Source organism: Grimontia sp. NTOU-MAR1 (genome assembly GCF_035758505.1).
Lineage (GTDB): Bacteria > Pseudomonadota > Gammaproteobacteria > Enterobacterales > Vibrionaceae > Enterovibrio > Enterovibrio marinus.
Genome location: NZ_CP142109.1, coordinates 403,701 through 519,043 on the forward strand (window position 1 = coordinate 403,701; position 115,343 = coordinate 519,043).

Here is a 115,343-nt window from a genome sequence, read left to right on the forward strand (position 1 = left end):
TCTCGATTTAACTGATCGGCAGAAGCTCGCATTAACTTGTCGGATTTTATTCACAAAAGGCCATGACTCAGGACTGGCAGGACAAATCACCTGCCGCTCAGATAAACCCGATACCTTTATTACCCAAAGATTTGGCTTAGGGTTTGATGAGATCACCGCAGATAATCTTCTCGAAGTGGACCAAGATCTGGAACCACTCGACCAAAAAGGGATGGCAAACCCAGCTAATCGCTTTCATACCTGGGTGTACAAAGAACACCCTGAAGTCAATTGCATCATACACACGCACCCTACGCATGTGGCAGCACTCTCTATGCTCAAGATCCCTCTGACTGTGTCTCATATGGATACATGCGGTCTCTACAATGACTGCGCCTTCCTTGCAGACTGGCCAGGTGTCCCTGTTGGCAACGAAGAAGGGGTTCTCATTTCAAATGCACTTGGAAACAACCGGGCCATTTTGCTGGCTCACCATGGTCAGTTAGTCACGGGAAAAACCATAGAAGAGGCATGTAACCTCGCCATTTTGATTGAGCGCGCTGCAAAACTGCAATTACTCGCCATGGCAGCAGGACAGATACAACAAATACAGCCTGCACTGGCCAATGAAGCCCACGACTGGGTATCCACCGACAAACGAAACAAAGTGAATTTTGCTTACTACGTGCGACAAGTACTTAAAACACACCCCGACTGTATTTAAGCCCAACAGAGGACAACAACGTGAAACTATCCGGTATTATTTCTTACCCAATTACACCGTTCAGCGCCGATGAGCGGAGCATCAATTTTGACGTGCTTGGTGAAACACTGGAGCTTCTTCTCCAAAATGGAAGCGATGCCATCGCACCATTAGGCAGTACGGGAGAAAGTGCGTACCTAAGCCTAGAAGAATGGCGACAAGTCGCTGACTTCACAGTTAAAAAAGTCGCTGGAAGAGTCCCCGTCATTGTTGGTATTTCTGAGTTAACCACCCTGCAAGCCATCAGCAAAGCAAGATATGCCCAGTCTATTGGCGCAGATGCTGTGATGATTATCCCTGTCTCATACTGGAAGCTGACTGACCAAGAAATATTTAATTATTACAAAGAGGTATCTGACGCTATCACCTTACCTATCATGGTATACAATAATCCAGCAACCAGCGGTATTGATATGTCACCTGAGTTGCTCGTTAATATGTTCCATGAGATAGACAATGTCACCATGGTGAAAGAGAGTAGCGGGGACATTCAGCGGATGCACAAGTTGTTTACGCTGAGTTCCGGCAAGCTTCCGTTCTTTAATGGCAGCAATCCTCTTGCCCTTGAAGCCCTTTGTGCGGGTGCATCGGGCTGGTGTACTGCCGCACCAAACCTTATTGGCCAAGAGCCCCAAGCGCTTTACCAGAGTGTTGCCGCCGGTAAGCTTGATGAAGCAAGAGAGATATTCTACCGACAACTCCCCATGTTGCGTTTTATTGTTGCTGGCGGCATACCCAAAGCCATTAAAGCAGGGTTGGCACTAAAAGGCATTGCTGCAGGTTTACCCCGCCGCCCTTTGAGAGGCGCGACGGTCTCAGAAACAAAGTTACTGAAGTCTCTCATGGAAACTCAAAGTTAATCTGAAAAAAGACACCGTTCGAACAAGAACATTAGGCCTCTGGCTAAGAGGCCTATTTATTGCACTTGCAGATTAATGCACACCGGCTGTTCAGCATTGCGCCTCAATCCAGCACCAACTCTAAATCAACGAAACTACGTGTTTTACAGAGGCTATCGAGGATCTCTTTTCGCACTTTCACCAAATCATCGCTTTTGTGCTTAAACACTTCCGCGGTGAAGCACACGATGATGAGGTAACTACTACCGACTTTCATCGCCAGTAAATCTTTGCATTGAATGTCTCTTGCACTGAGTAATTGACGAATGGTTGTATCGATTTCACGCTGTTCGTCTTCATCTTTAAGGCTGCCGCCCATCAACTCGTGAAACGCGCACCGGATAAGATCAGCAGGCTGTGGCATCATCGCTACGCCCAGCAGCACAACGACAATGGCATCTCCGATATAATGCAGAAAACCCCAAGCCCCCTGTATATCCACGAAAATAATGGCAATCAGCGCAATACCAATTGCCGCAGAAAGCACGCCATCAACCAGCGAAGACTTCGCCTCTGCATCTAATAACATGCTGTTGTATTGCACTTTTTTGTTTTCATTTCGGTAGTAAAACGCCAGTCCCAGACATATCGCCACCATGGCCAGGGTATAAATCATGATGGGACCTATCACGAGCGGAGGCGTCGGCTCCCCTTCTATATAGCCAAAGATTTTGCCAATGTTGGTCGTGATTGAAGAGAGCAACACACCAAGGATCATGATGCCTTTGAACAGGGTATACATGGACTCGCCAGCAAACTTTCCAAAAGGAAAGTCGTCCGTCACCAGCGCTTTAACGCGGGTCAGGCGAAGGGCAACAATTGAAGAAAGAAAAAGGATAAAAGAAAGGTTACCGTCCAGTAGCAACGCTTCAGAACCTGAGAGGTAATAGGTCACCCACCCTGAAAATGCCATCACCAAATTAGCCATAATACTGACTTTCAGTGCCCTTTCTTCAGTGACAATCAACGCATTGTCTTTCATAAGTGCCCGCCCTATCGACTCACTTCTTTGCTTACCTCATCAGTTGTAGTTGCAGAGGGTGAGATTTTCCGTCTGGTAAGTGAGCCTGAGAGAAGGTTTGTTATCGATGATAAATGAAGAAGCGGTTTTTGGACGATGGCTTTGGACGGGAAATCAACGGCATAGTCGATAAGAGGTTTCGGTCAAGTACCTTAACAAGCCAACCACACTATTTTAAAAAAGACAGCCTTACCCAGCATGCCCAAGATACGGCATCAAGAAAGCCTGAACCTCATCCTTTGCAAGGCCGACATCAACATGGACACCACCATGCTGCAGCAATGCAATACCAGCGCCATTGTTTCGGTAGTCAGGGTCGAGCAACGAAACGACCACTTTACCGATACCTGAATTCAGCAAGGTTTCAGCACACGCTGGCGTTCTGCCAACAAACGAACAGGGTTCAAGCGTGACATATGCGGTCACTGTTTTAATATCGATGCATGAGCTTAGTTGCCTAAGCGCTTCAACTTCTGCATGGTTGCCACCAATCGGTTGTGTAAATCCTTCCGCGACAATATTGCCATTGGCGACAAGGACGCAGCCCACAGGAGGGTTGGGTTGACAATTAGGAAGCGCCTTTTTTGAAACATCGAGCGCCCGAAGCATGAATCGCTTTTCGTTGATCAAGTCCTATCCTCTGTCCCTTGTCTTAATGGAATCACAATGATGGTAGACGCCCCCATCTTGCCGCACTTAAAATTAAACTGTCCATCGAGTCTTTCCACACGAGACCGGATAGACGCCAATCCATAACCGTGATCAACCGCGTCATATTTTTCGACAGTATTTCCGTCGTCATCAATCTGTATATTCAGCGAACCCTGATCCAGTCGGCAGCAGAGAATCACTCTGGTTACGCCCTTGGCATGTTTGATGATATTGGTCATCACCTCCTGAAGTACCCGGAGTAAATCTAACTTTTGTTGAGCGCTCAACTGCACTTCCTCATCAGGGATATCCACGTCCCATACCAGCCTAATCTCTGAGGCCTCCATGACCGGATCGATGCGGGAACGCCACTGACCAAGCAGCACGGTAAATTGGGTTTCAAACAGCGGGTTCCGGGTATCAAGAATCAGTCTGAGGTCATTGAGACATTGCTGCGCTTTGAGTTGGAGATCTTCCCGGCCAACGCTCTTCACTCTTAGCAAGGTGATCAGCTCTACCAACTGGCTTCCCAATCCATCGTGCATGTCAGATAAAAGGTTTTGTCGTTCCGTCAGCAAAGCACGTTGCTTCTCACTTTCGTGGGCTATCGACTGCTCTTGCTCAAAACGTTTTACTGCTTCAACGACTTTGTCTTCCAGCGTTTTCTGCAACTCTTCACTCTTGTTTAGGGCGCTCACATAGCGGTACATCAGCAAGCCACAAAGTGTCAGAAAGATCAGTAAGTTTGCATGTATACTCAGCGGAAAATACATATCCAGAAGCTGCATGCCATCCAGTGAATCCAACACCCCAGCATAAACACCCACCAGACCGGATATCGCTAAGATAAGCGCACTGAGGCTGTGTCGTAAGCATGCCTGCCACAGCAGTATATACCCGATATATACCGCGCTCAGCGCCACGAATCCCCGCAGAAAGCTCTCGTTAAATCGCCACCATATATATTGAGGATCCCATTCATACAACACAAAGGAGGCAACCACCAGCAAGAGGGAAACACACCAAAATCCATACTCAAGCTTTCTCGCCTGAATGCCATACCAGCGGTGAAGAAACAGCACCATAAACAGGGTGAGCAAAGGTTGAAATGAAACAGACAACATCCAATAAATGTGCTGGGAAATCGGTAAGTTGGAAATCGTGAACGTCATATTGGTCATGGCCCAGCAGACCGTACCCAGCGCGAAGTAGAGGTATTCGCTGTTCTGACGGCGAAACCACCAAAGCATCAGGTAAAACAACGTGATGACCGGCGTGAGCCAAAGCATCACCTTATGAACGCCTATCTGGGACCAGTACTGACGATGATAAACAGGTTTCACCTCTTCAGGCGTACCCACATAGATTTGAGGAAGCCGCAACCCTCCACTGGAACCAATATCGATCGAGACAGATAAGTTCTCTCCGTTAAATAATCGATTTGGGAGCTCGTGATAAACAGGCTGATAGCGAAAACGCGGCATCATATGCTCGCGGGAGTAGGCCACAGGCGCTGTCTGCCAAATTAACTCCCCTCCGGTTCGCATTACCAAGGTATCTCTGAATGGCGGCAACAAAATCGCCGTGGTATCTCCACCCGCTTTTGGCAGTACCAAACTGAATTGCCCATAGGAAAAACCGCTACCAAGGGTGTAGTTATGCGGCAGGGAAACCTCACTGTATGTGTGCTTACCATCTTGCTGAATCACCTGAGTCGCCACATCAACAACGGGCAAGTTGATATGGTTAGTCACCTCAAGTCCCTTCACCATTATCAGCAGCATGATTGCAGGCAGCACGAGTACCAACACAAAGCGAAATACTGCATTGGTTAGCGCCTTTCCAGAGTGCATCGCAGACATTCTTTGGTGCATTAGATCTTTAATACCCCCCAGAACTTGGGATGGTGATTATTCCTGTCAGATTTAGGCTGTTTGGTAACCACTTCGCCCAAGGAGTTACCCATGAAATTCGCTGCCGTTACCGGAACAAACGGGAAAACCACCAGCATTGAGTTAACCCGCCAACTACTGAACCATATCGGCGTGTCCGCAATGACATGGGGCACGTTGGGGCTTCGCCACCAAGACATCACCGAGTCCCTGCCCTGGTATTGCAACACCCCTGAGCGAATCCATGACCATGTGAAGGAGGTGATGGCGCAGTGGCAAATCGACGTCTGCTTGATGGAATGCTTCAGCAGGTTACTGATGTTAGGACAGTACCAAAGATTCCAATTTGACTGTGGGGCTTTTACTAACCTGTCTCACGATCATCGCGATTACCATAAAACCGAGACAGACTACCTCAACGCTAAACTCAAACTCACCGCTCATTGCAAACCTGGCGCAAGCATCTGGCTCCGCCATGAAGAGCCACACCGCGAAGCATGGTTTGATGCATGCATTCAGCACGGTTGCCTACCAAAAACCTTCAGCAGCCAAACGCGGGAAAGCGGGTGGTATGGCGTGCTCAACCATCACCAACTGACGTTGTGTTTGGCCGGTGAACACTGGCAAGGCCGCGCACCGTTCTTGGGGCAGCACAATGTCTTCAACTTGCTGACTGCCTTGGGCCTGATCGACAGCCTTTGTGGTTATCATGCCATGAAAAAAGCCCTTGCATTTATCCCCTCTCTCACTCTGCCACCGGGTAGGTTGCAAGCCATTCCAGTCAACGATAAACGGCGGATTTTTGTCGATTTTGCCCACAACCCTGATGGCCTGGGTCAAACGCTTTCAGCGTTAAGAGAACACTATCAGAAGCCCTTAACCGTCGTGTTTGGGTGTGGGGGCGATCGGGACAAAACCAAACGCACGCCTATGGCAAAAGAGGTGGGGAAATATGCCCAACGCATTTTTATCACTGGTGACAACTCACGGACTGAGCCGATTGAGCATATCGTTTCCCCCTTGCGCCAGACCTTGCCTCATGCGCGTTTTGTGAAAAACCGGGTCGAAGCCATTTATCAGGCACTCTCTGGCCAAACTGATGAGGACATTCTTGTCGTCGCGGGGCGAGGACATGAAACCTACCTTCCCGGCGCGTCACCTTTGCTACCTCCCTCTTTCTTCAATCAGCCGTTGTGCGATGCCGACGTCATCAAGATTTGCCTGAAGCAAATACAACAGCGCTGAACCTCACTCCAAAAGCCTGTTATCACGACATCTTTCTCTCAACACCTCTAAGGAGGAATCTATGCGAGTTGCAGTTATTGGCGATTCCGTCATGTGGGGACAAGGGATCCCCCGGCATCAAACCTACGCAAACCAACTGGTTGCCTGGCTTTCCCGAGAGCTTCGTATTGGCGCTTCCATCAATGGCATGCACCAACCCATCACGGGTGACTACAAAGCCCACTCAGGCGCGATTATTGGCAAAAAGAACGAGCATCATCGTCGCCCAGCATTCGACACCCACCTGCCACAACCCACGTTTTTTGGTGAACTGCCTGCGGCTTACCCCACCATTACTAAACAATTAACGGAGCTGGATCGCCCCGAGAACATCGATCTGCTTCTGGTGAACGGCATAGCCAATGATGTCGGGTTTAAATCTGCAGCTACAGACTACGAGAAAACGGTTGAAAAGCTCGACGACCTGATTGATGAGCGCTTGGTGCCCTTTCTCAGAAAAGTCAGATCTCAATGTCCTAACGCACAAATCATATATACCGGATATTTCCCTTCGGTTTCGCCGCATTCGCGTTTTGAGAGTGTGGAACAGTTTACCGATGTCATGCATGAGTCAGGTTCTGTGCTTCAGGAGATTTTAGATTTTCGAACAGGAAACCGTTTTGCTGATGCAGCTATCGACTTCGCCAAAGCACTGTCTCCCGTCGATGATGTTCTGGGTTGGATGGCAGAAGGCCTGCAGACACCGGCAGACACGCTTGAACAAGCCAAGCTCAATTGCTACCTGTTTTATATGGCCATTGAGCTGGGAGCCATGCGCGCAGTCAATAAGGTTAACAAAGAACTCGCTGACACCCGCAAAGCCCCTATCTGGTTTCTCCATCCTGGTCTTGCAGCGACTCAAGCCATGTTCACAAGACGCCCACAAGTATGGGGATGGAACGGGGATGGAACCGTCACCAGAGAGCGCAATAAACTCTGCCCCAACTACCAAGCTGGATTGGAATATTCGGTAGCAAACGGTTTTGAGATTGAACAAAACCTCTTCTCTGCCGTGGCATGTCGTAAAGCCCACATGTTGCACCCCAACAAAGCAGGTGCGAACCAGTATTTTTCTAGGCTACGTTCGATGATGACAGATCATTACAACTTCAGCCTGCGAAAAGTGATGAACAACATCGCACCTGGCTATAGCCTCCGCAAAGCGACCCAAGAACTGGGCATTCCTTTCTATGGCTCCCTTCGAAACCTCATCCCTCATCAAACCCTGAATATGCTGGGAGCTACCCTGACCGTTCAGGCAAAAACCCGCGCCAAAAAGCTCACCTTCCACCTTCATTACAGCAACCGAAAGTTTCCATTGGTCGTGAATGCCGTCACAAATCAAGGTGCGATGACGCTATTCGCTTCTGAGCAGGTGGTGCTTGATCTGGAAGCGAGATTACCCATCCGATCACTCAACAAACTTTCACTACGCTGCGCCACATCTGGCGTCAGTAAAGTCAGCAACGTCAATTTGCAGGTGATGATCAACGGTGCGGGCTTCGCCTTTGATCTCGAAGACGCGGCAGCGGCACTAAGGCCACAGGGTATTCCCCTCCCATTCGGCCTCAACGCAACCCAATGACAGTAAAAGGACACTCATTATGGCGACAGACATCAAGCTCCAAAGAACCCGTATCGACAACATTGCCCGCATGATTCGGTTTGGTGAACAACTGGACACCAACAGTGGTGGCGGCATGGTGTTGGATCGCGACACACTTTTTATCACGGAGAATATCACCCGCTTCCGCGGTGGCAGCCAACGCACCTTCATTACGCCTGATAAGGTTTCGACAACCAAGGTCACCAGTAAAGAAGCCTTCACTGAGCAGTTGGAGTGCCGAAGGGATTTACGAATCGGCATGCTCGCATCAGTGACAGAAGCAGTTGATAACGAACCCGGCTCTCTAAAAGTGATTACCCCGAAAGACTCACCCGACATTCACATCGACGGCCGAACCGGCACAGTCAAAGCACGACATTTCAGCCGCACCTCAGATGAACGGCTAAAACAGGACATTAAACCCATAGTTTCAGCCCAGCAGTTACTTAACCAAATCGAAGGCGTGACCTTTCGGTGGAAAGATACCCATCAGGCAACCGAGGAGTTTGGCCTGATTGCCCAGCAAGTAGAGACTGTGGTCCCCTCACTGGTTGACGAAGACGAAGACGGGCTGAAAAGTGTCGATTACGAAGGCTTGATCCCTTTGCTGCTTGAATCCGTCAAACAGCTCCACGCACAAGTTCATCAGCTTGAAACCCGCATTATTGAGCTGGAATCGGCGTCATCCCAGCCCTAATCCCTAACCCTAAATGGAGGCCCCCATGAGTCAGACAGAACCCATGATCAAATTCGATGACGGTGGCAACGCCAGTCTGCTCCGTTACGACTTACCTGCATCGACAGCATTCACTTATGAGCAGGTTTCTGAACTTGTGATACCAAGCAAATTCAAACGCAAGAAAAGTACCGACAGTACATCCAATCAGGAGAAAAGCGCTAAAAACGTGGTGCCTATGACCATGATGGCTATGAAAGCCCACGCCATCAGCCCACTTTGGCATGCAGTGCTTGCAAACGAAACGGATGAAAAAATAAACGAGCAACTCATTCAACCCGCACCAGTGAATGACGTTATCGAGGACACCCTCATCCAAAACGAAGCGATAGTGCAAACCGCCGTCCAACCACTGGACTACGTCATCAATAAGTATGGTATGGCGCAAGTGCAGAACATGCTTGAGAACGGCTATGTCATCGACAGCTATGTTGGCATTTCAGGCATCCCTAACTATGACCTCTACCTACCCAATTTGACATCAGTTCCAACGATTCGTCTGGTGGAAAAGATAACCGTCAGAAACTATCTCGGTGATTATGGTGCAGGCCGAGTGGTGGATTCCTTCTCCTTGCTACCAGGGGAAGAAGTCGAACTTTCCATCCGCAGCTTTGAGCAAACCAAAACCAACCGCTCGGAAACCCAAAGTATTCTTGATGCGCATAGTTCAGATACCCAATCAGAACTGACAGAATCACTGGATAGGGAGAGTAAAACCGAGTTTTCAGAAGACACGCAGGATAAATGGCGTCTTGAAGGTCGCACCGACTACCGGATGAAAACCAGCGCCAAAGTGGATATCCCTGTGGTGGGTAGTGGTGGCGGCGAGAATGAGCTGAAAATATCAGTCAGTGGTGGCTATGAAACCCAAACCAATACCCACCGCGCCAACACACAGAAAACCGCAGAAAGTGCACTGAAAAAACACATCGACAAGGTGAATGCGAAACGCGAAGTCAATGTTCAGGTCGATCGCAGTAGCAGCCACACTGAAGAGAACGAGTTCAGTGAAAAACGGACGATTCGCAATATCAACGTCAGCCGCACCCTGAACTTTGTCGCACGACAGATGAACCAGGAATACCTGTCTACTTTCGCATTGACCGGTGCCTATCTTGAAGTCGACTACGGCACGCCCGCCAGTATCAAACGCTACGAGCTTTATGAACTGGACGCTTTGTTTGAAGACTGTATTGCTGATCGAGACTACCGGGAAGATGTCACCAAAGTCCTCTACCGAATGCTGGCCTCTATACGTGACCACCAAGGAAATACCCGAAGCCTGATTAAACAGGAACACATCAAAAGGCCAGAAGAAAAAACGCTGCTAAGCGTTGATCATCAAGTGACCACGCCCGTATCTGAAATCGGCGGCAAGCCCATTGATGTGCCGGGTATTGTATTGGCGGTTAACCAAAACATCCTGCAAACATCCGGTGTCGTCGTGGAAGCCCTGCTTGGTCAATCCAACGCGCTAGACCCTTACTCTATGGGTCTGCAAGCTAACGAAGTACGACGCCGGGAGCTCGAAAACAGTGGGCGTAAACTGAAAACCCATGTGATCAATGCGCTGATTGATATCGCCAACCAACCCGAGCACAAAGAGAACGCTATTGCAGCGATTTCAGCACTCCAGACCATTCACAACGATTGCTGTGAGGAAGAGAAAGGGGATAGCGCATGACGGATACACTCACCAACTCATCTTCCCTTATCACAGCGTCGACTAACCAAAGTCCGGTTGCCCCTTTGGGGCAATCTTTGGTGACGCCGGAAGAGGCTGCCCCGCGTAATCTCGGCACATCCAAATTTAAATTTCATTTGCTGGATATGGAATATTCCAATGGTTTGCTGACCTTTTCTGTGCTGCTGGCAAACTTTGCTGTTCGCCAGCACAAGCTTTTACCGGGTCAGAAAAAATACCTTGATGAACTGGTTTCTCTTTTTAAAGCCTATGGGGATGCTGCAAGAGTGACTCACCTTATTGGCAGAGCGAGCAAAACTGGCCCTGAAGGTAAAAATAAAACCTATGCCAAAAAGCGGTTGGAAAGTGTTAAACAATATCTGGTGGGACGATGCCCAAACCTGCAAATCCTGAAAGAATCTTCTGATGGTTCATCCTCTCCCACTCACGTTAAAAACGAAGCATCACAATTGGACTGGAACCGTTCGGTGGAAATCCGAGTTTCTGTGCTCATCCCAGAGCCCAAACTTCCCAAACCGAAAAAACGTAAAGTGCAGATAATAAAAGATGTATGTAGCCAGGGCTCATCTCATAAATGGCGCTTAGAAGTTTCAACCATGCTGAGTTTTGACGTCATCATCGGTGTGGTGCTGCTCGTTGGTAAGCTCCACAGACTAAGTGGCGATGATATGCCCCTTGAAACAAAAGATGTTTACGTGGTAGGAGCCACTGCGAATATACCTCTACCTATCAAACATCTAAAACACATTAAGAAGCTCAAACACATCAAGGAAGTCAGAAAAATTGTCCCCCTTTTGACGAAACCCAAAAAACTGGCGAGTTACCTGAAACACTCAAAATTAGGTGTGAGTACCAGCGTGACCTCATCAGGGGGAAAGCTCGAATTTGTTACTGGCAACCGTTTTCACTGCTATCGATTTGATGATTTTGAGGGCAGTGTAGGAATGGCATTTGCCTCAGTGGGGTTTATTGCCGGAGGAGGCGATCTATTAACGATGAAACTCCCCTCAAACTTTCCTCAAAGTACTGATTACTGGTTCAAAATTGGCGGTATAGGTGCTGTAAGAGGAGGTTATGACATTCTCAATGTGGGTGCTGGCATTGGTGCTGGATACTTATTTGTTGAGTAAACATCAAAGCAGTCCCTGCTGGTTAGCTTCAAACACCGCCTCACAGCGACTGCTTACTTCAAGCTTGCGGTAAATGGCCTTGATATGGTCATTTACCGTGTAGTGAGAGATGCCCATTGCGCTTCCAATTTCACTGGTTTTTAGTCCCTTTGCCAGTAGCACCAGCACTTCGTTTTCGCGATTAGTTAAAGGATTATTCAGCGGCGTTTGCGTTCCTACCTGAATTTGATTTAACACATGTGCTGCCACCGCCGCACTCATGGGGGCGCCGCCCGCCAACTGACTTTCAATCGCTTCTTCAATTTTCTCAAACGGCGTGTCTTTTAACAGGTATCCGCGGGCTCCCGCCTGAATCGCACTTAGCACATTGGTTTCATCACCAAAAATGGTCAGCACCATCACCTCAGTGTCAGGGTGGTTTTTTCTCAGGTAGTGAATCAAATCCCGGCCATTGCCATCGGGCAGGCCTAAATCGACCAGCGCCAAATCGTACTCATTCTGTTCAGCCAACATCAGTGCCTCAGCCAGTGAACCAGCGCAATCACAATGGGTTATCTTCGAGGAGGAGGCCAACTGCCCCAGAAACTGCTGATAGGCGGGGATATCTTCCACAATTAATAAACGGGTCACATGCCACCTCTTACTTCGGCAAAACAGAAGGAAAAAGTATCTAAGAATCAAAGCCGGATGGGTGTAATAAGCGCAAGACTGAACACAATCTTGCCTTTACCCAGTTCACCTAAAGAAATGGATATTTCAGACTAGAAAGTCTCACCCTCTGTTACGTTGGGTTTCCTATATCGCGACTCTTTTCAACACGCTGGCATCAATGCTCACAGCTTTTAAAGTGACAACATCTGACGCGAATTGACTCCAAGGAGCCGGCATGTTTTTCACCAAACGATTCTTTCCCTATTTCCTCACTCAGTGCCTCGGCGCGCTGAATGACAACATCTACAAGAACATTCTGTTGTTGATGGTGACCTACAGTTTTATTGATTCACTTCCTGTTTCGGTCGATCTCTTCGTCAACCTTGCTGCTGGCCTTTTCATTCTGCCTTTCTTCCTATTTTCTGCGCATGCAGGCGCGATTGCCGACAATATGGATAAAGCCAAACTCATTCAGCGTTTGAAACTGGTAGAACTCGCGATTATGGGCTGCGCCGCTGCAGCCATCTTGACGCAAAATGCCTTGCTGATGTTGGCCCTGCTGCTTATGACAGGGACCCAATCGGCGTACTTCGGACCAGTTAAGTACGCCCTTTTACCTCAAGCTCTCAAGACCAATGAATTAGTGAAAGGCAATGCCTGGGTCGAAATAGGCACCTTTCTCTCAATCCTTATCGGCACGCTGAGTGCAGGTTTGCTGCTCGCCATTCCCTATGGAGCAGCTATTGCTGCCTTTTTGGTAGTTTCACTGTCATTGATTGGCTTTTTAAGCAGTATGCACATTCCGTCCTTGCCTGCTTCCGACCCAGAGAAAGTGCGTTTTTCTCCGATTTCAGGCATGAAGAACACGCTTAAAGTCGCCAAAAAACAACGCGGGATCTGGATATCGATTCTCGCTATCAGTTGGTTCTGGTTTATGGGTGCAACCTACCTGACACAGTTTCCGAACTTTGCCCGTGAACACCTGCATGCAGACAGTACCGTGGTTTCACTGCTGCTTGCCCTGTTCTCTATCGGTATTGCCACAGGTTCTTTTGTCTGTGAGAAGCTCTCTTTCAACAAAGTGGAGTTGGGTATTTTGCCTTTCGGTATTCTTGGTCTGACACTCTTCAGCGCTGATTTGCTTTGGGCAGTTCCTTCCATCGAATCTTTCCCCGAACAGTTTTATGGCTTGCAAAGCTTCATCGCTCAACCCGGCCATCTGCGTGTGATGTTTGATCTCTGTATGGTGGGCGTCAGTGGCGGCGTGTTTATTGTCCCGTTGTACGCGTTTATTCAGTCTCGCGCCGAAAAAGGAGAATGCGCGCGAGCCATCGCGGCAAACAACATTATGAATGCGCTGTTTATGGTGGTGTCAGCGCTGGTCTCTATTTTGGTATTGAGCGTGTTGGATTTCTCGATTGTCGAATTGTTCGCACTGATGGCGGTGGGGAACTTTATCGTGGCGATTTACGTTTATCGTCAGGTACCCGAGTTCACTCAACGTTTCATCAGTTACTTGTTGAGCCACTGCCTGTACCGGGTTTCGGTCAATGGCCGTCAACATATTCCAGAGCAAGGCGCAGCCTTGATTGTCGCGAACCATGTCAGCTATATAGACGCGCTGCTTCTGATGGGAACATCAACCCGCCCAGTGCGTTTTGTGATGGATAAATCCATCAGTGAAATGCCGATACTGAAATACGTTTTCCGTCATGCGGGTGTCATTCCTATCTGCTCGCCCCGCAAGTGCGAGAAGACCTACAACGCGGCATTCGAAACCATTGGGCAGGCATTAAACAACGGCGAAGTCGTCTGTATTTTCCCAGAAGGCCGTTTAACCTCTGATGGTGAACTTGGCGAATTCAGACCCGGCGTGGAGAAAATCCTCGCTCAATCGCCGGTTCCGGTCATCCCAATGGCATTGAAAGGGTTGTGGGGTTCCTTCTTCAGTCATAAAAACGGCCATGCATTGACGACCCGCCCAAGACGGTTTTGGTCAAAGATTGAAGTGAATATCGGTGAGCTTTTAAAACCGAACGCATTAAACCGTCACTTGCTGCAAAAGGAAGTACAAAGTTTGCTGACGTAGAGATAAAAAATGCCACCCCGTTGAGGTGGCATTTTTCATATACCCAAATGGTTAAACAGCAGCAGGCACCGCCTGAACACGAAACAGTTTACGGCAACGCTCCAGGAAAGAGCCATAAACCACACCCAGCAAACCGGAAAGCAGCGCATTTGAAGCGACGGCTGTTGCGATTTGGCTTGGTTCGGCACCAACGGTAAACAAAATGGCTGCATACACCGGCGACTGGAAAGCCACATAAGCCACAAAGTCCGCTACGCGCTTCATTGTTTTGGTCGAAGATAGACGTTGCGAGAACTTTTGCACCTTGTCGCGGAATACACCGTAAGGCCATGCAATCAGGATATTGACCGGAATAGACAACAGCCGCGAAGCCAAAGATTGTTCGAAAGACATACCAGACACGAAGATCTCTACCATCATGCCAGTGACGAAGCAGAAAACGACCATAGCAAACATATCAGCCACGACGCTGCGAACGCGGTTAGCGCCACCCATTTACTCACCCCAAAATCGCTAAATCAAAACGGCTACAACAGCCAAAAATTCAATAAAAAAACGGGTTGGAGAAGTGCCGTTTATGCCGACTTTTTCACCTCCGTTATATCGTCTATTAGAACAAAACTCTGTTGGATTTAGGCGCTATTTTTTAAATTAAAACCAGTGCTTTATTCTAATGTCTGAGACAATGTCAGCCTATGTAACCACACTAAGTCTGGCACATGTTAAGCCCATTTGATCGCTATCTAGTTGGGCTTTCGGGAGAGATCTCGAGCCATGATCAGCGCGAGGCCGAGGATTTGGAGGAAAAGAGCGAGGTTTCGGTAGTTAGAGATACTGCTCACAATTTCACGGTATGAGTCTGTTAACTGTAGATTATCGAGATATAGCGTATCTATCTTATTACGCAGAAGATCTTGCTGCTGGTCAATACCGAGCATAATTTTATTGATATTGCCCATATTAAGGGCTGTCTCTGTCATATCAGAAAACGATGAAAGTAGTTGACTAACGAGCATCTTAGGTAGTTCTCTGCCCTCTTGTTGGGTGGTAAGGATGATAAGCAAAGTTTCCCTTCGGCGCTCAAGGGCATCGACTTGCTGCCAGGTCAATTGGATAAGCTGATTGTTGCTGCTCTGGGTTTCTTCTACGACCGCTGCTTTCTCTCCCAAGCCATCAATAACGAAATTGGTCATCAGCGCAGCGATAACATTCATGAGCAGTCCCGTCGCAACAATCACCCAAGTTGGCAGCCCTATTTGCACCTCGTTTTTCCCTCGACACTGGGGTCTGTTGACCTTTGGTGGTTAAATTTTGTTCTTGCCCAAAGCGTTTTAGGCGCGGCGAGGTGTGTGCCGCCTAGTTATTCTAAGCAAATACACCTCAACAAAGGTCAAGAGACCCTAAGCTAACGATCTGCCTTCATGTATAGCGCAAAAACAACGCGTTAGGGGTCTCAATTCTACCCATTGGTGGAGAAACAGATACAAAAAAGGCCAGCATCGCTAACCTTTAGGGTTTAGTTTGATGGGGACTTTATGTGCTCCGCGCCACTGGCATGACTTGTGCCAGTTTTAGGTAAGAGTGCAGTGCGCCGTTTTTGTACTCAATGGCAGAGTGAATATTCACCGATTTGTTAGCAATCACTCTGCTGCGATAGGTGTTGTCGTTTTTTACGATTTCCAAATCCAGCACGCCTTGCTCAAGCTTCCACCAGCCTTTAGTTAGCAAACGGTTGAACAGGGTAAATTCTTCAAGGGTGCCGTCTTCATTCAACAATAGTTCAGTGACGTAACCTGCACTGCAGGTTTTTATCCAGCGATGGCCTTTCACTTCCGACGCTGAGAATGAGCGCTTGCTGGACATCCAATCAAAAAGCGCGATGGCATCGACATCTGACACATCGGGGAGTTGTTCAATATTCAGCATCGCTGCGGTGCCAGATTCACGCAGAAAAAGCTGTAAGTACGAGCTGTTAACCTGTTTTTGCATCTCTCACGTCACTGTCATTCCTTGAAAAAGATGAAGATAACCGCAAGCTACGCCGTCTTCATCCCTCTTTTTGTAGGAATGTTAACCAGCGCCGAAAACAGGCCAGAATCCGATAGTCAGTGTTTGATAATGAGGCGTTAATTCAGGAACCAATATCACTAAATGAAGGGGGAATTGAGCCGAATTAAAAATGAGCAATTTGTCTCACTTGAGAGGCATTGTTGTGTGAACTATCTTTAAAACGAGTGGGTTCACTATCAGGTGAGGATTATGCGCTATCTCGTTGTTAAATCAATAATCATAACTTCGGCTCTGGTATCTGCTTTTGCCTTTGCCGCAAAAGATCAGTTGGGTGAAGTGGTTACGGAAAAAAACGAATCAATCTGCAAGCAAAAGTTCACGCAAGAGCTGTTTACTCAGCAACGAATTTTCAGCTCTGATCGCAACGGCTCGGATAAGCGCCGCATAGCAGAGCGAAAAATCGAAGCTGCCCGCCAAAAATACAACGATACGGCAAGCTTTTGTGATGCTTACGACGAGCTACTCACTTTCAATCCAGAAACGCTGGATCGCCGACCTGGTGACGCACAATTCGATTAGAGACGCTCTACTGGCGATACCAGTCGAAGTTAGACAATTAACACAAGCCACTGATAAAGTGGCTTGAAATATTTCTAACGACAGGTACTGCCATGTTCGCTATTCCAAAATCACCGACTTCTAAACCACTTCGCGCGCTTGTCGCAGCATCTGTTTTCGGATTTGCTTTGGCGGGCTGTTCAGATGACGAAGTGGGAGATGTCAGCTTAGGACTCTTCACAACCAAAGACATCAAGATCCAAATTTTCAACGACCCCGAAGTACCGGGCGTCACCTGCCACATTAGCCATGTAAAAGCCGACCTCGACTTCTCTGATCCGTCTGATATGGGTATTTCTTGCCGTCAAACTGGCGATATCACACCAGAGATGATTACCAACATCGACCGTTCAAAATCCGGTGAAGTGGTATTCACAGCATCAAAGAGCATCCTGTTTAAGTCAATGAAGATCCGCCGTATCTTCGATTCTAAAAACCAAACGCTGATGTACCTCTCGTACTCCACCAAAGAGACGCAAGGTAGCCATAAACACAGCCTCTCGACCGTCCCGCTCTGGGGCACCAAAGCATGGCAAGCGCCAACTCAGGACAATAAATAGGCACTCAAGGCCGATTTTCACTGTACATCTTCTTTTACGTGAGGGAATGGCAGAAGCGATAATGAAATACCATTGGCGTTTAATTTTATTGCGCTGTAGGACTGACGCCTCAGTAAATCAATTACCTACCTCCGAGGATAGGGCGATTAATGGTTAATAGGTACTCATTCGAGTACCTATATTCTCACCCTGACTGGCCCATCCCAATTTATGCCCTTCTACAAAAAAGTGTTCATACTTGTGTTATACCAACCTGTTCTGGCACGTGCCCCACAACCAGCCAGTGTCACTGAGTCCGTGATGGCGAGGCAAATTTCGTGAGGAATAGTCGTCCTATTTCCGTGGAATTTAACGATGAAGTGGGCGCATTGATGGACTCCCTTCGGGCGAGTTGACTCCTGTATCTCCAGGTTGTTTGGGTATAAGTCTGAATTGGACGATGGAGAGCACAAAAGCTAAGTCGAAACTGGTCAATATTTAGCTAGCCAATATCCTACACACCTGCGATCGGCTGTAGCCGGTCGCTTATGCAATTTCTCTCAGGCTGAGCCCTTTCTCTATCCCATTTCACTTTGTGGTCCCGTTCGGTGTTGGCTTGCTTGCCGTTGGCTTTGGTGGTTCCTATTCCCTGGAGCTGGCGTTCCGTTATGAATTCTTGCCATCAGTTTTATCAGCATGTTGTTGATGTCATCAAGCACGGCTTTGATGACCGGGTCGCCAAGGTGGTGAGGCAGTCGAGTTGAGTACCGCTGATGTTTTCGGTGTAGTAGCTGGCAATGCGGTGGACATACGCATGAGCGAACTGGTCTTGGGTGGCTTTTTCTCGGCATTTTATTTATCGGTCGGATAGTATCAATAATAGTGTTCCAAACTGCTAAGTTAATCGAGTCAGCACCGTATTGGAGAACCAAGTAATGTCTGAATATTTTGACTGTTTACTACCAAAGCTTACCTCTCTAATGGAAGTGAACCAGAAGGCGTTATCCAAGGCAAAAGAGCTTTTCGCTCAAGCCATTATTAAAGACAACATGATCCAAGTCTTAGGAACAGGTCATTCACATATGATTGGTTTAGAGGGGTTTATTCGTGCAGGTGGTCTTGGCAACATTAATGCAATTTTAGACTCAGTGCTGCTTACCAATGATGGGGCTTTAAGAGGCTCAGCAATGGAAAAGTTGCCAGGATTGGCTGAAGTCATTTGGAATGATCAGAACATTTCCCGCAATGATGTGGTTATGGTGATTTCCAATTCAGGGCGAAATGCGCTTCCAATAGAATTTGCACAAATTGCAAAAGCCAAAGGGCATCCGGTTATTGCGATAACTTCAGTAGAACAGTCATCTAAATACCCGAGCCGCCATAGCTCTGGTTTGAAATTGATGGATATTGCAGATGTCGTCATTGACAATCAGGTTCCCCCTGGTGATGGCTTGTGCAATGTGAATGGTAAAGTGACAGGGGCGTTTTCTAGTATAGCAGGCATGATAATCATGAATATTCTGGTTGTAGAGTCTCAGAAAGAAGCGTTAAAGCAAGGCGTAACACCGCTTATCTTCTCAAGCCAGAATGTCGATGGTTTCGATAATGACTATGTATATCAGCATTTTGGCTCTAGATTAAAATCCATGTAAACGGTTCATGAGCATTTATTTCGAAATAAGAAACAGGTCAGTGAAGATTCAGCTCAGTACAATATTCACACAAAGCACTTAATCTTACTTGAAAAGGGGGTCTTCTTCGCTAGAAGCGCCAACCGAGAGGGGTTTCACAAAACCGTTTATACCCTAACAACCTGAAGATGCCCGGCTCAGCGATATTGACTGGCATGGTGATCGCGGCTTTCCTTTTAAGAGACAGCCATGACAACCACCACTACGAAAAGCCCGATGCGATACTTGGGCATGCAACGAGACTGAATCAGCAGGAAGGTCCAGTTAGGTAGGTTAGAGAGCCCAAACACTAGGCGTTGGAAGGAGAAAGGTGTGATGGGCTCTCACTGAGGATTAGAGCGGGTTTTACGTATGAAGACCAACCCAATTATTAGGTTTACGAATAATGAAAAACCCTTATATAAATGAGGGATTTATTTATCGGTAAGTTTGGGAGAAAGCTAACACCCCATGCAAACTTTCATCGTCGCCCTCTCTGTCATGTTCAGTGGCGAGTATCCATTCTCTTACACAGGGTTTCGGTTGTTCGTTTGCCACCCCAAGGCTAGTGCTAGGGGCTGTTGACCATAGATCGCCAACTAAATCCTTACCAAACCCGACATACTTTTGCTTGTTGGGTTTTAACCAGAAATGCCACCCCATATTAGATAGCGCTTCAAATGGGTCATAGGAGCACAAAAATGGTACTCGAGGTATAACGGTCAATTCATGCCTTCAGCATCATCAGATGAAGCAGCACGATTGAGCCAATTATTTGCCTCGTGACCCACGGGTGCCCCAAAGCCAAATAAACAAAACAAATAGCTTTTAGTTCTTCTGCAGTTACGTCGCCACTGCCGATTTTCACTGTAAATCGGCTTTCTTCTTTGGGTTTTGGTTGCGTCTAAAACAACCTAAAGATCCTCGCTGAATCCTGCCTCTTTAGGTCGTTTTGGGTATAGAATACCGCTGTCGTATTTAACAGGGTATTGACCATGACCATCTCTCCTTCTAACAGCCTCGTCGAGCAACACACCACAGAATGGCTCGAAAAAGTCGTTATTGGCTTAAACCTCTGCCCTTTCGCAGCTAAACCACAGCGCAACGGACAAATCAAAATTGCCGTGTATGAAGGCCAGGATGATCAGGAAGTGATGGAAAACATTATTGCTGAACTAACGTTGTTGGAAAACAGTGAGGTAGCGGATTTAGAAACAACCATTGTAGTCACACCCAACCACTTTCTGGACTTTGACGACTATAACCAGTTTTTAGATGTTGCCGACATGCTGATTGATCAGTTTAGCTGGCGAGGTATTTACCAGATTGCGAGTTTCCATCCCGATTATTGCTTCGCGGATATTGAACCCGAAGATGACAGTAATCTCACCAACCGCTCACCGTTCCCGATGTTTCACCTTATCCGTGAAGCCAGTATTGAGAAGGCATTGAAGCATTACGGTGGAGACGCGGAAGATATCCCTCAAATCAATATCGACCGCGTTTGCAGTTTGTCTGCAGAAGAGCGAAAGACGCTGTTTCCTTATCTATTTAAAGCTCTTTAAGCTACTGCCACACAGTTGAATTCCGCTAACACTTCATTCGATAAGGTGAGTGTTAACTTATCACCGTCAGTGAGTTTCCCCACGCCTTTCGGCGTGCCTGTCAGCACGATATCACCCGGTACCAATGTAAAGTACTGGGTAAGATGACAAATCAGGTCAACCACAGGATTAATCATCAGGCGGGTGTCACCGCACTGCGTAGCCTCGCCATTGATGTCTAAACCATAGGTTGTAGCAGCAAGATCAATTCCTTCAAACGACACAAACGGACTCTGCACACAGCTACCATCAAAGGCTTTTGCCAGTTCCCAGGGTAGACCTTTCTCTTTCAGCTTACTTTGGGCCTCACGCCGGGTGAGATCAAGCGCTATGCCAACGCCAACAACCGCTTTCAGCACCTCTTCACGCTTGGCGTTAGTTAACGGCTTACTAATTAGTACAGACAGCTCTGCTTCGTAATGAATCGGTGCCAGTCGCCCACTGAGTTCAAGTGGCGAATCAGTGCCGACAATGGAAGTCGCCGGTTTGATAAAGAGCACCGGTTCATCAGGGATAGGATTATTCAGCTCTTTCGCATGATCAACATAGTTACGCCCGATGCAGACAGCCTTTCCTGTTGCTAACCCTGTTTCCTTTCCATTTATCCATCTGTGTGAATACATGACTGACTCCCTGTCTTTTCTGTGATTGCTGCTATTTTAACAGACACTCGATGTGTTGATGAAAGATGGCTCCAAACTTGTTAATTCTTCTGCGGTTTTCATACTCAGCGTCCTCATTCGTATGAGAACCTGGCAAAACTACTTCTATCTGGATCACTCATTCTTTACCGCTCCGGCTCGACCTTTGGGTTAGGTCGGCATTCATTTCCACCTTTGTATCATTCTTAATAAAACAAGATCTTAGATGGATTTTTCCGCCTATCCGCCACGATTGATAAGACCTAGCTAGCAATTTATAAAATGGCATGTTGTTGGATTTGCTAGTCAGGTTAACGCTTAATGTATCGATATTGATGTGAAACCAATTGAATCAAAAAGAATGAACTCCTTCGACTTTGATGTCCCTGTTTCCTGCGTAATTTTTGACTGCGACGGCACCTTGGTTGACAGCGAAGTGCTGTCCCAAATGGCGATAGTCGAGATTTTTTCGAATTACGGCGTGAAACTGGATTTACAGGAGTGTCTTGATAACTTTCAGGGTGGCAAACTGGCAGATATACTCATTCAGACCTGCGAGCGCTACAACCTGAAAATCTCTATTGATGAGCTGGAGCATCTATACCGTGAGAAATGCGCAGAATTGTTCGCCGACCACCTCGATCCGGTCGATGGTGTGCCAGAACTGCTCAATACCCTCAAGGATGTCGGTATCGATATGTGCGTCGCTTCCAATGGTCCGGTCGAAAAAATGGAGATGTCGCTGGAAATGACTGGGCTTCTGCATCACTTTCGTGGCCATCTCTACAGCGCTTTTGATGCCAACAGCTGGAAACCGGCACCTGATCTCCTCCATTATGCAGCTTTGAACATGGCAGCTTTAACTCAGGAATGCCTGTTTGTGGATGACACTATCCGGGGCGTGGAAGCCGGTATCAATGCAGGTATGCGCACGGTTTATTTCAATCCGGGAAACAAAGAAGACGCGAGCCATCCTCTGGTTGTATCGGTTAGTTCGATGGAAGAGCTTCAGGCACTCATGGAGCGTCTGCCACTTTCTGACTGTTGGGCCTAGTCACGCTGCTTGAGTAAACAAAATGGTTAATCGCATCGACACCAAATAACATCATATTATTGATAAAAAAGAAAAAGGGACGCACCAGCGTCCCTTTTTCTTCTGAGAAATTCAATTAAGGCAAAGTCTTGAGGCTCTGCTGATAATCGTCAAATTTCTGCATGACTTTGTCATCAGCACCACCTGTCATCTTGCTCACTGCAACGATGCCAATACCGGCCAGAATGAAGCCCGGAACAATTTCATATAGGTCAAAGATACCGCCGGTCAATTGTTTCCATACCACTACGGTCACACCACCAACAATCACACCTGTCAGTGCGCCATTGCGGTTCATATCTTTCCAGAACAGGCTCAGCAGCAGTGCCGGACCGAATGCTGCACCAAAACCGGCCCATGCATAAGATACGAGGCCGAGAACAGAGCTTTCCGGATTCATCGCCAGCGCCAACGCAATGATAGAAATACCAATGACTGCGAAACGCCCCACCATAACCACTTCCTTGGTTGATGCATCAGGACGGAAAACTTGCTTGTAGAAGTCTTCAGCCAGCGCCGATGAAGACACCAGCAACTGGGAATCCGCAGTACTCATTACCGCGGCAAGAATCGCTGCCAATAAAATTCCGGCAATTACTGGATGGAAGGCAGCATTCACCAGATACATAAAGATGGTTTCGCCATCCGCCAGCTCACCGCCAAGGTGCTGGTCAACATACAGGATACCCACCAAGCCGATCAGAATAGCACCCACCATGGAGATAGCACTCCAGCCCACAGCGATACGGCGAGCAGTGGTGATATCTGCGTTAGAGCGGGTTGCTTGGAAACGCGCCAGAATGTGCGGCTGACCAAAATAACCCAAACCCCATGCCACCAGCGACAAAATTGACACAGTCGTCAGCGGTTGGCCGCTAACATCTTGCCATAAGGTCAAAAGCTCTGGATTCTTCGCTTCCAGTGCTGTAGGCAAATCAGAGAATGAACCGTCTAGGACAGCAATTGGCACAATCATCAGTGCCGCAGCCATCAGAAGACCTTGCACCAAGTCAGTCCAAGAGACGGCAAGGAAGCCACCGAACAAGGTGTAGGACACCACGCAGGCGGTACCAATGATCACTGCTGTACTGTAGTCGAGACCAAAAACTGTCTCGAACAGTTTACCGCCTGCTACCAAGCCAGAGCTGGTATAGAAAAGGAAGAACAGCAAAATGAAGAAGGCAGAAATGGTCTGGAGTAGTTTCGATTTGTCTTCAAAACGACGCGACAGGAACTCAGGGATGGTCAACGCATTGTCGACTTCAATACTGTAGGTACGAAGACGCTTGGCACAAATCAGCCAGTTCAAGTAAGTACCCGCTAACAAGCCTCCAGCAAGCCATAGTGACTCGATGCCTGCTGCATAGGCATAGCCCGGTAATCCCAACAGTAGCCAGCCACTCATATCTGACGCACCCGCTGACAATGCTGCAGGCCACGGGCCTAATGAACGCCCACCTAAAAAGTAATCTTCTGAGTTTGAAGTACGTTTGTATGCGTATACGCCGATTGCGAGCATAAGAATCAGGTACACGATAAACGTGGCACTGATTGCAAAGCTGTTTTCAATCATGTTTTTTCCCTCAATAACAAGGCACAAATCTTGGGGCAAATAGCCCCAGCGCCTAATTCCGATTGGTGAAAACCGTCAGCAATGTAAGCCCAAGATCTTCTGCGCTTTCCGCAGAAGATCTGTGGGCACAATGACTTCGGGTTACTTGGGTTTAGTGTTCGCCACCACCTAGTTCCAGCAGGGTGGCATTACCTCCTACTGCGGTGACGTTAATGGTTCTCGTCCGCTCGGTAATAAAGCGGAGTAGATAGGTTGGCGAAGCCACCAGCGGCAGTTGGGAGGCGTTGTCTTCAGCGACAAACTGAACTAATACACCATCTCGGGCTGCCAATTTTCGGTTCATAGCAATCAAGGTTGCCGGATGCGCTGCCGCTGCCACACCGCAAATCGGTGTCGAGACCATGGCATCTTCCGTCTTGTCACTATCAAGCAATGCAACCAGTCGGTTCGGGGCACTGGCTTTCACCAAATCGCCAATCAAGGCTTCTGCGTCCCGTTTCAGTGAACCAGGTACTGCCAACAAGGCGCAGTTGCCAGCGACCAACACAGCAGCCAATTGACCTGCTAACGCAGTCACAGTCAAAGACTCATCACCTGTCACCAGAAACAATCCACGACCTGATGTGTATAGCTCGTTGGTTTCACCCGTTGGCCCAGGCATTTCATGAATAGGTGCCAGCAAGGCTTCCGCCTGATGAAGCTGAAAACGGATGAGGTTGGATGCTGCAGTAAAATCACCGCCACGCTGCCCCACATTGTCAGCCCAGCTATTTAGTCGCGTTACACGCTCAATCACACCCAGATTGTTCCACTCTTCCCAAACAGCTTGGCTTTGAGCAGCTAACGTCGATACTTCATTCATTGCCTGCGTTCCTATTACCTTGCTCATGCCACCACCTCCTCTTTCGTAAAGCGATAGAGATAATGAGGTCCACCGGCTTTTGGCCCTGTCCCTGAAAGCCCTTGCCCACCAAATGGCTGCACACCCACGACTGCACCGACCTGGTCGCGGTTGATGTAACAGTTACCTACTTTGGCGCGTGATTCGATATGGCGATAAGTGCTTTCATTACGACTGTGAACACCCAGTGTTAGGCCAAAGCCCGCGCTGTTGATGTCATCAATTACGCTGTCGAGTTCGTCAGCGTGGTAACGCACCACGTGCAAGATTGGGCCAAAATGCTCCTCTGAAAGCATGGATATGCTGTCGATTTCAAACGCCACAGGCGCAATGTAGGTACCGACACGGGTTTCACTCTTCATCGGCGCTTTAGCAATGAATTTGCTGGTTTTGAACAATTCGTTGATATGGTTCTGCAGCTTCGCCTGAGCAGTCTCATCAATCACTGGGCCGACATCGGTGGAGTGCAGGTAAGGCAACCCAATGCGCATTTCCGCCATGGCTCCCTTGATAAGGTCAATCACACGATCTGCTACATCTTGCTGAACATAAAGCACACGAAGTGCTGAACAACGCTGGCCAGCAGAGGCAAACGCGGAGCGAAGCACATCGCGCACCACTTGTTCTGGCAGCGCGGTACTGTCAACCAACATGGCGTTCTGACCACCAGTTTCCGCAATAAACGGCACTGGCAGTGCGTCGCGGGACGCAAGTGTCTGGTTGATGCGCTGCGCTGTTGGAGTAGAGCCAGTAAAGGCGACACCGGCGATGCTGTTGTCACCCGTCAAAACACTGCCAATTTCTGCGCCGCTGCCCGGCAGTAAGTGAATCACTCCAGATGGGATCCCAGTTTCCAGCAACAACTCAATCGTGCGGAATGCGATCAATGATGTTTGCTCCGCCGGTTTGGCAACAACGGTATTCCCCGTCACCAGCGCTGCCGAAATTTGTCCGATGAAGATTGCCAACGGGAAGTTCCACGGACTAATGCAGGTAAACACGCCACGCCCTTCGCGTCTTAGGGTGACAGACTGGCCGTCAAAGCGGGTAAAAGATTGCAGATCCCCTTCAATCTTCTCTGCCTGAATGGGATAGTAGCGGAGGAAATCCACAGCTTCACGGACTTCATCAATGCTGTCATGAATCGTCTTGCCCGCTTCACGGTGACAAAGAGCGACTAACTCACCAAGATTCTCTTCAAGCTTATCTGCCAGCCTTAGTAAGTACTCACCTCTTTGTTTGGCATTAAACACGCGCCAACTATCAACATTGGCTGCCGCTACATTTAGCGCTTCTTTCGCTTGCGCCGGTGTTGTCCAGTTGATGCTGCCAACTTTCAGGCGGTGATCGTAAGGTGCCACCACGGTATTAGTATCACCCGTCAGGCGCTTACCATTAATGATTGGGCCCGCCTTCCAGCTAACATCCATAAAGGCCTGTACCTTGGCATCATAAGCCGCCCACTCGCTTTCAATATCAATCGCAACACCTTTCGAGTTCTGGCGGGATTCACCAAAGATCCCCGAAGGCTGCGGGATACGTGCATTATGAAGCGTAGGGCGCGACTTGAGTGTATCGACCGGATGTTGCGTCAAATCAGACACCGGACAGGCAGCATCCACCAAACGGTGAACAAACGAACTGTTGGCACCATTTTCAAGCAGACGGCGAACCAGATATGGCAACAGATCTTTGTGGCTTCCTACTGGCGCGTAGATACGCACAGTCTGACCGAACATTTCCTTAGCGTGGAAGTAAAGCGAATCACCCATACCGTGCAAACGCTGGAATTCATAGTTGTCATGCTGAGCCATGGCTTCCACTGCCGCCACGGTTTGCGCATTGTGACTGGCAAATTGTGGGTAGATAAGGCCATTTACATGCTCAGAAAGCAGGAAACGTGCACAGGCTAAGTAGGCCACATCGGTACCTTCTTTACGGGTGTAAACCGGATAGCCCGGCAAGCCTGCTTGTTGTGCGAGTTTAATTTCACTGTCCCAATAGGCGCCTTTTACCAGTCGCATTGGAATCGTTGTACCGTTTTCTTTTGCCAGCGCCGCCAACCAGGTAATGACAGGTAATGCGCGCTTGGAGTAAGCCTGAACCACCAAACCAAACTGACCCCAGCCTTTAATATCTTCGTGGGTGAAGAGTTTTTCAAAAAGCTTCAGTGACAGTTCCAGGCGGTCAGCTTCTTCTGCATCAATGGTGATTGCGACACCCAACTCGCGGGCGCGCTTCAGCAAGCGAAGCACAGTCTCAGCCATTTCACCCAATACGCGGTCTTCATTTGCTACTTCATAACGTGGGTGCAAAGCAGACAGTTTAATGGAAACAGAAGGTGATGGCCCGTTGCCCACAGACAGTTGCTGAGACACCGTTTCAATCGCCATCATGTAGTCTTTGAAGTATTTTTGCGCGTCCTGCGTGGTGAGCGCCGCTTCACCCAACATGTCAAACGAGTATGTGAAACCTTTCTGGCGTAGTGGTTTGCCGTTTTCCAACGCTTCGTTGATCGAGCGGCCAAGGACAAACTGGTGACCCATCACTTTCATGGCTTGATGCATAGCCTGACGAATCACAGGCTCAGACATCTTGTTCACCAAGCGGTTAAGCACCTTGCCTGCTCCGCCTTCTTTGCGCTCATCGATAGTGACGACTTTTCCGGTCAGCATCAGTCCCCAGGTCGAGGCGTTCACGAACAGAGACTCAGAGTTCTTAAGGTGGGCTTTCCAATCGGCCACACCCAATTTATCCCGGATCAGGGCATCTGCGGTTTTCGCATCTGGCACACGCATCAAGGCCTCTGCAAGACACATCAGCAAAATGCCTTCACGGGTATCCAGACTGTATTCGAGAAGAAGTGCATCAATCATCTGCACGGCCGTTTTATCCGCACGCACACGCTCAATCAGCTCTGTCGCTTGGGCTTCCGTCTGTTTACGTTCTTCATTCGTAGGTATTGCAAGTGGGAGCAGTGACGCGAGCAACTCACTTTCATCAACACAGTAATGCGAAGAAATATGAGGCCATAGCGCGGAAGCGGGTTGCTCAAGGTAGCTTGGTACCAGCACATCAGTCGCTTTTAACATTAGCAGATTCCTCTATCCATCAACCACGAGGCAGTGGCATATGTTACTAATATGTTAGATTAACGACCGATTCTAGGTATGTGGTGCCGATGAGTCTTTCGAAATTCTGCGGCATTATTGCAAAAAACTCCGATGATTAACAAACAGAGAACCACGGCTGATGCGTACCAATAACAACGTATTGCATAATTTAGTGATTTAGATCGCTATTGATAGTCAGTGCTGCTGGCGAAATCGGGAGGGAGAAACACCAAATGCGCGGGTGAAGGCTGAAGTAAAACCGCTTTGGGATGCAAAACCGCAACTGTCTGAGATCTGTGCAAGGTTCAGCTCGCTGGTACTGAGCAGTTCCTGCGCTAACTCAAAGCGCTTTTTCAATACGTATTGATGCGGCGTCATGCCAATCTGCGATTTGAAAAGCTGATGGAACTGGCTTCCCGCCAGAAAGACCGACCCCGCCAACTGCGACACACTGATTTTGCGGCTGATGTGCTGGCGAATATAGAGATCGATGATGTCTATGTTTAGACGGTGACCATGGCGTCGCGGTGCGATTTGCTCACGGAAATGGCGTTCCATCACGCAAAGCAGGGTATCAGCACAAGCGCGTCCCAACATCGCATCATGCGGATTGGCAATCATTTCGGACGTCAGCGCTTTCACTAAAGTCTGTGCCTGACTGTCGAGTTGAAAGTAAGCATCACGCTCAAACAGGCGCTCTACTTTATCTTTCATGCTCATCTCACCTAGAAGCTCAGATTCAGGCAGGTTTATCACCAAAATCTCGTTTTGCCCCACACCAGAAAACGAATGAAGCTCAGATTCAGACACCAGGCACCCCTGACCCGGCCCGATAAGACTGCCGCGCCCGGAAAGTTCAAACTCTGTCTGGCCTTGCAAACCAATCACCACCTGACGGTATTCGTGCGCATGCAACGAAGGGTGATTGGGTAAAGCAATAACCTGAGAATGCTTCAGTTCGGATGCCATAGTGAATAATAGTAGTCAGAAAACTGTGTCCATTCTGCCATGCGGAAGAGGAAAACAAGAAGAAAAATCTCTACGGAAAGATGATCAAGAGAGTGGCAAACTACGGAGGTTGTCATTTCAACTTCAAAATTGTGCAGGATCTCAACAAACAAGGCATTGTGATCGCAGATAAAATCTGTGTTGACGGCAAGAAAACTCTAGAGAACTCTTTTATCATTATGTTTTAAAAGATTTTTCACTCATACTCACACAGAGAAATAAACATACATGTTACTTGATCATGCTTTCGATAGTTTCGATACATGATCATTCCCTGATCATCGTTCCGGTGCAAAGGATCTTTGATGTTTCAAGATATACCCAAACAACCTGAATCCTGCATCTTCAGGTTGTTTGGGGATAGAAGTTAACTTAACCGCGTAATTTATCTTTTATCTAATCGTTTAGCCTTGTTATATCGTTATATCAAACCGTCAAAAATATGACGCAAAATAATCAAAAAGCGTCAATTAAAATGATATTTTCCATCTATAATTTTTTTTACCAGACAATATTTCCTAAAACACGGATAGCAACTAAAATTTATTGAGTTATCACTCAAAAGATTAGCATTGCATAATAACGATAAGCGTCAAATAATTAGTAACATACACAAGCTAATTGGCATTTACGTGTTAATCTAGCTAATTGGGACAAAGCTTATAAATACCGAGTTTTGCCGAGATGCAGTAATCAGTAAAACGTCTTTGTGCAGTATCGGTGTTTATGATTTCTGATAATAAGCAAGGGACATATGAAAAGTAATCGCATCGCCGCGTTAGTATTCGCGTTATCGCCGATACTTCTTAGTAGTCAATCGCTTGCCAATGAAGCCAATGTCGCAACCCACGATCCTGTGGTTGCGCTGGAACAGAAGCTAGCTGATAAACGAAGTGAAATTAGCGTTCACGCCGAAAACCTCCAAACGCAACGTGACAAGCTGGATGCTTTATTAAGTGAGCGTGCAACGCTGACAAACAAAGCTATCGAGTTAGAGAAAAAACGGAATCTTGCGCAAGAGCGTCTTGATGAACAATTCCGTCGACTCCTCGAAAATCCAGATACCGATCTCACCCAATATAAAGATGACTACCAAGCTGCGTGGAGCGCAGTAAAAGATAATCAATCTTCCGCGTTAATCAATGATCAGGCTATTGCAGAACAGCAGCGTGTTGTTGAAGGTGAAAACCGTCAAAAACAATTGCTGGTAAGCGCATTAGAAAATCTGCAGGAATCCAAAAAAGAAGCACGTGTTAAACGTCTTCGTCAGGAACTCACCTTCGCAGATACCATTGAAGTGGTTCACACCATTACTTGTAGCGAATCAATGACTCTGGGTGCATGTGCTAATCAGGGTAAAACCCTCACCATGCAAAAAGCCGTCAACAGCTTCCAGTCACAGATATTGGACAATGTAACGGAATCTACCACTGCGAAACTGAATGCCAATCGCGTCTCATTCAATATTCATGTGATGAATAGCAACGTGGTTGACAGCGGATTCAGCGGTAACAACCGTTATATCACCCGCATGCAAGCGGAAATGCGCAGCACGCCTGATGAAAACGCAGCCTGTGAATTGTTGGATTTCGCTGAACGCTACTGTGTGGAGAACTCTTTCACCGCCGCCAAAGCAGCACCCAAGCAACAAGCTAAGCGTTGGGTCAATGTGAAAATCCGTTCAAACCGTTATGAAGACAGCGTTACTATTAACGGTGTCACTTATGGCTCAACACCGGTAGAAATCATGCTGCCAGCAGGTCAACACCAGTTGACTGTTGAAAAGCCAGGTTTCGAACCATACAGTCGCCAAATGTACATGAGCAAAGACTCCGTGGTTTGGGCAAATCTTCGCGAACAGGAGAACCGTCCAAAGCCGGGAAAGCGTTTCGCTGACAAACTCTCTAACAATCGGCAAGCACCTAAAATGGTGGTGATTGGTGCAGGCCAATACCGCGTTGGCTTTGAAGCTGAGCAACCGGTAGTTGTTGACCAACCATTCTCAATTGCAGCGACGCCAGTCACTGTGAAACAGTTTGGAGAGTTTGTCGCTGCAACAGGCTATGTCACGGATGCAGAAGAAGGTCAGGGCTGTACTTCCCTTATCAACGGTGAACCAAAGCAACTACTCAATCACAACTGGCGCAAGCCTGGCTTTGACCAGTCAGATAATGCACCAGTTGTTTGCATTACCAAAGATGATGCGCATGCTTACTCTAAGTGGTTGAGCACGCAAACTGGCTTCAGTTACGCACTTCCAACCGAAGTTCAGTGGGAAGTGGCAGCGCGGGCGGGTAGCGATTCTGATTTTTGGTGGGGCAACGACATCGGTATAGGCAATGCCAACACAGGTTGGAGCGGCACCGTCTGGTCCAACAGAAGTACCTCTCCTGTCGCCAGTTTCCCTGCTAACCCATTCGGTGTCTATGACACCGCGGGTAATGTTTGGGAATGGGCAGAAAGTCAGACACCAGTGGCACGTGGCGGCGCATGGAGTTTCTCTCCAAGCAGTGCGCGCGTGGCAGAACGTCTTGAGCTGAAATCTGATATAAGCGCCAACTATCTTGGCTTCCGAGTCGTCCGGAATATCTAGTAGCTAATACTTCAGCATATACCGAGAGGCCCGCTATTGCGGGCTTTTTTGTATATTCGAAATCTCGATCTTCTCTGACCAATAAATCCCCAGTCCGCTCGAAAAAACGCGACCAACATCGCTAATAACAGACAATCTTGTCAGTTATTTGCTTAGTTAGTGCATTCCCCCCATGCCCAATTTTCTAGTCTCTGCGTATAGTACCACTTAAACAGGCGCATATTGCAGTATGCGCCTGTTTTGACACTGAAATTTACCTCGGTGACCCATCAGACCCTGCGTGATTACCCTCGAACATAGGGTCAGGTGGTCTCTTCTATACGTTGTACAGGAAGTAACTCTAACGAGTGAGATCTTGTCTTTACCGGCTCCTACGAGTCGGTTTTTTTATCCGAACCGTCGGAAATTTCAGTCTGCCACAAAGAAACAGCCATATGATTAATACTATTTAAATATCATATACAATTACTTACAATACGATGTAGTCTAAATGTACCCAACACAAATCATGAATGACATGTCCTGGCCTCCTTCCATGCTGATCTCCCTATTTGAGCAACTTCCCGGTTGTTGGGGCTGCAAAGATACCCAATCCAGATTCGTTCATGTCAATCACGCTTACGCCCGACTTGTTGGCGCGCGCACACCTGATGAATTGAAAGGGAAAAATGACGATCAGCTTCCTGAGGCCATTGCAGAGCACGCCGAGCAGTTTCGTGAACAGGATCTGCATGTCATAAAGAGTGGAAGATATATACGTGTACTCAACATCCACCCCTACCCTGATGGTCACTGGCAAGCACACGTGTTTACGAAAGTACCCTGGTATGGGAGTGAAGGAGAGATTTTGGGTACTATCTTTCATGGTCAGCCATTGAACGACAATCCCATGCTGGGGGTAGGTCAATGGATTTGCAAAGCGGCAGGCATTGAACCAGTTGAATCGCTGACCACAGAGGGAACAAAAAGCGCCATGCAACTCTCCACCCGCGAGTCCGAAGTCCTCTTTTTTCACCAGTTCGGCAAAAAGCCCCAGTTTATTGCACAGTCTCTTGGGGTGTCGGTCAAAACCATAGAAAATCACTTCGCCAACCTGCGCGTGAAGCTCGGTGCATCAAATAAAACTGAACTGGTCGATAAAGCGCTGGAAATGGGAGTGGGTTGTAAAATCCCTGATTCGCTGCTGAAGCAGCAACTCACCTTTGTATTGTCACAGTCACTTTGACACAAAAAAAGCAGCGACAATCCGCTGCTTTCCTTTTTGGCTGCAACACGTTTTTAAGGTGCTAACCGTTCGATGTCCCACTGACCTTCACTCTCCTTCTGGAAAACGAACCGATCGTGCAGGCGATGCTCACCGCCTTGCCAAAATTCGAAAGACTCTGGCTTCACGCGGAATCCTCCCCAGAACGTTGGCACAGGCACTTCTCCCTTGTCGAACTGCTGCTTCAACTCCATGTATTTACCTTCCAGCGCAGAACGTGCAGTGATCCGTTCACTCTGGCGGCTTGCCCAAGCAGCCAATTGGCTCTCTTTAGGACGGGACAGAAAATACTTCATCACTTCAAGCTTGCTGAGCTTTTCCGCCATGCCTGTAATATGTACCTGACGCTCTAGTGGATGCCACGGGAAATGGAGGCTAGTACGTGAGTTACTTGCTAAATGTTTGGATTTACGACTGCCGAGGTTGGTGTAAAAAACAAACCCGTCGTTATCGACATGCTTCAACAACACAATGCGTTGAAATGGCTGGCCATTTTCGTCAACGGTGGCAACAGTCATTGCAGTGGGGTCCGGCAATTTGGCTTCAATGGCTTGTTTGAGCCAGTGCTCAAAGAATTGAACCGGGTTTTCAGGCAGGTCTTTGCGTCTCAAACCGCCTTGGTTATATTCTCTGCGAATATCATACAAATCCATTGTGGTGCTCCGAATGCGTTTTTACGCCATTGTGATGGGGCGTGCGTCTTTTCTCAAGCGAATTCCGGCACTCAACAGGCGGGGTTGCTGCTCATCACATCAATCCATTGGTCCTGGTGGCACCTAACAATCTAGCAGGGACGCTATGCGCCGACGTTTTATTATTTCTCTGGTCACAGCCTTCGGCGTCTTGCTGACTGTTTTGGTGGGTGCTTTCACTTATTCTTCGGTCGAAAAACGCTTCACAACAGAAATCGAATACGACGTCTATCAACTCCAGGAAAAGCTTTCCGCCGAACTCGCCCGTTACAGTGAAATTCCTGTTGTACTCTCGGCTGATCCGAGATTGAAACGCTTACTACGTGTACCGAAGAGTAAAAGGTTATATAAAGAAATCAACCTATTATTGAACAACTGGAATACGCGCTTAAACAGCGATGTGATCTACTTAATGGACAGAAGCGGCCTGACTCTGGCAGCCAGTAATGCTGATGCTCCACAAAGTTTTGTTGGGCACAATTATCACTACCGCCCTTATTTTCAACAGGCGATTGAGGGACATAAAGGACGATACTACGCACTGGGCGTGGTCTCTGACAAGCGCGGCTACTACTTCTCCTACCCGGTGTGGGATGGCGAAGTTATTACTGGCGTACTGACATTGAAGGTCGATCTGTCTATCATCGACAGCATCTGGGACCAGCAGAAATTCGACTATTTGATTGCCGATCCACTCGGAGTGGTTTTCTACAGCTCGCGCGACGAATGGCTATATCAGTCCCTTTCCATCCTGTCTGACCAACAAAAAGAAACGATTCGCGACTCCCGCCGCTATGGGGACTCCTCGTTAAGTCATCTCACAAAGTTCAGTGCACTGGAAGATATTGAAGCGCAGGAAGCTCTGCATCTTGGCTTGCCCAATAGAGCCCCTGAACATGTGCTCGTTTCCAATACCGATCTAGGCAGTGCTGGTTGGCGGATCTACGGTTTTATTCCCACCAGCGATGCCTGGCCAGTGGTCACTCAATCTGTCTTGATTTTCGCAACCTTCTATGGCCTGCTGGTTTTAGTACTCACCGCCTGGCTGCAAACCGTCAAAACCCAGCGAAAGCTTGCAAGGCTCAATGATGAGCTGGAACAAAAAGTCGACTCTCGAACTGCCAGCCTTGAGGAAACCAACACTAAACTGAGACAAAGCATCCAGCAATATGAGGATACAGAAAAAGCCCTTCGCCAGACAGAAAACGAACTAATACAAACCGCGAAACTCGCCATGCTGGGCGAACTGTCTGCCAGTATTAATCACGAGATCAACCAGCCTCTTGCTGCAATGCGCACCTATACGGAAAACAGCATCAAGCTTATGGAAAGGGAACGCTATGAGTCAGTCAACGGAAACCTGAAACAACTCAATGAGCTTATCGGTATGGTCGCAGACATCGTCGCGCGCTTTAAGATCTTCGCCAGGAAACAAAACCTTGAAGGTAAAGCCCGAGCATCGCTGGACGACGCAATCACTGCATCCCTCAAACTCTCCGCCGCGAGTTTTATCAAGAAAGGTATCCAAATTGCCTGTCACATACCGGAAAAAGAGTTAATGGTAAATGCCGATACCGTTCAGCTAGAGCAGGTGATTCTGAACCTGCTTAACAATGCCTCACAAGCCGTCGATAGCGCACAGTCACCGGAAATTGGTATTAAAGTAGAAACCTTTCTCGATCGCGTTTCTATTCACGTTTGGGATAACGGACCTGGCATTGATAATGACACCAAGAAAAAGATTTTCTCGCCTTTCTACACCACTAAAAAAGAAGGGCTTGGATTAGGGCTGACGATCTGCCGCCGGATTGTAGAGGGATTTAGCGGTAGCCTCCAAATCAGCGACCACCCAACAGGTGGCGCCGAATTTACCATCACTCTCCAACGCCTTTATGAAGGAGACTCTCCACAATGACACGGGAAATATGGATCATTGATGATGAGCGCACTATTCGCGACTCACTGAGCCAGACTCTCGACATAGAGGGTTTTCATTCCCGCGCCTTTTCCAATGCCAAAGATGCGCTTGAAAATCTCAATGTCACCTTTGAAGGGGTGATCGTTTCAGATATTAACATGCCACAGATGGATGGTATGACCTTCCTTAGCAAAGCACTCGATGTTGATCCTGAGCTTTCCATTGTCATGCTGACCGGCCATGGGGATATTTCCACTGCGGTGTCTGCGATGCGTCAGGGCGCCTATGATTTTCTGGAAAAGCCCTTCTCAACAGATACCCTTCTCGATGTGATTAAACGTGGTACTGATAAGCGCCAACTGGTGATGGAAAACCGCGAACTGAAACGACAACTCGAAACCCAAAGCGCCCCAGGACCGCGGATTTTAGGTAATGCTGACTCAGTTAAGCAACTTAGACGTACTATTTTCTATTTAAAAGATCAGAATGGGGACGTGTTGCTACAAGGCGAACGTGGCACAGGAAAAGAACTCGCCGCGCGTTTTATACATGATCAAGGTACACGGCAGGACGAACCTTTTGTTGCATTGAAGTGCCGTCAGGTTCCGGAAGCCTTGATTGCCATGGAGCTATTCGGCTCAGAGCAACAGGCCTACGCCAGCTTTCCAAGCTATAAGAACAGCAAAGTTGCCGCTGCGGGCAAAGGAACACTGTTCCTTGATGGCATCGAAGCACTATCGCTAATCGTGCAAGAAAAGCTCGCTACGTTAACGGAGTCTTCCGAACGGCCGCGTATTATAGCGTCAACCCGACTGGATCTCACCAATAGCGTTACTCAAGGGCATTTTAGTATACGTTTATTCCAGAACTTGGCGGAAACCACATTGATATTTCCCCCACTTCGGGATCGCAGTGAAGATGTTGTCACCCTTTGCCAGAATTTTGTCCGAACCACTGCATCACGCTTCGGTATTGCCCCACCCAAGTTAGAGTTGGAACACAAAGAAAAGCTGCTAAAACACCCATGGAAGGGCAATGTCCGGGAACTCCAAGCGTTTGCAGAGCGGTGGGTACTCATGGGAGAGCAAAACCTGACAACCGAAAATGGCGAATCGAACGAAAAAGAACATGACTCCTTGGCTGAGCGTATTCTGAAAGTTGAACGGGCCATTTTGTTTGACGCTCTGAACCGTCATAACGGCATGCTCAAAGAGGTGCAAATTGAATTAGGGCTCGCCAGAAAAACGCTCTATGCAAAGCTTAAAAAGCATCATCTAGATAAACAAAACTTTAAAGGCTAAAAACACAGCCACCTCTGTGAGGCGGCTATTTTCCATATGAAACATCACACTTAAGCCTTCATAAAGTAAGGAAAAATCACTAGCCGACAGCCCGCTAAATCAATTTTTTTTAATTTTTTAAAGATATTTTCAGAGCGTCAGTATTAGCAACCACTTCCCGCTAATGCCGCGCCACGCCTAAGTTGCGCGATACTCTATAGTTTCTCGTGTGTGAGAAACTGCCTCTTGCTCATTCTCGTTACACTATTACCGATTAGTGAGAATCTCATTGATAAACTACTCTTTTATGAGGGAGTGTTGGCTTTTCTGGTCTGCAAATCCTTTTGTGTTTTTAGATTTTTTTTAGTCGGCATTGTAATGACAAAACCAGAAAAACAGGGTTCTAAACTGCCAGCGAGCGAGCACCTCGACTATATCGATGACAAAACCGCTGCTCTCTTGCTTTCCACGCCCAAAAGTGCGCGTGTTTTGCTATGGGTTATTGCGCTTTTTATTTCCGTCAGCGTAATTTGGGCTGCTTTTGCAGAACTCGACAAAGTGACCGTCGGCCAAGGAAAGGTCATCCCTTCTTCCCAACTACAGGTGGTACAAAACCTGGAAGGAGGATTAGTTAAAGAATTATTGGTGCGTGAAGGTGACATCGTAGAAAAAGGCCAACAGTTGCTGCTTATCGATGACACTATGTTCCGATCCGACTTTCGCGAACGTATTCAGGAGTTGACAAGCCTACAGGGCGATGCCGTCACGTTCAAAACACTGGTAGGTTCTGTCGTGGTCAACTCGGAAGTCGAGCTTGATGCTTGGCAAGGCACTGTCTCTATCAACCGCGTAGAACTCGAATTTGACCCCAAATTTGTTGAAGAGCACCGTTCTGTCGTTTCACGTCAACGTGCGGAGTACCATGAAAAGCTCAACAACCTACAAAATCAGCTCTCTGTGACCTCTCAGCAAATCCGCCAAAAGCAGCAAGAACTCATCGAAACCAAGGCGCGGGTGCAAAACCTTCGGCAAAGTTACAACTACGCCCGTGAGGAGTACAACATTACCAAACCTCTTGCTGACGAAGGTGTCGTTCCACAGATCGATTTGTTGAAACTTCAACGCCAGGTCAATGACACCAAACGTGAACTATCCTCTGCCGAACTGTCACTTCCCTCTATCACTTCAGCACTTCAAGAGGCCGTCTTCAAGCATGTTGATGTAGCACTGAAGTTCCGTGGAGAGCAGCAGGAAAGGCTAAATGATGTTGAGGACAAACTTCTGGCGATGACAGAAACCCGTGTCACTCTTGCCGATCGTGTTGAGCGAACAATCGTCGTCAGCCCGGTGGATGGCACCATCAAGAAGCTACACATAAATACTGTGGGTGGCGTTATCCAACCGGGCATGGATCTTGTTGAAATCGTACCGAGTGAAGACAACCTGCTGATCGAGGCAAAAATCGCACCTCAGGACATTGCATTCCTTCGCCCAGGGCTGGAAGCCATCGTGAAATTCAGCGCTTACGATTTTACCGTATATGGCGGTCTCACAGGCATTTTGGAAACCATCAGCGCTGATACCATTCAGGACGAAGAAGGTAATAGTTTCTACATTGTAAAAATACGTACTGAGTCCAATAACTTGGGTGATGGTAAAGAACTCCCGATTATTCCGGGGATGACAGCATCAGCTGACATCATTACGGGCAAACGTAGTGTTCTTGACTATCTTTTAAAACCAATATTGCAAGCGCAAAAATCCGCACTCCGGGAATAATACACTTGCCAACCAGCTCCAAAGAAGACTGGGATGTAACAATAATTAGCGGTAAATGCTGCCTTTTAAAATGGGGGGATGTATTTTGAACTGGAAAAAGCTTTTGATTGCTTCTGCTATCAGCTCGCTGTGCACACCAGCATGGTCTATGTCGTTGGAGCAAGCGGTTGCCACCACCATAGCAACGGATCCAGAACTGAAAAGTGCGTTTAACGATTTCATGAGTAACCGCGAAGATATCGAAGCGGCGGCGGGTGACTACCTGCCAGACATTAACCTCAACGCTGGTTACGGTTATGAGCGAATCGACAATGCTACCACCCAGGTGAGTGGTGATAAGGACTTCAACCGAAAAGACGCTACGATTAGTTTGACCCAACTTATCTGGGATGGGCAAACCGGCGATAACATTGACCGAACTGAGTTTGAAGCCGAAGCGCAGCGTTATCAATTGCTTTCAGATGCCCAAGACAAATCTCTCGCAGTCACAGAGGCATACGTTGCGGTGCTTCTTGCTCAGCAGCTACTTTCATTGTCCGAGGCCAATGTAGAAGTACACGAAAACATGCTGTCGGACATTAAACGTCGTGCAGAATCGGGTATTGGTTCCACGGCTGACTTGTCACAAGTTCAGGCTCGCGTAGCACGTTCTACCACTAATATGTTGTCAGCCAGGAGTAACTTGGATGATGCAAAGACGGAATTTACGCGCCTCGTAGGTATTGAGGTTAAAGACCCAGTCGATCCAGAAGTCGATGTGCTTTATTTGCCGCAGTCGCAGGCTGAAGCAATTGAAGTAGCCTTTGCAAACAACCCGGTGATCAAGCTGGCTAACTATGACATTGATGCCGCACGCGCTCAATATAGCCAGAACAAGGGCAATATGTACCCCTCATTTACCTTTGAAGCCAGTCAGAGTTGGAGTGAGGAAGCAAGTGGCGTGCGGGAGGATGTCAATGAACTCAGTGCCATGTTGAGAGTGCGCTTTAACTTGTACAACGGCGGCACAGATTCAGCCAACGTCCGTCGAAGTGCATATCAATTGAATAAGTCCAAAGATATCTTGGACAATGCGTCGCGACTCTTAATTGAGAGCACGCGCCTAGCGTGGAGTGCATACCAGTTGACAGAGCAACAAAAGAAGTACCTTGCGCAACATGTGGATGCGGCATCTGAAACCGTTATCGCCTACGAAAAGCAATTCAAGATTGGACGCAGAACCTTACTGGATTTGCTCAACACCGAGAACGAACTCTTTGAGGCAAGGCAATCATATCTCGATGCGCACTATGCGAATATCACGGCCAAATACCGCGTACTCAACAGCATGGGTACCCTGCTGGATGCACTACGCGTTGATGTGCCGGAAGAATGGCTTGAACCGGTTATAGAGAAAGAAGGTTAACCCATGAAACACGTTCTGCTTTTCAGCTGCACTCTCCTAGCCATTGGAGGTTGTTCCCTTTCCGCCGAAGTGACGCCTCTTGCTGAGCAAAGAGCCGATTTATTAGACGACGATAATGATGGCGTCATCAATGCGCGGGATTTGTGCGATGACACACCGAGTGTTGCGATTATAGACAATGACGGGTGCCCAACATACCTTTTGCTTGAAAGTGATAACTCGCTAAGAATTCAGTTTGCAAACGACTCTGCAATTGTAGAACCCGCTTATCGTGAAGCACTGGACAAAATGGCTGGATTCCTTAAGCTTTATCCCGAAACCTTTTTAGAACTTCAGGGACATACAAGCTCTCCAGGGTCTGAGGACTATAACAAAAGCCTGTCTGTCCAACGTGCGAAAGCAGTTCAAGCACAGCTCATAGAAAGAGGCGTTCCAGTCGATCGTCTCACCATTGTAGGCCTGGGTGAAGGCGATCTTATGCTGGCTGACAGCTCGGAGACCACACAACTTGTGAATCGCCGCGTCGTGGGCCGCGTTAAAGGATTCAAAGGGGAAATCAAGGAAGCATGGACTATCTTTACCCGACGGGAACAATAGCAGTTGAGGTAGCCTGATGCGTAAAAAGGCCACCTTGTTTCTCATGTTCCTACTGCCATCTATTGTAACATTCGCACTGAATGGTACAGACAATCAATGGATCAACAAAGTAGCGTCGTTTTATGGCGAAAGAGCAGGAAAGCGAGTCGCGACATGGCGTAAAGTCGTCGCGGACTCTGCCAATCTCTCAGAGACCCAGAAACTTGAAGCGGTAAACACCTTCTTCAACCAACTCTATTTTGTGAATGATATCGATTTGTGGGGAAAGAAGGATTATTGGGCAACGCCATTGGAGTTTCTTGGAAGCGCGGCGGGGGACTGTGAAGATTTCAGCATAGCGAAATACTTCACGCTTCGTGAGCTTGGCATTGACGATAAAAAACTACGTCTGGTTTACGTTAAAGCCATAAAACTCAATCAATTCCATATGGTTGTTGCTTACTACCCGACCGCTTCCTCCGAACCAGTTCTGCTGGATAACATTGATCCTGAGATAAAAAAGGCCTCAAAGCGACGAGACCTACTGCCTGTTTACAGTTTCAACGGTAGCAGGCTATGGCTCATGAAAGAACGCGGTAAAGGTGAGCTTGCAGGCAATTCATCGCGACTGGGCTTGTGGAACGATCTCCGGAAGCGTATGGGATCTGTAAGGCTAAACAAACCGCTCAAAAACTATGGTGGGTGAACGTCTATGACTTTATACCGGCAATTGTTTACATGGATGTTGGCGATATTCTTACTGCTGATTCTGGCGGTGACAGGTATTCAGCTAAACACCACTCGTAATTTTCTGCTGACTCAGCAATCGGCTGAGGTAAATAACACAATCAACTCGATGGGCCTCGCCCTCGCGCCTTATCTTGAAGACGACGATAAAGTCGCTGTGGAATCAGTGATCAACGCACTGTTCGATGGCGGTTTCTATCAGGAAGTACGTCTGAAAATGCTATCCGACGGCAGTGAAATTGTCCGTGAATATCCAGTACATGTAGAGGGCGTACCTGACTGGTACACTGGTCTCGGCCTCTTTCCTATCATCACAGAGGAGCGCACATTCACCAGCGGCTGGCTGCAGCTAGCCGAGGTCAGTGTCGTCTCGCACCCAGGTTACGCTTACAAGGAAATGTGGCGTTCCACCATCCAACTCGGTATCTGGATTGGTATTCTGTTCGTGATTGCGATGCTGATTATTGCGATACAACTCAGCCGCTCTCTGCGCCCACTCGATACCATCACTGCGCGCGCAAGAGAAATTGCCCGCAACAAATTTGGTGACCCCATCCCGCTTCCACCGACCCGCGAACTGAAAACCGTGGTACGTGCGATCAACCAAATGAGCAGCCAACTTGAAGCTTACTTTGAACAGCAAGCTAGAGAAGCTGACCGCCTGCGTGAACATGCTTATCGGGATACTGTTTCTGGTCTGGGCAATCGCAGTTTCTTCGTTGGTCAGCTTAAATCCTGGCTCGCTGAATCTGCTATTGGTGGTCTGGTGATGGTCAAAGTTGACCTGATCACTGATACCTATCGTGATCAAGGCTTTGCTCAGGGTGATACTATTGTTGGCCAGTTTGCCAAGAAGCTGAACACCACCCTGACAGATGCTGACTGCACGGCTTCACGAATTTCTAAAGATGAGTTTGTGGTGCTTGCGCCAAACAACACAGGTGAAGATCTGCAAATCATTGGTGAAAGTATCATGGCGATCGTCAATGACATGCAACACGACCCAATGGGCATTACCCCGCCGAAAGTGGCCATTGGTCTTGTCGTAAACAGTACCGATAACAGAGACGCAAGCGTGCTTCTGGCGCAGGCGGACAATGCCCTTACCCAAGCTCGTAACACGCCAAACCACCCAATCTCGACGATTGACCAGACCGAGAACGATGCCTCCATGGGTAAACAGCAGTGGAAAGCACTCATCCTCGATGCCATCGCGCACGACTGGTTCAAGTTTAAATTACAGTCAGCTTCAACCAGCGACCAAACTGTTATTCACCAGGAAGTCTTTTCTGCCATTGAAAAAGGTGATGATTATTTCGGTGCTGCGCACTTCCTTGGAGCCGTTGAGCAGTTGGAACTTGGTGAATCTTTTGACCGCTACGTGTTGAGCCACATGATTGATCGCCTGAGTGAAGACGCTAATCTTGGACCGGTTGCGATTAACCTGACCCAGAATAGTGTCACCAACGCATCCTTCATCCGCTGGTTGACCACCATGATGCAGAAGCATCGCAATATGGCGGGTCGCCTGTTCTTCGAAATCCCAGAAAGTGTGTTTGTCCGCTTCCCAGATCACGCCAGCCTGCTGACCGAACAAGCGCATCGCTTTAAGTTTGGATTTGGTGTCGACAACTATGGCCGCAACTTCCAGTCGCTGGATTACCTCAACAAATTCAAGCCTTCATACGTGAAGATAGATTTTGCTTACACCAGTAATCTCGACGACGAATCACAAAGCCATGTGCTAGCCTCAATATGTCGTACGGCCCACAACCTCAACATCACGACAATCGCAACGCGTGTTGAAACGGAAGCTCAGCTGAACAAGCTGTCAGAACTGTTCGTAAACGGCTTCCAAGGCTTTATATTCGAGAAGAAATCAGAGAATCATGGTTAAAGACCCCCTGTTACAATCTTTGGTTTACGTCAGCCGCTACTTCGGCCAATCAAACTCGCCGGATGCCTTGGTATCCGGCCTGCCAATTTCTGACGGATTTCTTTCTCCATTCCTGTTCCCTCGTGCCGCTGAGCGGGCAGGTATTGACGCTAAAGAAAGCCGTCAGGCGCTCAAAGATTTGTCTCCCATGTTGTGTCCTTGCGTTTTGTTACTAAAGGATAATCAGGCATGTGTGCTTCTGAGCATTAACCACGAAACAGGTGAAGCCGAAGTTGTTGAACCGCTCACGGATACCGCGCCTGCGGTTCGCCCTATCAGCGAACTGGAAGAGGATTACCTTGGTCGTCTTTTCTTACTGAAAAAACACTTTCGTTACGACGAACGCTCTCCTGAAATTCTCAAGGAACGTCAGGGGCACTGGTTCTGGAGTACCCTCTGGGAGTCGCGTTCAATTTACCGTGATGTGCTGATAGCCTCCATTTTTATCAATGCCTTTGCTATCGCCACCCCACTCTTTTCGCGCATCGTCTACGACAAGATCGTGCCGAATCTAGCGTTCGACTCCCTATGGGTACTCGCCACTGGGGTCTTCGTCATCTTCATTTTCGATCTTGTGCTCAAGATGCTACGAAGTTACTTCATAGATATATCTGGAAAGAAGTCTGACTTGCTCATCTCATCGCGGATTTTTGAGAAAGTTATGGGTATACGCATGGAGGCCCGTCCACCTTCCGTGGGTGCCTTTGCGCGTCATATGCAGGAATTCGAATCCATCCGGGACTTCTTTACATCTGCATCTGTCTCCGCATTGATTGATTTACCTTTTGCCTTTTTCTTCCTGTTTATTATCTGGATTGTCGCAGGTCCTCTCGTTATCGTCCCCATCGCTGCCGTGCTAATTTTGATGATCCACGCAGCCATTATCCAAAAACCCTTGCGCCATACCATTGAAGAAGGTTCGCGTCTGTCTTCTCAAAAGAATGCCAATCTGATTGAAAGTCTTGCTGGTCTCGAAACCATCAAACTGTTTGGTGCAGAAAGCCAGTTCCAATACCGCTGGGAAGAAGCCGTCGCGCACATGGCAAATTGGGGCATCAAAACCCGTCGCCTTACCGATTCAGTTCAAAACGCTGCGGGCTTTATCCAGCAGTTCGTGAATGTTTCCATGATTGTATTCGGTGTGTATCTGATTTCAGCCGGTGACTTGACCATGGGTGGATTGATTGCGGCTACCATGTTGAGTTCTCGCGCCGTAGGTCCGATGGTACAACTCTCGCTGCTATCTACCCGCTACAATCAAGCCAAGTCAGCGATGGAAATCATCAGTCAGCTAATGAATATGCCATCCGAGCAGGAAGAAGGGAAACGCTACATTCACCACCCCATTATCCGCGGCAAGATTGAATTTGACCGCGTGAACTTCAATTATCCGAACTCTGAAGTCGCGGCACTCCGTGATATCTCATTCACCATACTGCCAGGGGAAAAGGTTGCCATCATCGGGCGGATTGGTTCAGGTAAGACAACCCTTGGTCGTCTATTAATGGGCCTGTATCGCCCTACAGAGGGCTCAGTGCGTATTGATGAAACGGACGTTAGTCAAATCCATAACATCGACATACGACGTAATATAGGCTGCGTGCCGCAAGATCCCACTCTGTTCTTCGGTTCGATACGCGATAACATTACCTTAGGACGCCCACTGGCTGACGACCGTGATATTTTGGACGCAGCAAACCGTTCCGGTGTCACTACCTTTACCCAGCGTGATCCAGCCGGCCTCGAACGTCAGGTCGGTGAGGGCGGTAACCAGCTATCCGGCGGTCAACGCCAGTCTATTGCGATCGCCAGAGCAATGCTAGGGCGACCTCCTGTTCTCTTGATGGACGAACCAACCAGTGCAATGGATAACCGCTCGGAGCAGTTTATCAAGCAGCAGATGTCATCGCTTCGCCGCGATGAAACCTTGATCCTCAACACACATAAAACCGGCATGCTCGATGTAGTAGACCGTATCATCGTGATTGAGCAGGGCAGTATTGTGGCTGATGGACCAAAGCTGTCCGTGTTGAAAGCTTTGAAAGAAGGGAAAATTCAGAAGGTAAGCTGATAGTTTCGGTTTTATCAGTCAAAGAAAAAGCACCAGTCTAGGTGCTTTTTCTTTGTCATGTCATTTTACAGTGTAAATGACAACGGCCTGTCTGGCGCAGCATCAAGAGGAAGATTTTTCGATGGTCACTTCTTTACCGTTGGTGACAAATTTGCATGCACCGTACTCGTTAACCAAATTGGTAGAGGTATCACCTATCTGGCAATAAACACCAGGGAAACAGTTTTTATATACTTCAATTACATAGCGCCGATAGAGTGTACTCAGCTCAGATGAGCTGCTTTCCATCTTAGTTTTGATTTCAGCTATTCGTTCAAAGTGGTGTGTTTTCGTCCATGCAAGACGTTCGATTAGCTCATCTGGACGCTTGTTAGCTGGCTGCTGCAGTAATTTCATTTCTGCATCTTTCACCTTCATCAATTGCTCGTGCTCATGGTCCAGCTCTTTAGAGAGATTAATGGTGTCTCCCATCAGTTCACTGAGCCCAGTAAATGCATGAACATTGGTATGAACACCCGATGCTGCGCCTAACGTCACGACCCTCACGCCTCGCTGGGCGACATGCGTTCCTCCCGTTAGGGTACCGTTTCGTTTATATTCATCACATACAACAAGATCATTTTCTGTAAAGGTACGGCAATGCATCGCATGCTGGCTGATCGTGATGTCGCCTTTTGCTTCAATTCGGGCGTATTGTGCAAATTTGGCAATCACCGAGCCATTGGCTTTCAGACTGGTAGATATTTCCTGTTCAGACTGGACTTGCCTGCCTAGTAACCCGTTGTGAATAATAATGTCACCACCCGCAGTCAACGAGGCAGACTCCACGACACCACCAACAGTGATCGAGCCTGTGGCATTCACTTTCATTCCGGCGTTGACATCCCCGTTGATGACAACACTGCCCTCAAAGTCGATATGTCCGGTGGCAACGGTAACATCCTTTATGCAAAGCGCATTATCCACTTCGACGCCGTCGGGATGCAGCATGGGTAGACCGGCAACTTCCGCAATAATCACGTTCTCGTCGTTGTTGCTGAATTTACTACCGGAATAAAGCTGAAGAGGGATATCGTTGCCTGGTGTGGTTGGGAGGATTTCGCCTGTCACACGAAACCCTTCAATCCCTTTTGTTGGCGGGATACGTTTTGCGAGGGGCTGTCCTTCCTTAACGGTGACCATCTTGCCCAAATCGCGCATATCGACAGTGCCATCTTCTCGCTCTTGAGGACGAAGCACTCGGGATTTGCTGTCCTTCACTAAGTAAGCCAGTTTGGAGTCATCACCAGGTATCGGCCATTTACCGCTGGCGATAGGCACTTCGAGGTATTCCCCAGGTTTTAGTCGCGCTGATGCAGAGAGAAGTTTTTGAAGTGTTTGCTTCTTTACGCCGCGTACAATTTGAGACGCTTTTAGTGCCGCCAGAAGATCATTGCCTTTTATTGGATTGCCGCCGCAAGCACCGTTGACACGAAGGAAGGCTGTCATTTTTTCATCGTCAAAACGCGCAGTAACCGAGGCATCGCGGAGTTCAGCGATAACAACGTCGTCAGGCTCCCCTTTCCACTCATCGTTAGAAGCGTTGATTTTGTCCAACACAGTTTCTATGGTTTTCTCAAAGCGGAAAAAACTGGCTACTTTATTTTGTACCAGCCAATCGACAATATGCTTTTTTTCGATCTGGGGTGCGTCTTGTTCTTCCTTCGGTACTACAGTCATGTATACCCTGCGACCATCGTTAGATAGCCGCAAAAGCTGTTGCAGCATGTAATCCCCTAAATAAATACATTAAATCTATGAACGAATGTCACGGATACATTCTACCTAGATGATACACTTCAAAAGAAACACCACAACACTCAAGTTAGAATCAGATCTCATTAAATTAATGAGTCCCGACTCAATTAAGATATCCATGTCATATAAATGAATTATAGAGAATTTTTAGGCATTATGCCCTCGCTCTCGTCAAAGTTTAGTTCAAGCTTATGATAGACAAAAAACACACATATTTAGTGTGCTTTTAAATCAGTGAGTTAGCGCTTTCATAATCTATGGAGACAACATCTGATGTTCTTCATCAGATAGCCATTCATCTAAACTAAAGCCGTAACGAAACTTTCCATCGGCTTCATCGTTACAGTAGATTAACGAACCTTTTAATGATGGGATATCAACGACTTTCAGAAAATAGTTTACTTCAAGAGCAATGTTTTCTGACGTTATTAAGCCCATTCCACTACGACTGATATCGCGGATAACAACTGGGTGCCCGAAATCTTCTTCGTCGTGCTCTGCCATCGGATGTAAGGTGGCATGTAGACGTGCAAGGATCCCCCCGCCTCCTAGTTCAATTCTCTCCTGAAAGCGTTTACACTCAGCTTCTCCCCCAGATCTCTCAATCAGGGTATCGCAGAGCTTTTCATAGTCATTCATTGTACTGCCTCCCCGGTAACGGATTCTCCTCTTACTGCGATAGCTAACCACTCACAGCCGCAACAGTACTTCGTTACTCTCAGCAGCAGAGATAAAAGTATATTTATGATTCAACAAATTCCATGTATTGAATATTAGATAATCTTTATCCAATTTACTGCGAATTTCCATGTTCATTTACAGTGTAAATTTACGTTCACTGGGCGAGTTCTTCGACACGCCTTTGCCTGATTGCAAATCGACGACGTTGAAACGTCTCAAAACGCACTGCTCCTGACGTGATAACTTGCTCCTCTGAAAGACCGACTTTTTCAATCATTGTAAGCACGCTTGATAGATTACCAATATCACTGGCAAAGTGAGCATCAGACCCCGTGGTGACATAAGCTCCCATATCTCTTGCAAGCTCAGCTATCGCTAGGCAATACGGTTCGCTGCCTTTCCTTGAGCCGTTTAAAGACGAGTTATTGAGCTCAATCGCGACACCATGTTTGACCGCCGAAGCGACAACAGCTTCCGCGTCAATCGGATAATTAGGGTTACCAGGATGGGCAATAGCATCAATCAATTGGGATTCGATTGCACCAATCATCGCTTGAGTGTGCTCCTCTTTGGACAGAGCACGAAAAACTGCTTCATGTAAACTTGCATTGACCCATTCCATCCCAGCATACACATAGGTCGGCATATCCAGTTCCCCATCGGTATTCATAATATTGGTCTCAACACCGCGAATAATCCGAACGCTGGATAGCAAATCAGGAATCACACGTTGATTAACAAAATGCCAATGATGAGGAGCGCCTGGCATAGTACTGGCATGATCGGTCACACACAGATGACTTAAGCCAACAGATTTGGCCTGTGCCGCGTTTTCCAAAATTGTGCTGTAGGCATGACCGCTGGCGACAGTGTGTGTGTGAGTATCTACGACAAGTTTCATTGTATGTCCTTATTTTTCCAACTGCTGTCGAATCCAGTCACGCATGGCTGCTTCCGTATCTTTGCGTCCGTGAAATCCATATCTCTCTGAGACTTCTGCCCATGACTGTCGCTGGAGAAGACGCGAAATCATTAGCGAGCCTATATCGTTGGACATATTCTGTGTCATCCTTGTAGCAAGCCTGTGAATGAACCAATGCCATAAACTGCCTGTCACCAAATCGTATCCCAGACTACCTTGTGCAAAAAGGTCAACCTGGTGAAGAGCAAAAACTGAAGGCGGACTCGCTGCATCTGAGCCTGCCAGCAATGCTGCAACCAGTTCTGTGTCCATATCTGAAAACTGCTCGCACATCTGGTGCTTAAAGTTGAGATAGAACAGGTGTTGAATTCCATCAAACCAATCAGGTTTACCTTGAATGTGTTTGCCAAGTTGAAGCGAATAAGTGCCACTTGCAGAGTCGCGCTGAACCCCCAACCGTAAAGGCTGATAACCCAAAGAGGACCAAAATTGCCAAAGCTCTTTGTTGGCACCAAAACTGGTTCCCACAATATTAATACTCTCCTCCCCAGCCGCTTTCTCAAATGCGCCAACCAACTGCGTGCCAATCCCCTTTTTCCTAAATTCCGGTAACACAGCGATACGTACAATTCTAAGTAGAGGTTTTTCCAGAACCTCTACATTACCAGTATGGGAAGCGAGACTTTGCGCTAGCAGGTGTCCTTTGAGTCTGCGTTTTCCTTTAACAACTGCTTTGGCCAGGTCTATATCGAATTCACCTTCTTTCGCTGCCAATAATGCCCCGACCAAGACGCCATCACAGTATGCGCCAAGCAAGCGTTGATTTAGTCCATCCAACAACTGGACTAAATCATTGGGTGAAGTCTGATAGTGTGCTGTCACCAGCAGTGAAAAAAGTTGCCTTAACCCGTCTTCATCGATCGAAAGCTTTCTAGCGTTAATTGGCTTAACTTTGATAGTCCTTTCGTTATTTTCAGGAACCAAAGGTTCCGCATCAAACAAAAATGCCTTAAACAGCCAAGACTCCAAGGGATCATTTTCAGCCCAACGAACCGCCTCAGTTAAGACAACTTCCTGCCAGCCTTTAGCCTCAGTATTAAGTAACGCTCTAAATCGATGACTGAATGCACGGCCTGTTCCCTCATAACCATGCTCAGTGGAAGAAAACGCGATACGGCTATAGGCCTTGAGCATTTTAGATAACATCGGAAGTGGAATAGCCGCTGCTTCATCAACAAGCAGAAGCTCACAATGAGGTTTATCCCGAAGCAACGCATCAGGCGCGACAAAGGAGAGTTCACTGCCGTTATCTGCCAATAATGAAAAACGCCCTTTTTTAATCAAATCTCCGCAGTCTGCTGCATGGGAAAAAAGCGTTTCGACATTAGAAAAATGAGGAGAAGTGACGATTATTTGTTTTTGGGATTGGAGCATCACCTCTGCAGCAGCCATACCCATTGCGGATGATTTACCCCGCCCTCGATCCGCGACTAATAGAGCGGGCCGACGCCGGTGGCCACTCAATACTTTCTTTATAGCTGCTATCGCAGTGTGTTGGGATTTGGTTGCTCCTGTTGTCTGCACCCTTATTTGAGTTTCAACGTTGGCAACGTCGACTGTTGGCAAGGAAGAGTGGCCTTCTTGACGCAGAAATGCTGCTGCAGAGTTATCCCCCAAACGGAGGAAACGTTGATAAAAATGACTTTCTGGAAATCTCCTTTCGTCCACAATCAAAAACAATAGCTCTCCGCCTCTAACACTACCTGCAACAACACAGAGTTTGTCGACGTCAACAACCGTTCGCAGATCGAGAGCTACTGTCCCTATCCCTTTCCCCAGCAATTGGCGGACCTTATTCCAAGGGAGTATATGACTACCACAGAGCGAATCACTGACCACGGCATGTACATCGCCCGCAAAGAAAATATTTTGAAGAAATGCATCATCGCCAGATACGAATACGGGATATCTTACAAAACCGGATTTGGCTTTGTCTTTCAGGCTATGGAGTATTTGAAGAGGGTCAACAGTCACAATCTTTTCGTTCATCAATGGATATCCATCAATGATAACGGAAATAGCAAGGGGGAGAGAAAGAATTAGGGACTAGGCGTTTTAAATCCCAGAAAGAAAAAACGCGCCCGACGGCGCGTTTACTATCATTCAACTCAAGCTAGGCGCGACTTGATAAATGCCAGAATAGCATCAGCATCTTCGTCTTTTAGCTTTTTAAGGTTAATTGCAATCGCATCACCTTTACGACGATAGCTTGCACGACCCTTGATTAGGTCGATAGTAGGTGCTTCAGGTTTTACTGTTTTTGGCTTGAGAGAATCACACCACTGCTCAAGTACAATTGTTACCTCTCGGGTAATTCGGCTCACACCTGTCGCTTCAACTGTCTGCCAAATCGGCGTGCCTTCGAACTTATCGTCCAATGCCTTCTTTTCATCATCAGTCAGAGAGAAGTATAACTTGTGCAGCTTAACAATGGTTGGGCGGCCCAGCTCAGCAACACTTGGGTAAGCTTGTAGCAGTGATAGAGGCAATGCTGCCGCTTTCAGAGCGCCACTGACCAGTGCTTCGCTGCACTGACAAACTTTCGCCAACTCTTTCTGATCGAGCACATCGCCGCGATCTAGCATGGCCTGCATCTCTTTACCACGCTCATAAAGCGACAGCGGTTTGTGTGCATTGGCGACATCTGACAGGAATTTCGCATGCTTGCTGTTGATGCCTTTAGCGACATAAATCAGGAAGTCTTGCTTGGCGAGAATACAGGACATTCGGCGGCGGCTACCGTCCAGTACTTCAATCTTATCGTCTTCCAGCCAACGACCGACAGCAGGATATTGCTGACCACGAGCTTTCAACGTGGTGAGAATATCTTGCAGGGCGAGTTCATTTAGGAAAGATTGCTCACGGGCGTTTTCCGAGAACACGGATGTGCGGTCAGCAACATCCGCTGCTGCCACACGCACCAGTTCAAATTCCACAGTGGCTTCACCAGCTACAGAAAGTTCGATCACCGCTGCTTTATCAGAAGCGGCTTTTTGCGCTTCCTGAGCCGAGGTCGCGCGACGTTTATCCGCTTTACCAAACAAGCGCGCATTCAATTCTGACGTTTTAATGGCCATTTATCACTCCTGGTTTCGCTGCGACCAATGGCTGTGAAGCACTCGCTCCAACTCCAGCCCGGCACGATGAACCGCTTCCTGCGCCGTTGATAGGGTCTTTTTCCCGCCCTCGAAGTCCTGGGCAGTCAGGTCAAACACGGTACTATAGGTATCTGCACACGTTTCAAATGCACGGCTTCTTGGAATCGTCGCCATCATAACCTGATCACCAAGGAGATAGTTCATTTCAGTCAGTACCGACACTTGTTTTTTGTTGTCATCTTCAAACATAGTCGGAACCAGACGAACAAACTCTAGACCAGGCCAATCTTCCGGGAACATTTCATATACCGTAGGTAGGTGTTGGAAGAAGTTCACGGTGGAAGCCCAGTCTAAACGCTTTGCTGCACAAGGGATCAACAAGGCATTAGAAGCATACATAGCATTCCAGACAAGAGGATCGATATGCGGACCGGTATCAATCATGATGATGTCAAACTCATCAGCAATCACATCAATAACTTTCTCTTTCAACAACTGCACGATGTCCAACGAGCCATTGGTCGCAAGGCTTTGCCAAGCTTCGGCGTTAAACATGGCGTCTTCAGGGAAAGCCGCAATCGTTTTCAGGTTAGGGTACTGTGTTGGTAGCAGTACATTCTTCATCATGAATTCTTTATCAGGAGTCTGTGGTGTGTTTTCCAACATCACGTCAACCGCAGAGTAGATCCCTTCCTGCTCGGTAATACTGATTTGAGGGTTAAGGAAGAGGCGAAGCGAACCTTGTGGGTCTAAGTCGATAAGACAAATACGGTAGCGCTTATCGAGATTCAGCGCCATACAAGCTGCGATATGAACGGCACTCATCGATTTTCCGGTGCCGCCTTTCTGGTTCTGGATATTGATAACCCAAGGCTTATACCCGGCGCCTTTTCCTTCATGGAAAGCCGGAATTTTCGCCGCTTCCATGATTTGGTGAGCTTCATCTAACGTAATAGAGTAATGGTTAGCATTATTCTTCGTGAACTGATGACCACCCTCTTCCATACGGGTAATAGCTTCATCTAACTTTCGACGCGTCAGCCCGGAACGCGTTTCCATCAATGCTTTTGACATTGGTGGGAACAGTTGGTCGTGACGTTCCTCCATCACGATTTCAATACGGTCCGCTTGAACCTGCTTGGTTTGCTCTGCAATAGTTTGCAAGTTTTCTATTGTCTTTTCCCTATTCATTTTTCTTTTCGCCATAAAAGAGAATTAAACAAATTGTACAGCAAAATACATCACGCACAATAAATAGCTGAACACACTGCAAAACAATTAGGATCTTGCTCACTTTATGTCAAGATGATGAAAAATCGAACAAATAATTTGTGACTTACGACAGGTCGAAATACCCAGATTTAAAGTGTTACGGCGTCACCTCTTTACAATGTAAACCAGAAATAAAAAGAAGATAAAGTGAAAAACACCGGAACGCTGATAAGATGAGCTCAAATTACGGCCTCTGTCATTTCAACATCAGTATTGAGAAATTTCAGGTTGAATACCTGATATCAGTCGATAGAGCCACGCTGTTACACCTCATCTTGATCATCGTTTCGAAAACATGATCAAGATGAAAGCTGGGGCGTTACCAGAATGATGTAAATCCTCTATTCTTCCTTGATCATGCTTTCGCCTGCAAAGACGTGATTAGGAAAAATGATCAAGGTGAAAATCAGAGGAGTAATTCGCCAAGGAGTAGGGTTATCGGATCCTCATTTATCGAAAAGATGATCAAGTAACAGACAGCATATTGATCATCAAAAGGAAGTACCGGAACGATGATAACATAGCGCCAAATTACGGCTGATGCCTTTTCAACACTGGCTTTATCCAAAAAATCAAAGCGGTAAAACCTTAAATGGCTAAAGTAAGGGCATAGCCTATGTTCATTCAAAATACACAAACACTCACTTGATCATCGTTTCGATTACCGGACACATATATCGACCCGGCTAAAATACGTCTGATGTAAGTTCAATTGAACAGATACCCAGTATACCGGGAGCACAATATCAGTACTAAACAGGTAAATTAGGATGAAACGATGTCAAAAACACGTTTCCCTGATCATTTTTCCGCTCGGAAAAGGGGATGAGGAATGCTGAAACAACGAGTTTTCACCAAATACCAAAAATCCGCTGTGGATAAATTGTGAAAGCACCATGATCATGCTTTGGGGCTTTCGATGATCACACTTTCGAATCTTTGATGATCATTGATTCGGGCTTATAATGATCATGCTTTCAATACCTTAATGATCATCTTTCCAAGGATGCCCTGATCATCGTTTCGAGACACCTGAAATTTATAACCTTTAATAACAACGGGTTACAGCATTCTATTCGCCTGGATCATAAGATCATAGAATCAATAAGATCTATTTAAATCAAAAAGATCAGTTTAAAAGCCTCAACAAAAAGATCTTTCATTCTTTTATTTTTTCTTATAATCTTTCGGAAAGATGGCGTAATTACGGTTACCTGTATTCTTATAACACTTTGGCTTAACAAGGAGCTGTGGCGAATGGCCTCAAGTCCCTCTGAAAAAATCCTAATTACAGCCCCTCGCTCGCACAAAGACGGGCATTTGTTTGAAGTACATGCCCAATTAGTAGATTGGCTTCCTCAGTACGAACACTTCAGAGGCGTCACCAAAAGTATCCTTGAACTGCTTAACCTTATTTCTCTTCGTGGCTTTTCTTCAAAAGATGGTTTGGTTTCTACTACCGAATTAGTTGAAGCAACCGAGGGTCAACTAACACGGGCAGCTATACAGCAACGTTTACGCGCAGCGGTTCAAATCGGACTTTTCACGCAACAGGGTGTCCGGTTTGAAGAAGGCCTGGCGGGGAAAACGATGCTCCATCGATTTGTGAATCCCAGTCAGCTGATTTCTGTGTTGGGCTCTGCAGGCCTGCAATCCGAAAAAACTAAAGTCATTGCCAAGCAAAAGCGTTCCAAGGCATTGGCGCAGAACCATGTTAACAAGCAATTGCTGCATGAGCATGGTTTAGGGACGCCTCCAATGATGCCGGATGAAAAGGATCAGATCCTTATCTCACCCACGAGCTGGGCAGGCATCATCGACCAAGCTTTGGCACCACCTCGTACCAAGAAAAGTTATCAGAAGTCTATGGTGGCGATCAGTGGCACCAAAGCGATCATCGAAACGCGATCCTCTAAGTCGATCATGACGGTAGATGATCTGATGACGCTATTTGCATTGTTCACCCTGACCGTGCAATACCACGATCATCATCTGCCAAACTATGAACTGCAGACACAGAAAGTGGGCAACAAAACACCAGTCTACATCACGGATATTCTGTCTTTGCGAGGTAAGAAAGACAGTGGCCCAGCGCGTGATTCGATTCGCGAAAGTATCGATCGTATCGAATTTACCGATTTCCAACTGCATGAACTGACTGGCCGGTGGTTGAGCGAGAATATGCCAGAAGGTTTCAAGAGTGATCGCTTCCGTTTCATCGCCCGCACGATCACCGCATCGGAAGAAGCCCCAAGGGAAGGGGAGGATGGAGAAATCCGCATCAAACCCAACCTCTACATCATGGTTTGGGAGCCATCTTTCTTCGAAGAGCTGATGACCCGCGATTACTTTTTCCTGTTCCCGCCTGAGATCTTGCGTCAGCATACGCTGGTATTCCAGCTCTATAGCCTCTTCAGAAGCCGTATGTCGCGTCGATTGGAAGATTCCATGACATTGAGCGATCTGAACCAGAAAATGGCGAGAAATATCGAATGGCGTCGTTTTTCGAGTGATCTGATCCGTGAGCTACGCAAGATGGCGAAAAAGGAAACGATCGCCGACGGGGTGTTTGCGGTGAATTTGTATGGTTATCACCTGACGCTTTACCGGTTGGATGACGACAAGAAGCATCCTGACTATCGCATTGACATCAAGTGCAACGTGGATGAAGTGATCCGTTTCTCCCGTGCTAAAACCTACAACGAAGGGAAACGATCTCTTGCACCGACCATGCCAAACCCACTGCGCAACGAGATCTTGCCCAAGCAAGACCTTGATCAGCTTTCCGAGATTATTGACGGGGAGTTCGAACCTATTCAGCGTAAGGAAAAACGTGGAGGCCGACTGGGGCGTCGCGTCAAATTGCGCAAGCATCTGGTTGAAATCAATGCTGATGAGTTGACGATCACTCTGTCGAAGTACACGTCACAGGAAGCGATGCAACGCGGCATCACCGCGTTGTCTGCCATGACAGGACACCCCGCGGCCACTATCGCGGAAGAGTGCCAGTCCTACATGGATAAGCTGGACTATTTGCGTGTGGATGGCGATATCCTCTCTTATGAGACACTCAGCAAAACAATCGAGTTTTACAACAGCCAACAGAATGAAAAGCACCTGTCTATCGAGCGCCTGATCTCCGGCCTTGCGGTGCGCCGCAAGGTTTGCCGTCAAGTTTATGACGGTCATCTAGACAGTACGGTGCTTGCCGTCTTGGATGAAGTGGCATCCGGTGTTTAGAAAAACTTACCTTATATTGACAAAATTCTGACATCCCAACCCTCCATGCCAACTAGGATTATTCACGAATAGATACCTTTGTCCTATTGGCATCTGGGTTCGCCCGATGCATTGATTTGCTAACCCTTTGACGAGCCTCCGGGCTCGTTTTTTTTGTCCAGCATTTCGGCAGCATTCAGGAATGTTCCCCCAGTCACATTTCCACATATTGCAAATATATAACCCACGTTCAGGTGGAAGCGATGACACTCGCGAACAAGATCGTGGTGCTGGGCGCCGGCCGTGTTGAGCAGGTGGGGTTCTCCGCTTGAACTCTATAACCCCCCCGGCAAACACCTTTTTAGCGGGTTTATCGGTTCACCGAAGATGAACTTTCTGACAGCGGCTATTGTGGAAACCGGCGAGATGACGAACCGTGTCCAGAGCCACCGTGGTCAGGAAGTGGAAGTCTCAGCCAACACGATCGGCGCACGTGTCGGGGATCCGTGCGTGATTGGGATGCGTCCTGAGCATATCCGTTTCGGCGAGAAAGATTTGATCCAGGAAGGCGGTGTTGCGCTGAGTGTTGTCGAGCAGTTAGGTAACGAGTGTCTGATGCACTTCAACACCCCGCAAAGTGCTGAGCCAGTGGTGATTCGCACCGAAGGGTAAACCAATATCCGTGCAGGTGATAAACGTTGTATCGAGTTTCCTGCGGATTATTGCCACCTGTTTGATCGCGATGGAAAGGCCTTCAAACGCTCTGTGGTGTGCGAAACCAAACCGTCACTGGTCATACTCCTTAATAGCCGGATAACGGCTTAAAACGCGAAAGAGGCAGGACTTTTAATCCTGCCTCTTTTTTTATACCAATCGTAGTAAATATCTGCTCATACTCGCTTGTTAAAATGCTTGATAACTGCGTTGAAAAATTTGATTGTAGAATAACTACTTATCAAAATCTTTCGCCTTGTTCTCGAGCATTTTTCCTGCGCTATTTCTGATCACCTACCTACTGTGATTGGTATTATTTGCTCAATAGAAGCGAATCAGAGTGTTGAAGGGCCCGTACCTGAGTAGTGAATACCGGAAAGCTCTGCCATTTCCTTATTGAAAGTCGCCAGATCGCTGTGAGTGAATTTACTCAAATGATCGTGGCCACAAGCGCGTGCCATCACCTGCATCAGATGGGTTGATGCGGTGAAAAAGTTGTAGAGTCGCTCGGAAGCCGCCTCCACATTCAGACGCTTGCGAAGTTCTGGATCTTGTGTCGCAATACCCGCCGGACACATGTTGGAATTACACATGCGCGCACCGACACAACCAATCGCTTGCATCGCACTGTTGGAGAGAGCAATACCGTCCGCGCCCAGAGCCAACGCTTTCACAAAGTCACTCGGCACGCGAAGCCCGCCAGTAATGATCAAGGTAACGTCATTCACGCCCTGCGCGTCCAGGAAGCGCTTTGCGCGTGCCAGCGCAGGAATGGTGGGTACACTGATATGATCCCGGAACAGGATCGGAGCAGCACCTGTGCCGCCACCACGCCCATCCAAGATGATGTAATCAGCGCCTGCATCCAGCGCAAAGCCTATATCGGCTTCAATATGGTTGGCACTCAGTTTAAAACCAATTGGAATGCCGCCACTTTCGCGGCGCACTTCGTCTGCGATGCGTGCAAAATCCGCGGGTGTTTTCAGGTCTGGGAAGGTGGATGGTGAAATCGCATCTTTTCCCTCAGGAATCCCGCGCACCTGCGAAATCTTGCCGTGGTTTTTGATACCCGGCAGGTGACCACCAGTCCCTGTTTTTGCTCCTTGTCCGCCTTTAAAGTGGAACGCCTGAACATCACGCACTTTGGAAAGCTCAAAACCAAACTTGGCACTTGCCAGTTCATAGAAATAGTGGCCGTTCGCTGCGTGTTCTTCGGGCAGCATGCCGCCTTCACCTGAACAAATACCTGTACCCGCTTTTTCCGCACCGGTTGCCAGCGCAACTTTGGCTTCTTCTGACAGCGCACCAAAACTCATGTCAGACACAAACAGCGGCGTGTCGAGTTTCAGTGGCTTCTTCGCACGTGGGCCAACAATAATCTCAGTGCCGATAGAAGCGTCATCCAGGAGTGGTTTAGTCGCCATTTGCGCCACCATGATCTGGATATCGTCCCAGGTTGGGAGTTGGTAGCGTGGCACGCCCATGGAGGTCATTGGCCCGTGGTGACCAAATTTTTCCAGCCCTTCTTTTGCGAGCTGGTGGATCAGCTCAACATAAGGTTCTTCCTTGGTCGCTATTGGCGCGGGGGAAGCGCTTTCTCTTTGAACCGACGGCATTTCTTTTCCGACATCCGTATCCGCATAGCGGGTGTGGGTTCCATCGCAGAAAGGCTCATTTCCAGTGTGTTTGCAGGCGCAGAACCAAGCTTCGCCATCTTTGTCGGCCTTGTAGGCCAGAGGCGTGAATTCCGTCCCGGCATGAGAGCCGTCACAATAGGGTTGTTTTTTCGAGCGTCCGCAGCGGCAATAGTAATATTCTTTACCTTTTTCGAGCTCGACTTTAATCGGTTTGTTATTGGATACAACAGGATCTGTCATGACTTACTCCTTTAAGCGACATTTCTTCAGACGACCAACGTAATTGGCGTTTTTCACGCCTATTTAGGAATAGTGTCGGTATAAGTATGACCTGTTTTTCAATACCTAACGCGCAACAAGTATGAGGCAAACCTAAATTAGTCAGCTGCGAACCAATTCACCGGCCCATGCTTGCTAAGGGAGAAGCTTCAGCACCCTATGGTTTTCGGGTATGGAATCGGCCATGTGCTGAAGCGGAGAGGATTTTACCGCAGAGGACAGGTTCAGCCTTACTGTTGCTTCATTGTTTGAGGCATTGAGCACCGCAATAAGGGTTTGCTCTGCATGGTGGTGTCAGGGGTGTTTATAGGCCAGTACGTGGCAGCGCCCTCCTACATCGCGATATGTTGCTTACGCCAGCCCAGCAGGGTGCGGGTAAAGTGGAGTAAAGAGGCTCTATTTTACAGCTAACCCTCATGGATAGGGTCGGCTGACAGCCGAGGAAAAGTGTTGCTGAACCCAGGGATGTTGACACTCATATCTCATGAGACTAATAACCTTCGGGTTTTATTTACAGTGTAAATAAAACCCGAAGGTTAACTTAATCTAATAAAAATCAATGTATTGAAAAAAATAACCTTAGAGGTTTGTTGATATTTCTCGGTGTGTCTAAGCTTTGATTAATAGTCTTATAAATGAATCAATTGATTTGAAATACGTCCATTACTCAATGTAGGTGTAGAGACATGGGACTTTTTGGAAACAGCAATGATAGCGTCACGAAACAAATACTGGATAAGGCCAGCGATGCGGTAATTTTTACAGATAGTAAAAATCGTGTGAGCTACATCAATGCGGCGGCAGAGGGGCTTTTCAACATACAAGTCAAAGAGGCGAAAGGTAAAAATATTTCCTCTTTCAATCTGGGCAGCTTACAGATCGGTTCAAGGCAAACCCAACTTAATGGACAGGCCTGGGTGGAGGTCAATGTTTCTGAAATTTCGGTATCTGGGGGCAAAGGTTTATCTGTTTTTGTGAAAGACATTTCCAAAGAGTACGGCGAGCGTCAACGTAATCTGCAAATGCTGGAACAATCCGTTAATGCGGTGGTATCAATCGATGGCAAAAATAATGTCACATACATGAACCCTGCTGCAGAAGCCCTTTGGGGATACAGCGCAGACGAAGTTGTTGGAAAGAACGTGAAGATGTTGGTGCCAAAGGAAATCCAGCAGTTTCACGATACCTATGTAAACACCAACCGACAGAGTCGCGTCGATATTATCGTGGGTACAAGCAGAGATATAGAACTTGAGCGTCGCGATGGAAGCCGAATTTGGGCGAACCTGTCATTGTCACGTGTCGAAGTTGGTGACGAAGTGGGTTACACCGCGTTTGCAAGGGACATTACAAAAGAAAAACTCGCCAGTGAAGAAACTGAACAGGTCCTGCGTCAAGCTATTGATGCCGTGGTTAGTATTGATGCTGACAACAATGTGACCTTCTTCAACCCAGCGGCAGAAGAACTTTGGGGATACTCGGCGGATGAAGTATTGGGTAACAATGTGCGTATGTTGGTGCCCGATGAATTCCAGGCAAATCACGACAACTATGTGAACAACAACCGCCGCACCGGGAAAGACAAGATAGTTGGCAATGCCCGTGAACTGGAAATGCAGCGTAAAGATGGCAGTCGCATTTGGGTGAACTTTTCGCTCTCCAAAGTCGACATTGGGGGTAGCATTTGTTACACCGCGTTTGTGCGTGATATTTCAGCGCAGCGTACGGCACAGGAATCAATAAACCAAACTCTTTCACAAGCACTGGATGCGGTGGTCACTATCGATGATAACAATATTGTGACCTTCTTCAATCCTGCCGCTGAAGCACTTTGGGGCTATGCTTCTGAAGAAGTCATTGGTCAGAATGTGAAGATGCTGGTCCCGCCGGAAATCCAATCAAACCACGACAATTATGTCAATTCCAACCGAACCACAGGCAATGACAAAATCGTCGGTTCGAGCCGTGAAGTGCCGATTCACCGGAAAGATGGCCAGCTTCACTATGGTCTGCTGTCACTTTCTAGAGTGAAAATCGATGGTAAAACTATGTATACCGCGTTTGTGAAAGATGTAACGGCACAAGTTCAGCAACGTGATGGCATGGGTGAAATCATGGACGGCGTGGCGAAATCCAGTGCAGAGATTTCCAATATTGCCAAAGTCATTGATGGCATTTCCGAGCAAACCAACCTTTTAGCTCTTAACGCAGCTATCGAGGCTGCGCGCGCTGGCGAGCATGGTCGAGGGTTTGCTGTTGTTGCGGATGAGGTTCGTCAGTTGGCGACGCGTTCCTCCGAATCAACAAGCGAAATCAACCGACTGTCAGACGATACACAGAAACTGCTCACCGAACTTTCAGACGTTCTTAAAGCAGCGACTGGCCAATAACAGCACGACGGCCTGAAGGCGTCGTTTTTGGCATCTTCAGGCCTTAATGTGCAACTTGAGGACAAGGTGCCTCAAGTCTCAACAATGAAATACCGCCTTCCAAACTTTCTTTTGACCCCTAGCACACTGTAATCAAAGACTTTGCTTTGTTTGATGCGTCAATAAAGAGACACGCCTCAGGCAAGTCTCTCCTAGACTTGTGTGGAGTAAAATTCCAATTCCGGTTAAGCCTAAAAATAAAAGGCTGGAAAAGTGAGGACAACGTCATGGCAAAAAACGAAGTAGGTATTGTTCAGGAAGGTGAGAAAGGAACGTTTGAATGGCGTGCGTTTTTCTTTATCGCCGTTTTCCTGTTCCCCATCCTTAGTGTGGTATTGATTGGTGGATATGGTTTTCTGATCTGGATGAGTCAGGTGTTCATTTTTGGCCCCCCGGGCCACGGTTAATAGCGATGCACATTCACCGATCCCATTAAGAGCACACGATCATGAAAGAATTTATCAGTAAACTCTGGGCGACCATGCGGCGTCCAGCGACCAAAATCAGCCTCGGGACACTGACCCTCGGTGGCTTTATAGCTGGCGTCATTTTCTGGGGTGGTTTCAATACCGCATTGGAGCTCACCAACACAGAACAATTCTGTATTTCCTGCCACTCTATGCGTGACAATGTTTATCCGGAGCTACAGAAAACCATCCACTGGTCGAACCGTTCAGGTGTTCGCGCGACCTGTCCCGACTGCCACGTCCCGCATAACTGGACGGACAAAATTGCCCGTAAGATGCAGGCAAGTAAAGAGGTGTTTGCTCAGGTCTTCGGTGTGATTGGTACGCGGGAGAAGTTCCTGGATAAGCGGCTAGAGTTGGCGCAGCATGAATGGGCGAGGTTTAGTGCCAATGGGTCGAAGGAGTGTAAAGCCTGCCATAATTACGCCAGCATGGAGTTTGAGAAGATGAGGCCGACGTCGCGTTTTCAAATGCAGCATGCGGCGAAAACCGATCAAAGCTGTATCGACTGCCATAAAGGGATCGCTCACCAACTCCCGGCGGAGATGGATTCCACGGGCGGTTTGCTTGGCAAGTTGATTTCCCGCTCCCACAGTACAGACTTCAACAAAGGCGCACCTATTTACAGCATCAATTTTTTGGAAATGTACGTTGATAAAGATCTGAAACAAGATGGGGGTGTGCTTGAGCCCGCCTCCATGGTGACCATTCTGGAAGAGGATGACAAGGCAGCGAAAGTCACTCTGACTGGCTGGCGTAAGATGAAAGGCTTTGGTCGTGTGATTTATGAAGACTTTGGCTTGAATATCGCATCGGCAGCCCTTTCTAAAGAAGTGGCGCAAAGCCAGACCGACATCCGTACCTTTGAAACCAAAGAAGACGATCTGACCGGTCTGACTTGGCAGCGCGTTGAAGTAGACCTTTGGGTTAAAAAAGCAGATTTTCTCGACAGTATCGATCCTATTTGGACCGAAGCGAAACAGGCTTACGACACCAACTGTAGCCTTTGTCATACCCAGCCTGATGTGGCGCACTTTGACGCCAACACCTGGCCGGGTATGTTCGACGGCATGATGGGCTTCGTTAATTTTGATCAGGCGACTCAGGCATTGGTGCTCAAGTACCTGCAGAAACATTCCAGCACCTTTGTAGAACACTGAGAGGGATAACAGCATGACAATCAATAGACGTACTTTCCTGAAAGGCATGTTGTCTGTTAGTGCAACGGCTGTCATTGGTCCAAGCCTTCTCGTTGCGACAGACGCACAAGCCAATTCAGAACTGCTGGAGGGTACTTGGCGTACCTCCGGCTCTCACTGGGGGGCATTCCGTGCCCGTATCGTAGGTGGTGAAGTCGCCGAGGTTGTGGCGTTCAATCACGACAAACACCCAACAGAAATGCTTGAAGGGGTGAAAGGTCTCATCTACAACCCATCCCGTGTGCGCTACCCTATGGTTCGCCTTGACTGGCTGAAACGCTCGGAAGGGTGGAATACCACGCGCGGTGATAACCGCTTCGTTCGTGTCACCTGGGATCAGGCACTTGATCTCTTCTACAGCGAGTTGGAGCGTGTGCAGAAAACCTATGGTCCTGCAGGTGTACTGGCAGGCCAAACAGGCTGGCGCCAGACAGGTCAGTTCCACAGTTGTACCACCCACATGCAACGTGCGATGGCGATGCACGGCTTCTTTGTGAAGAAAATCGGGGACTATTCCACTGGTGCCGGACAGACGATCATGCCTTACGTGCTGGGTTCCACGGAAGTGTATGCGCAGCAAACTTCCTGGCAACTGGTATTGGATAACGCCAAACAGATCGTTATTTGGGCGAACGACCCAGTGAAAAACGCACAGGTGGGTTGGCAGTGCCCAACTCATGACGTGTATGGCTATTTCGACCAGCTCAAGGACAAGGTTGAAAAGGGTGATATCAAGGTGATTTCTGTTGATCCTGTGGTCAGTAAAACCCAGAAATTCTTGGGTTGTGAACACCAGTACATCAACCCTCAAACTGATGTGCCTTTCATGTTGGCATTGGCGCATACCCTCTACACCGAGGATTTGTACGACAAGGAATTCATCAAGGTTTACTGTCTTGGCTTTGAGCCTTTCATCGATTACGTCATGGGTAAAACCAAAGACAAAGTCGAAAAAACGCCAGAGTGGGCGGCGAAAATCTGTGGTGTCGAGCCAGATCGCATCCGCGAATTTGCCCGCATGCTGGCCAGCGAACGTACCCAACTTATGTTCGGTTGGTGTGTACAGCGTCAGCAACATGGCGAGCAGCCTTACTGGATGGGTGCCGTACTGGCGAGTATGCTTGGTGGCATCGGCCTTCCGGGTTCTGGTGTTTCCTATGCCCACCATTACAGTGGAATCGGTGAGCCAGCAACAGGTGCTGCAGGCCCTGGTGGTTTTCCACGAAACCTTGACCCCGGCATGGTGCCAAAACACAACAACAGTGACTTCAAAGGCTACTCAAGTACTATTCCAGTGGCGCGTTGGATCGAGGCCATAGAAAATCCAGGTAAGGTGATCAATCACAACGGCAACAAGGTGAAATTACCGCCGATAAAAATGGTGATCGTGAGCGGGAATAACCCTTGGCACCACCATCAGGATCACAACAGGATGAAAAAGGCCTATCACAACATAGAAACGGCAGTGACCATCGACTTTGCGTGGACTGCGACCTGTCGCTTCTCTGACATTGTGCTTCCAGCTTGTACCCAGTTTGAGCGTAACGATATCGATCTTTATGGGGCATATTCGGCGACAGGTGTACTTGCTATGCATAAGCTTGTGGATCCGCTCTATCAATCCCGCACAGACTTTGAGATTTTCAAAGGTTTGACTGCCCGCTTTGGTCTGAATAAAGACAAAGAGTATGCGCAGGAAATGAACGAGATGCAGTGGGTTGAGAAACTCTACAACGAATGTGTGACAGCCAACAAAGGCAACTTTGAAATGCCTGACTTTGAAACCTTCTGGAAAGATGGTTATGTCGGTTTTGGTAAAGGTAGCACCTTTGTTCGTCATGCACTGTTCCGTGAAGATCCAGAGCTAAACCCGCTGGGTACACCTTCTGGCTTTATCGAAATCACCAGCCGAAAAATCGGCGGATTTGGTTACGAATACTGTCAGGAACACCCTATGTGGTTTGAGAAAGCTGAGCGTTCTCACGGTGGTCCGGGGTCAGAGAAATTCCCGATGTGGTTGCAATCATGTCACCCAGACAAACGCCTGCACTCACAGATGTGTGAATCGCCCGCACTTCGTGAAACCTACACTGTACAGGGGCGCGAACCGGCGTACATTAACCCTGAGGACGCTAAGGCCCGCGGTGTGAAAGATGGCGATCTCATCCGTGTGTTCAACGATCGGGGGCAACTGATTGCCGGCGCCGTGGTGTCGGATGATTATCCACCAGGTGTTATCCGCATTCAGGAAGGGGCTTGGTATGGTCCGACGGGCTCAGAAATCGGCGCGATAGATACCTATGGTGACCCGAATACCGTGACGCTGGATGTGGGTACATCCGAGCTTGCACAGGCATGCAGTGCATACACCTGTGTTGTGGACTATGAGAAGTTCAAAGGCGAAGCTCCAGCGGTGAATGCGTTCTCAGGTCCAGAGATTGTGTCTCTGTAACGCTGGGACCAAAACTGTCTGAAGAGTAAGAGCCGCAATTGCGGCTCTTTTTTTGGCAACCAGTTGTGAATGTAATTGTTGCTGCCGTTAAGGGTGACTCCAATTAAAAGGCAGTAGCGCGAAACTCAATAGGTGAGAGCGTGTTGCTGGCGGCTGTTTAGGCCGCCATTTTTGATTTCATGGTGTCTGCCACTATGTGTAAAAGTGCGACCCAAGCAGCGCGGACTTCTGGCGTAAAATCATCCCCTAGACCTACTTTGAGTGTGTGCAGCAGAGCGTTGCCAACAGGGGTAAAATGGCTCTTTTTAACGCCATATCCTTCGTGACGCTGAGCCAGTTCGTGTAACACCGGAATGAGAGACTCGAGATCATTAAGACCTTTGACGGCGGCACTGAGCATAGCCATCAACTTTCTTCCCTGCTGTTTCATGTCACCTTTAAACAAGGATTTTAGGGTCGGGTCATAAGAGAAAAGGGTATCATAAAATATCTCCGCGGCTTTGACAGAGATAGGTTCAACTTTGTTAAAACTGGTTTGGATCAGTGTGATTTGTTGTTGTGTCAGCGACATTGCAATATCCCAAGTAGTGAATGAGTACTTTTATTAATCAACATTCATATAATCAAGCGTAGGAAAGCATGCTCACTTGTCCAATTGGCAATGTCATCATTGTGGGTTGTTTGGGTATATCTATCTGAATGAAACGACAGTGTAATTGAAAAGGAAAGTTCAAATAGCCGTCATTAAATACGTTTTCTGTTGGCTATCCTTTTGGGGCTGCGTTAGCTTGGATGCTATGGTCTGTTGATCTTTGGTGATGATTTTTGCAGCAGTTTGTGGGGATTTTATGCAAGGCGAGGCGTCGATGTGTAGATCGACTACATAAGAAGTCGATAACGCAGCAGAAATTCACCACAAAAGCTGCCCGAATGGTTCGACTGTGCGCGTTCCGTACCCTAAACGTTTTATGCTTTGTTGAGGTGTATTTGCTTAGAGTGCTAGGCGGCACACACCTCGCCGAGCCTAAAACGCTTAGGGCTAGAACAAAATTCAACCACCAAAGGTCAACAGACCATAGGATATAGACTCAGGGACAAACCGAGAGATAAGACCGTGACAACGCGGCGAGATGAAAAAGGATAGACATGTTAAAGCTTGAAGATATTTGCTTGCGACCCGCCCGGAATGATGAACGCGATCATCTATGGCACTTTATTTATGTTCAGAACGAGTGGAAAGCACACGATGCCCCTTATTTTCCGCTTGAACATCAATCCCGATTCCAGTTTCGGCGTCACCTGTTCAAGCGTCTGAAAGAAGCGCAAACCGCGATGGTGATTGACTATAACGGTGAGGCTATTGGCTACCTTTCCTGTTATTGGGAAGACCAATCAACCCGCTGGCTTGAAGTTGGCATTACGCTATTCACCTCTCAATACTGGGGAAAAAAACTTGGACGCAAAGCGCTAACTCTCTGGATTACTCATCTCTTTGAGCGCTATGACGTTGCTCGCATTGGCTTGACAACTTGGTCGGGTAACCCTCGTATGATGAAATGTGCTCAAGCACTTGGTATGCAAGAAGAAGGGCGGATCCGAAGCGTTCGTTTCTATGAAGGTAAGTATTACGACTCACTCCGCTATGGCGTGCTTCGCGAAGAGTGGCAAGCGCTAAGTAAAGGCGATAATACACTTCGCTGCGTGGGTTAGTTTTACACTGTAAACATGGAAAAACTGCAAGCTACTCTTCACTATCTGCGCAAAGGGCTGGGGCAACCACTTTTGCTCCTTCACGGCTTGGGTTCAAGCAGTGAAGACTGGATGCACCAAATAGACGCATTCAGCGATCGTTTCGATGTGATTGCGCCTGACTTCCCGTTGCACGGTGCCTCGCCCGGCGACATTGATACCTTCAGTTTGCCGCAGTGTGCCGTCATCATTGTTTCATTGATTGAGAAGCTGGAACTTCGCGATGTGCTGGTGGTGGGGGTTTCAATGGGCGGTATGGTCGGTATTGAGCTGGCAACCCGTTTTCCTAAGTATGTTGCGGGGCTATGTGTGGTGAATGCACTTGCAGAATGTCGCCCAAGAAAGCTCAATGAGTGGTCGATGCTAGGCTCCCGCCGCTTCCTTCTTAAATTTGTCAGTGTGGAAAACATTGCCAAACTAATGGCAAAGCAGCTCTTACCAGGTGATGCTCATGCCCAAACTCGGGATGAGGTGATCAGTCGCTGGTCGAAAAACCATAGGGAAAGCTACATTGCCGCCTTTAATACCGTGGTGGGTTGGGATGCGCTGGATAAGCTTTCTAACCTGAAATGTCCCCTCTTTATGCTCACCTCTGAGTTTGATTACACTCCAGTAGCCTCAAAAAAAGTGTTGGCCTACCTCTATCCTGAAGGTCAATTTGCTTGCCTGCCTAATGCCAGACATTTGGTTCCTCTTGAAAAACCAACCGAGTTTAATCAAATTCTCAGTAAATGGCTCGATGAGCAAACCTAGCGCACCTTTCTGGCCCCTTACGATTGTTCCGTCTCACTCAACTGCTAAAATTCCCGCAACGCATTTCAAAGAAAGTGCGATATATACCCAAGCGACCTGAAGATGCTCGCATTCAGAGGTCGTCAATGCGTTCAATTCGAGGCAAATTTCACGAGGAATAGTCATTCTATTTCAGTGGGATTTAACGAAGAAGTGGGCGCATTGAGGCCCTCCCTTCGGGCGAGTTGACTGACGTAGTGCTCGTTGTTGTTCCTTTTTGATGGAGATGACTACACCAGCAAAGGAACGCCGCGATCACAACGCCAGTCAAGCTCGCTGAATACAGTATCTTCAAGATGTTTGGGTATCTACCCAAACAAAAAAGAAACCAAGAGAGTCACCATGAAATTGGAAGCAGTCGACTTCAACGCGCCAGACGCAGCAGAACGTTTTGTTGAGTCCCTTCGCTCTACAGGATTTGGCGTTTTGAAAAATCACCCAATCCGTCAGGATCTTGTGTCGTCAGTTTACGAAAACTGGCAGGGCTTTTTCGATAGTGAAGAGAAAATGCAGTATCGATTCAAACCAGAAACACAGGATGGTTTGTTTCCGGTAGATGTGTCTGAAGTGGCGAAAGGCCATGAGAAGAGGGACATCAAAGAGTTCTTCCATTATTACCCCTGGGGTCAGTGTCCTGATGCCCTGAGAGGCCAGTTGCAAGGATACTATGATGAAGCCAATAGCTTGGCGAAAACACTGCTGAGCTGGGTTGAGGAATATTCGCCGGCAAATGTATCTACGCTTTACTCACAATCCTTGTCGAGTATGGTGGATGGCAGTGAGCAGACCTTGTTACGTGTTCTGCATTACCCGCCAATGAAAGGTGACGAAGACCCTGGTGCTATTCGTGCCGCAGCCCATGAAGACATTAACTTGCTGACTATTCTCCCCGCGTCTAATGAGCCTGGCTTGCAGGTGCTGGGTAAAGACGGAGAGTGGCTGGATGTACCATGTGACTTTGGCTACTTGATTGTGAACATTGGTGACATGCTGCAAGAAGCATCTGGCGGCCACTTCCCATCGACCACGCATCGTGTTGTCAATCCTGACGGTGCGGACATGACGAAATCCCGTATTTCCTTGCCTCTGTTTCTGCACCCTAAACCAGAAGTGGTACTGTCCGAGCGCTACACAGCGAATAGCTATTTGATGGAACGTCTCCGCGAGTTGGGCTTGATATAGCCCTCCTTTTTAACGGGGAAACTCTAAGCCGGTGACACGATTCGTGCACCGGCTTTTTCGTAGCTTCAAGTAGGAGCTCTTCCTTTAAAAAACCGTCAGGTTAGCTTTTTTGGACAAGTAATTGTCTCTGGAGGAAGAATGTTTTTTTTCAACTAATATTCAAGGAGAGGAACAGGAGTCTCAAAAATGAAAAACCATTTCATGTCACCACTGAAACGAGCCATGAGTCGTATTTTTGGTTTCGACGCTGAATTAGAAGCTGAGGCAAACGCCAAGATCGCTGCCTTGGATAAATCTCTCGCCATCATTGAGTTTGATACCAAAGGGAATATTCTCTCGGCTAATGAGAACTTCCTGAAAGTAATGGGCTACTCACCTGACGAAATTAAAGGTAAGCATCACTCTCTTTTTGTGGAAAGGGCGTATGCCAGGTCCAGCGAGTACCGGGATTTTTGGGCGAGACTGGCGAGAGGTAAGTCGGCGTCCGGCGAATTCAAACGGATTGGGAAAAATGGTATTGATGTCTGGATTCAGGCAACGTACAACCCAGTGTACTCACCACGAGGTGAGGTAACAAAAGTGGTGAAATTCGCCACAGACATTACTCAAGACAAAAATAAAAGCCTAGATACTTCAGGGCAAATCGATGCCATTAACCGCAGTCAGGCGGTAATCGAGTTTGACCTTAAAGGCATCATTCTCCGCGCAAATGAAAACTTCCTTACCGCCATGGGTTACAGCGAAAAAGAGGTGGTGGGCCAACACCATTCGATGTTTGTTGAGCCAGAGATGAAACAATCGGGTGAGTACAGAGCCTTCTGGGAGAGCCTCGCCAGGGGGGAATATCAAAGTGCCATTTACAAACGCCTTGCCAAAGGTGGTAGAGAGATTTGGATCAGTGCCTCCTATAACCCGATTTTCGATGATAATGGCAAGCCATTCAAAGTAGTGAAGTTTGCGAGTGATGTGACCGAGCAGAAAATGCGAAATGCAGATTTCGCCGGGCAAATCCAGGCTATAGGTAAGTCACAAGCGGTAATTGAGTTTGAACTGGATGGCACGATTCGCACTGCAAACGAAAACTTCCTGAATACTGTCGGTTATAGCCTCGAAGAAGTACAGGGTAAGCACCACTCTATGTTCGCACCTTCAGCAGTGAAAAACTCCCGTGAGTATAAAGAATTTTGGAAATCGCTGGCGGTGGGGGAATTCTTCTCTGGGGAGTTTGAACGTGTCGGAAAAGGTGGCCGACAAATATGGATTCAGGCTTCTTACAATCCGATTTTTGACCTTAATGGCAAGCCATTTAAAGTAGTGAAGTATGCTTCAGACATTACAGAGCAGAAGCTGAAAAATGCTGATTATGAAGGCCAGATTGAGGCGATAGGGAAATCACAGGCAGTGATTGAATTCAATATGGATGGGACTATTCGCCATGCCAACGATAACTTCCTGAATGCGATGGGCTACTCGCTGACAGAGGTGAAAGGACGCCATCACTCCATGTTTGTTGGGCCTGATTACAAGAACTCGGCGGAGTATAAAGCCTTCTGGGAGAAGCTAAATCGCGGTGAGTTTGAATCCGCTGAATTCCTGCGTTATGCAAAAGGGGGGCGTGAAGTTTGGATTCAGGCGTCCTACAACCCCATTCGCGACACAAACGGTAAACCTTTCAAAGTGGTGAAATACGCCACTGACATCACCGCCAAAAAACGTGCTGTTGCGAAAATCAGTGAATGTTTGGTTTCACTCTCTAAAGGTGATCTAAGTGCGTCACTGACCGAGAAGCTTGATGATGAATTTGAATCTGTCAGGGAAGCGTTGAACTCTACGATAGAGCGTCTGAACGAGTTAGTGGTAGACATTAATCGCACTGCGACATCCGTTAGCAATGCGGCGCGGGAAATCAAAATGGGCACCAGCGATTTGAGTGACCGCACTGAATCGCAAGCCAGCAGTTTGGAGGAAACAGCCGCCAGTATGCAGGAGATGACGGCGACTGTTCAGCAAAATGATGAGACATCGCAAAGTGCCGTGAAGCAGGCAAGTGATGCAACCAAGAAAGCCGAGCGCGGCGGTACGGTGGTGGTCGAAGCGGTGAATTCGATGGCGGAAATCGAAGCGTCCAGTAAGCAGATTTCAGACATCATTGGTGTGATCAACGAGATTGCTTTCCAGACGAACCTGCTGGCGCTGAATGCGGCTGTAGAGGCTGCGCGTGCTGGTGAGCAAGGCAGAGGGTTTGCCGTCGTTGCTGGTGAAGTCCGCAATTTGGCACAACGAAGTGCTAAAGCATCTGTTGAGATTAAGAATCTTATCAATGCCAGTGTGGACAAAGTAAAAGATGGTACTCAACTGGTGCGAGAATCTGGCGAGAACCTAGTGGAGATCGTTGATGCTATCCGCAGTGTGTCATCCATGATAGATGACATGAGTACAGCGACGCAGGAACAGTCTCAGGGCATTGGGGAAATCAACCGCGCCATCACCGAAATGGATAACATGACACAGCAAAATGCGGGCCTTGCTGAAGAAGCGACGGCAGCGAGTGAAAACATGCTGGTGGAAGCAGAAAACTTACAGGAACTGGTGAGATTTTTTAAAACCCGCTCTGCGTGAAAGACCATGATCAAAGAAAAAGCCGGGCTTATAGATCCGGCTTTCTATTGCCCAAGCGTTTTTAAACGGAATAGTTGCAAGCCGGTAACGAGGTTTTTTCTTCTCAGAACACCAAGCTTCCATTATACCGAAACAACCTGAAGATGCAGGATTCAGGTTATTTGGGTATATAACGAGCTAACTAAGATCTAACTGCGATTAATGGAATAAAGGCGTGACCTTTGATCTACGTTTAAGTCTAGAACGATATGGCAAAACGAGTAGTAGTAGGTGATTACCTACTACCTGTTTCAGAATGATTCGTGGGTTGGTTAGGGTGAAGAGAATATGGTGCGAATAAGAAACAAGAAGCCGCGTTAAAAAGCTGCCTCGTCATCAGCGGCGATTTGCTGCAGCCAGCGTCCCAGTTTCAGGATTTCTGGCTGTCTTGCACGGTGCTTTTTGTACACGAAATAGAGGCTGTCTCCAGTAGGAATTTCATGTAGGGGAATGCGTACCAACTGCTCGCGGTCAATCTCGTTCATAAAGTAGTGGTTGAGCAGAGTTATACCGTGGGAGTAGCGTGCTGCCTCAGTTGCGAGCAACATATGGCTGAAGGTGTGGATTTTTACGTCCCTAGGGAGTGTATAGCCGCCTAACTTACACCATTCTTTCCAGTCGTTTTTCATCAAAGATCTGACCGACAGTAAAGGGTATTCCCAAAAGGCATCAGGCAAGGGCTTATCCTTGATTTGTTGCCAGATTTTGGTACTGCATACCGGGTAAATGTATTCAGTATACAAAAGCTCGTATTCGTAGTTTTTACCCGGAGCAAAGTCGGTGATAAAGCAGTCGCCCATTTTATCTGAAAGGTCCGGGCGATGCGCGTACATCTCCAGGGAAAGGTCGATTTCAGGATGCTTAGTGCGGAAATCCGAAAGCTGGGGCATGAGCCACTTCACCGCAAGTGAACTAAAAACAGCCAGCCTGAGTTTACCGGAAACCCCTTCTCGTACTTGAAGACTGGCGCGTGCGATGGCCTGGAGCGGGTCGCCAATATCATCGAAATAGCGCTGACCAACCGGGGTTAGATGCAGGTTCCGTCCTTGCCGCTCAAACAAGGACTCTCCCAGAAAATCCTCTAACAAACGAATTTGATGGCTCACGGCGCTTTGGGTCACGTTCAAAGATTCAGCGGCACGTGAGAAGCTGTTTAAGCGGGCAGTGGCTTCGAAATATTGAACGGCTCGGAGTGGTGGAAGTTTCACTATCTAAAAAACTCATAGAACCTGAATAATCATCATTATACGTCATAAAAAAGTGTCGCTACTATGTAGGTTCTGTGAGCCATGTGGCTTTTTCTCGCTTATAGGAGGCCTTAGGTATGCGTAATATCTCAGTAGGTTTCGCCATGACGTTGTTAGTGATAGGAAACCTCAGCGCCACGTTTTCAGATGCGCTGGTAAAAACCATGGAAGGAGGGCCAGACGGAGCCATTTTCCAGTTCACCCTATTTCGTCAGGTATCTGCCGTACTCATTCTGTTGCCCTTCTGTTTGACAGCACCGGCTAAGAATCTGACCTTGGGACTGAAATGGCATGCCCTGCGTGCGCACATCTGGCTGGTAGGTGTGTTCTTTGCCATTGTGGCGCTGACAACGATGCCACTGGCTACGGCGAACGCTATCTTCTATGCTGCTCCCTTGATCATGCTTCCACTTGCAGCAATCTTTTTAGGCGAGAAACTCTCAGTACCGTCGATCATTGCAGCAGTAGTGGGTTTCATCGGTGTGCTGATCTTGGTCCGTCCGACAGATTTCAGTTGGGCGGCGATGTCTGCGCTGATTGTGGCGGTCACGCTGGCCATCAACAACCTATTGATCCCGAAAATTCCTCGCGAACAGACAGTGCCGCAAACACTGCTACTACACAACCTGATTGGTATTCCTGTCGCTTTTGCGTTGTCACTTTACGAAGGCATGCCGTTCAGCCTCGATTTGTTCTGGCGTGCTGCAGGCTCAACCGCATTTATTTTGGTTTATGCAGCAACCTGTGTGATTGCCTATCGCGCCGCGGAAAGTAATAAGATTGCCAGCGCGGAATACAGCGGTTTGGTATGTGCGGTGGGCGTAGGTTTAGTGCTGTTCGGGGAAGTGCCGGATTTGATGATGATCGTTGGTACCATTTTGATTGTGATACCTCTACTCTGGCTAGCTGGCCGCGAGAAACGTAAAGCGCGCAAAGCGAAGGCCGCAGCACTGGCAAAACCCCCTAAAGATATTGTCGAACCGGCTTGATCTAACGAAGAATGGAAAACTGACCGCGCTCCCCCGCTTGCAAAACCGGGGGAGCGCTTTTTTATGTCCAGCCGCAAATTTGTGTGCATTTTTCTTAATTTGAATACTGAAAGGTGAATTGGCAGGCAGATTGGTTGAACTGAACACTTTCTGTCAATAAAGTGAGCCAAAACAAAAGAAAAGTGAGGATAGGGGAAACCCCTTCACATGGTTGGCAAAGGAATCTCTCATGTACAAATACGTCTTCGCAGCGTTACTGCCAGTGATCATGGTTGGCTGCTCGTCTTCAGAAAAACCGACTTTTGATATCGCAGCTCAGCAGGAGAAAGAGCAGGAAGCGGTGAAAAAAGGAGAGGTACTGCCTGAACCTTCTTCTTTGTATTTTGTGGGTAGTAACGACTCACAAGATTACGATCCTGAATGGGACGCCACACAGAAAACCAATCAACAGAAGCTGTTCATTGCCAACGGCGACCACGAAGTCACCCTCTTTACCGATCACCTCGAGTGCAAAGACCCTATGGGACTGAACATGGAAAGCCTGGGCACCAAAAGCATGACCATGCCTCGGGGAGAGAAGGTAACGCTGAATGTGTCTTTCCACGCTAACAGCTTTGCCGCGGGTGGTGCGTCTTGTGTGAACACCTTTACCTTCAACGTCGATGAAGGGAAAAGCTACACAGTGAACCATAAATTCAGCTTGGAAGACGGCCTATGCACTGTGTCGGTGTTTGACGATGAAGCCAAAGCCGCGATTGATGTGTTTGCCCGCAAAGGCCCTTACCTTTGTACTCCTGAAGATCTGAATGAAGACAACGCAGCCCAACGTATTGAGTTGAGCGCAGGCCGCTTCTAATCCTTTAATTTCGCCGGAATGTTAGCGACCAAGTAACTAATGAGCGCTTTCAATCTGGCGGGTTGGTGCCTGTCTCTGTGATACAGCAAATAGAGTGGCACCTTATCCACCTTCCATTCTGTAAACACCGACTCGAGTTTTCCTTCTGCTTCATAAGACGTGCAATATAGTGCGGGCAAGCGACATATCCCGTTCCCCTGAAGCGCCGCGTTCAAAAGCACGTGACCGTTTTTACATTGTAAATGGCCGTGTACTTCCACATCGGTATGCTGCTCTGGGTCGTCGGATTTCACGTATCGCCACTTGGTGACAGACCCGGTCAGACAGTCATGCTGCTGCAGTTCTTTGGGATGTGATGGCCTACCTTTGCGTGCGAAATAGTCTGGTGAAGCGTAGGTGCCTATCTTAATTTCCCCAAGCTCGCGGCCAATCAACAGTGAGTCGGCCAACGCGCCCATTCGAAGCACTAAATCAAAACGGGACTGCACCAGATCAACCCGTTCTGAGCTGAAATCAAGCTCGATGCTGATCTCCGGGTTTTCGGCGCAGAAGGCGTGTATCACATCGCCAATCAAAGACTCTCCCAAAATACCGCCGACACAGTTCACCGCAATATGGCCACGCATCTGATCAGCATCATTGCTGGCGAGAGTTATCGCTTCATCCAGTTGCGACAGCGCTGCCCGGCAGCGGCTAAAGAAGGTTTCTCCTGCCGCGGTTAAGCGCTGAGATCGGGTCGTACGGATGATCAGCTGTACACCCAACCTGGCTTCCAATTGGCTTAACTGGCGAGACATATGGGCGCGGGAAGCATTCAGCGACTCTGCGGCTTTCGAGAAGCTACCGGTTTCTGCGATGGCTACAAACGCGCGGATGTCACTCAGGCTTTCGCCGAGGATTTCTTTATTGGTGTTCATCTGGTAACACTGAGTTTTATTGTGACATATATATCAACAATGATGGCTTATTTAGAATGTAGCCTCAACCAAAACAACAAGGTCTTTGAGGAAGAACATCATGAAAAAGTTGGCCGTTATAACAGGTGCAAGTTCAGGTATCGGCGAAGCGATTGCAAAACAACTGTCTACACTGGGTCACCCACTGCTGCTGGTGGCACGCCGTGTTGAACGCTTAGAAGCGCTGAATCTACCAAATACGTTATGTCGTAAAGTCGATGTGACTGACAAAGCCGCATTCGAAGCAGCAATTAAAGAAGCCGAAGCGCAATACGGTGAGCTAGACCTGCTTGTGAACAACGCAGGATTGATGCTGCTGGGCGATGTGGCAACACAAAATGCCGTAGAGTGGCAAACCATGTTCAATGTGAATGTTGTTGGTTTGCTGAATGGCATGCAGGCCGTGCTCGAACCAATGAAAGCGCGCAACGGCGGCACTATTGTGAATATCAGCTCAGTGGCTGGCCGCAAAACTTTCCCGAATCATGCGGCTTACTGCGGCACTAAATTTGCGGTTAACGCGATTTCTGAAAACGTGCGTGAAGAAGTGGCTGACGCCAATGTTCGTGTCATCACCATTGCCCCTGGTGCAGTGGAAACCGAGCTCCTTTCCCATACCACCAGCGATGAAATCAAAGCAGGTTATGACAGCTGGAAAGACGAAATGGGCGGCGTTCTGGCTGCAGATGATATCGCCAGCACCGTTTGCTATGCGTACTCTTTCCCACAAAGCGTGTGTGTGCGAGAGATTGTGATCACCGCGACTCGTCAGCAGCCTTAAGAGACTGATCTAGGTAATATTTCCAAAAAGCCACCCTTGCGGATGGCTTTTTTGTTACCCGTACCCGAGGAAGATCGCTGGAAGAATTAACGATATCCCGGGCACAAAGATGATGATAAGCAATATGCTCATAAAAACAGCCCCTTAGGCAAAAGATAGCTATTTCCTTAATGATAACCCGACAGACAAGATAGATGACGTTTAACTGACTTCTGGTGGAAGCAAGAAAACACCTTTAGGAGCGATTTCTAAGTAAACATGATCGGCAAAAGATGGGTCAAATTTGGACGAGTTGATCTGAAGGAGGAGTTCATAGTCTTTCCATCTCACCATGACTTCGTACATAGAGCCCATATACGCAACACTCTCCACCTGGCACTGTTGAGACGCTTCCCCATCGTTTTGTAGCGTGATTGCTTCTGGGCGGACACCAATCTGATACTGGCCTGGTTCAATTCCAGCTACTTTGTCCTTTTCTACCGGAAATTGATACCCACTTATGTTGATTTGCTCACCGTCAAACACGCCCTCAAAGATGTTTGCTTCTCCCATGAAGCTAGCCATAAACATGGATGCCGGATATTTATACAAATCAATAGGAGACCCCTGCTGCATGATGTCTCCATCCTTCATTACAATTACTGTATCTGATACAGCAAATGCTTCAGACTGGTCGTGGGTTACATATATTGAGGTAATGTTAAAACGTTTTTGAAGGTCGCGAATGGTCTCACGCATATTCCGGCGTAGGTTGGCATCTAAATTACTTAAGGGCTCATCGAAAAGCAGCACTTTAGGTTTAAGCACGAGTGCACGAGCGAGAGCAACCCGCTGCTGCTGACCACCGGAGATTTGGTCAACGTAGCGCCCCCCAAAGCCTTCAAGGTCTACCAATTTTAAGGCTTCATTCACTCGGCGGAGGATTTCCTCTCTTGGCAGGCCGAGCATTTTTAGGCCATATGCTACGTTATCGAAAAGTGACATATGTGGGAATAAAGCGTAGGACTGGAAAACCATACAGATATCTCTGTCCTGGATCGACGTATTCGTGACATCTTCACCGTCGATAAATATTTGTCCTGAAGTTGGCTTTTCTAAGCCTGCAACAAGGCGAAGAGCGGTGGTTTTTCCGCAGCCGGATGGCCCAAGTAATGTCACGAGTGATCCTTTTTTAATTTCAAGATTCAACTCTCCAATCACCGTTTTATCTCCAAAACGCTTGCAGACATTTTTGAGTACTACATAGTTTTCATTTTCCATGAATAAACTCTCCAAACATTACTCTTGGTTTTTGGCTTGGGAACGAGAGATCCGCGCTTCACCAACAAGAAAATCAAAAGCTAAGATGATAACGAGCATCACCACTATTAAGATTGAGCCGTATGCGATGGCAATACCGTATTCGCCATCCTCCACTCGGTTTAAAATATACGATGTAGCAACACGCGTTTCGGGCGTTACAAGGAAGATGATCGCGCTTACTGTCGTCATTGCTCTGACAAAGCTGTACACCATGGTTGATAATATCGCCGGTCGCAGCAATGGTAGTAGGATGTTCACGATGGTCTTGAATGAGTTAGCGCGCAGGCTGAGAGATGCTTCGTCCAGTGATTTGTCTAACTGACCTAACCCTGCAATGCCAGAGCGTATACCCACAGGTATATTGCGCATTACCATAGAGATCACGACTATTGCTGCAGTACCAGTTAGGTAAACCGGTGCGTCGTTAAACGCTAAGATATATGAGACACCAGCAACGGTACCTGGTACCGCGAAACAGAGCATTGTGGTGAATTCAATGACTTTCTTACCGTGGAACTGCTGGCGTGCAACGATGTAGGCAATGAGTAGGCCAAAAATTGCTGTTAATGGTGAGGCAATAGCTGCGTAGGTTAATGTGGTTAGAAATGATGGCCATGCCCCTTCTCCGATCCCCATGCCGAATAGATTGATATAGTTTGCAAAGGTAAGGCTGTAATCTACTCCCCAGTTAACGGTAAAACTACCGAATATGATGCTTCCATAGAGCAGGACGTTAAATGCCATCCACACGTAGAGCATACCTGATACTAGGGCTTTGAGCGTGCTTGGAAGGGGTTGTACCTCTCCTCGATAGGACTTACCGGAAACTGTCACATATGACCTCTTCCCGATCCAAAGATACTGTACGACGAAAATAGCTAGAGAAAACAGCAATAAGACTGCGCCGAGAGTACTGGCGGAGGCATAATCTAGCTGTGCACCAGCTATATAGAAGTAGATTTGAGTGGCTAGAACATCAAAGCTACCTCCGAGTACTAAGGGGTTACTGAAATCCGCCAGCGACTGAACAAAGATTATTAAAAAGCTGTTGGCCATTGCAGGCTTGAGTAATGGTATGACGACCTTAAAAAACGTCTGGTATCGATTGGCACGCAGTGTATAGGAGGCTTCTTCGAGTGATGGATGTAGCGATTTCATCGCGCCATCAAGGATCATAAATGACATCGGTGAAAACGCGAGCACTTGTGCTAAACAGATCCCTGTAAAACCGTATAACCAGTTGGTTTGGGTCAAGCCGAAGCTGTCCGCCATCAACTCGGTAATATAGCCAGATCGCCCCAGCATTAGCGTTACACCGAGGCCAACGACAAACGGTGGAGTGACTATCGGCAATATCGAAAACACCCTTGCGATAAAAGCACTGCGCTTTGCTATCCGGCTGGTGTAAATAGCAAAAATGAGACCGAAGAAAGTAGCCCCTATACCGACAGTTGTGCCTAGCATAATGGAATTTAGAATAATTTGAGTGATCTGAGCTTGTCCTAAAATTTCTAAGAACTGCCAAGGAGTAAATGCTCCCAGATCATTCTGAAACATAGGAATAAAGATAGAGATACTCGGAAAGATAATAAATGTGGTGATTAGAAGCACGATGGTGATAATTGATCCAATCACAAAAGTATCACCGCCTAGATATTCTAGACGTGAAAATGCTAGGGTCATAATGGCGCCAAGTACAATGAAAAGCGCAATCGTGGCATAGCCCAAGCCTTGTTCTGTATACCATGAAGAAAGCACCACAAAAAGCATGCAGAAGGCACTAAATCCGATATCTAAGTAGTGGCGCTTTTTGGCGTGCTTATCTAAGGGCGAAATAGGCCGTATAAGCAGTATGGCTGGTATGGAGAACCATATCCATGAGATGTTTACGCTGCTCCAGCCCATTGCGTCATGAAACTCTTCAGAAGTAGATTCAAAAAAACCCCAGTCTAGAGAAAAAATAGGTAGAAGGATAAAGGCCACTGGTAGAATCATTATCCAATAAAATACAGGATCCCGTTTTGCAGTAATGGTATGGCTGCATTCTGTAAGTTCGTTCATTGTTGGTACCTGAATACTTGAAGGCGTTAGGTGCAGGCGCCAAGGCGCTGCACCTACAGAAGTTAATATTTGGCAGGAAATCTACCGATCAGATCACTGACCTCTTTTAACTGTATTTACCCATTTATTAATCAATCGCTTACGTTCAGCGGAAGCACCATACTTGCTCATGTCATAATTGATGAGGTTCAGTTGTTTCGGATTAAGCGCACTTGGTGACTGCTCGGCGGTTGTATTCGTCAATATCTGGAATGTTTCTCCTTTCTTCCAAGCTGTTTCCTGCCCTTCTCTAGAGAGCACGAAATTAAGAAATTTCTCGGCGTTGCTTAAGTTTCTGGCACCTTTGAGAATGCTCACTCCCCCAATCTCATATCCAGTACCCTCACAAGGTGATATAAGCTCCAAAGGCGCTCCTTTGGATTGCTCCAATGAATAGTCATGCAAAAAGCCAATACCTATTGCAATTTCACCGCGAGCAGCATTCCTTGATGGCGCGACACCAGATTTAGTGTATTGAGAAACGTTTTTGCCTAGTTCTTTAAAGTATGAAAAGGCTTTTTCTTCATCCCAGAGCTGAATAAAAGTTGCAAGAGCGGTGTAGGCAGTACCTGAACTTTGTGGATCAGCAATCTGAATTTCGTCTTTATAGATAGGTTTGGTTAAATCTTTCCAACAGCGTGGGATAGGCAACCCTTTTTCTGCTAGTCGGTCTTTGTTAACTCCGAAACCGAGAATACCCATGTAAACTGCGGAAGAGTAATTACCTTTCCGCTTTGCTGGATCTCGAAATTCTTCCATGATGAATTTGAGCTGGGGTGACTTATATGCATGAAGCAGATTCATTTCGCCTGCTTGAGATTGAGGATCGAGCGTACCGCCGTACCAAACATCTGCACGAGGGTTTTTCTTTTCTGCTTCGATTTTAGCTAATGTACTACCTGAACTGCTTCGTATGAATGATGTGTCGATATCGTACTTTTCTGAAAATGCTTTTGTTGCTGCTTCGCACATAGTATTAGTTGTACTGCAATATACGACTAAGCGTCCTTCAGCTGTAACGTGAGATGTAAAAAATATCGATCCAAGAATGCTGGGTATAAGTGGGTAATGTTTTAATCTGGCTTTCATTGCAATTTCCTCTTGTTGTTCCGACCTACTAGGGCCGGTTTTGAATACCAACGAGAGGGAATATGATTGTCTAAGTATCGGCAGTCCCTGCCCGTTGTTGTACATTTAAGAAAGGCAAAATCAGCAATCCGATCGACGCAGAGCAGAGCGTGATAACTGCAAAAAAGCCTTCCCAACTAAAACTCTCTATCACTACCGCAAGCGGGTACCCAGAGAGGGCTGCGCCAAGATAGCCAAACAAGCCAACAAATCCGGTTGCTGTGCCTGCGGCATCTTTGTGTGAACACTCGGCCGCTGACATACCAATCAGTAACTGAGGACCAAAAACAAAAAAGCCAACTGAGAATAAACAGCCTGATAAAACCCAAATGTTATTGAGAGGTGTCAGCCATAGCGCCGCAACAGAAACGAAAATACCTAGCGAAAAAATTAAAATCATGGGTGCACGATTACCTTGAAAAAAACGATCTGACCCCCAGCCTCCTAGGAGTGATCCGAAAATTCCACCCACTTCAAACATAGATACCACAGTGTTAGCAGTAATTAACTCGTATTCGTGGCGTTTGATAAGATATAAATTTCCCCAATCATTAATCGCAATACGGACGACATAGACTAAAAGATAAGAGCCACATAGTAGCCATATGTACTTATTGAAAATCACATAGGTACTAATTATTTTTGTAAATTTTAAATGCTGGCCCTCTCGTTCTTGCTGTCTTTCTAATTCATCATTTCGCCAATCTCCTACACTTGGTAGCCCAAGGCTTATTGGCTTGTCTTTTAATCTAAAGCAGAGAATGGCTCCAACAGTAATTGCAAATATTCCTATAGCAATGAAACCGCTACGCCAACCCCAATTAACAACAATTACTGCAATAGATATAGGTATAATCACTCCACTTAGGCTGTGACAAGTATTCCATATAGACCACCAGAAACCCCGTTCAGATCGTGAATACCAGTGTGTTAATATTTTTGCACACGGTGGCCAACCCCAGCCTTGAAAAATTGCATTTAATACCCAGAGAATAGAAAAAGTAGCAAGTGAAGAACTAAATCCGAATAAGATATTAATAATGCCTGTAGCAATAAGACCCAATCCCATAAAATAACTTGGCTTACTTTGATCGCTAAAAATTCCAGAAAGAAACTTAGAGATCCCATATGTTATGTAAAAGAGGGTCCCTAGTGTACCGAAATCAGCAGTACTCAGCTCAAGTTCTTCCTCCATAATAGGCATTGTAAAACTTAGGCTCTTTCGAGTGAAATAAAATACCCCGTAGCCGATATACATAGCGACCATTAGATGTATACGCCAATAGGTATATATTTCATTTATTTCTTGAGAACTAAACCTATTTTCTGAAGTCATCGCTTCCCCTTAGGAACTCAAATCATATTAATTTTAAAATAAAGGAAATAAATCAGACTGATTTATAAATTAATAGGAAAAATTCCTAGTTTTGATCGTTTTCGTTGAGCCTTATAGGTAATTTAACTGTGATTTGGCTACCGTTTTTATTGCTGTGAATACTGATGTTCCCCCCAAGTGCTTGAATTCTCTCCTCAACGCCCTTTAGACCATGACCTTTTGATCTCCAATTTTCTGGTAGCCCAATCCCGTTATCTTTTAGTTCTAAGACGAACTGACTACCAGGAAGTAGGGTTAGGTATACGCGAGTGGCTCCAGAATGTTTGCAGATGTTATTTAAAAGCTCTTGAGTAATGCGATACAGGGTAACAGCAACCACTTCATCTAACTTTTCTTCTTGTATTCCAAAGGTTAGCCGAAAGCTTATGTTTCTCTCTTTAAAGCCCATTTCATCTACGAGTTGGCGGATGGCCTCTTCAATACCCATTTCATCTAAAATTTGGGGGCGTAGCTGATTAAGGAGTTGACGAGTAGAGGAGTGAATTCGCATGGCCATATCATTAATTGTGATAGCCACTTTCTTAGCATCAGGTGTCAGTGCCAATCGTTTTGCCAACATACTCTGGATTTGAATGGCAGTGATGTTCTGACCAATTTCGTCGTGCAACTCTCTGGCCAGTGATTTTCTGATGCCTTCCTCTAAGTGAACGAGTTGTTGGGCCAAAAGGTTCTTTGATTTTAGTTCCTTTTGTAAATTTTTATTTACGATCTGTAGCTTATGGGAAAGCTGGTATTGGCGACTGATCCCAATACCAAGTCCTAATCCGATCACTGCTTGAGTGAAAATAAAGCTCTGTAATTCCAAAACTGTATCAAAAGGTCCCGATAGGTGTTTCGCCGTGGCAAGTAAGATACTGTTCATTACCGAAGCTAACACTGCACCTTGCCACCCGTAGCGATAGGCCATAAAAATATTAGGCAGCATAAAAATGAGAAGGGCTTGTGGCTTCATATCCTCGAGTAAAACCAGCTCTGCAAACATACCAACACAGAAAAAGAACATGCACCAAACAATCGCTGAAGGACGAAGCACCACTCCCTGATTAATTAAAACCGGACTTAGAGGCTGCCAAGCGTGACGAAAAACATAGTCGTAAAGAAGGTAAAAGAAGGGTACCAAGAGGATACCGCCCGTTAGGGCTGAAACAGCACCACTCAGCGCGTAGCTGACTTCCCAGTCAAGTGGCTTACTCAATAAAATTAATGAGATACCACAAATAGTCGAGTAGAAAAAAACCAGATAGCAAAGCGCCACGATTCGTACCCAATAAACATCTAGATCCTTCCATATGTTTCGAAACGCAATAGACAGCGTATGCCCGACAACTGAAAAAAATAACAGGATTAAGGTAGAGCCAGGCTCATCAAGAAGAAATATAAGAAAGGCAATAAGTCCCATCTCGCCAAGAGTATATAAGGGTAGGAAGTGTCGGGCACTAAGTACATGAGCTGCAAGCTTTAATCCTGAAGGCAAGAAAAGGGCTGACAAGATGAAATCGGTGAGAAAGTACTGGCTAATATTCCAGAGACAGAACCAACTGATTAGATACAAAAACAAAGCAAACACATACACAAAACCTTTCGTGGATATGTTGAGTAGAGACTGACGGGTTAGCTTTGTTTCATTCATAGAGGGTCATCATCGAGTAACTTGTGTTGTAGAGCAAAGCGAATCAAATCAACATTGCTTGATAGCCCTAACTTACTGAGGATATTAGCTCTATGGACGTGAATTGTTTTATGACTAATATAGAGCTCTGCCCCGATTTTTTTTACATTCTTTCCTAGAATGAGGTGTTCAAAGACCTCTCTTTCCCTTTTTGTTAGAGCCAGCAATACATTTGGTTCTACTGAGGCATTGCTTAAATTGATAAGTGCGTCAGTACAGAGATAGTGGTCTCCTTTGGCTACAGTGCGTATAGCGGTAACAAGTTCTTCTGGACCACAACGTTTTGATAGATAGCCATATGCACCTACTTCAAGGGCTTTTTTAACAAAAGTAGCCGAATCATAAATACTCAAAATAATTGCCTTAAAATCTGGCTTCTTTGTACGTATTTTCTCAAGCAATACTAAACCACTTTCATCCGGCATGGACACATCTATAATTGCGACATCCACATCTGAGACTGAGAGTGAGTGAAAGGCTTCCTTTGCACTACCAAATTCACTATGAACTTCAATATCATCTTCTACCGACAACAATTGAGAAAAGCCAGATCGAACTACTAAGTGATCATCAACAAGTGTTACTGAAATCATAATGGAATTCCTAAAGAACATGAAAAGATAGTCGCAAAATCAAGTAGCATAATCAAAAGTAAATTATGATACTGAGATTGTAAGAGTAAGTAGCTACGTGATAATGAGGTAGAATCTACCGTTAGATAATGATTTTGGAAATAGGAGTCTTTTAGATTATTTAAAGTACTTTTATTTTTATATGATTAATGAATGGTTTTTATATCAAGAGACGTCAACTGAGAACATTTAACATTAATAGGAAATTTATGTGTTTAGACGAACTATTTAGTCAATCGCTGGATAGATAAAAAAGCCACCCTAACGGATGGCTTCTTAAAGGTATTTCGTTATCGCTTGTGGACTACCCGTACCCGAGAAAGAGCGTGGGAAGAATCAGCGATATTGCGGGCACAAAGGTGATGATAAGCAAAGCACCTATCAACACGGCAACCCAAGGCAAAATGCGCCTGGCTATCCGCTCGAAGGGTATCTCCCCAACCTGTGCGGCCATAAAGAGGTTTGCCCCCAAGGGTGGAGTAACAAATCCGATGGCGAGCGCCACGATCATCACAATACCAAAGTGTACCAAATCAACCTGTAGCTTGGTTAACACAGGCAACAGCACTGGCGTTAGGATGACAATGGAAGCGAGGGTTTCGAGGAAGGTACCGATAATCAGCAGCAAGACCAGAATCGCCACCAGCACCAAGTACTTGTTCTCGGTGATCGAAAGAACAAACTGTGCTAGCTCTGTCGGAATTTTCTCCAGCGCGATGATGCGACCGAACGCCACAGATGCACCGATGATTACCAAGACAGCGGACACCAACATGGCCGATTCCAGCATGATCTTTGGCAGTGCCTTGAGCGGTAATTCGCGATAAACCAGACAAGACACCACCAAGGCATAGACGACTGCCACGGCAGACGATTCCGTAGGCGTGACTATGCCGCCGTATATCCCGCCCAAGATCACCACGGGCATAATCAGTGCGAGCTTCGCCTCGTTCAGCACGTGGAAAATTTCTTTTCCAGTGGCGGCTGGCCGTTGCTCTGCCATGTTTACCTGTTTGGCCTGCTTGCGGTAAAAGTAGTTGTAGGTCATCAAGGTTAACGCGATAACAAGCCCCGGCAGGATCCCCGCCATAAAGAGGGCGGTAACTGATACTCCTGCCGCTACCGCATACACAATCATCACCACAGAGGGTGGTATCATCACACCTAAACCACCGGCACTGGCGACCATGGCACCGGCATAGGCGCGGTCATAGCCACGTTTAACCAAAGCTGGAATCATGGCTAACCCAACTGCCGCCACAGTGGCAGAGCCTGTGCCCGAAATGGCGGCGAAGAATAGGCATGCCATGATGGTCACCGTGCCTAAGTCTCCCGGCGCACGGCCGAATAGGGTATCAGCGACTGCGATTAAACGCTTGGAAATACCGCCCTTACTCATGATGTTCCCGGCAAGCGTAAAGAGCACCACAGCGATCAGCGTGAAACTGTTGATGCCGCTGACAAGGCCGAGCGCATACAAATCAGGTTTGAGGAAAGGGATGTACATGATGGCTATCAGTGAGGCTGAGCCCAGCGCGATGCCGATAGGCACACCTATAAGCAACATACCGAAGAAACTGAGAAAGAGGATCAGTGACGTCATTGTGGCATCTCCTCATTTTGGTACAGCGAAATGTCGCCCTTTACGCCAATTTGGTAAAGAGAGTAGAGGAGTCTTAGTGAGCACAGTAGGCCGGAAAAGATAATCGCGGCGTAAAGGATGGATGTTGGCCACTGAGTTGCAGAGAGTGTTTTTCCGCGAGCGATAGCCTGCTGTGTGATTTCGACACCCAGCACGCAGACCGTCACAGAGTAAACGAGGAAAATTGACTCGCTGACAAACAAGATGAGGCGTTTGAACTGCGAAGGGAATTTGTCGACGAAGAAGGTCACTCGCATGTGTCTGTGTTCACGGATGGCATAGCTGATGCCAAAGTAGATGAGGTACACAAAGCACAGCCTTGCAATCTCATTCGCCACGACGATAGAGGTGGAAAAAGCGAACCTTGCTATCACGTCAGCGAACACAGTGATGATGATGGTCACCAGACTGGCAACAATCACGGTTGGTTCGAAGTACTTTTCCAGAAATCGGAACATACAGACTTCCTTTTACGTTTTTTGCAGGGCAGCGCTTGTGGAGACTTGCTGCTGCGTTATCGGCTTCTCATGCAGGCCAACTGCACATCGAAGCCTCTGCTTTGCATAAAATCCCCACAAACTACTGCAAAAACCATCACCAAGGGTCAACAGACCCTAGGTACTTATCACTGTTGTAGGTTGGACATGAATTCGTCGTAGAAATCGCTGCCGACTTTCTCGCGAATGTCACTTTCTATCGCCGCATTCATGGTTTTACCCAAGCGCTCGCGGTCAGCAAGAGGAAGCTCATTCACTTTCAGCCCTTTTTCTTTCAGTGCTGCCAGCGTTTCATTGTTGGTTTTTAGGGTAAGGTCGCGCTGAAGCAAAATGGTTTCACGGGCGACTTCATCGATGAGTTTACGGTCTTTATCGCTGAGATCCTGGTACCACTCAAGGTTTGCCATCCAAAGCTCAGGCCAGTAGATGTGGTTGGTGAGAGACACGTAATCCTGCACTTCGAAGAAACGCTCAACGAGCATAGAAGACAACGCACTTTCCTGACCGAAAATGAGGTTTTGTTGAAGCGATGAGTAGATCTCACCCCATGCCAGCGCAATCGGCACGGCATCAACAGAGCGCCACGCTTTAATCGCAATTGGGTTATCCGCTGAGCGCATTCTCAAGCCTTCAAACGCTTCGTAGCTGTCCAGTGGCGCGCGGTTGTTGGTAAAGCTTCGAAAGCCCAGTTCCATAAAGCCCATTGACTTGAGGCCTTGCTTTTCCATGGCCTTGCCGAGGGATTCACCGGCTTTGCCATCCAGCACGTTGCGCGCGGTTTCTTCATCAGCAAACAGCAGGAACTGATCCAGCACCGCGAGTTCGTTAACGGTGGATGACAAATGCACGGACGCGCCGGTTGCCATGGTGATGTTTCCAGATTGCACGAGCTCCGTCATTTCCCTTACGCCGCCAAGCTGTCCGCCGGGATATATTTCGACCTCAATGTCACCGTTGGAACGCTTCTCGATTTCCTTTTCAAAATAGAGCAGCGATTGGTGAATTGGGGAGACTTCCGGTGTGGCATGCCCAATTCGGATGGTGGTATCAGCCATTGAGGCGCTGGCAGTGAAAAGTCCGGCTATGACAGTGATCAACATTGACAACTTCATGGTGTACTCCTTGTTTTTAGCCGTGTCGCATTCATTGACGCGCATAAAAGCGCGAGGAAAAAGCTACGCGGAATGCGCAGCTGAAAGATGTTAGGTTCTGACCCGTTCGAACTCCGCCCAGGCCTGTTCAAACCGCGCAAAGTCGAAGCCGTCTTCCTTCGAAGCTTGCAACACAATTTGTTCGTTTTTGAGCAAGGTTTGGATGGCTTGTTCCAGTTTGGGAATCACGTCTTTTGGAATCACCACGGCGCCGTGTCGGTCAGCGTGGACAAGGTCACCTTCAGAGACTGTTAAGCCAAAGACATTGACGGGTTGTGCTATTGATTCAACATGTACAAAGGCGTGGCTGGGGCCGATAGAACCGGCCAGCACAGGGAAATCTTCTGGTAAATCGCCTAAATCGCGCATAACGCCATTGGTCAAGACGCCTGAAATGCCAAAGCCTTTGTGGACATTGGTATTGATTTCCCCCCAAAAGGCACCGATAGCGTCGGGGTAATCCGTATCTTCAATCACAGTGACGGAAGGGAATGGGCCTTCGGACATATATTTGTAGTACTGCATGCGCAGCGCTTTAACGTCTTCCGGCGGTAAGCTGGAAGGTTCAATGGCGGCAATCTGCGCGGTTTTCGCATAGCCGACCATGGCTTTGCTGGTGGGGTCGGAAGCAAGCAGTGTACCTCGTGTAAACTGGTCAAAACCGCGCGCTCCCTGCGCCACTTCTATTGCATTACAGACTGTGGGTGTGTCGACACTCAGTAAGAGTTTATAGAGCTTTTTATCCATTAAGCGTTCAACCAAGCGTGCAGGACACGTGTGGTTGCCTCCGGTTTTTCAAGTGTGGGCAAATGCCCGGCAAAAGGAATAATGATGAAATCAGCATGGGGAATGAGCGACTTCATGGTGTCGTGTCGATCTCTCGGACAGAGCTGGTCGTCTTCTCCCATCAATATCAGGGTAGGAACGGTTACCGTGCGCAGTGTGTCCTGCTGATCCGGGCGATCGCGAAGGGCGAGCGACTGATTAATAAAGCAGGTGTCGCCAAGGTTTGCTGCCATCTCAAGGCATAGCTTTTCGATATCAGGACGCGGGATGTCGCGGTGAACGTATTTAGGGATCATGACCTCCTGCATCACGTTCAACATTTCACCGTTAGCGGTGCGGGCAAGGTGCGCTTTTCTGCCTTCTTTCACTTCGTCGAGTTCAGCGCGGGGATTGGTGTCCATCAAAGCGAGTCGGGTGATACGCTCCGGTGCTTGATGGAAGACTTCCATTGCCAATATGCCGCCCATTGAAAGACCACCCAGTGCGAACTTCTCGGGGGCGTTTTCCAATACTTCCGCTGCGAGCGCTGACATGCTGTTATGACCTTCGATATTCATCACGATCACTTCACGTTCTTCACCCAATGAAGCAACCTGATGCTCAAACAGGCGGTGATCGCACATCATGCCGGGAAGCAGGACTAATGGCTCATTCATACGTCTTCCCCAGTCCAAGTCAGGCCAGCAGGATCATCAGTGCGCGTGACACGAAAAAGGCTGGCCTCACCGGAGGCAGTGACCTTGAGTGAGTAGTCGGTGCCTCCGGGAAGCCAAATAGTGTCACCAGGATTGAAGATTTCTGTCTTGTCTTGCCAACTGACAGACCAATGTCCTCGCATCACCATTAGGACCACATCTTTTTCTGCGTGAAGTGTTTCGGGTAGCGTTGACTGACGGGAAAGAAAGTCGACTTCAAAACCCGGCTTGTCGATCAATAAGCCATGCTCGCCAATGACACTCACAGCGCCTTGGGAAGACATGGCCATCATGTCCCAGTAGCGGGCGACGTAATACTTCACCACGGTCCTCGCATCTGGGCGGAGTAGAGTGTCAAGCCAGTCCTGCTGAGGAAGAGGCATTTCATTCTCTCCACTTGGCAGCGACTCACCGCGCTTAGCGTCGTAAAGTCGGCCTGTTTCACTGAGGATTAAGCCATGTTCCTGAGCGGCCTCGCGGACGTGCGGTGCCCAAATGACGCCGCCGCCGGCATCATCGCCACCCAATATCGACATGATCATTCCGTAATCGCTACCGATGTTTTCAAAGCCACGGAATAAGCGGGTAGGAATATTGAAAATGTCCCCTTCTTCCAGGACGACTTCACCGTCTTCGCCGGTTTCTCCCCAAAAGAAACGCCAGCGTCCTTTCAAGACAAAGAACACCTCCGCCGTATTGTGGGAGTGCAGAGAGTTGAAACAGCGGGGAGGTTGGCCTGCCGCGCCAATATTGAAGCCCGGCGTGGCGTTGATGTGTACGTGCTGATCAGGGCTTTCCGACACACCACCGCCAATAATCGTGAAGTTCTCCTTTTCGGAGGAACCCGGTGTATGTGCATCGATAAAGGCTGTACGACACGGGATCAATTCGCCGAATCTCACCCATTGAGGCTGTTCCATTATTTTCTCCTTGTAGGCGCGAGCCTGATAACTGACTTCAACCTGTGTGCAGGGCGATTTGTTTCCAGATAGACGTTTCATCGAACACCACAAACTCCCGCCGGATGCCATAAGGCCCAAATTCGGCATGGGCAGCGGCCATCACGTAAACCTCGGCACCGGACGGCTGGCCAAAGTAGCCCCAACCATCGTGTGTCCCATGGAGCGAGAAACGCAGAGCAGCACGTGGTGGCATGAGCGGGTCTTCCCGTCCAATCTGGTGTTCAATCTTGAACGTGGCGTTCGGAAAACTGGCGCGGAGTCCAATCCAGAACTGGTCGATAGGTCCCCACGAATTGACCGTGATTCCGCCGGGATACTCCGCCTGACAGGCGCGGTCATAGCACTCTGGAATGCAGGATAATTCGGCATTCATCATACGGGTCAGGACATCGGTGTAGCGCTGTCCCCATACGTTGTCATTGCTTTTCCCTAAGTAGGGCCCTGCCTGATCGGTTGCCGGTGTGAAGGGGTAAGCGCAGTGTTCAGAGCCGCCCTGTTCGGCGATTTGTTGAATCGCAAAGGCTTTTGGATCGTGGCCAAGCTGGCGGACGATGGCGCCGAGATCGCGGATCAGCCACTCATCATTGATTTGGTTATTGATGGCATGGCAGTCGGCAATGATGCGGTAGCGCAGTTTTGTTCCTGTCGCTTTGCCAAACTGGCCGTCATGCATGTGCGTGGCTTCTGACAGAATGCGGTGGGACGAAAGCATTCCCTCTTCTGGTGAGCCACTCCATATAACGTCTTCCCCAAAAAGCGTTCTGTCGGGCAGCTCGTTGAGGATCCCCGCAGTTTGGGCAATCACATCACGGTTACCTACTGAGAGCCCTGCAGGTGTTCGAACCACAATATCTTCCGCATAATAGTCGTGCAGTGAGGCAAGATTTCGGCCTTCCCAAATCTCCTTAGTGATGCCAAGAATGTAGTCCGGAAAGTCGACAAACTTTTCGTTAAAGCCCTTCATGATGTGTATCCCTTCGGTAATCTGGCTGAGCCGCGGACGATCAACGGCGAACCAATGGCAACCTTCTGAGGTGCATCGTTCTCATGGCTGATCTGTTGCAGCAAAATTCTGACGGTTTCACTCACCATGATGTCGGCGCGTTGCGCCAGTGTGGTGAGGTTGTAAGCAGGCCATGAAGCGGCGGGAACATCGTCAAACCCAACCACGGACACGTCTTCTGGAACGCGAAGGCCGAGCTCAAAACGGATGGTGTCCATGACGGCCAAGGCCATGTGATCATTGGCCACAAACACAGCGTCGGGCGGATCGTTCTTGAACATCGCGCGGGTTGCTTCACGAGCTTTGTCCATGTCGAACATGCCATCGCCTCGGGAGTGAACATCAATACCTGCCTGCTGCAATCCGGCACGGAAGCCAATTTCCCGGTCACGTTGGGTGGATGTGCAATCTAGCCCAGCAATGTAGCTAATTTTTTTATGGCCACCGGCGACAAGAAACTCTGCAGCAGCAATGCCGCCACTGAAATTGTCAGAGGTGACAGAAGAGAAATCATCGCCTTGTTGAGAGCGGTTAAAAAGAACGATAGGTACACCCACTGAGCGACAGCGTGCAGCAAGCTCCGAGGATAAATCGACGGATGCGGCGATGATGCCATCGACCTGATAATCCAGGATCTCTTCAATCACTTCCTCGATAACACTATCCGAGTTGTTCGCCATGAAGATCAGGACATGGTAGCCCTGCTCCTGTAGCTGATTGGAGAGCTTTTCCAGCGCTTCGGGATAGAACTGGTTATTGAGATAAGCGACAACCAAGCCAATGACCCGGCTTTTGCCCGAGACCATGGCGCGAGCTAAAACGTTTGGCCTGTATCCGAGCTCTTCTGCGGCCTTTTTGACCTTCTCGATGGTTTTTTTCGACGCCGAACCGCCCGGTGTAAACACCCGGCTGACGGCGGACTGGCTGACGCCTGCACGTTTGGCGACGTCGGTTGAGGTCACTTTATCGTTTGCCATTATTCTGCTGTCCAACCTCCGTCTACTTTCAGCGAGGTTCCTGTCACCATGGCTGAGGCATTTGAAGCGAGATAAACCACAGCGCCCATCAAATCTTCCACTTCGCCAACGCGGTCGAGTTTGATGTGGCTTTCTATCCAGGCGCGCTTTTCCGGGTCCGCAAACGTCGATGCGGTGAGGTCGGTTTTAATGAAAGTGGGGCAAACGGTATTCACGCGAATGCCTTGTTTACCCCACTCTATTGCCATGGCTTTGGTAAACCCTTCGACGGCATGTTTGCTGGCGCAGTAAACGGCGCGATCAAGACCACCGACATGTGCCATCTGGCTGGAAATCGAAATCAGGCTGCCCGGCCTGCCCGCGGCAATGAGCTTTTTGGCAGCAAACTGGAACAGGAAATAGGCCGCTTTCACATTGAGGTTGAAGACCTGGTCGTAGTCATCGGACTGGGTATCAACAGCGGGTGAGTGCTTAGCCAAGCCTGCTGAGTTGAGTACCACATCAAAAGGCTCGCGGGCGTTCATTTCACGCTCTAGCGCAGCAAGATCTGTCATGTCCAAGGGCAGCGCTTCTGCATGTAACCCTTCGTCAGCCATGGCTTGCTGAAGGGCCACTAGCTGGTCTTTTCTTCGTGCCATCAAGGTGACATGTGCACCTGCTCGCGCCAGAGCCGTTGCGCACGCGAGACCAATTCCTGACGACGCGCCCGTGACTAATGCACGCATGCCAGTGAGGTCAAATGAAGGGGTTTTGGGCAGGGCAATGGTCATAATACTTCCTTTGGTAATTCGACCGCACGGTGCGGTCTGGCTTTGTTGAATTCCTTCAGTCTGCCAAAAACGTCTACGCCGAGCTGGGCGTAAACATCTATAAGGTCGACCAAAACCCAGTTTTCAGCGATCTTCCCATCTTCGATACGCCAGAAGTCCAGACTGCGCAGCGAGACCTGTTGACCGGAGGGGGCGATGCCCAGCCAGCCATCGGCACTGAGCGTTTGTCGCATGTTTGGCCAGCCCGTTACCGCGACATAGTTGTCTTGTGCGAACAGGTGAATATCCGCGTCACTGTGTACTTTTCCCCGATCAGGCATCGCATTGAGAAAGGGGATTTGATGCCAATGACGAAAACCTGAAAGACCGCGGCAAGTGCCAATACCCGCTGGGCCATACCAAGTCAGATTTAGGTGCCAATAATGCGTCAGGTTCATCACCTCGGGGCCACCATGGGCGGGGTGACGGATCAGATCATTAAGCATCGCTAAAACAAGCTTGGCGCTGGATGGCGTATCATCCGTTTCAGACGACAACGCTTTCACGCCATCTTGGGTCGCTGGCCCCGGAACCAGTCCTTCCCGTCCTAACGATGGTGCCATTGGCCAGGCATTGGCTTGCATCATCACTTCGACCACATCCCAGATGGCCTGCACCTGAACGATGCGGTCACCAGCAATCTGATAGAACTCGTGATAGCGCATGTGGGTGAAGTGCCCGGTCGGTGGAATATCCAAAAACGGACTGAGAAAGGTGCCGCAGTAATAGCCGCAGCAGCCAATCCATTGCTGACCGTGTTGGTCTTTTCCATGAATGACGATGGCATCCCGACGCTCAAGATCCGGCATGGCTTCGAGCAAAGGCTGATAGCTTTGATGAATCCATTGCGACGCACCTGTCATGTCCCCGAAAGGGTGACACATGTGGATCACGGCATTGGGGTCGAATAGCCCCTCGGCGGCTGCTTCCAGCGCACCAAGTTTGGCGTTTCTTTGACACTGACGCCAGTGAGAAAAGGCCTCGGCAATGCGGTGATTTTCCATCGTCACGGACGCTTATCCTCTTGCCGCGGCTTCGCCGTATGGCACGTCTTTGTTGCCATAGCGTCTTACTCGCACGTTGCACTGCTCCGCATGGCCTACAAAGCCCTCGAGCATACAAAGGCGTGAGCCATACTCACCAATCAGGGTTGCGGCCTCATCGGTCAGGATTTTCTGGTAACTGTGTGTCTTGAGGTACTTGCCTACCCAAAGTCCACCGGTATATCGGCCTGCTTTCTGGGTCGGCAGGGTGTGGTTGGTACCAATCACCTTGTCACCGTTGGACACATTGGTACGCGGGCCAAGGAACAGGCCGCCATAACAGGTCATGTTGTCGAGGAACCAATCGTCCCGGTCGGTCATCACCTGCACATGCTCATAGGCTTTTTCCTCTGAAACGGCGAGCATTTCCTCGTAGGTATCGCAGAGAATAATCTCGCCATAATCACGCCAACTGACACTGGCGGTGTCGGCGGTGGGCAGGATGTTCAGAATACGTTCGATTTCTGCCATGGTTTCGGTCGCCAGCTTTTCACTGGTCGTGACCAGCGCAGCAGGTGAGTTGTAGCCATGCTCTGCTTGACCGAGAAGGTCTGTCGCACACATTTCGGCGTCCACGGTATCGTCAGCGATCACCATGGTTTCTGTTGGCCCAGCAAAGAGATCGATACCCACGCGCCCGAACAACTGGCGCTTCGCTTCTGCCACAAAGGCATTACCCGGACCGACGAGCAGATGCACTGGCGCGATGGTTTCGGTGCCCAGCGCCATTGCACCCACAGCCTGAATGCCACCTAACACATAGATTTCGTCGGCGCCGCCCAGATGCATCGCTGCCACAACGGCAGGGTTAGGTTCACCATTAAACGGGGGTGTGCAGGCAATCACGCGTGGCACGCCCGCGACCTTGGCCGTGGCGACGGACATGTGCGCCGAGGCCACCATAGGGAATTTTCCGCCAGGGACGTAACAGCCCACACTTTGTACCGGAATATTCTTGTGCCCGAGGATGACGCCCGGCAAGGTCTCGACTTCCACATCGCTCATTGATGCCAGTTGCACTTTCGCAAAGTTGGTGACTTGCTCGTTGGCAAAGCGAATGTCTGCCATATCTTCAGGGGCGACTTTGGCAATAATGCTTTCGATATCCTCTTGGGACAGAAGGAAAGATTCTGGCGCGTAATTGTCGAATTTGATCGCCAGCTCGCGAACGGCAGTATCGCCTTCGTGCTCGATCTTTTTCAGGGTATCAGCAACGATCTGGACGACTTTTTCGTTGTCGCTCTCTTTATCAGACTCTGACTTCCCTGTTTTTAAATATCTGACTGTCATGTGTTCTTCCTCTAAAGGCGAAAATGATGAAAATTATGAAGCGGGTGATGGTGGGACTTTTTCATTGCGGTCAAACGCTTCCCAGCCTTCGCCGTTGAATGCATCGACACCTAACTGAGCGAGCACGTGTGGAAAATCCACCATCACCCAGTTGTCGACGATTTTTCCGTCCTGCACTTTCCAAAAATCCATGTAACGGATTTCCACTTGTTGACCGGTTGGGGCGATGCCCATGAATGTGCCGGTATGTTTGGCGGTTTGATGGCCAAATGCGGCCGCCCATTCGCCCATATATAGTCGTGCTTCGTCCACGCAGACTTTGTCTGAAAAGGCTGCCTGAAAAGGCCTTTGCCAGTTGCGCTGGAAGGCCTCCAAACCATGTTTGGTGCCACAGCCCTGATTACCAAACCAACGAAAGCTCTGAGAAAAAAACTCACCGATATCAGCAATGCGGTGATCGTTGAGGCCATCGACCATTGACTCGATAACCTGACGGGTTTCATCTGTCTTGGTCATGTCTGTGTCTTTGGTGAGGGCGGCCTGTTCGGGTCTTGAGCCTTTCATTTATGCAGACTCCTGTTGAGAGAGCCGTTCACCAGTTTCTGCGTGGAAAAGATGACAAATACTGGCGGAAATGGTGGCTGAGAAGGGTTGGCCAATGTCGGTGACATACTCTTTATCTGCCTTGATGGCGACGAGTTCATCATTGACCTTGACAGTGATCATGGTGGCATCACCCAACAGCTCGATGGAGAAGACCTTGGCGTTAATGCCGCTGGACGTTTCACTGCCATCAGTGACAACGGCATCTTCTGCGCGGAACCCCAGCGTGATGTTGCCGGAAAGGCGCGTATCCAACCCTGTGATAGTGACGTTCTCTGCGGTAAATACACCGCTTTCGATGGTGCCCTTCATCAGGTTCATGGCTGGCGAACCGATGAAGCTGGCGACAAAGGTGTTGGCTGGGTAGTTATAAATTTCTGTTGGTGTGCCCACTTGCTGCACGTTACCAGCACTCATGACCACCACGCGATCTGCCAACGTCATGGCTTCGATCTGGTCATGGGTGACGTAAATCGTGGTGATTTGCAGCTCGTGGGAGAGGTTCTTGATTTGCGCCCGAGTTGAAACGCGCAGTTTTGCATCCAGGTTCGAGAGCGGTTCGTCCATCAGGAACACATTGGGCTCGCGCACAATGGCACGTGCCAGCGCCACACGCTGGCGCTGCCCACCGGAAAGATCGGCTGGGCGGCGGTGTAGGAAATTAGTGAGCTCGACCATTTCCGCTGCACGCATTACTTTCTCATCATGGGTGGCCGGGTCGATGTTGCGAACTTTCAGCGGAAACCGGATGTTCTCATACACGCTCATGTTGGGGTAGAGCGCATAGCTTTGGAACACCATGGCTACATCTCTGTCTTTCGGCTCAAGATCGTTCACGACCTTGCCATCAATCAATATTTCTCCGCTGGTCGCTTCCTCTAGCCCAGCAATCATGCGCATGGTGGTGGTTTTACCGCAGCCTGATGGTCCAAGTAATACCAGAAACTCCTTATCAGGAATGGTCAAATCGAAATCTTTGACGCCGATAAAGTCGCCCCAGCGTTTATCGATATGACGCAACTGCACTTCAGCCATGATTGCTCTCCATGTTGAACGAAACTTAATGGGTACGTATTCAAAATAAGCAAAGAAATATGAGTTTTAGAATGCTGAGTTTGGCGATATTTGAGTGCGGTCACACAAATATATTTACTTGTATTTTTTTCTTATTAATAAGAATATTAGTTAAATCATCTGCTTATAAATGAATGAAAGTTATCACAAAATTTAATATTTAAATGATTTTCAATGAGTTAAAGGAAATAAAAATTGACTGTTTTTCGTTCGGGATGGAATTAAAGATTTCTTGCCAAATCTGCCTAAACCAATAAATCTTATTTTTGCATACGTATCTATTTCTGTCTGGATTTGAAGTCAGGCAAGTTAGTGATATACCCAAACAACCTGAAGATGCAGGATTCAGCGAGATTGACTGGCGTTGTAATCGCGGCGTTCCTTTGCAGATATCGTCATCTCCATCAAAAAGGAACAACAAAGAGCACGGCGTCAGTCAACTCGCCCGAAGGGAGGCCATCAATGCGCCCACTTCTTCGTTAAATCCCACGGAAATAGAACGACTATTCCTCGTGGAATTTGCCTCGAATTGAACGGATTGATGACCTCTGAATGCGAGCATCTTCAGGTTGTTTGGGTATAGACGCAATCGTTTTAGTTATTACTTATCGGATGAAGAAGTAGGAGAGCAACATGAATTGCAGTGTGAAAGGGATAGCCATGGCGAGTTTGCTCGCTATCACTCATCAGGCGACAGCCGCAGACGGGTGCGGTGCAGGGGAAGGACAGGTCAACATATTGTCGAATGACTTTCCCGCATTGCACGCGGTAGCAGCGCAAGCTGAGGGATGCACCACGAACAAGCTGAGCGTGACCAAAAACCAAACCAAAGACCACCGCGATCTACAAAACGCAGCGCTGAAAGCGAACCCCGCCAAGTACTCCACCGCCATTGTATCAACCAGCTCTATTGTGCCCTTACTGAATGAAGGCCTGATCCAGCCTCTCGATGACATGGTCGAAAAATACGGGCAAAGCCTTCAGCCGTCACAGTTGATCAAGGTTGATGGAAAAGTGATGGCCGTGGCCTTTATGGCGAATTCCCAGCACCTCTTTTACCGCAAAGATATCCTTGAAAAAGCAGGTGTCGAGCCACCGAAAACCTTTGAAGACATGATTGCTGCAGGCAAGAAAATCCAACAGATGGGACTGATGAAATACCCTGTCGCTCTGAATACCAAAACCGGATGGAATCTCGGTGAAGAGTTTATCAATGTCTTTAGTGCCACCGGAGAGAGCTTCTTTAAACCGGGCAGTGCGATTCCGAACCTTAACAATGCCAATGGTGTGAAAACGCTCAATACGCTGAAAGCACTGACGGAGCTTTCTAATCCTGACTTTTTAACCTTTGATTCCAACAGCACCCAGGCATTGTGGGAAGACGGCAAAGTCGCGCTGGCACTGTTATGGGGCTCACGTGCGACTGCGATTCTGGATGGTGAAGGCTCCAGTCCAGAGATTGTTGCCAACACAGTACTCACCAATACGCCGGTATTTTCAGGGAAAAGTACACCGGGTGCGACCCTGTGGTGGGACGGATGGACAGTGGCCAGCAACCTTTCCCCGCAAGACGCTGAAGCGACGTTCAAAGTCATGACCCATGCCATTTCGACAGAGATGATGCAGGCTAACCAAGAAAAAGCGGTGTGGCTGATTGAAGGCTATGAGCCGGATCCGTCCGCGATGGGAGTGATTGCAACGGTTCAAGAGCAAGCCAACCCTTACCCAATGCTGCCTTATATGGGTTTGCTGCACTCCGCACTGGGTGCAGAGCTGCCGGATTTTCTTTTGGGTAATGAATCGGCAGAACAAGCGCTCAAGGACATTGAAGCAGCGTATATGACCTCTGCCCGTGAACAGGGCTTTTTATAAGTACTAAAAATCTTTACTACCCAAGCATCTGTAATAGATAGGCTTCTATCACACCTTAGCCCCGGAGGGATTCGGGGCTTACCGAACGAAAGGTGGAGTTCATGCCACATCGCACATTCTTAAAATTTATGTGGCCATCGTTATTGGTCATGTTTTTGCTCATCGCGCTGCCGATCGTCTCTGTGTTCGTCCAGTCGCTTTATGTCGAGCACGAGCAAATCGTGTTGGAAACGGAAAACTGTGGCCCGTTTGGTTGTAAAACCACCGTCGCTGTTGACCGCGAAGCAACGGATAAGCTTCGTGAAGAAGAGCCGCTTGGTCGCTTTAACGGTGCCGATACTTACACTAACCGAAGCCATCTGGCATTTCAGGAATTAGGAGAGGCATGGGACGCATCATCTTCCATGGGTGACTTTGTCGATCGCATGATGAACCTGCCTTTCTACAAAGCGCTGGTTTTTACTCTCGCCTATACCTTCATCGTCACGCCACTGGTCATTGTATTTGGGCTGGTTGTGGCGCTTTGCGTGAACGCACTGCCCAAATTAGTGAAAGGGCCCACGATCTTCCTTTCGCTGCTCCCCATGATCGTGACGCCATTGATTGGCTCACTGATTCTGTTCTGGATGATTGACGCCGATGGCGTGATTGGGGCAACGCTACAGATCTGGTTTGATGATGACACGCTTTCACTGAAGGCTTCCCCGACCCTGACTTGGATAACGCTCTTTATCTACGGTATTTGGTCGTCCATTCCTTTCTCTTTCATCGTGTTTTACGCGGGACTTCAGACCGTGCCGACTGACACGCTCGAAGCTTCGATGATTGATGGTGCATCGCGTTGGGAGACGATTCGTTTTGTCGTGATCCCGCACATGGCGCCACTGGTGACCTTTGTTGCGTTGATGCAGTTGATGGACAACTTCCGGGTATTCGAACCCATCGTAGGCTTTGCCGCTGAAGCGCACGCGACTTCACTCAGTTGGCTTATCTACAACGACTTGCGTGGCACAGACTCCCAGCTCTTTGGCTCTGCTGCATCCACATCTATGCTCACCATTTTGGGTGTGGCCATTCTACTGATGCCGGTGTTTATAAGAACCTGGCGTGATTTCAACCGTAAGTCAGCCTAGGAGGGCATCATGGAAGAAGTACGTAAGAAGCCTGTCTGGCTAAAAACCGTCTCGATTGCCTTTGTTATTGTTTGGCTACTCATTGCCGCAGGCCCGTTCCTTTGGACGGCTTGGGGTTCGTTCAAAGTGCAGGCAGATTTCTTCTCCAAATCGGATTGGATGAACGCGATTTACGGTGTAAAGACCTTGCTGGAAACGGGCTCCGAGTTCACGGGGCAAGGTTACTACGGCGCGTGGATTGAGCAGGATTTCTGGCTCGCCGCCATCAATACCTTTGCGGTGGTGTTCTCTGTGGTCATCATTTCACTGACCATTGGTACCTTGGGGGGTTACGCGCTCGCTCGCTCCGGTTTTCGTTACTCGCTGTGGATTTTGATGATTGCCTTGGTGCTTCGCGCCATGCCGCACATCACCTTGGTTTCTGGTTACATGCTGCCATTTTTCGAGTGGAATTTGTGGGGGCACCTTGGCACCACCATTATTGTGCTGGTGGCCATCAACCAACCCTTTACGTTGTGGATGCTTCACTCCTTCTTCCTCAACATTCCAAAAGACATGGATGAGAGCGCAATGGTGGACGGCTGCACCCGATTCCAAGCCTTCAAGCATGTGATTATCCCGGTGATGTGGCCGGGCGTGATCACCACGGGTTTGTTCAGCTTCCTGCTGGCCTATAACGACTTTGCCGTTACGGGCATGCTGCTCAGCCAGGAAAATCAAACCATGGTGCCGAAGATCGCAAGCTTCCTTGGCACCACGCAGGTGGAAGGTAACGTGATGTTTGCGGTCGCTGCGGTGGTGTCGGCGATGATCCCGCTGTTCTTTCTGGTTCTTTTCTTCCAAAAACAAATTGTGTCCGGCCTGACCGCTGGCGCGGTAAAAGGGTAAGTCATGTCGGCAGTGCTACAGCAAGCGAAAGAGAAAGTATGGTCGTTTTATCAAGCCTTGGACGCTGCTAAAGATGACCAGCTGGAAGCAGTTTTCGGCGAGTTTTGCTCGCCAGATTACCGCTTTCGGGGCTGCTATCCCTTTAACGAAATCGACAATGCCGGTGATGTCATCAAGACAGTCTGGCAGCCATTGAAAGCCTCCTTCCGTGCGCTTCAGCGTCGTCAGGATATTTTCATGGCAGGTGAAAATAGCCTCGATGAGGATGGCAGTATTTGGGTAGTGTCGATGGGCCACCTGATGGGCTTGTTCGATCAACATTGGCTCGGCATACCAAGAACTGGCCGTATGGCATTCTTACGCTACTGCGAGTTTACTCAGGTGGTAGATGGCAAGATCGCTGAGTCTGCTTTCTTTGCGGATATCCCCGGTATCATGGTGCAAGCAGGGGTAAATCCTTTCCCACCGCAGAGTGGCGCGCAGCTTATACAACCCGGCCCGATCACCCATGACGGCATTATGACAACCCTTCAGCCCACGCAAGAAGGGGAAAAAACGCTCAATGTCATCAACAAGATGATTTCCGACTTGGGCAATTGGGACAACAAACTGAGTTTGGAAGAAGAGCTGGCGCTCACCTGGCACGACGACATGATTTGGTGGGGGCCAACGGGTATTGGCGCGAGTTACACCATCGAACGCTATGCCAAACAGCATTCTGGTATTTTCAGAGCCAGCTTTTCCGACCGCATCTTCAACGGTCATGTCTGTAAGTTCGCCGAAGGGCATTTCGGCGGATTCTTCGGATGGCCGAATCTCAGCCTGAAACCCTCAGGCGGCTTTATGGGGATGGCGGCGAGTGACAACTACTTCGACATGCGCGTGATTGATATCTACCGCCGCGACGGCGATAAGCTCGCTGAAAACTGGGTGTTTATAGACTTACTGTATTTCTTCCGCCAACAAGGCATCGACATTCTGGCGAGAAACCAACAGCTGAGTGCTGACAGCCAGAGTGAAGTGACCAATAGGTGTTACTGACCACTGGCGTATTGGCAATGGTAGCGGCTCGTTTTCCTTTCTCTGCCCATCCTGCCAGCCTATTGTCATCACACACAAAACAACCACTACGCGCATTTGGCATGGCACCGTCATGGTGGTGCGGTATTTTCGTCATCCTGGCCCTGTTTGCTCCCAGTTTTGGGGCGCGATGCTTCGCAACACTATGGGCGACGTACCGCCTTTGGAATAGCATAAAGGCCGTGCGGGCGAGTAGGGGAGGCGCAGCGTAATATGCAGATATTGGGCAAATCCGTTAGCGCTATTTACGCAAAGTGACACTCGCTTTTCACTTTGTTGTTTTAGCGCATTGGCGGCTGAGCCCACAAAAAGAAACCGAACCATTGGGATAGATATGGACGCGCCCGATTCACGGATTTCACCCTCTCGGTCTGTTGCAACACCGTGTTTGGGCGCGTCCATTGTGACTACTGGTATGGGCTAGTAGATGTACACCGCGCCGTATTTATTGTAACTACCGTTGCTTCCTTCACCGTTAATGCCGGTGGCAGTGGAATCTTCACCATAAGCCCCCACCGCGAGGGTGTTGCCATCCTCTGACACTGATACCGACCAGCCAAAATAGTCTAATGACTCGGCATTCGAGGCCTTGATGTAGGCCTGCTGCGACCATTTGTCATCGGCAAAGCGGTATACATACGCAGCGCCGGCATCAGTTGCACTGTTATCGCTCTCGCTACTGTTAATTTCCTTGTAATTGGAATCTTCTGACCAAGCACCCACCGCGAGGATGTTGCCATCTCCCGACAAAGATACCGATTGGCCAAACCAGTCACGTACATCGGCATTCGAGGCCTTGATGTAGGCCTGCTGCGACCAACTGCCATTGGCAAAGCGGTATACATATGCCGCGCCGGCTAATTCTGCATCATTAAGGTCCTCGCCACTGTCAATAGTCTGAGAACTGGAATCTTCATATGGAGCCCCCACCGCGAGGGTGTTGCCATCCCCTGACACAGATACCGAGGTGCCAAAATAGTCACCTGCATCGGCATTCGAGGCCTTGATGTAGGCCTGCTGCGTCCATTCGTCATTTTCAAAGCGGTATACATACGCAGCGCCGGCATTACTTGCACTATCATTGTCCTCGCCACTGTTAATTTCCTTGGAATCGGACTTTTCAGCTTGAGCCCCCACCGCGAGGGTGTTGCCATTCGATGACAAAGATACCGAATAGCCAAAAGAGTCACCAGACCCGGCATTTTCGGCCTTGATGAAGGCCTCATGCTTCCATTCGTCATTTTCAAAGCGGTACACATACGCCGCGCCGGAACTACCATGCCCGTTAGGGGAAGTGCCTTCGAAATTGGAATCTTCACTCCAAGCACCCACCGCGAGGGTCTTACCATCCCCTGACAAAGATAACGAGTGGCCAAAACTGTCACCTGCACCGGCATTTTCGGCCTTGATGAAGGCCTGCTCCGTCCAATTGCTACCGTCAAAGCGGTATACATACGCAGCGCCGGAATTTTCAGCCCCGGTAACGTCAGTGCCATCGGCATTGGAATCTTCTTGATAAGCCCCCACCGCGAGGATGTTGCCATCTCCCGACAAAGATACCGAGTTGCCAAACCAGTCACTTACATCGGCATTCGAGGCCTTGATGTAGGCCTGCTGCGACCAACTGCCATTGGCAAAGCGGTATACATACACCGCGCCGGCATTACTTCTACCATTAAGGTCCTCGCCACTGTTAATTTCCCTGGAACTGGAATCTTCATTGCGAGCCCCCACCGCGAGGGTGTTGCCATCCCCTGACACCGATACCGAGTAGCCAAATTCGTCACCTGACCCGGTATTCGAGGCCTTGATGTAGTTTATCAAGGTGGTCAGGTCTGGTGATGTTAAGGATTGGTAACCAGACTTTGTTTTGAACGTGCTGTTTTCGGCTAGCACAAAAAAATCAGCCAAATGATTTTTCAGTGGGCCCAAACTCAGAGTAAGGGACAATTCGTTCGTTTCGCCCAGCTTTTCACAGTCATCATCGAGTGCATCATTTTTTCTGCACAAGGTATATCCCGTTGCATGCTCGGCGCTATCCCAGGTAAAGGTGACAGGATGATAGCCATCTTGGAGTTCACCCACAGTCGGGGCCGCTAAATTCGTTGCACTAGGAGCGGGAGAGAGGACTTGCTTACCAGACGCTGTTTTGCCCGTACCGTTAGAGGCCAATACAAAATAATTAGCCGGTTCGTCCAAATTTAGATTGGCAGTAAGCGAGGTATTGTTAGCTTCGGTTTCTAATAGAAATTGACAGTTATCGTCTTCTGATCCGTCTTCTCTGCACAAGGTATAGTGCGTCGCATACTTGGCGCTATCCCAGTCAAAGGTGACAGGGTAAGAACTAGAACTATCGTTGAACGCACCCACCTGTGGCCTCGCTAAAACCGGCATCTCTGGTTTGGGAAGCGATACGGCTATCTCAGTAGACGCTGTTTTGCCCGTACTGTTTTTGGCTAATACAAAATAGTCAGCCGGCGTGTCCAAACTCAGAGGCAGAGTCAGTGATGTATTGGTCGTCGTTTCGCCCTGTTTTGCACAGTTATCGTCTTGTGATGCATCTTTTCTACACAGGGTATAGCCCGTCGCATTCGCCGCGCTACTCCAGTTGAAGGTGACAGGATAAGCATCACCTGTGAGCGCCCCCACCGTCGGTTGTGCTAAAACCGGTGCGCCCGGTAAAGGGAGGCTATTAGTGTTCCCCGGTACAGAGGCCGACGTATTATCGTCATCCCCCCCACAAGCAGTGAGTCCGAGCGAGAATACCGGCACCACCCATATTGCTTTTTTAAAGAAATACATCTTATCTCCTCGATAAATTACGTCTAGATGGTTGTGAAGCGTGTTAAGCCCATCAGCACGCCCACAAATCGGGTGCGCGTATAATTTCGTATCGAAAAATAAGCTAGAAGAGATTGAGGGGAATTCAATGGTGAGAATATTGATTCACAAATAAGACTGAGACACTGTGGAAATCAGATTAATTGTTAAAGCAGACAGTTACTGAGAGAAATCTGGTGAAATACAGAAAGAAAGTTTCACAGTTGAGACATACCACTCCTTTAAAGAATGCGGCGCACTTCAATAAATACCCAAACAACCTGAATCCTGCATCTTCAGGTTATTTGGGTATAAAAGGACATATATAGACGCTACTCGAATTTGGTGTGGTACTGCCTTTAGAACAGCGCAAAGGCAGTGCGGGAGAGTAGGGTGATTAAGATGAACCGCAAAAGAAGGGAAGGAGTTTCTTTAGCTACGGATTAGAAGGAAACGATGACAGGTGCTGACATGCCAATCTCTTCAAACGCCTCAATTGCTGCTTCGAGAGAACGATACCAACGCCTATTTATTACCCACTCGATCTCATGCAGATTAACCAATTTCCTTAATAAAAACTGTCCGGTGTGTTGTTCTCTTTTTGCACAGGATAAACAAGTTTCAATCCTGCCTGTCAAAATAGCAAAGCGACCAATTTCTTCGCCATTGTGAAACATTATTACCCGTCTAAAGTCTTCGGTGTGTCTAATTGAGTTAAATAATATTGATTGCCTCGGAAGAGGCTCAATTATTCGGTATACATGATTGTAATCAGAAGAATTGTAGTGTCTTTCATTCCATAGTGTTACTAACTCTTCATAGTTGTCGTATTCTTCTTGAAGATCCGGAGTGGCGTTGAAGTGCTCTTCGGTGATGGGTAGAGGCATATTTGGGTTTTTAGCTAGCCACGCTTCAAAGACTAAGTCAACAAAAGTATGATGTACAAAGAAGCATTGATCTCCCCCTGCTGTGCCTACACGTCTCATTCCACGACCAGTTTCACCATGGATAATGTCATGAAACTCTTCAAGCTGACTACTGAAGGACAGATTATAATATGGTCTACCTTCTGCTCGGAAAAAGGCATTGTTTGACCCTTCAAGATCAAGATCGATTGCAAAAGTAGAGCTAGCCATAGCTTGAGATATCTCCAGGCGCATCTGGCTTTGGTCTTGTGATGTGAATGAGTTTAACTTTCCCGTGTCTTCAACCCATCTCATATCACTTAAATCATCGAGATCTGATACAAGTGATTTAGTTAGTTTAGAATACAACTCTCTATCATTGGGCTCTGTTAGTACTGCATAAGTTCTTTCTAAACCAATTTCTTGCCAAAACTGGTTTACGAACTTTCTGTGCCATAGTACAAAGTTGTAATCCCAATGATGACAATTATCCATATGTATTTTTTGGTATTTTCTAGATATATCTTCGTTAAATGCTTGATTGAAAATATCAACAAAACCTTGATTTATACGCTGAGATGACATAGCAACTCCTCTTAACCGTAAGAAGAAACACATAGCCTAGTAAATTTTCTAACGTGGCCTGAGTAGGCTCTAAATCAATACGGTTAGTAATTATGTTTTACATTCTAGATTTTACGTTGGAAATATATTATCTATGAATGTATCTTAATACGAAATTGAATAAATATTATGAGTCATCAATTTCAATAGCGAATGTATCAGCAATGAAAAAATAGTATTAATTTGTCATGGTTCAGGTGGGTTTTATGATGAAAAAGTCATTAAGATTCGTGCTAAAGTCAACTCGCCCTAAGGGAGGCCATCAATGCGCCCACTTCATCGTTAAATTCCCAGGAAATAGAACGACGATTCCTCGCGAAATTTGCCTCGAATTGAACGCATTGATGACCTCTGAATGTGAGCATCTTCAGGTTGTTTGGGTACAAGTATTCGAATTCGCAATGGTAACCGCTCGCGCCTCACTCATCTCTATCCAATACCAGTCCCCAGAGCTTTACAACTCCTGCATAAGGTATAACTCGCTATCCCAATGGAAGGTGACGGGATAATGATCATTTGATAGCTTACCTACGGTCGGTTTGGCTAAATTCATTGCCTCCGGTGCCGGGATTGGTACAGTAGATGCGGTGGATGGAGGAGATGTCGAGTATGTACTATTGAAGTCCACCCACAAAAAAACGGTGAGTCCGAGCGCCAATATGTGTACTACCCAGATGGCTTTATTTAATAAATTCATCATATATCCTTAAAGAACGAATTCACGTTACCGTGAATTGTGTTAAATCCTTTAGCCCAATCAGTACGAAACCGCGCAGGCGTGAAAAATTTGTATCGAAAAAATAAGCTAGTCGGGATATAGATAACTTCAATGGTGAGAATTGTGTATCATTAGTAATACTGAGACTCCGAAGGAATCAGATTAATATTTAAAGCAGATAGTTAGAGAAATATAGTTGATGAATTCATAAGTAGAGTTTCATATATGAAGCACATGTATCCTTTTCAAAATTGCGATCGACTTCAATACGATGATTTTCAACTTGTTAACAATCGTATCCGTGATGTTGGGACAGCATGTTATTGATGGTATTGAACAAGGCTTTGATGATGGGGTTATTGAGGCTGAGGGGGGCGTTGTTGGGTATATACGTATGCCTTTTAACTCGGGGTTGAGGTACTTGGGCTAAGAATATGATAACGCTTTTCGGGAAGGTAACCTCCCTTTGATATGGGAAGGTAAGCATAAAGGTTCAAGATCATATACCGACTGGCCATCTATCACTGACATGAGCGGCAAAATCTTCAAACATCAATGGATGAAACGTGCACTTCAATGTAAGGCCTTTTAAACGAGAATACTGATCGTATATTTCAAAATAATCACCTCTTGTATTGTATTCGAAGAAATACCATCTCACGTATTCGTTTTGACGTATGTCAACATTTATCTGCATTGTGTTTGGAGGGAGTATGTGTTTCAAGTTTTCTATCTGTCCCTCTTCACATGTGGCTTCAATGCCAAGCATTCCAGATTGCCAAAGCCAGGAAAAAGCGTCCTGTTGGTTTATATTTGAATCAAATCTTTCATAAATATCTTCGGGTTTACAAGGAATCTTTAGTCCTTTTAGGCTAGCTGTTACCTCTTCCAATTTTCGAAAACGTCGATAAGATTCAATTTTTCTATCTCTGGAAGTTCCATCAACATAATCCGTAACCGCAGCGCGTATGTGACTACCACTAACTCTAATTCCCCCTACACCTTTTAAAACGTCGTCATAATTTCTCCCGGTTTTATCTGCACATATCTCAACAGCTTTTCGCGCTATTCTCTGTACTTCTCTGGGTCTATAATTAGTATGTCGTAAAACATACGAAAAAGAGTCTTCATTAAATGCTACTCGCGGATAATTATTATGTACCACTGATTCGAAAAGTAACTTCCAGGATTCCCCATGACGAGATGAATGTTGCCTTCCAACTCTTTTAAACTCCCATTGGATACGATTTTCGATAAAAATCTTTAATTTTTCTTTGGTCCACTGAACAAACGAAACATACTGTCGAACTTTTTGAGGAAGATTTACCTGAGAATTATGTGAAAATCTATGCCAAGGAACAGAAATTATTATATCTAATAGTTGGTTGTCGTCTGGCTGAAATTCTTGCTGAAATATATTTATGAGTTCACTGATCACTTCTTGTGCAAGACTATTTTCCTCTAAATCTGAGAAAGGGGTCTCTATTGGCTCAATAGCAATGATAGGTAAAATATTTTCATTTTTGATATCTCGTAAACACTGCTGAACAAGGTCCTGAATACGATCGCTGAAAATTTCTTTCATACCACTTTGTATACTAGTAAGATCTTCTTTTTTATTGTCGTCAATTAACTTTAGAAGTGATAGTGCAGCTGGAAGTTGCTTCCAGATAGATTTTCCAGCAGTACTAGATGTGGCTATGCCTTTGATTTCTCGCCAGTGTAGTCCCTTTGCTTTTTCACCATAATGATCCTTTAACGATGAAATAACAATTGAAGCTCGCCTATATATTTCAGCTTTCCAAATACTTTTTAAATATCTTTTAAATCTTTTTTCATCCAGATGGGAGTATGCTTCAACAATCTGGTCTGAATCTAAATCAGATTCGCTTACGTACCATAATTTTTTATGTTCTCGATGAGTTTTCTCTAAAGTATTTGCAAGTTCTTTAGTCGCATTAAACATGAATGCAGTTTTTCCAACACCCCACCTTCCTGTGATTATCTGAATTCCATTCGACATATTATCTACATAGCAATCTAAGACCAATGGATCTACTTCTGCATTTTCGTTTCCAAATATTTTTCTTCTATCACGAGGCATACCGTATCCTGACTATAACTGATGGTATTTCATTTTTTGAAGTGACTCCGAAGTATCCTCTGGGTCATAAATAACCGAAGAGTAGAGTGCCACATTCTTTTTCTCGCTTACTTCTTAGACGGGCGGCGAGCTGCATCATCCTTTGTGGAGAGTGACTATGAGAGAGGCTATTGCCGTTATAGGTAAATCCTCTGTCAGGGTGGTCAAGAAAAACCACTTTTCTCTCTTCAACTTTACGGAGAAGCCTGTCTTTTTGAACGTCTATATAACAAAACACGCTGCAGTATTGGTTAGTGCCCCGCGGTATATCGTGGGAGAACAGGAATTTCTGCTTAGCGATATTGACCCCAAAAAACGGCGGAACGACGTTTGGCTGGTCTTCTACATAAAGCCCGGAATGGTGTCTGGCAATATACATGTTGGATTCCCTAGCACTTATTTTTGTCCTCTTGTCTATTTCAACGGATAAAGACGAGCAGAAAAAGCTAACCTTTGAGACAGAAGGAAGAAAACTATTCCGAGGAAGTTGAATGCGAACCTGCATGGCAGCGAAAAAGGAGTTGCCATCGGCGGAAAGATTGTTGTTTCAGTAAGTCACCGCATAAAGGCAGATGAGTCTTATATACCCAAACAACCTGAAGATGCTCGCATTCAGAGGAACGCCGCGATCACAACGCCAGTCAAACTCGCTGAATCCTGCATCTTCAGGTCATCTGGGTATAGTCATCAATCTTGGCAATTTCTCTTAGACTGAGCCGTTTTTCTGAGTATGTTTTTCAATTTACCTGCTGAGTGAAGGTCTAGAATATTGCATCTGGCAAAAGCAATACGATTTCTGGCACCAATGTGATAAGCCCAATGGCTAATATTAAGATTAACCAGTATGGAACGGTGGCGATTGCCGTTCTACCCAAGCTTATTTCACCGCCCGTAATCGTCGTTAAGACGGAGAGATTCAGGCCAACAGGAGGGGTGACTTGGCCAATTTCAATCAAGATGGTAATCATGACGCCAATCCAAATTGGATCAAAACCCAGTCCAGTGAGCAAGGGAAACACAATGGGCAGTGTCATCACCATCAATGACAAACCATCAAACACGCAACCGAAAAGCACATAAATCAGAATGATCAGAACAAAAATCCCGTAACGATCCAGACCACTGTTAATGGCCGCTTCGAGTATCGTTTGGGGGACGCCCAGAATACTGACTGACTGCGAAAGAATCGCAGCACCCAGAACAATGAAACCAATCGATGCGAACAGGAGTGCGCTTTTATAGATTGATACCATGAGTGTGTTGACAGTCATATCTCCCCAGATGAAAGAGATAAAAATTGCTGCGCCAACACCAATAGCGGCTGCTTCTGTCGGTGTGGCAATACCAAACATGATGCTGCCCATAATGGCCAGAATTAACATCAGGATTGGCCATATTCTGAGTAAACCCTGGAGAATGAAACTCATCGTGTAGGTAGTGGTGTCTTTTGGGGCGAGAGAGGGATTTCTCACACACAGGAAAAAGATAAAACACATAAAAAGCGCGCTAACCATCAACCCTGGCAAAATACCGGCAGCGAATAATCGCCCTATTGAGGTTTCGGTTAAAGCACCGAAAATCAGTAATGACAGGCTAGGCGGTATAAGTAGACCCAAAGTTCCGGCACCTGCAAGGCTGCCAACGACAGTTTCTTTGTCATAACCACGTTTACTGAGCTCGGGATAAGCGACCGAGCCTATTGCCGCCGCAGTGGATAAACTGGATCCACTGACCGCACCAAAAAGGGTGCATACAGCGACATTCGAATGTAATAAACCACCAGGAATTCGCGCAAAGATAGGTGTGAATGCTGCGTATGCTCGCTCACTGATCCCGCTTTTGAGCAGTATCTCTCCGAGTAAGATAAACAAAGGCACGGCACTCAAGGTGAAGGAATTAAAGATTCCCCAAATGGTGTCTAATGCAAGGTACGTTGAACCATAGTTAAAAAACTGGAGCAAGATAAGTCCGGTTAAGCCAAGGGCAACCCCTAGTGCAATACCGCTGCTCGCGGTAGCGACCAGTACTGAGATGAGAGTTGTCCAAAACACGCTAATCGTCCTGTTTGTGTATGAAACCGAAGAGTTTTGCGCAGTAAATCACGCCGCATAAACCGATAGAAAAGGGAACAACTGACATCAGTGGGTACAGTAAAATTCGCGCAGTTTCCGATTTAAGCTCTCGTTTTATTGCAAACTCCATCCAAGGAATAGATTCTAAGAAAATCCAACCCATAAAGCCTATACCTATCATGAGGCTGAAGATCGAAAGGAGTTTTGCATAGATAGGCGAGCGCTTTTGCAATAGCTCGGACATCAACGTCACTCTTATATGCTGCCCATTTAAGGTGGCCATGGGCAGCCCTAAAAAGAGGGTTGCGCTCAAGAGCAGTCCCACTAATTCTTCAGCGAAATAGAGCGGCGCATCAAAAAACTTTCGTAACACCACACTTGTGATAATCACCAATACAATCGTGAATAACGAAAAAGCAGACAGTAAGGCGAGAAAAAAGGCTGTATTTCTCAGCCCCTTTTCTATATACATCGGTAACGCATTCATGCTATTCCCTACCCAGAGCGGATAGCATGCGCTTTCGGTATTCGGGAGCTTTACCGCCCGCTTCTTCTGCTAACTCCCCCCACACCTGCGTGATTGCTTCAACAAATTCCTTTCGATCTTCTTCGGGGAAGTCCTCGAGCCATTTAACATTGGACTGCTCGAGTTTTGCGCGGGCAGCGAGTTCTTTTTGGTGATCGTCATCATAAGAATTTGTACGTTCCCATAGCGCATTACCCGCCTCAGTTAACGCCTGCTGATGGGCTGTGGAGAGGGATTCCCATTTATCTCGAGAGATACCTAAAATGTATGGTCCTGACGCCATTGGGTAGAGGTAGGAGGCATAGCCAGAGACTTCCTGCAACGAAACCGTATGCGCATAGAGTGCAGGGTAGACCGCGCAATCTACGACACCCGTCTTCATTGCAACATACATTTCTTCTTGGGGGATGATTTGTGCTGAAATCCCTAAGCGGCGGAAGGTATCCACTTGATCCTTAGCCCAAACCCGTAGTTTTTTGCCCCGAAGCTGTTCCAAAGTGTTGACCGGCTCCTTACGGCAAAAAATAGATGCTTGTAACATAGGTAATGCAATGTAACCGGTTGTGACAACATCCCAGTCAGAAAATGCTTCCTCATAAATCGCTTTTACTTCGGGCAGCGCTGCTTTGAGCTCATCGATTGAACCAATGGTTCCCTGAACCATGACGGTGCTGAGATCTTCTGCGTCCCGACCCAGGTAATTTGCCCAGGCGAGGCTCATATCAACCGCACCTTTTGGTAAAAATCTCAACACGTCTGTATTCTTAAGCCCCAGAGAACCGCCGCTGTATACCTGGATATCGATTTCACCATTTGTTTTTGTTTTTACATCAGCCGCATATTGCTCTAATTCTGATGTTTCGGGTCGGGTCTCTGGTAGGAAATTATTGAATCGCCATTCTTTTGCGTAGGCTGTTGGAACCAATAACGTAAACACAGCTAAAACGCTGAAAATCCTTTTTGTGAAAGATGCCACTGTAAACCTCCGTGTTAAATTGCTCTTTACTAGATGTTAATAGTTAATTCGGGTGTTAATGCGATAAATATCACCTTTTTGTCTTTTGACGCCCCTCAAAGGCTGCTAATTCTGAAACACCATGGTGAGAGGCCGATTTCACTGCTTTTTTGAAGCATTTCTAAGTCAGTTGTTTAGTTCTTTGAGCAATGGCTGCGAGAGTCTACGTTAGATAAAACCAATCACGAACCTATCGATAACTCTTCGTTATAAAGGTAGACCTATAACAAAGGCACTCAAGCTTGCTGTTCTCGATTTGAGTGCAAGCATCTTCAGGTCGTTTGGGTATGTATGGACGTGCATCCGGCATTGAGCTGCGCTTTGGGACTCCATCACAACGGTCGCCGATGACTGCTAGAAGAAGTCATCACTGATGACACCTCCATTCACAATGAAAAGCAGGCGGGAATATTCACCTATACCAAAAGCTAGAAACGTGTTCTTAGCGACATCAAACCTCAGAGTTTCAGGGCATCACGGACGCTCCCGATTAACGGTTTTCATCCTCTTGGTTTGGTGCAGAACGCCGTATTTGGACGCGTTGATCGTGAGTAATGGTGTTGGCTAGAAGACGTACACCGCGCCGGAATTCTCTGCACCCGTATCATTATCTTGTGCATGGTTGATGCCCCTGACATTTGAGTCTTCTCCAGTCGCCCCCACCGCGAGGGTGTTGCCATCCCCTGACACCGATACCGAGAAGCCAAAATAATCATCCTTTGCAGTGTTCGAGGCCTTGATGTAGATATCCTGCTCCCATTGACTATTGGCAAAGCGGTAAAGATATACCGCGCCGGAAGCAGATGCCTCGTTGTTGTCTGCACCGTCGATACCAGTGGCATCTGAATCTTCCCAATGAGCTCCTACTGCGAGGGTGTTACCATCCCCCGACAAAGATACAGACCTACCAAAATAGTTATTTGCACCAATATTTGAGGCCTTGATGTAGGCTGGCTCCCTCCAGCTACCATTGGTAAAACGGTACACATACACCGCGCCAGCACTGGCTGCTTTGTTGTTGCTCTGGTCGCTAGGAGAATTTGACGCTTCCTTGTAAGCTCCTACCGCGAGGGTGTTGCCATCGCCTGATACTGATACCGAGGTGCCAAAATAGTCATCTTTTTCTGTATTTGAGGCCTTGATGTAGGCATCTTGCTTCCATTGGCTGTCGGCAAAGCGGTACACATATACCGCGCCAGAATAAGGTGCCTCGTTGTTGTCTGCACCGTTGGTGCCGATGGAATCTGAATCTTCCCAATGAGCCCCCACTGCAAGGGTATTGCCATCCCCCGACAAAGATACCGACCAGCCAAATTCGTCATGTTGCCCGACATTCGAGGCCTTGATGTAGGCGGGCGCCCCCCATTGCTTATGCTCATTGTCAAAGCGGTACACATACGCCGCGCCAGCACGAATCAAACTGTTGTCGTTTGGGTCACCAGCTGAATTTGAAGCTTCTCCGTGAGCCCCCACCGCAAGGGCGTTGCCATCCCCTGACAAAGATACTGAGGCGCCAAAATAGTCGCCTCCTCCTACATTCGAGGCTTTTATGTAGACTGGCGCTCCCCAGATACCATCGCCAAAGCGGTACACATACACCGCGCCAGCATCAGGTGCGCTGTTATTACCCGGGTCACTAGCGGAATCTGAATCTTCGTTAGGCGCCCCCACTGCGAGGGTGTTGCCATCCTCTGACATAGATACTGAATAGCCGAAATAGTCACTTGCATCGATATTCGAGGCCTTGATATAGGCTGACATTTTCCAACGGCCTTTGGCAAAACGATAGACATACACCGCGCCTGCATTAGGTGCTTTGTTGTCGTTCTTATTAATCGTGGAATTTGAATCTTCCCCATTAGCCCCCACTGCGAGTGTGTTGCCATCCCCTGACATAGATACCGCGTAGCCAAAA

General features: G+C 47.7%; 90 protein-coding genes and 2 pseudogenes (2 of these 92 cut by a window edge). 41 read left to right on the plus strand and 51 right to left on the minus strand.

From position 1 onward, the window contains the following. Window positions 1-703, plus strand: the 3' portion of a protein-coding gene (locus tag VP504_RS19770) for an aldolase (RefSeq protein WP_062707178.1). Its footprint begins 74 nt before the window's first position; the window shows 703 of its 777 coding nt (coding positions 75-777); its start codon lies beyond the left edge, outside the window; it ends in the stop codon at window positions 701-703. A 20-nt stretch (window positions 704-723) separates the two neighbouring features. Then, window positions 724-1,602 (plus strand): dihydrodipicolinate synthase family protein, encoded by an 879-nt coding sequence (locus tag VP504_RS19775; protein WP_325895104.1) that lies wholly within the window; start codon window positions 724-726, stop codon window positions 1,600-1,602. Between the two features lie 103 nt (window positions 1,603-1,705). Here the strand turns inward: VP504_RS19775 and VP504_RS19780 are convergent, their stop codons facing one another. From VP504_RS19780 to VP504_RS19790, 3 genes are all read right to left on the minus strand, one after another. After that, on the minus strand, window positions 1,706-2,623 hold the full coding sequence (locus tag VP504_RS19780; RefSeq protein ID WP_325895105.1) for a cation transporter: 918 nt from the start codon (window positions 2,621-2,623) through the stop codon (window positions 1,706-1,708). A 228-nt stretch (window positions 2,624-2,851) separates the two neighbouring features. Further along, on the minus strand, window positions 2,852-3,292 hold the full coding sequence (locus tag VP504_RS19785; protein WP_442788929.1) for a bifunctional diaminohydroxyphosphoribosylaminopyrimidine deaminase/5-amino-6-(5-phosphoribosylamino)uracil reductase RibD: 441 nt from the start codon (window positions 3,290-3,292) through the stop codon (window positions 2,852-2,854). Then, window positions 3,289-5,166, minus strand: a complete 1,878-nt coding sequence (locus VP504_RS19790) for a sensor histidine kinase (RefSeq protein WP_325895106.1) — start codon at window positions 5,164-5,166, stop codon at window positions 3,289-3,291. The genes VP504_RS19785 and VP504_RS19790 overlap by 4 nt, the downstream gene beginning before the upstream one ends. Before the next feature lie 111 nt (window positions 5,167-5,277). Between VP504_RS19790 and VP504_RS19795 the strand changes: the two genes are divergently transcribed. The 5 genes from VP504_RS19795 (at window position 5,278) to VP504_RS19815 (ending at window position 11,666) form a co-directional block, all read left to right on the plus strand. After that, complete coding sequence (locus VP504_RS19795) at window positions 5,278-6,450, plus strand: Mur ligase family protein (protein ID WP_325895107.1); 1,173 nt, start codon at window positions 5,278-5,280, stop codon at window positions 6,448-6,450. A gap of 61 nt (window positions 6,451-6,511) precedes the next feature. After that, complete coding sequence (locus VP504_RS19800; protein ID WP_325895108.1) at window positions 6,512-8,074, plus strand: hypothetical protein; 1,563 nt, start codon at window positions 6,512-6,514, stop codon at window positions 8,072-8,074. 19 nt (window positions 8,075-8,093) lie between these two features. Then, window positions 8,094-8,792, plus strand: coding sequence for a tail fiber domain-containing protein (locus VP504_RS19805; protein WP_325895109.1), 699 nt, complete (start codon window positions 8,094-8,096; stop codon window positions 8,790-8,792). A 25-nt stretch (window positions 8,793-8,817) separates the two neighbouring features. Beyond that, window positions 8,818-10,515, plus strand: coding sequence for a hypothetical protein (locus VP504_RS19810; protein WP_325895110.1), 1,698 nt, complete (start codon window positions 8,818-8,820; stop codon window positions 10,513-10,515). Window positions 10,516-10,592: 77 nt separating this feature from the next. After that, window positions 10,593-11,666: a hypothetical protein gene (locus tag VP504_RS19815; RefSeq protein WP_325895111.1), complete on the plus strand. Its 1,074-nt coding sequence runs from the start codon at window positions 10,593-10,595 to the stop codon at window positions 11,664-11,666. A 3-nt stretch (window positions 11,667-11,669) separates the two neighbouring features. On the opposite strand, the gene VP504_RS19820 is transcribed toward VP504_RS19815, so the two are convergent. After that, window positions 11,670-12,296 (minus strand): response regulator transcription factor, encoded by a 627-nt coding sequence (locus tag VP504_RS19820; protein ID WP_325895112.1) that lies wholly within the window; start codon window positions 12,294-12,296, stop codon window positions 11,670-11,672. A 256-nt stretch (window positions 12,297-12,552) separates the two neighbouring features. On the opposite strand from VP504_RS19820, the gene VP504_RS19825 reads away from it, so the two are divergent. Then, a complete protein-coding gene (locus VP504_RS19825) occupies window positions 12,553-14,406 on the plus strand; it encodes an MFS transporter (RefSeq protein ID WP_325895113.1) in 1,854 nt (617 codons plus the stop codon). A gap of 51 nt (window positions 14,407-14,457) precedes the next feature. Here VP504_RS19825 and VP504_RS19830 read toward each other — a convergent pair whose 3' ends face one another. The 3 genes from VP504_RS19830 to VP504_RS19840 form a co-directional block, all read right to left on the minus strand. Next, window positions 14,458-14,901, minus strand: coding sequence for an L-alanine exporter AlaE (locus VP504_RS19830; RefSeq protein ID WP_325895114.1), 444 nt, complete (start codon window positions 14,899-14,901; stop codon window positions 14,458-14,460). 248 nt (window positions 14,902-15,149) lie between these two features. Then, window positions 15,150-15,668, minus strand: coding sequence for a hypothetical protein (locus VP504_RS19835; protein ID WP_062714207.1), 519 nt, complete (start codon window positions 15,666-15,668; stop codon window positions 15,150-15,152). Between the two features lie 271 nt (window positions 15,669-15,939). Beyond that, window positions 15,940-16,395: a hypothetical protein gene (locus tag VP504_RS19840; protein ID WP_325895115.1), complete on the minus strand. Its 456-nt coding sequence runs from the start codon at window positions 16,393-16,395 to the stop codon at window positions 15,940-15,942. 270 nt (window positions 16,396-16,665) lie between these two features. On the opposite strand from VP504_RS19840, the gene VP504_RS19845 reads away from it, so the two are divergent. The 4 genes from VP504_RS19845 (at window position 16,666) to VP504_RS19860 (ending at window position 20,808) form a co-directional block, all read left to right on the plus strand. Further along, window positions 16,666-16,995 (plus strand): hypothetical protein, encoded by a 330-nt coding sequence (locus VP504_RS19845; protein ID WP_062714211.1) that lies wholly within the window; start codon window positions 16,666-16,668, stop codon window positions 16,993-16,995. A 92-nt stretch (window positions 16,996-17,087) separates the two neighbouring features. After that, entirely contained in the window at window positions 17,088-17,594 is a 507-nt protein-coding gene (locus VP504_RS19850; RefSeq protein ID WP_062714214.1) for a CreA family protein, read from the plus strand. 914 nt (window positions 17,595-18,508) lie between these two features. Next, the gene (locus VP504_RS19855; protein ID WP_325895116.1) at window positions 18,509-19,225 is read left to right on the plus strand and encodes an SIS domain-containing protein; all 717 of its coding nucleotides are present in this window, start codon (window positions 18,509-18,511) and stop codon (window positions 19,223-19,225) included. A gap of 1,013 nt (window positions 19,226-20,238) precedes the next feature. Beyond that, window positions 20,239-20,808, plus strand: a complete 570-nt coding sequence (locus VP504_RS19860; protein WP_325895117.1) for a DUF1415 domain-containing protein — start codon at window positions 20,239-20,241, stop codon at window positions 20,806-20,808. Here VP504_RS19860 and VP504_RS19865 read toward each other — a convergent pair. Beyond that, entirely contained in the window at window positions 20,805-21,470 is a 666-nt protein-coding gene (locus VP504_RS19865; RefSeq protein WP_325895118.1) for a fumarylacetoacetate hydrolase family protein, read from the minus strand. The two genes, VP504_RS19860 and VP504_RS19865, sit on opposite strands and share 4 nt — an antisense overlap. A gap of 379 nt (window positions 21,471-21,849) precedes the next feature. Between VP504_RS19865 and yieH the strand changes: the two genes are divergently transcribed. After that, the gene (gene yieH / locus VP504_RS19870) at window positions 21,850-22,542 is read left to right on the plus strand and encodes a 6-phosphogluconate phosphatase (RefSeq protein ID WP_325895119.1); all 693 of its coding nucleotides are present in this window, start codon (window positions 21,850-21,852) and stop codon (window positions 22,540-22,542) included. 115 nt (window positions 22,543-22,657) lie between these two features. Here yieH and putP read toward each other — a convergent pair whose 3' ends face one another. The 4 genes from putP to VP504_RS19890 form a co-directional block, all read right to left on the minus strand. Further along, a complete protein-coding gene (gene putP, locus VP504_RS19875) occupies window positions 22,658-24,154 on the minus strand; it encodes a sodium/proline symporter PutP (RefSeq protein ID WP_325895120.1) in 1,497 nt (498 codons plus the stop codon). A 151-nt stretch (window positions 24,155-24,305) separates the two neighbouring features. Then, window positions 24,306-25,043 (minus strand): delta 1-pyrroline-5-carboxylate dehydrogenase, encoded by a 738-nt coding sequence (locus tag VP504_RS19880; RefSeq protein ID WP_325895121.1) that lies wholly within the window; start codon window positions 25,041-25,043, stop codon window positions 24,306-24,308. Continuing rightward, window positions 25,040-28,147 carry a bifunctional proline dehydrogenase/L-glutamate gamma-semialdehyde dehydrogenase PutA gene (gene putA, locus VP504_RS19885; protein WP_325895122.1) on the minus strand — a complete coding sequence of 1,036 codons (3,108 nt, stop codon included), beginning with the start codon at window positions 28,145-28,147 and terminating at the stop codon, window positions 25,040-25,042. Before putA ends, VP504_RS19880 begins: the two co-directional genes overlap by 4 nt. A gap of 216 nt (window positions 28,148-28,363) precedes the next feature. After that, window positions 28,364-29,137 (minus strand): AraC family transcriptional regulator, encoded by a 774-nt coding sequence (locus tag VP504_RS19890; protein ID WP_325895123.1) that lies wholly within the window; start codon window positions 29,135-29,137, stop codon window positions 28,364-28,366. A gap of 793 nt (window positions 29,138-29,930) precedes the next feature. Between VP504_RS19890 and VP504_RS19895 the strand changes: the two genes are divergently transcribed. Next, window positions 29,931-31,769: an SUMF1/EgtB/PvdO family nonheme iron enzyme gene (locus VP504_RS19895; RefSeq protein WP_325895124.1), complete on the plus strand. Its 1,839-nt coding sequence runs from the start codon at window positions 29,931-29,933 to the stop codon at window positions 31,767-31,769. Window positions 31,770-32,259: 490 nt separating this feature from the next. Beyond that, a complete protein-coding gene (locus VP504_RS19900) occupies window positions 32,260-32,994 on the plus strand; it encodes a helix-turn-helix transcriptional regulator (protein ID WP_325895125.1) in 735 nt (244 codons plus the stop codon). Between the two features lie 53 nt (window positions 32,995-33,047). On the opposite strand, the gene pdxH is transcribed toward VP504_RS19900, so the two are convergent. Next, on the minus strand, window positions 33,048-33,686 hold the full coding sequence (gene pdxH / locus VP504_RS19905) for a pyridoxamine 5'-phosphate oxidase (protein WP_325895126.1): 639 nt from the start codon (window positions 33,684-33,686) through the stop codon (window positions 33,048-33,050). A 145-nt stretch (window positions 33,687-33,831) separates the two neighbouring features. Between pdxH and VP504_RS19910 the strand changes: the two genes are divergently transcribed. The 8 genes from VP504_RS19910 to VP504_RS19945 all read left to right on the plus strand — a co-directional run bounded on the left by VP504_RS19910 (window position 33,832) and on the right by VP504_RS19945 (window position 45,437). Next, on the plus strand, window positions 33,832-35,640 hold the full coding sequence (locus VP504_RS19910) for a sensor histidine kinase (RefSeq protein WP_325895127.1): 1,809 nt from the start codon (window positions 33,832-33,834) through the stop codon (window positions 35,638-35,640). Continuing rightward, window positions 35,637-36,944 carry a sigma-54-dependent transcriptional regulator gene (locus tag VP504_RS19915; RefSeq protein ID WP_325895128.1) on the plus strand — a complete coding sequence of 436 codons (1,308 nt, stop codon included), beginning with the start codon at window positions 35,637-35,639 and terminating at the stop codon, window positions 36,942-36,944. Before VP504_RS19910 ends, VP504_RS19915 begins: the two co-directional genes overlap by 4 nt. A 357-nt stretch (window positions 36,945-37,301) precedes the next feature. Continuing rightward, the gene (locus VP504_RS19920; RefSeq protein WP_325895129.1) at window positions 37,302-38,702 is read left to right on the plus strand and encodes an HlyD family type I secretion periplasmic adaptor subunit; all 1,401 of its coding nucleotides are present in this window, start codon (window positions 37,302-37,304) and stop codon (window positions 38,700-38,702) included. Between the two features lie 85 nt (window positions 38,703-38,787). Further along, window positions 38,788-40,107, plus strand: a complete 1,320-nt coding sequence (locus tag VP504_RS19925) for a TolC family outer membrane protein (protein ID WP_325895130.1) — start codon at window positions 38,788-38,790, stop codon at window positions 40,105-40,107. A gap of 3 nt (window positions 40,108-40,110) precedes the next feature. Continuing rightward, window positions 40,111-40,704: an OmpA family protein gene (locus tag VP504_RS19930; RefSeq protein WP_325895131.1), complete on the plus strand. Its 594-nt coding sequence runs from the start codon at window positions 40,111-40,113 to the stop codon at window positions 40,702-40,704. A 16-nt stretch (window positions 40,705-40,720) separates the two neighbouring features. Beyond that, window positions 40,721-41,389 carry a transglutaminase-like cysteine peptidase gene (locus VP504_RS19935; RefSeq protein WP_325895132.1) on the plus strand — a complete coding sequence of 223 codons (669 nt, stop codon included), beginning with the start codon at window positions 40,721-40,723 and terminating at the stop codon, window positions 41,387-41,389. A gap of 6 nt (window positions 41,390-41,395) precedes the next feature. Further along, window positions 41,396-43,327, plus strand: a complete 1,932-nt coding sequence (locus tag VP504_RS19940) for a bifunctional diguanylate cyclase/phosphodiesterase (protein ID WP_325895133.1) — start codon at window positions 41,396-41,398, stop codon at window positions 43,325-43,327. Then, on the plus strand, window positions 43,320-45,437 hold the full coding sequence (locus VP504_RS19945; protein ID WP_325895134.1) for a type I secretion system permease/ATPase: 2,118 nt from the start codon (window positions 43,320-43,322) through the stop codon (window positions 45,435-45,437). Before VP504_RS19940 ends, VP504_RS19945 begins: the two co-directional genes overlap by 8 nt. Window positions 45,438-45,539: 102 nt before the next feature. Here the strand turns inward: VP504_RS19945 and VP504_RS19950 are convergent, their stop codons facing one another. From VP504_RS19950 to VP504_RS19975, 6 genes are all read right to left on the minus strand, one after another. Further along, the gene (locus VP504_RS19950; RefSeq protein WP_325895135.1) at window positions 45,540-47,204 is read right to left on the minus strand and encodes a DUF342 domain-containing protein; all 1,665 of its coding nucleotides are present in this window, start codon (window positions 47,202-47,204) and stop codon (window positions 45,540-45,542) included. 285 nt (window positions 47,205-47,489) lie between these two features. Further along, window positions 47,490-47,873, minus strand: coding sequence for a PilZ domain-containing protein (locus tag VP504_RS19955; RefSeq protein WP_062713956.1), 384 nt, complete (start codon window positions 47,871-47,873; stop codon window positions 47,490-47,492). 196 nt (window positions 47,874-48,069) lie between these two features. Beyond that, a complete protein-coding gene (locus tag VP504_RS19960) occupies window positions 48,070-48,816 on the minus strand; it encodes a phosphatase (RefSeq protein ID WP_325895136.1) in 747 nt (248 codons plus the stop codon). 9 nt (window positions 48,817-48,825) lie between these two features. Next, window positions 48,826-50,886, minus strand: coding sequence for a GNAT family N-acetyltransferase (locus VP504_RS19965; protein ID WP_325895137.1), 2,061 nt, complete (start codon window positions 50,884-50,886; stop codon window positions 48,826-48,828). 119 nt (window positions 50,887-51,005) lie between these two features. Next, a complete protein-coding gene (locus VP504_RS19970; RefSeq protein WP_325895138.1) occupies window positions 51,006-51,974 on the minus strand; it encodes a ParB/RepB/Spo0J family partition protein in 969 nt (322 codons plus the stop codon). Window positions 51,975-51,977: 3 nt separating this feature from the next. Then, window positions 51,978-53,186, minus strand: coding sequence for an AAA family ATPase (locus tag VP504_RS19975; protein ID WP_062713964.1), 1,209 nt, complete (start codon window positions 53,184-53,186; stop codon window positions 51,978-51,980). A gap of 1,338 nt (window positions 53,187-54,524) precedes the next feature. Here VP504_RS19975 and VP504_RS19980 point away from each other — a divergent pair. Both VP504_RS19980 and VP504_RS25635 read left to right on the plus strand, forming a co-directional pair. Beyond that, window positions 54,525-56,507, plus strand: coding sequence for a replication initiator protein RctB domain-containing protein (locus VP504_RS19980; RefSeq protein ID WP_325895139.1), 1,983 nt, complete (start codon window positions 54,525-54,527; stop codon window positions 56,505-56,507). A 366-nt stretch (window positions 56,508-56,873) separates the two neighbouring features. Next, window positions 56,874-57,158: a hypothetical protein gene (locus VP504_RS25635; RefSeq protein ID WP_442788930.1), complete on the plus strand. Its 285-nt coding sequence runs from the start codon at window positions 56,874-56,876 to the stop codon at window positions 57,156-57,158. 377 nt (window positions 57,159-57,535) lie between these two features. Here VP504_RS25635 and VP504_RS19990 read toward each other — a convergent pair whose 3' ends face one another. Then, entirely contained in the window at window positions 57,536-59,077 is a 1,542-nt protein-coding gene (locus tag VP504_RS19990; RefSeq protein ID WP_325895140.1) for a glutamate synthase-related protein, read from the minus strand. Window positions 59,078-59,802: 725 nt separating this feature from the next. On the opposite strand from VP504_RS19990, the gene VP504_RS19995 reads away from it, so the two are divergent. From VP504_RS19995 to torA, 4 genes are all read left to right on the plus strand, one after another. Beyond that, entirely contained in the window at window positions 59,803-61,506 is a 1,704-nt protein-coding gene (locus VP504_RS19995; protein WP_325895141.1) for a PAS domain S-box protein, read from the plus strand. A 266-nt stretch (window positions 61,507-61,772) separates the two neighbouring features. Further along, the gene (locus VP504_RS20000; protein ID WP_062713306.1) at window positions 61,773-61,952 is read left to right on the plus strand and encodes a periplasmic nitrate reductase, NapE protein; all 180 of its coding nucleotides are present in this window, start codon (window positions 61,773-61,775) and stop codon (window positions 61,950-61,952) included. A 41-nt stretch (window positions 61,953-61,993) separates the two neighbouring features. Beyond that, entirely contained in the window at window positions 61,994-63,172 is a 1,179-nt protein-coding gene (gene torC / locus VP504_RS20005; RefSeq protein ID WP_325895142.1) for a pentaheme c-type cytochrome TorC, read from the plus strand. 13 nt (window positions 63,173-63,185) lie between these two features. Next, window positions 63,186-65,663: a trimethylamine-N-oxide reductase TorA gene (gene torA, locus VP504_RS20010; protein WP_325895143.1), complete on the plus strand. Its 2,478-nt coding sequence runs from the start codon at window positions 63,186-63,188 to the stop codon at window positions 65,661-65,663. A 157-nt stretch (window positions 65,664-65,820) separates the two neighbouring features. On the opposite strand, the gene VP504_RS20015 is transcribed toward torA, so the two are convergent. After that, window positions 65,821-66,234 carry a globin family protein gene (locus VP504_RS20015; RefSeq protein ID WP_325895144.1) on the minus strand — a complete coding sequence of 138 codons (414 nt, stop codon included), beginning with the start codon at window positions 66,232-66,234 and terminating at the stop codon, window positions 65,821-65,823. Between the two features lie 575 nt (window positions 66,235-66,809). On the opposite strand from VP504_RS20015, the gene VP504_RS20020 reads away from it, so the two are divergent. From VP504_RS20020 to VP504_RS25645, 5 genes and pseudogenes are all read left to right on the plus strand, one after another. After that, window positions 66,810-67,373: a GNAT family N-acetyltransferase gene (locus VP504_RS20020; protein ID WP_325895145.1), complete on the plus strand. Its 564-nt coding sequence runs from the start codon at window positions 66,810-66,812 to the stop codon at window positions 67,371-67,373. A gap of 15 nt (window positions 67,374-67,388) precedes the next feature. After that, window positions 67,389-68,165 carry an alpha/beta fold hydrolase gene (locus VP504_RS20025; RefSeq protein WP_325895146.1) on the plus strand — a complete coding sequence of 259 codons (777 nt, stop codon included), beginning with the start codon at window positions 67,389-67,391 and terminating at the stop codon, window positions 68,163-68,165. Between the two features lie 381 nt (window positions 68,166-68,546). Beyond that, window positions 68,547-69,386 carry an isopenicillin N synthase family dioxygenase gene (locus VP504_RS20030; protein WP_325895147.1) on the plus strand — a complete coding sequence of 280 codons (840 nt, stop codon included), beginning with the start codon at window positions 68,547-68,549 and terminating at the stop codon, window positions 69,384-69,386. Window positions 69,387-69,608: 222 nt separating this feature from the next. Continuing rightward, window positions 69,609-71,102 (plus strand): annotated as a pseudogene (locus VP504_RS25640) (PAS domain-containing protein); the annotation flags it as partial. A 384-nt stretch (window positions 71,103-71,486) separates the two neighbouring features. Then, window positions 71,487-72,005, plus strand: a pseudogene (locus VP504_RS25645) (methyl-accepting chemotaxis protein); the annotation flags it as partial. A 356-nt stretch (window positions 72,006-72,361) separates the two neighbouring features. Here the strand turns inward: VP504_RS25645 and VP504_RS20040 are convergent. Continuing rightward, window positions 72,362-73,252 carry a LysR substrate-binding domain-containing protein gene (locus VP504_RS20040; protein WP_325895149.1) on the minus strand — a complete coding sequence of 297 codons (891 nt, stop codon included), beginning with the start codon at window positions 73,250-73,252 and terminating at the stop codon, window positions 72,362-72,364. A gap of 116 nt (window positions 73,253-73,368) precedes the next feature. On the opposite strand from VP504_RS20040, the gene VP504_RS20045 reads away from it, so the two are divergent. Together VP504_RS20045 and VP504_RS20050 are read left to right on the plus strand one after the other, a co-directional pair. After that, window positions 73,369-74,280, plus strand: coding sequence for a DMT family transporter (locus VP504_RS20045; protein ID WP_325895150.1), 912 nt, complete (start codon window positions 73,369-73,371; stop codon window positions 74,278-74,280). 229 nt (window positions 74,281-74,509) lie between these two features. Continuing rightward, on the plus strand, window positions 74,510-75,136 hold the full coding sequence (locus tag VP504_RS20050; RefSeq protein ID WP_325895151.1) for a hypothetical protein: 627 nt from the start codon (window positions 74,510-74,512) through the stop codon (window positions 75,134-75,136). Here VP504_RS20050 and VP504_RS20055 read toward each other — a convergent pair. Then, complete coding sequence (locus VP504_RS20055) at window positions 75,133-76,053, minus strand: LysR family transcriptional regulator (RefSeq protein ID WP_281544500.1); 921 nt, start codon at window positions 76,051-76,053, stop codon at window positions 75,133-75,135. The genes VP504_RS20050 and VP504_RS20055 overlap by 4 nt on opposite strands. Window positions 76,054-76,153: 100 nt before the next feature. On the opposite strand from VP504_RS20055, the gene VP504_RS20060 reads away from it, so the two are divergent. Continuing rightward, window positions 76,154-76,873, plus strand: a complete 720-nt coding sequence (locus VP504_RS20060; RefSeq protein ID WP_325895152.1) for an SDR family oxidoreductase — start codon at window positions 76,154-76,156, stop codon at window positions 76,871-76,873. A 201-nt stretch (window positions 76,874-77,074) separates the two neighbouring features. Here VP504_RS20060 and fbpC read toward each other — a convergent pair whose 3' ends face one another. The 19 genes from fbpC to VP504_RS20155 all read right to left on the minus strand — a co-directional run bounded on the left by fbpC (window position 77,075) and on the right by VP504_RS20155 (window position 97,593). Then, window positions 77,075-78,133 (minus strand): ferric ABC transporter ATP-binding protein, encoded by a 1,059-nt coding sequence (fbpC, locus tag VP504_RS20065; RefSeq protein ID WP_325895153.1) that lies wholly within the window; start codon window positions 78,131-78,133, stop codon window positions 77,075-77,077. Window positions 78,134-78,151: 18 nt separating this feature from the next. Beyond that, a complete protein-coding gene (locus VP504_RS20070) occupies window positions 78,152-80,236 on the minus strand; it encodes an ABC transporter permease (protein WP_325895154.1) in 2,085 nt (694 codons plus the stop codon). A gap of 93 nt (window positions 80,237-80,329) precedes the next feature. Beyond that, complete coding sequence (locus VP504_RS20075; protein ID WP_325895155.1) at window positions 80,330-81,364, minus strand: ABC transporter substrate-binding protein; 1,035 nt, start codon at window positions 81,362-81,364, stop codon at window positions 80,330-80,332. 70 nt (window positions 81,365-81,434) lie between these two features. Next, window positions 81,435-82,739 carry an MFS transporter family glucose-6-phosphate receptor UhpC gene (gene uhpC, locus VP504_RS20080; protein ID WP_325895156.1) on the minus strand — a complete coding sequence of 435 codons (1,305 nt, stop codon included), beginning with the start codon at window positions 82,737-82,739 and terminating at the stop codon, window positions 81,435-81,437. An 85-nt stretch (window positions 82,740-82,824) separates the two neighbouring features. Further along, the gene (locus VP504_RS20085) at window positions 82,825-84,429 is read right to left on the minus strand and encodes an MASE1 domain-containing sensor histidine kinase (RefSeq protein ID WP_325895157.1); all 1,605 of its coding nucleotides are present in this window, start codon (window positions 84,427-84,429) and stop codon (window positions 82,825-82,827) included. Continuing rightward, entirely contained in the window at window positions 84,426-85,061 is a 636-nt protein-coding gene (locus tag VP504_RS20090) for a response regulator (protein WP_325895158.1), read from the minus strand. Before VP504_RS20090 ends, VP504_RS20085 begins: the two co-directional genes overlap by 4 nt. Before the next feature lie 343 nt (window positions 85,062-85,404). After that, window positions 85,405-86,703, minus strand: coding sequence for a TRAP transporter large permease (locus VP504_RS20095; protein WP_325895159.1), 1,299 nt, complete (start codon window positions 86,701-86,703; stop codon window positions 85,405-85,407). Then, window positions 86,700-87,200 carry a TRAP transporter small permease gene (locus VP504_RS20100; RefSeq protein ID WP_165012585.1) on the minus strand — a complete coding sequence of 167 codons (501 nt, stop codon included), beginning with the start codon at window positions 87,198-87,200 and terminating at the stop codon, window positions 86,700-86,702. The genes VP504_RS20095 and VP504_RS20100 overlap by 4 nt, the downstream gene beginning before the upstream one ends. Window positions 87,201-87,367: 167 nt before the next feature. Next, on the minus strand, window positions 87,368-88,351 hold the full coding sequence (locus VP504_RS20105; RefSeq protein ID WP_251881082.1) for a TRAP transporter substrate-binding protein: 984 nt from the start codon (window positions 88,349-88,351) through the stop codon (window positions 87,368-87,370). Between the two features lie 90 nt (window positions 88,352-88,441). Continuing rightward, a complete protein-coding gene (locus VP504_RS20110; RefSeq protein ID WP_325895160.1) occupies window positions 88,442-89,137 on the minus strand; it encodes an RraA family protein in 696 nt (231 codons plus the stop codon). Then, entirely contained in the window at window positions 89,137-89,832 is a 696-nt protein-coding gene (locus tag VP504_RS20115) for an alpha/beta fold hydrolase (RefSeq protein ID WP_325895161.1), read from the minus strand. Before VP504_RS20115 ends, VP504_RS20110 begins: the two co-directional genes overlap by 1 nt. Further along, window positions 89,829-90,791 carry a cupin domain-containing protein gene (locus VP504_RS20120; RefSeq protein ID WP_325895162.1) on the minus strand — a complete coding sequence of 321 codons (963 nt, stop codon included), beginning with the start codon at window positions 90,789-90,791 and terminating at the stop codon, window positions 89,829-89,831. Before VP504_RS20120 ends, VP504_RS20115 begins: the two co-directional genes overlap by 4 nt. A gap of 37 nt (window positions 90,792-90,828) precedes the next feature. Continuing rightward, a complete protein-coding gene (locus VP504_RS20125; protein ID WP_325895163.1) occupies window positions 90,829-91,797 on the minus strand; it encodes a nuclear transport factor 2 family protein in 969 nt (322 codons plus the stop codon). Further along, entirely contained in the window at window positions 91,794-92,813 is a 1,020-nt protein-coding gene (locus VP504_RS20130; protein ID WP_251881071.1) for a LacI family DNA-binding transcriptional regulator, read from the minus strand. The genes VP504_RS20125 and VP504_RS20130 overlap by 4 nt, the downstream gene beginning before the upstream one ends. Next, a complete protein-coding gene (locus tag VP504_RS20135; protein WP_325895164.1) occupies window positions 92,813-93,583 on the minus strand; it encodes an SDR family NAD(P)-dependent oxidoreductase in 771 nt (256 codons plus the stop codon). The genes VP504_RS20130 and VP504_RS20135 overlap by 1 nt, the downstream gene beginning before the upstream one ends. Beyond that, window positions 93,580-94,626: an ester cyclase gene (locus tag VP504_RS20140; protein WP_325895454.1), complete on the minus strand. Its 1,047-nt coding sequence runs from the start codon at window positions 94,624-94,626 to the stop codon at window positions 93,580-93,582. Before VP504_RS20140 ends, VP504_RS20135 begins: the two co-directional genes overlap by 4 nt. A 12-nt stretch (window positions 94,627-94,638) precedes the next feature. Further along, window positions 94,639-95,955: a histidinol dehydrogenase gene (gene hisD, locus VP504_RS20145; protein ID WP_325895165.1), complete on the minus strand. Its 1,317-nt coding sequence runs from the start codon at window positions 95,953-95,955 to the stop codon at window positions 94,639-94,641. Between the two features lie 33 nt (window positions 95,956-95,988). Next, window positions 95,989-96,519 (minus strand): ester cyclase, encoded by a 531-nt coding sequence (locus tag VP504_RS20150; RefSeq protein WP_251881065.1) that lies wholly within the window; start codon window positions 96,517-96,519, stop codon window positions 95,989-95,991. Continuing rightward, window positions 96,520-97,593 (minus strand): ABC transporter ATP-binding protein, encoded by a 1,074-nt coding sequence (locus VP504_RS20155; protein WP_325895166.1) that lies wholly within the window; start codon window positions 97,591-97,593, stop codon window positions 96,520-96,522. A 672-nt stretch (window positions 97,594-98,265) separates the two neighbouring features. Here VP504_RS20155 and VP504_RS20160 point away from each other — a divergent pair. The 4 genes from VP504_RS20160 (at window position 98,266) to VP504_RS20175 (ending at window position 102,566) form a co-directional block, all read left to right on the plus strand. Then, the gene (locus tag VP504_RS20160; RefSeq protein WP_325895167.1) at window positions 98,266-99,504 is read left to right on the plus strand and encodes an ABC transporter substrate-binding protein; all 1,239 of its coding nucleotides are present in this window, start codon (window positions 98,266-98,268) and stop codon (window positions 99,502-99,504) included. A gap of 101 nt (window positions 99,505-99,605) precedes the next feature. Beyond that, a complete protein-coding gene (locus VP504_RS20165) occupies window positions 99,606-100,637 on the plus strand; it encodes a carbohydrate ABC transporter permease (protein WP_325895168.1) in 1,032 nt (343 codons plus the stop codon). 9 nt (window positions 100,638-100,646) lie between these two features. Continuing rightward, window positions 100,647-101,525 carry a carbohydrate ABC transporter permease gene (locus VP504_RS20170; protein ID WP_325895169.1) on the plus strand — a complete coding sequence of 293 codons (879 nt, stop codon included), beginning with the start codon at window positions 100,647-100,649 and terminating at the stop codon, window positions 101,523-101,525. Window positions 101,526-101,528: 3 nt separating this feature from the next. Beyond that, window positions 101,529-102,566, plus strand: coding sequence for a nuclear transport factor 2 family protein (locus tag VP504_RS20175; RefSeq protein WP_325895170.1), 1,038 nt, complete (start codon window positions 101,529-101,531; stop codon window positions 102,564-102,566). 132 nt (window positions 102,567-102,698) lie between these two features. Here VP504_RS20175 and VP504_RS20180 read toward each other — a convergent pair whose 3' ends face one another. The 9 genes from VP504_RS20180 to VP504_RS20220 all read right to left on the minus strand — a co-directional run. Continuing rightward, a complete protein-coding gene (locus VP504_RS20180; RefSeq protein ID WP_325895171.1) occupies window positions 102,699-103,007 on the minus strand; it encodes a hypothetical protein in 309 nt (102 codons plus the stop codon). An 18-nt stretch (window positions 103,008-103,025) separates the two neighbouring features. Beyond that, complete coding sequence (locus VP504_RS20185; protein WP_325895172.1) at window positions 103,026-105,407, minus strand: FG-GAP repeat protein; 2,382 nt, start codon at window positions 105,405-105,407, stop codon at window positions 103,026-103,028. 461 nt (window positions 105,408-105,868) lie between these two features. Continuing rightward, window positions 105,869-106,915 carry a tyrosinase family protein gene (locus VP504_RS20190; protein ID WP_325895173.1) on the minus strand — a complete coding sequence of 349 codons (1,047 nt, stop codon included), beginning with the start codon at window positions 106,913-106,915 and terminating at the stop codon, window positions 105,869-105,871. A 1,256-nt stretch (window positions 106,916-108,171) separates the two neighbouring features. Beyond that, the gene (locus VP504_RS20195; protein ID WP_325895174.1) at window positions 108,172-109,776 is read right to left on the minus strand and encodes a P-loop ATPase, Sll1717 family; all 1,605 of its coding nucleotides are present in this window, start codon (window positions 109,774-109,776) and stop codon (window positions 108,172-108,174) included. A gap of 64 nt (window positions 109,777-109,840) precedes the next feature. Further along, window positions 109,841-110,194, minus strand: coding sequence for a hypothetical protein (locus tag VP504_RS20200; protein ID WP_325895175.1), 354 nt, complete (start codon window positions 110,192-110,194; stop codon window positions 109,841-109,843). A gap of 382 nt (window positions 110,195-110,576) precedes the next feature. Beyond that, the gene (locus tag VP504_RS20205) at window positions 110,577-111,866 is read right to left on the minus strand and encodes a TRAP transporter large permease (protein ID WP_325895176.1); all 1,290 of its coding nucleotides are present in this window, start codon (window positions 111,864-111,866) and stop codon (window positions 110,577-110,579) included. Between the two features lies 1 nt (window position 111,867). Beyond that, window positions 111,868-112,374 carry a TRAP transporter small permease gene (locus VP504_RS20210; protein ID WP_325895177.1) on the minus strand — a complete coding sequence of 169 codons (507 nt, stop codon included), beginning with the start codon at window positions 112,372-112,374 and terminating at the stop codon, window positions 111,868-111,870. A 1-nt stretch (window position 112,375) separates the two neighbouring features. After that, window positions 112,376-113,389: a TRAP transporter substrate-binding protein DctP gene (dctP, locus tag VP504_RS20215; RefSeq protein WP_325895178.1), complete on the minus strand. Its 1,014-nt coding sequence runs from the start codon at window positions 113,387-113,389 to the stop codon at window positions 112,376-112,378. Window positions 113,390-113,992: 603 nt separating this feature from the next. Further along, window positions 113,993-115,343, minus strand: partial view of an FG-GAP repeat protein gene (locus VP504_RS20220; RefSeq protein WP_325895179.1) — the 3' portion only. Its footprint extends 473 nt past the window's final position; only the last 1,351 of its 1,824 coding nucleotides appear in the window; its start codon lies off the right edge, out of view — the gene reads right to left on this strand; the stop codon is at window positions 113,993-113,995.

Bases quoted from the DNA above. Each gene is read 5' to 3' on its own strand.
- VP504_RS19780 (WP_325895105.1), bottom strand. From the start codon at position 2,623: ATGAAAGACAATGCGTTGATTGTCACTGAAGAAAGGGCACTGAAAGTC.
- VP504_RS19790 (WP_325895106.1), bottom strand. From the start codon at position 5,166: ATGCACTCTGGAAAGGCGCTAACCAATGCAGTATTTCGCTTTGTGTTG.
- VP504_RS19795 (WP_325895107.1), top strand. From the start codon at position 5,278: ATGAAATTCGCTGCCGTTACCGGAACAAACGGGAAAACCACCAGCATT.
- VP504_RS19800 (WP_325895108.1), top strand. From the start codon at position 6,512: ATGCGAGTTGCAGTTATTGGCGATTCCGTCATGTGGGGACAAGGGATC.
- VP504_RS19805 (WP_325895109.1), top strand. From the start codon at position 8,094: ATGGCGACAGACATCAAGCTCCAAAGAACCCGTATCGACAACATTGCC.
- VP504_RS19810 (WP_325895110.1), top strand. From the start codon at position 8,818: ATGAGTCAGACAGAACCCATGATCAAATTCGATGACGGTGGCAACGCC.
- VP504_RS19825 (WP_325895113.1), top strand. From the start codon at position 12,553: ATGTTTTTCACCAAACGATTCTTTCCCTATTTCCTCACTCAGTGCCTC.
- VP504_RS19830 (WP_325895114.1), bottom strand. From the start codon at position 14,901: ATGGGTGGCGCTAACCGCGTTCGCAGCGTCGTGGCTGATATGTTTGCT.
- VP504_RS19840 (WP_325895115.1), bottom strand. From the start codon at position 16,395: ATGCAAAAACAGGTTAACAGCTCGTACTTACAGCTTTTTCTGCGTGAA.
- VP504_RS19845 (WP_062714211.1), top strand. From the start codon at position 16,666: ATGCGCTATCTCGTTGTTAAATCAATAATCATAACTTCGGCTCTGGTA.
- VP504_RS19850 (WP_062714214.1), top strand. From the start codon at position 17,088: ATGTTCGCTATTCCAAAATCACCGACTTCTAAACCACTTCGCGCGCTT.
- VP504_RS19855 (WP_325895116.1), top strand. From the start codon at position 18,509: ATGTCTGAATATTTTGACTGTTTACTACCAAAGCTTACCTCTCTAATG.
- VP504_RS19860 (WP_325895117.1), top strand. From the start codon at position 20,239: ATGACCATCTCTCCTTCTAACAGCCTCGTCGAGCAACACACCACAGAA.
- VP504_RS19865 (WP_325895118.1), bottom strand. From the start codon at position 21,470: ATGTATTCACACAGATGGATAAATGGAAAGGAAACAGGGTTAGCAACA.
- yieH (WP_325895119.1), top strand. From the start codon at position 21,850: ATGAACTCCTTCGACTTTGATGTCCCTGTTTCCTGCGTAATTTTTGAC.
- putP (WP_325895120.1), bottom strand. From the start codon at position 24,154: ATGATTGAAAACAGCTTTGCAATCAGTGCCACGTTTATCGTGTACCTG.
- VP504_RS19880 (WP_325895121.1), bottom strand. From the start codon at position 25,043: ATGAGCAAGGTAATAGGAACGCAGGCAATGAATGAAGTATCGACGTTA.
- putA (WP_325895122.1), bottom strand. From the start codon at position 28,147: ATGTTAAAAGCGACTGATGTGCTGGTACCAAGCTACCTTGAGCAACCC.
- VP504_RS19890 (WP_325895123.1), bottom strand. From the start codon at position 29,137: ATGGCATCCGAACTGAAGCATTCTCAGGTTATTGCTTTACCCAATCAC.
- VP504_RS19895 (WP_325895124.1), top strand. From the start codon at position 29,931: ATGAAAAGTAATCGCATCGCCGCGTTAGTATTCGCGTTATCGCCGATA.
- VP504_RS19900 (WP_325895125.1), top strand. From the start codon at position 32,260: ATGTACCCAACACAAATCATGAATGACATGTCCTGGCCTCCTTCCATG.
- pdxH (WP_325895126.1), bottom strand. From the start codon at position 33,686: ATGGATTTGTATGATATTCGCAGAGAATATAACCAAGGCGGTTTGAGA.
- VP504_RS19910 (WP_325895127.1), top strand. From the start codon at position 33,832: ATGCGCCGACGTTTTATTATTTCTCTGGTCACAGCCTTCGGCGTCTTG.
- VP504_RS19915 (WP_325895128.1), top strand. From the start codon at position 35,637: ATGACACGGGAAATATGGATCATTGATGATGAGCGCACTATTCGCGAC.
- VP504_RS19920 (WP_325895129.1), top strand. From the start codon at position 37,302: ATGACAAAACCAGAAAAACAGGGTTCTAAACTGCCAGCGAGCGAGCAC.
- VP504_RS19930 (WP_325895131.1), top strand. From the start codon at position 40,111: ATGAAACACGTTCTGCTTTTCAGCTGCACTCTCCTAGCCATTGGAGGT.
- VP504_RS19935 (WP_325895132.1), top strand. From the start codon at position 40,721: ATGCGTAAAAAGGCCACCTTGTTTCTCATGTTCCTACTGCCATCTATT.
- VP504_RS19940 (WP_325895133.1), top strand. From the start codon at position 41,396: ATGACTTTATACCGGCAATTGTTTACATGGATGTTGGCGATATTCTTA.
- VP504_RS19945 (WP_325895134.1), top strand. From the start codon at position 43,320: ATGGTTAAAGACCCCCTGTTACAATCTTTGGTTTACGTCAGCCGCTAC.
- VP504_RS19950 (WP_325895135.1), bottom strand. From the start codon at position 47,204: ATGCTGCAACAGCTTTTGCGGCTATCTAACGATGGTCGCAGGGTATAC.
- VP504_RS19955 (WP_062713956.1), bottom strand. From the start codon at position 47,873: ATGAATGACTATGAAAAGCTCTGCGATACCCTGATTGAGAGATCTGGG.
- VP504_RS19960 (WP_325895136.1), bottom strand. From the start codon at position 48,816: ATGAAACTTGTCGTAGATACTCACACACACACTGTCGCCAGCGGTCAT.
- VP504_RS19965 (WP_325895137.1), bottom strand. From the start codon at position 50,886: ATGAACGAAAAGATTGTGACTGTTGACCCTCTTCAAATACTCCATAGC.
- VP504_RS19970 (WP_325895138.1), bottom strand. From the start codon at position 51,974: ATGGCCATTAAAACGTCAGAATTGAATGCGCGCTTGTTTGGTAAAGCG.
- VP504_RS19975 (WP_062713964.1), bottom strand. From the start codon at position 53,186: ATGAATAGGGAAAAGACAATAGAAAACTTGCAAACTATTGCAGAGCAA.
- VP504_RS19980 (WP_325895139.1), top strand. From the start codon at position 54,525: ATGGCCTCAAGTCCCTCTGAAAAAATCCTAATTACAGCCCCTCGCTCG.
- VP504_RS25635 (WP_442788930.1), top strand. From the start codon at position 56,874: ATGAACTTTCTGACAGCGGCTATTGTGGAAACCGGCGAGATGACGAAC.
- VP504_RS19990 (WP_325895140.1), bottom strand. From the start codon at position 59,077: ATGACAGATCCTGTTGTATCCAATAACAAACCGATTAAAGTCGAGCTC.
- VP504_RS19995 (WP_325895141.1), top strand. From the start codon at position 59,803: ATGGGACTTTTTGGAAACAGCAATGATAGCGTCACGAAACAAATACTG.
- VP504_RS20000 (WP_062713306.1), top strand. From the start codon at position 61,773: ATGGCAAAAAACGAAGTAGGTATTGTTCAGGAAGGTGAGAAAGGAACG.
- torC (WP_325895142.1), top strand. From the start codon at position 61,994: ATGAAAGAATTTATCAGTAAACTCTGGGCGACCATGCGGCGTCCAGCG.
- torA (WP_325895143.1), top strand. From the start codon at position 63,186: ATGACAATCAATAGACGTACTTTCCTGAAAGGCATGTTGTCTGTTAGT.
- VP504_RS20015 (WP_325895144.1), bottom strand. From the start codon at position 66,234: ATGTCGCTGACACAACAACAAATCACACTGATCCAAACCAGTTTTAAC.
- VP504_RS20020 (WP_325895145.1), top strand. From the start codon at position 66,810: ATGTTAAAGCTTGAAGATATTTGCTTGCGACCCGCCCGGAATGATGAA.
- VP504_RS20025 (WP_325895146.1), top strand. From the start codon at position 67,389: ATGGAAAAACTGCAAGCTACTCTTCACTATCTGCGCAAAGGGCTGGGG.
- VP504_RS20030 (WP_325895147.1), top strand. From the start codon at position 68,547: ATGAAATTGGAAGCAGTCGACTTCAACGCGCCAGACGCAGCAGAACGT.
- VP504_RS20045 (WP_325895150.1), top strand. From the start codon at position 73,369: ATGCGTAATATCTCAGTAGGTTTCGCCATGACGTTGTTAGTGATAGGA.
- VP504_RS20050 (WP_325895151.1), top strand. From the start codon at position 74,510: ATGTACAAATACGTCTTCGCAGCGTTACTGCCAGTGATCATGGTTGGC.
- VP504_RS20055 (WP_281544500.1), bottom strand. From the start codon at position 76,053: ATGAACACCAATAAAGAAATCCTCGGCGAAAGCCTGAGTGACATCCGC.
- VP504_RS20060 (WP_325895152.1), top strand. From the start codon at position 76,154: ATGAAAAAGTTGGCCGTTATAACAGGTGCAAGTTCAGGTATCGGCGAA.
- fbpC (WP_325895153.1), bottom strand. From the start codon at position 78,133: ATGGAAAATGAAAACTATGTAGTACTCAAAAATGTCTGCAAGCGTTTT.
- VP504_RS20070 (WP_325895154.1), bottom strand. From the start codon at position 80,236: ATGAACGAACTTACAGAATGCAGCCATACCATTACTGCAAAACGGGAT.
- VP504_RS20075 (WP_325895155.1), bottom strand. From the start codon at position 81,364: ATGAAAGCCAGATTAAAACATTACCCACTTATACCCAGCATTCTTGGA.
- uhpC (WP_325895156.1), bottom strand. From the start codon at position 82,739: ATGACTTCAGAAAATAGGTTTAGTTCTCAAGAAATAAATGAAATATAT.
- VP504_RS20085 (WP_325895157.1), bottom strand. From the start codon at position 84,429: ATGAATGAAACAAAGCTAACCCGTCAGTCTCTACTCAACATATCCACG.
- VP504_RS20090 (WP_325895158.1), bottom strand. From the start codon at position 85,061: ATGATTTCAGTAACACTTGTTGATGATCACTTAGTAGTTCGATCTGGC.
- VP504_RS20095 (WP_325895159.1), bottom strand. From the start codon at position 86,703: ATGACGTCACTGATCCTCTTTCTCAGTTTCTTCGGTATGTTGCTTATA.
- VP504_RS20100 (WP_165012585.1), bottom strand. From the start codon at position 87,200: ATGTTCCGATTTCTGGAAAAGTACTTCGAACCAACCGTGATTGTTGCC.
- VP504_RS20105 (WP_251881082.1), bottom strand. From the start codon at position 88,351: ATGAAGTTGTCAATGTTGATCACTGTCATAGCCGGACTTTTCACTGCC.
- VP504_RS20110 (WP_325895160.1), bottom strand. From the start codon at position 89,137: ATGGATAAAAAGCTCTATAAACTCTTACTGAGTGTCGACACACCCACA.
- VP504_RS20115 (WP_325895161.1), bottom strand. From the start codon at position 89,832: ATGAATGAGCCATTAGTCCTGCTTCCCGGCATGATGTGCGATCACCGC.
- VP504_RS20120 (WP_325895162.1), bottom strand. From the start codon at position 90,791: ATGGAACAGCCTCAATGGGTGAGATTCGGCGAATTGATCCCGTGTCGT.
- VP504_RS20125 (WP_325895163.1), bottom strand. From the start codon at position 91,797: ATGAAGGGCTTTAACGAAAAGTTTGTCGACTTTCCGGACTACATTCTT.
- VP504_RS20130 (WP_251881071.1), bottom strand. From the start codon at position 92,813: ATGGCAAACGATAAAGTGACCTCAACCGACGTCGCCAAACGTGCAGGC.
- VP504_RS20135 (WP_325895164.1), bottom strand. From the start codon at position 93,583: ATGACCATTGCCCTGCCCAAAACCCCTTCATTTGACCTCACTGGCATG.
- VP504_RS20140 (WP_325895454.1), bottom strand. From the start codon at position 94,626: ATGGAAAATCACCGCATTGCCGAGGCCTTTTCTCACTGGCGTCAGTGT.
- hisD (WP_325895165.1), bottom strand. From the start codon at position 95,955: ATGACAGTCAGATATTTAAAAACAGGGAAGTCAGAGTCTGATAAAGAG.
- VP504_RS20150 (WP_251881065.1), bottom strand. From the start codon at position 96,519: ATGAAAGGCTCAAGACCCGAACAGGCCGCCCTCACCAAAGACACAGAC.
- VP504_RS20155 (WP_325895166.1), bottom strand. From the start codon at position 97,593: ATGGCTGAAGTGCAGTTGCGTCATATCGATAAACGCTGGGGCGACTTT.
- VP504_RS20160 (WP_325895167.1), top strand. From the start codon at position 98,266: ATGAATTGCAGTGTGAAAGGGATAGCCATGGCGAGTTTGCTCGCTATC.
- VP504_RS20165 (WP_325895168.1), top strand. From the start codon at position 99,606: ATGCCACATCGCACATTCTTAAAATTTATGTGGCCATCGTTATTGGTC.
- VP504_RS20170 (WP_325895169.1), top strand. From the start codon at position 100,647: ATGGAAGAAGTACGTAAGAAGCCTGTCTGGCTAAAAACCGTCTCGATT.
- VP504_RS20175 (WP_325895170.1), top strand. From the start codon at position 101,529: ATGTCGGCAGTGCTACAGCAAGCGAAAGAGAAAGTATGGTCGTTTTAT.
- VP504_RS20180 (WP_325895171.1), bottom strand. From the start codon at position 103,007: ATGGACGCGCCCAAACACGGTGTTGCAACAGACCGAGAGGGTGAAATC.
- VP504_RS20185 (WP_325895172.1), bottom strand. From the start codon at position 105,407: ATGTATTTCTTTAAAAAAGCAATATGGGTGGTGCCGGTATTCTCGCTC.
- VP504_RS20190 (WP_325895173.1), bottom strand. From the start codon at position 106,915: ATGTCATCTCAGCGTATAAATCAAGGTTTTGTTGATATTTTCAATCAA.
- VP504_RS20195 (WP_325895174.1), bottom strand. From the start codon at position 109,776: ATGCCTCGTGATAGAAGAAAAATATTTGGAAACGAAAATGCAGAAGTA.
- VP504_RS20200 (WP_325895175.1), bottom strand. From the start codon at position 110,194: ATGTATATTGCCAGACACCATTCCGGGCTTTATGTAGAAGACCAGCCA.
- VP504_RS20210 (WP_325895177.1), bottom strand. From the start codon at position 112,374: ATGAATGCGTTACCGATGTATATAGAAAAGGGGCTGAGAAATACAGCC.